The sequence below is a fragment of the Vibrio sp. T3Y01 genome (assembly GCF_013114525.1).
In the GTDB taxonomy this organism is placed as follows: Bacteria; Pseudomonadota; Gammaproteobacteria; order Enterobacterales; family Vibrionaceae; genus Vibrio; species Vibrio chagasii_B.
In genome coordinates this window covers 57,672-173,014 of sequence record NZ_VTXJ01000010.1, presented here as the reverse complement: position 1 = coordinate 173,014, position 115,343 = coordinate 57,672, and the positions used below count along the sequence as shown (strand labels likewise).

General features: G+C 43.9%; 105 protein-coding genes and 1 riboswitch (2 of these 106 cut by a window edge). Of the genes, 55 read left to right on the top strand and 50 right to left on the bottom strand.

The genetic code is table 11. From position 1 onward, the window contains the following. Positions 1-207, top strand: the end of a protein-coding gene (locus tag F0232_RS13325; protein ID WP_105057959.1) for a Na+/H+ antiporter NhaC family protein. The gene continues 1,152 nt to the left of window position 1, outside the view; the window shows 207 of its 1,359 coding nt (coding positions 1,153-1,359); its start codon lies beyond the left edge, outside the window; its stop codon occupies positions 205-207. A gap of 122 nt (positions 208-329) precedes the next feature. Here the strand turns inward: F0232_RS13325 and F0232_RS13320 are convergent, their stop codons facing one another. Then, positions 330-890, bottom strand: a complete 561-nt coding sequence (locus F0232_RS13320) for a cysteine hydrolase family protein (protein WP_105057960.1) — start codon at positions 888-890, stop codon at positions 330-332. A gap of 89 nt (positions 891-979) precedes the next feature. Between F0232_RS13320 and F0232_RS13315 the strand changes: the two genes are divergently transcribed. Both F0232_RS13315 and F0232_RS13310 read left to right on the top strand, forming a co-directional pair. Further along, positions 980-1,936, top strand: coding sequence for a GlxA family transcriptional regulator (locus F0232_RS13315; protein WP_105057961.1), 957 nt, complete (start codon positions 980-982; stop codon positions 1,934-1,936). A 108-nt stretch (positions 1,937-2,044) separates the two neighbouring features. Then, on the top strand, positions 2,045-3,094 hold the full coding sequence (locus tag F0232_RS13310; RefSeq protein WP_171750834.1) for an AraC family transcriptional regulator: 1,050 nt from the start codon (positions 2,045-2,047) through the stop codon (positions 3,092-3,094). Positions 3,095-3,111: 17 nt separating this feature from the next. On the opposite strand, the gene F0232_RS13305 is transcribed toward F0232_RS13310, so the two are convergent. The 4 genes from F0232_RS13305 to F0232_RS13290 all read right to left on the bottom strand — a co-directional run bounded on the left by F0232_RS13305 (position 3,112) and on the right by F0232_RS13290 (position 7,969). After that, a complete protein-coding gene (locus F0232_RS13305) occupies positions 3,112-4,128 on the bottom strand; it encodes an alpha/beta fold hydrolase (protein WP_105057963.1) in 1,017 nt (338 codons plus the stop codon). A gap of 124 nt (positions 4,129-4,252) precedes the next feature. Then, positions 4,253-5,413: a multidrug effflux MFS transporter gene (locus F0232_RS13300; RefSeq protein ID WP_061031345.1), complete on the bottom strand. Its 1,161-nt coding sequence runs from the start codon at positions 5,411-5,413 to the stop codon at positions 4,253-4,255. Between the two features lie 263 nt (positions 5,414-5,676). Next, complete coding sequence (locus F0232_RS13295; RefSeq protein WP_061031296.1) at positions 5,677-6,060, bottom strand: hypothetical protein; 384 nt, start codon at positions 6,058-6,060, stop codon at positions 5,677-5,679. A 196-nt stretch (positions 6,061-6,256) separates the two neighbouring features. Further along, on the bottom strand, positions 6,257-7,969 hold the full coding sequence (locus F0232_RS13290; RefSeq protein WP_061031295.1) for an RluA family pseudouridine synthase: 1,713 nt from the start codon (positions 7,967-7,969) through the stop codon (positions 6,257-6,259). Between the two features lie 286 nt (positions 7,970-8,255). Between F0232_RS13290 and F0232_RS13285 the strand changes: the two genes are divergently transcribed. Then, the gene (locus F0232_RS13285; RefSeq protein WP_061031294.1) at positions 8,256-8,708 is read left to right on the top strand and encodes an NUDIX pyrophosphatase; all 453 of its coding nucleotides are present in this window, start codon (positions 8,256-8,258) and stop codon (positions 8,706-8,708) included. A 76-nt stretch (positions 8,709-8,784) separates the two neighbouring features. On the opposite strand, the gene F0232_RS13280 is transcribed toward F0232_RS13285, so the two are convergent. The 6 genes from F0232_RS13280 to F0232_RS13255 form a co-directional block, all read right to left on the bottom strand. Beyond that, positions 8,785-9,210 (bottom strand): bifunctional diaminohydroxyphosphoribosylaminopyrimidine deaminase/5-amino-6-(5-phosphoribosylamino)uracil reductase RibD, encoded by a 426-nt coding sequence (locus tag F0232_RS13280; protein WP_061031293.1) that lies wholly within the window; start codon positions 9,208-9,210, stop codon positions 8,785-8,787. A 144-nt stretch (positions 9,211-9,354) separates the two neighbouring features. Then, the gene (locus F0232_RS13275) at positions 9,355-9,909 is read right to left on the bottom strand and encodes a nucleotidyltransferase family protein (RefSeq protein ID WP_105057964.1); all 555 of its coding nucleotides are present in this window, start codon (positions 9,907-9,909) and stop codon (positions 9,355-9,357) included. Then, on the bottom strand, positions 9,906-10,196 hold the full coding sequence (locus tag F0232_RS13270; protein ID WP_061031291.1) for a putative quinol monooxygenase: 291 nt from the start codon (positions 10,194-10,196) through the stop codon (positions 9,906-9,908). The genes F0232_RS13275 and F0232_RS13270 overlap by 4 nt, the downstream gene beginning before the upstream one ends. Before the next feature lie 909 nt (positions 10,197-11,105). Then, a complete protein-coding gene (locus F0232_RS13265) occupies positions 11,106-11,963 on the bottom strand; it encodes a hypothetical protein (protein WP_061031290.1) in 858 nt (285 codons plus the stop codon). Then, complete coding sequence (locus F0232_RS13260) at positions 11,963-12,817, bottom strand: ABC transporter ATP-binding protein (protein WP_061031289.1); 855 nt, start codon at positions 12,815-12,817, stop codon at positions 11,963-11,965. The genes F0232_RS13265 and F0232_RS13260 overlap by 1 nt, the downstream gene beginning before the upstream one ends. Next, entirely contained in the window at positions 12,814-13,185 is a 372-nt protein-coding gene (locus tag F0232_RS13255; RefSeq protein WP_004740059.1) for a GntR family transcriptional regulator, read from the bottom strand. Before F0232_RS13255 ends, F0232_RS13260 begins: the two co-directional genes overlap by 4 nt. Positions 13,186-13,341: 156 nt before the next feature. On the opposite strand from F0232_RS13255, the gene F0232_RS13250 reads away from it, so the two are divergent. Further along, the gene (locus F0232_RS13250) at positions 13,342-15,876 is read left to right on the top strand and encodes an EAL domain-containing protein (protein ID WP_105057965.1); all 2,535 of its coding nucleotides are present in this window, start codon (positions 13,342-13,344) and stop codon (positions 15,874-15,876) included. A 58-nt stretch (positions 15,877-15,934) separates the two neighbouring features. Here F0232_RS13250 and F0232_RS13245 read toward each other — a convergent pair whose 3' ends face one another. The 4 genes from F0232_RS13245 to F0232_RS13230 all read right to left on the bottom strand — a co-directional run bounded on the left by F0232_RS13245 (position 15,935) and on the right by F0232_RS13230 (position 21,989). After that, positions 15,935-17,677: an EAL domain-containing protein gene (locus tag F0232_RS13245; protein WP_061031287.1), complete on the bottom strand. Its 1,743-nt coding sequence runs from the start codon at positions 17,675-17,677 to the stop codon at positions 15,935-15,937. Positions 17,678-18,562: 885 nt separating this feature from the next. Next, the gene (locus F0232_RS13240; RefSeq protein ID WP_061031286.1) at positions 18,563-19,093 is read right to left on the bottom strand and encodes an autotransporter domain-containing protein; all 531 of its coding nucleotides are present in this window, start codon (positions 19,091-19,093) and stop codon (positions 18,563-18,565) included. Between the two features lie 283 nt (positions 19,094-19,376). Beyond that, on the bottom strand, positions 19,377-21,320 hold the full coding sequence (locus tag F0232_RS13235; protein ID WP_105057966.1) for a bifunctional diguanylate cyclase/phosphodiesterase: 1,944 nt from the start codon (positions 21,318-21,320) through the stop codon (positions 19,377-19,379). A gap of 111 nt (positions 21,321-21,431) precedes the next feature. Next, on the bottom strand, positions 21,432-21,989 hold the full coding sequence (locus F0232_RS13230; protein ID WP_061031284.1) for a hypothetical protein: 558 nt from the start codon (positions 21,987-21,989) through the stop codon (positions 21,432-21,434). Positions 21,990-22,523: 534 nt separating this feature from the next. Between F0232_RS13230 and F0232_RS13225 the strand changes: the two genes are divergently transcribed. Beyond that, the gene (locus tag F0232_RS13225; RefSeq protein ID WP_061031283.1) at positions 22,524-23,213 is read left to right on the top strand and encodes a response regulator transcription factor; all 690 of its coding nucleotides are present in this window, start codon (positions 22,524-22,526) and stop codon (positions 23,211-23,213) included. Further along, positions 23,206-24,555 (top strand): HAMP domain-containing sensor histidine kinase, encoded by a 1,350-nt coding sequence (locus F0232_RS13220; protein ID WP_061031282.1) that lies wholly within the window; start codon positions 23,206-23,208, stop codon positions 24,553-24,555. Before F0232_RS13225 ends, F0232_RS13220 begins: the two co-directional genes overlap by 8 nt. A 104-nt stretch (positions 24,556-24,659) precedes the next feature. On the opposite strand, the gene F0232_RS13215 is transcribed toward F0232_RS13220, so the two are convergent. Continuing rightward, positions 24,660-25,196 (bottom strand): GNAT family N-acetyltransferase, encoded by a 537-nt coding sequence (locus tag F0232_RS13215; protein WP_105057967.1) that lies wholly within the window; start codon positions 25,194-25,196, stop codon positions 24,660-24,662. A 223-nt stretch (positions 25,197-25,419) separates the two neighbouring features. Here F0232_RS13215 and F0232_RS13210 point away from each other — a divergent pair, with 223 nt between their 5' ends. Then, on the top strand, positions 25,420-26,694 hold the full coding sequence (locus tag F0232_RS13210; protein WP_105057968.1) for an HD-GYP domain-containing protein: 1,275 nt from the start codon (positions 25,420-25,422) through the stop codon (positions 26,692-26,694). Between the two features lie 113 nt (positions 26,695-26,807). Then, positions 26,808-27,110 (top strand): hypothetical protein, encoded by a 303-nt coding sequence (locus F0232_RS13205; protein WP_239931458.1) that lies wholly within the window; start codon positions 26,808-26,810, stop codon positions 27,108-27,110. A 125-nt stretch (positions 27,111-27,235) separates the two neighbouring features. Here the strand turns inward: F0232_RS13205 and F0232_RS13200 are convergent, their stop codons facing one another. The 4 genes from F0232_RS13200 to F0232_RS13185 all read right to left on the bottom strand — a co-directional run bounded on the left by F0232_RS13200 (position 27,236) and on the right by F0232_RS13185 (position 29,980). Beyond that, positions 27,236-27,685 carry a PTS sugar transporter subunit IIA gene (locus tag F0232_RS13200; protein WP_061031278.1) on the bottom strand — a complete coding sequence of 150 codons (450 nt, stop codon included), beginning with the start codon at positions 27,683-27,685 and terminating at the stop codon, positions 27,236-27,238. Further along, positions 27,682-28,938 carry a PTS ascorbate transporter subunit IIC gene (locus F0232_RS13195; RefSeq protein ID WP_004740069.1) on the bottom strand — a complete coding sequence of 419 codons (1,257 nt, stop codon included), beginning with the start codon at positions 28,936-28,938 and terminating at the stop codon, positions 27,682-27,684. Before F0232_RS13195 ends, F0232_RS13200 begins: the two co-directional genes overlap by 4 nt. Positions 28,939-28,948: 10 nt before the next feature. Beyond that, entirely contained in the window at positions 28,949-29,218 is a 270-nt protein-coding gene (locus F0232_RS13190) for a PTS sugar transporter subunit IIB (protein ID WP_004740070.1), read from the bottom strand. Between the two features lie 285 nt (positions 29,219-29,503). Next, positions 29,504-29,980: a hypothetical protein gene (locus F0232_RS13185; protein ID WP_008217326.1), complete on the bottom strand. Its 477-nt coding sequence runs from the start codon at positions 29,978-29,980 to the stop codon at positions 29,504-29,506. A gap of 422 nt (positions 29,981-30,402) precedes the next feature. On the opposite strand from F0232_RS13185, the gene F0232_RS13180 reads away from it, so the two are divergent. The 4 genes from F0232_RS13180 to F0232_RS13165 all read left to right on the top strand — a co-directional run bounded on the left by F0232_RS13180 (position 30,403) and on the right by F0232_RS13165 (position 33,891). Next, complete coding sequence (locus F0232_RS13180; protein ID WP_004740072.1) at positions 30,403-31,023, top strand: hypothetical protein; 621 nt, start codon at positions 30,403-30,405, stop codon at positions 31,021-31,023. Between the two features lie 444 nt (positions 31,024-31,467). Further along, positions 31,468-32,676, top strand: coding sequence for a NupC/NupG family nucleoside CNT transporter (locus F0232_RS13175; RefSeq protein WP_102422942.1), 1,209 nt, complete (start codon positions 31,468-31,470; stop codon positions 32,674-32,676). A gap of 296 nt (positions 32,677-32,972) precedes the next feature. Then, on the top strand, positions 32,973-33,242 hold the full coding sequence (locus tag F0232_RS13170; protein ID WP_061031274.1) for a hypothetical protein: 270 nt from the start codon (positions 32,973-32,975) through the stop codon (positions 33,240-33,242). A 31-nt stretch (positions 33,243-33,273) separates the two neighbouring features. Beyond that, on the top strand, positions 33,274-33,891 hold the full coding sequence (locus tag F0232_RS13165; RefSeq protein ID WP_105057970.1) for a class I SAM-dependent methyltransferase: 618 nt from the start codon (positions 33,274-33,276) through the stop codon (positions 33,889-33,891). 109 nt (positions 33,892-34,000) lie between these two features. Here the strand turns inward: F0232_RS13165 and F0232_RS13160 are convergent, their stop codons facing one another. After that, complete coding sequence (locus tag F0232_RS13160; RefSeq protein ID WP_061031272.1) at positions 34,001-35,185, bottom strand: DUF3541 domain-containing protein; 1,185 nt, start codon at positions 35,183-35,185, stop codon at positions 34,001-34,003. A 284-nt stretch (positions 35,186-35,469) separates the two neighbouring features. On the opposite strand from F0232_RS13160, the gene F0232_RS13155 reads away from it, so the two are divergent. Next, on the top strand, positions 35,470-36,825 hold the full coding sequence (locus F0232_RS13155; RefSeq protein WP_105057971.1) for a diguanylate cyclase: 1,356 nt from the start codon (positions 35,470-35,472) through the stop codon (positions 36,823-36,825). A 163-nt stretch (positions 36,826-36,988) separates the two neighbouring features. Beyond that, positions 36,989-38,644 carry a DEAD/DEAH box helicase gene (locus F0232_RS13150; protein ID WP_061031270.1) on the top strand — a complete coding sequence of 552 codons (1,656 nt, stop codon included), beginning with the start codon at positions 36,989-36,991 and terminating at the stop codon, positions 38,642-38,644. Between the two features lie 628 nt (positions 38,645-39,272). Here the strand turns inward: F0232_RS13150 and F0232_RS13145 are convergent. Next, positions 39,273-40,805: a DUF3612 domain-containing protein gene (locus F0232_RS13145; RefSeq protein ID WP_081090288.1), complete on the bottom strand. Its 1,533-nt coding sequence runs from the start codon at positions 40,803-40,805 to the stop codon at positions 39,273-39,275. 169 nt (positions 40,806-40,974) lie between these two features. Here F0232_RS13145 and F0232_RS13140 point away from each other — a divergent pair, with 169 nt between their 5' ends. Continuing rightward, entirely contained in the window at positions 40,975-41,574 is a 600-nt protein-coding gene (locus F0232_RS13140; RefSeq protein WP_105057972.1) for a malate synthase, read from the top strand. Between the two features lie 135 nt (positions 41,575-41,709). Here F0232_RS13140 and F0232_RS13135 read toward each other — a convergent pair whose 3' ends face one another. The 6 genes from F0232_RS13135 to F0232_RS13110 all read right to left on the bottom strand — a co-directional run bounded on the left by F0232_RS13135 (position 41,710) and on the right by F0232_RS13110 (position 48,482). Beyond that, positions 41,710-42,726, bottom strand: coding sequence for a GGDEF domain-containing protein (locus tag F0232_RS13135; protein ID WP_061031267.1), 1,017 nt, complete (start codon positions 42,724-42,726; stop codon positions 41,710-41,712). Positions 42,727-43,109: 383 nt separating this feature from the next. Then, entirely contained in the window at positions 43,110-43,322 is a 213-nt protein-coding gene (locus F0232_RS13130; RefSeq protein WP_004740083.1) for a cold-shock protein, read from the bottom strand. A gap of 361 nt (positions 43,323-43,683) precedes the next feature. Beyond that, the gene (locus F0232_RS13125) at positions 43,684-44,961 is read right to left on the bottom strand and encodes a cytosine deaminase (RefSeq protein ID WP_008217300.1); all 1,278 of its coding nucleotides are present in this window, start codon (positions 44,959-44,961) and stop codon (positions 43,684-43,686) included. A 9-nt stretch (positions 44,962-44,970) separates the two neighbouring features. Continuing rightward, the gene (gene codB / locus F0232_RS13120; RefSeq protein WP_032498227.1) at positions 44,971-46,209 is read right to left on the bottom strand and encodes a cytosine permease; all 1,239 of its coding nucleotides are present in this window, start codon (positions 46,207-46,209) and stop codon (positions 44,971-44,973) included. Between the two features lie 705 nt (positions 46,210-46,914). Beyond that, complete coding sequence (locus F0232_RS13115; protein ID WP_105057973.1) at positions 46,915-48,138, bottom strand: HlyD family secretion protein; 1,224 nt, start codon at positions 48,136-48,138, stop codon at positions 46,915-46,917. Beyond that, positions 48,132-48,482 carry an MFS transporter gene (locus tag F0232_RS13110; RefSeq protein WP_061031265.1) on the bottom strand — a complete coding sequence of 117 codons (351 nt, stop codon included), beginning with the start codon at positions 48,480-48,482 and terminating at the stop codon, positions 48,132-48,134. The genes F0232_RS13115 and F0232_RS13110 overlap by 7 nt, the downstream gene beginning before the upstream one ends. Before the next feature lie 132 nt (positions 48,483-48,614). Between F0232_RS13110 and F0232_RS13105 the strand changes: the two genes are divergently transcribed. After that, complete coding sequence (locus F0232_RS13105; RefSeq protein WP_105057974.1) at positions 48,615-49,622, top strand: AraC family transcriptional regulator; 1,008 nt, start codon at positions 48,615-48,617, stop codon at positions 49,620-49,622. A gap of 8 nt (positions 49,623-49,630) precedes the next feature. Here the strand turns inward: F0232_RS13105 and F0232_RS13100 are convergent, their stop codons facing one another. Both F0232_RS13100 and F0232_RS13095 read right to left on the bottom strand, forming a co-directional pair. Further along, complete coding sequence (locus F0232_RS13100) at positions 49,631-50,557, bottom strand: urea transporter (protein ID WP_105057975.1); 927 nt, start codon at positions 50,555-50,557, stop codon at positions 49,631-49,633. Positions 50,558-50,640: 83 nt separating this feature from the next. Continuing rightward, positions 50,641-51,300, bottom strand: coding sequence for a pyridoxamine 5'-phosphate oxidase family protein (locus F0232_RS13095; RefSeq protein ID WP_061031262.1), 660 nt, complete (start codon positions 51,298-51,300; stop codon positions 50,641-50,643). Between the two features lie 90 nt (positions 51,301-51,390). Here F0232_RS13095 and F0232_RS13090 point away from each other — a divergent pair, with 90 nt between their 5' ends. Continuing rightward, a complete protein-coding gene (locus F0232_RS13090; protein ID WP_105057976.1) occupies positions 51,391-52,851 on the top strand; it encodes a PLP-dependent aminotransferase family protein in 1,461 nt (486 codons plus the stop codon). Positions 52,852-52,866: 15 nt separating this feature from the next. On the opposite strand, the gene yjeH is transcribed toward F0232_RS13090, so the two are convergent. Continuing rightward, positions 52,867-54,132: an L-methionine/branched-chain amino acid transporter gene (gene yjeH, locus F0232_RS13085; RefSeq protein ID WP_105057977.1), complete on the bottom strand. Its 1,266-nt coding sequence runs from the start codon at positions 54,130-54,132 to the stop codon at positions 52,867-52,869. A 238-nt stretch (positions 54,133-54,370) separates the two neighbouring features. On the opposite strand from yjeH, the gene F0232_RS13080 reads away from it, so the two are divergent. The 3 genes from F0232_RS13080 to F0232_RS13070 all read left to right on the top strand — a co-directional run bounded on the left by F0232_RS13080 (position 54,371) and on the right by F0232_RS13070 (position 56,474). Further along, positions 54,371-54,832 carry an Lrp/AsnC family transcriptional regulator gene (locus F0232_RS13080; RefSeq protein WP_061031344.1) on the top strand — a complete coding sequence of 154 codons (462 nt, stop codon included), beginning with the start codon at positions 54,371-54,373 and terminating at the stop codon, positions 54,830-54,832. Beyond that, positions 54,826-55,746 (top strand): LysR family transcriptional regulator, encoded by a 921-nt coding sequence (locus F0232_RS13075; RefSeq protein WP_105057978.1) that lies wholly within the window; start codon positions 54,826-54,828, stop codon positions 55,744-55,746. Before F0232_RS13080 ends, F0232_RS13075 begins: the two co-directional genes overlap by 7 nt. 113 nt (positions 55,747-55,859) lie before the next feature. Further along, a complete protein-coding gene (locus F0232_RS13070; protein WP_102424705.1) occupies positions 55,860-56,474 on the top strand; it encodes a LysE family translocator in 615 nt (204 codons plus the stop codon). A 93-nt stretch (positions 56,475-56,567) separates the two neighbouring features. Here the strand turns inward: F0232_RS13070 and F0232_RS13065 are convergent, their stop codons facing one another. Next, complete coding sequence (locus tag F0232_RS13065; protein ID WP_105057979.1) at positions 56,568-57,731, bottom strand: carboxylesterase; 1,164 nt, start codon at positions 57,729-57,731, stop codon at positions 56,568-56,570. Positions 57,732-57,778: 47 nt separating this feature from the next. Next, positions 57,779-58,009, bottom strand: coding sequence for a hypothetical protein (locus F0232_RS13060; protein WP_017630489.1), 231 nt, complete (start codon positions 58,007-58,009; stop codon positions 57,779-57,781). 273 nt (positions 58,010-58,282) lie between these two features. Between F0232_RS13060 and hcp the strand changes: the two genes are divergently transcribed. Together hcp and F0232_RS13050 are read left to right on the top strand one after the other, a co-directional pair. Further along, positions 58,283-59,944 (top strand): hydroxylamine reductase, encoded by a 1,662-nt coding sequence (gene hcp, locus F0232_RS13055; RefSeq protein WP_061031256.1) that lies wholly within the window; start codon positions 58,283-58,285, stop codon positions 59,942-59,944. Positions 59,945-60,045: 101 nt separating this feature from the next. Beyond that, the gene (locus F0232_RS13050) at positions 60,046-61,101 is read left to right on the top strand and encodes a hybrid-cluster NAD(P)-dependent oxidoreductase (protein ID WP_061031255.1); all 1,056 of its coding nucleotides are present in this window, start codon (positions 60,046-60,048) and stop codon (positions 61,099-61,101) included. A gap of 196 nt (positions 61,102-61,297) precedes the next feature. On the opposite strand, the gene F0232_RS13045 is transcribed toward F0232_RS13050, so the two are convergent. Further along, positions 61,298-62,734 (bottom strand): glyceraldehyde-3-phosphate dehydrogenase, encoded by a 1,437-nt coding sequence (locus F0232_RS13045; protein ID WP_061031254.1) that lies wholly within the window; start codon positions 62,732-62,734, stop codon positions 61,298-61,300. Between the two features lie 849 nt (positions 62,735-63,583). Between F0232_RS13045 and F0232_RS13040 the strand changes: the two genes are divergently transcribed. Next, the gene (locus tag F0232_RS13040; protein ID WP_061031253.1) at positions 63,584-66,148 is read left to right on the top strand and encodes an ATP-binding protein; all 2,565 of its coding nucleotides are present in this window, start codon (positions 63,584-63,586) and stop codon (positions 66,146-66,148) included. 73 nt (positions 66,149-66,221) lie between these two features. Here F0232_RS13040 and F0232_RS13035 read toward each other — a convergent pair whose 3' ends face one another. From F0232_RS13035 to F0232_RS13025, 3 genes are all read right to left on the bottom strand, one after another. After that, positions 66,222-66,458, bottom strand: coding sequence for a hypothetical protein (locus tag F0232_RS13035; RefSeq protein WP_061031252.1), 237 nt, complete (start codon positions 66,456-66,458; stop codon positions 66,222-66,224). Between the two features lie 165 nt (positions 66,459-66,623). Beyond that, on the bottom strand, positions 66,624-67,250 hold the full coding sequence (locus F0232_RS13030; RefSeq protein ID WP_105057980.1) for a D-Ala-D-Ala carboxypeptidase family metallohydrolase: 627 nt from the start codon (positions 67,248-67,250) through the stop codon (positions 66,624-66,626). A 140-nt stretch (positions 67,251-67,390) separates the two neighbouring features. Continuing rightward, positions 67,391-67,705 carry a DUF496 family protein gene (locus tag F0232_RS13025; protein ID WP_004742367.1) on the bottom strand — a complete coding sequence of 105 codons (315 nt, stop codon included), beginning with the start codon at positions 67,703-67,705 and terminating at the stop codon, positions 67,391-67,393. A gap of 195 nt (positions 67,706-67,900) precedes the next feature. Here F0232_RS13025 and F0232_RS13020 point away from each other — a divergent pair, with 195 nt between their 5' ends. From F0232_RS13020 to luxQ, 5 genes are all read left to right on the top strand, one after another. Then, positions 67,901-68,101 (top strand): hypothetical protein, encoded by a 201-nt coding sequence (locus F0232_RS13020; RefSeq protein ID WP_008217256.1) that lies wholly within the window; start codon positions 67,901-67,903, stop codon positions 68,099-68,101. A 56-nt stretch (positions 68,102-68,157) separates the two neighbouring features. Then, a complete protein-coding gene (locus F0232_RS13015; RefSeq protein ID WP_105057981.1) occupies positions 68,158-68,814 on the top strand; it encodes a YceH family protein in 657 nt (218 codons plus the stop codon). Continuing rightward, on the top strand, positions 68,815-69,129 hold the full coding sequence (locus tag F0232_RS13010) for a GIY-YIG nuclease family protein (RefSeq protein ID WP_061031249.1): 315 nt from the start codon (positions 68,815-68,817) through the stop codon (positions 69,127-69,129). Positions 69,130-69,437: 308 nt separating this feature from the next. Next, positions 69,438-70,532, top strand: a complete 1,095-nt coding sequence (locus tag F0232_RS13005) for an autoinducer 2-binding periplasmic protein LuxP (protein WP_105057982.1) — start codon at positions 69,438-69,440, stop codon at positions 70,530-70,532. Then, entirely contained in the window at positions 70,532-73,102 is a 2,571-nt protein-coding gene (luxQ, locus tag F0232_RS13000) for a quorum-sensing autoinducer 2 sensor kinase/phosphatase LuxQ (protein ID WP_105057983.1), read from the top strand. Before F0232_RS13005 ends, luxQ begins: the two co-directional genes overlap by 1 nt. A 79-nt stretch (positions 73,103-73,181) precedes the next feature. On the opposite strand, the gene F0232_RS12995 is transcribed toward luxQ, so the two are convergent. Further along, positions 73,182-73,841: a PilZ domain-containing protein gene (locus F0232_RS12995; protein ID WP_105057984.1), complete on the bottom strand. Its 660-nt coding sequence runs from the start codon at positions 73,839-73,841 to the stop codon at positions 73,182-73,184. A 194-nt stretch (positions 73,842-74,035) separates the two neighbouring features. On the opposite strand from F0232_RS12995, the gene F0232_RS12990 reads away from it, so the two are divergent. Then, the gene (locus F0232_RS12990; RefSeq protein ID WP_105057985.1) at positions 74,036-74,386 is read left to right on the top strand and encodes a HopJ type III effector protein; all 351 of its coding nucleotides are present in this window, start codon (positions 74,036-74,038) and stop codon (positions 74,384-74,386) included. 99 nt (positions 74,387-74,485) lie between these two features. Here F0232_RS12990 and F0232_RS12985 read toward each other — a convergent pair whose 3' ends face one another. Continuing rightward, complete coding sequence (locus tag F0232_RS12985) at positions 74,486-74,794, bottom strand: DUF1289 domain-containing protein (protein ID WP_105058832.1); 309 nt, start codon at positions 74,792-74,794, stop codon at positions 74,486-74,488. Positions 74,795-74,952: 158 nt separating this feature from the next. Here F0232_RS12985 and yegD point away from each other — a divergent pair, with 158 nt between their 5' ends. From yegD to F0232_RS12965, 4 genes are all read left to right on the top strand, one after another. Continuing rightward, on the top strand, positions 74,953-76,305 hold the full coding sequence (gene yegD, locus F0232_RS12980) for a molecular chaperone (RefSeq protein WP_105057986.1): 1,353 nt from the start codon (positions 74,953-74,955) through the stop codon (positions 76,303-76,305). Between the two features lie 493 nt (positions 76,306-76,798). After that, entirely contained in the window at positions 76,799-77,857 is a 1,059-nt protein-coding gene (locus tag F0232_RS12975; protein WP_105057987.1) for a porin, read from the top strand. A gap of 275 nt (positions 77,858-78,132) precedes the next feature. Continuing rightward, complete coding sequence (locus F0232_RS12970; RefSeq protein WP_105057988.1) at positions 78,133-78,765, top strand: fumarylacetoacetate hydrolase family protein; 633 nt, start codon at positions 78,133-78,135, stop codon at positions 78,763-78,765. A gap of 150 nt (positions 78,766-78,915) precedes the next feature. After that, positions 78,916-79,548: a LysE family translocator gene (locus F0232_RS12965; RefSeq protein WP_061031342.1), complete on the top strand. Its 633-nt coding sequence runs from the start codon at positions 78,916-78,918 to the stop codon at positions 79,546-79,548. 104 nt (positions 79,549-79,652) lie between these two features. Here F0232_RS12965 and F0232_RS12960 read toward each other — a convergent pair whose 3' ends face one another. Then, positions 79,653-81,359 (bottom strand): phospho-sugar mutase, encoded by a 1,707-nt coding sequence (locus F0232_RS12960; protein WP_105057989.1) that lies wholly within the window; start codon positions 81,357-81,359, stop codon positions 79,653-79,655. Between the two features lie 451 nt (positions 81,360-81,810). Between F0232_RS12960 and coxB the strand changes: the two genes are divergently transcribed. The 4 genes from coxB to F0232_RS12940 are packed head-to-tail and all read left to right on the top strand — an operon-like array spanning position 81,811 to position 86,220. Next, the gene (coxB, locus tag F0232_RS12955) at positions 81,811-83,013 is read left to right on the top strand and encodes a cytochrome c oxidase subunit II (protein WP_105057990.1); all 1,203 of its coding nucleotides are present in this window, start codon (positions 81,811-81,813) and stop codon (positions 83,011-83,013) included. After that, on the top strand, positions 83,010-84,671 hold the full coding sequence (gene ctaD, locus F0232_RS12950) for a cytochrome c oxidase subunit I (RefSeq protein WP_061031239.1): 1,662 nt from the start codon (positions 83,010-83,012) through the stop codon (positions 84,669-84,671). The genes coxB and ctaD overlap by 4 nt, the downstream gene beginning before the upstream one ends. 11 nt (positions 84,672-84,682) lie before the next feature. Then, entirely contained in the window at positions 84,683-85,306 is a 624-nt protein-coding gene (locus F0232_RS12945) for a cytochrome c oxidase assembly protein (protein WP_061031238.1), read from the top strand. A 29-nt stretch (positions 85,307-85,335) separates the two neighbouring features. Further along, complete coding sequence (locus F0232_RS12940) at positions 85,336-86,220, top strand: cytochrome c oxidase subunit 3 (RefSeq protein WP_105057991.1); 885 nt, start codon at positions 85,336-85,338, stop codon at positions 86,218-86,220. 22 nt (positions 86,221-86,242) lie between these two features. On the opposite strand, the gene F0232_RS12935 is transcribed toward F0232_RS12940, so the two are convergent. Then, entirely contained in the window at positions 86,243-86,473 is a 231-nt protein-coding gene (locus F0232_RS12935; RefSeq protein WP_102425130.1) for a DUF2909 domain-containing protein, read from the bottom strand. On the opposite strand from F0232_RS12935, the gene F0232_RS12930 reads away from it, so the two are divergent. The 4 genes from F0232_RS12930 (at position 86,385) to cyoE (ending at position 90,010) form a co-directional block, all read left to right on the top strand. Next, entirely contained in the window at positions 86,385-87,284 is a 900-nt protein-coding gene (locus F0232_RS12930) for an SURF1 family protein (RefSeq protein WP_216608273.1), read from the top strand. The genes F0232_RS12935 and F0232_RS12930 overlap by 89 nt on opposite strands. A 59-nt stretch (positions 87,285-87,343) precedes the next feature. Beyond that, positions 87,344-87,952: a hypothetical protein gene (locus F0232_RS12925; RefSeq protein ID WP_061031234.1), complete on the top strand. Its 609-nt coding sequence runs from the start codon at positions 87,344-87,346 to the stop codon at positions 87,950-87,952. Between the two features lie 74 nt (positions 87,953-88,026). Then, positions 88,027-89,082 (top strand): heme A synthase, encoded by a 1,056-nt coding sequence (locus F0232_RS12920; protein ID WP_105057993.1) that lies wholly within the window; start codon positions 88,027-88,029, stop codon positions 89,080-89,082. Beyond that, entirely contained in the window at positions 89,072-90,010 is a 939-nt protein-coding gene (gene cyoE / locus F0232_RS12915) for a heme o synthase (RefSeq protein ID WP_102426296.1), read from the top strand. Before F0232_RS12920 ends, cyoE begins: the two co-directional genes overlap by 11 nt. Positions 90,011-90,120: 110 nt before the next feature. On the opposite strand, the gene gbpA is transcribed toward cyoE, so the two are convergent. Further along, the gene (gene gbpA, locus F0232_RS12910; RefSeq protein WP_102426295.1) at positions 90,121-91,587 is read right to left on the bottom strand and encodes an N-acetylglucosamine-binding protein GbpA; all 1,467 of its coding nucleotides are present in this window, start codon (positions 91,585-91,587) and stop codon (positions 90,121-90,123) included. Positions 91,588-91,658: 71 nt separating this feature from the next. Then, positions 91,659-91,748: riboswitch (cyclic di-GMP riboswitch) on the bottom strand. A 322-nt stretch (positions 91,749-92,070) separates the two neighbouring features. Here gbpA and F0232_RS12905 point away from each other — a divergent pair. From F0232_RS12905 to F0232_RS12885, 5 genes are all read left to right on the top strand, one after another. Continuing rightward, positions 92,071-92,424: a transcriptional regulator gene (locus tag F0232_RS12905; protein ID WP_105057994.1), complete on the top strand. Its 354-nt coding sequence runs from the start codon at positions 92,071-92,073 to the stop codon at positions 92,422-92,424. 96 nt (positions 92,425-92,520) lie between these two features. Further along, positions 92,521-93,192: a DUF3313 domain-containing protein gene (locus tag F0232_RS12900; protein WP_105057995.1), complete on the top strand. Its 672-nt coding sequence runs from the start codon at positions 92,521-92,523 to the stop codon at positions 93,190-93,192. Between the two features lie 12 nt (positions 93,193-93,204). After that, entirely contained in the window at positions 93,205-93,420 is a 216-nt protein-coding gene (locus tag F0232_RS12895; protein ID WP_004730103.1) for a DUF3820 family protein, read from the top strand. Between the two features lie 312 nt (positions 93,421-93,732). Beyond that, positions 93,733-94,785, top strand: a complete 1,053-nt coding sequence (gene aroG, locus F0232_RS12890; protein ID WP_105023172.1) for a 3-deoxy-7-phosphoheptulonate synthase AroG — start codon at positions 93,733-93,735, stop codon at positions 94,783-94,785. A 180-nt stretch (positions 94,786-94,965) separates the two neighbouring features. Then, the gene (locus F0232_RS12885) at positions 94,966-95,373 is read left to right on the top strand and encodes a hypothetical protein (RefSeq protein WP_105057996.1); all 408 of its coding nucleotides are present in this window, start codon (positions 94,966-94,968) and stop codon (positions 95,371-95,373) included. A gap of 91 nt (positions 95,374-95,464) precedes the next feature. Here F0232_RS12885 and F0232_RS12880 read toward each other — a convergent pair whose 3' ends face one another. The 3 genes from F0232_RS12880 to F0232_RS12870 all read right to left on the bottom strand — a co-directional run bounded on the left by F0232_RS12880 (position 95,465) and on the right by F0232_RS12870 (position 99,610). Next, a complete protein-coding gene (locus tag F0232_RS12880; protein WP_105057997.1) occupies positions 95,465-96,889 on the bottom strand; it encodes a phosphomannomutase CpsG in 1,425 nt (474 codons plus the stop codon). 15 nt (positions 96,890-96,904) lie between these two features. Beyond that, positions 96,905-98,389, bottom strand: coding sequence for a mannose-1-phosphate guanylyltransferase/mannose-6-phosphate isomerase (locus tag F0232_RS12875; protein WP_105057998.1), 1,485 nt, complete (start codon positions 98,387-98,389; stop codon positions 96,905-96,907). 105 nt (positions 98,390-98,494) lie between these two features. Then, positions 98,495-99,610, bottom strand: a complete 1,116-nt coding sequence (locus F0232_RS12870) for a mechanosensitive ion channel family protein (protein WP_105057999.1) — start codon at positions 99,608-99,610, stop codon at positions 98,495-98,497. A gap of 186 nt (positions 99,611-99,796) precedes the next feature. Between F0232_RS12870 and F0232_RS12865 the strand changes: the two genes are divergently transcribed. Together F0232_RS12865 and F0232_RS12860 are read left to right on the top strand one after the other, a co-directional pair. Continuing rightward, positions 99,797-100,453, top strand: coding sequence for a TrkA family potassium uptake protein (locus tag F0232_RS12865; protein ID WP_008217206.1), 657 nt, complete (start codon positions 99,797-99,799; stop codon positions 100,451-100,453). A gap of 25 nt (positions 100,454-100,478) precedes the next feature. After that, the gene (locus F0232_RS12860) at positions 100,479-101,846 is read left to right on the top strand and encodes a TrkH family potassium uptake protein (RefSeq protein WP_105023177.1); all 1,368 of its coding nucleotides are present in this window, start codon (positions 100,479-100,481) and stop codon (positions 101,844-101,846) included. A gap of 83 nt (positions 101,847-101,929) precedes the next feature. Here the strand turns inward: F0232_RS12860 and msrB are convergent, their stop codons facing one another. After that, positions 101,930-103,072, bottom strand: coding sequence for a peptide-methionine (R)-S-oxide reductase MsrB (gene msrB, locus F0232_RS12855; RefSeq protein WP_105058000.1), 1,143 nt, complete (start codon positions 103,070-103,072; stop codon positions 101,930-101,932). Positions 103,073-103,274: 202 nt separating this feature from the next. Between msrB and F0232_RS12850 the strand changes: the two genes are divergently transcribed. Continuing rightward, on the top strand, positions 103,275-103,673 hold the full coding sequence (locus F0232_RS12850; protein ID WP_017071630.1) for an OsmC family protein: 399 nt from the start codon (positions 103,275-103,277) through the stop codon (positions 103,671-103,673). 138 nt (positions 103,674-103,811) lie between these two features. Here the strand turns inward: F0232_RS12850 and F0232_RS12845 are convergent, their stop codons facing one another. The 4 genes from F0232_RS12845 to phnW all read right to left on the bottom strand — a co-directional run bounded on the left by F0232_RS12845 (position 103,812) and on the right by phnW (position 108,637). Beyond that, on the bottom strand, positions 103,812-104,879 hold the full coding sequence (locus F0232_RS12845; protein ID WP_105058001.1) for an OmpA family protein: 1,068 nt from the start codon (positions 104,877-104,879) through the stop codon (positions 103,812-103,814). A 330-nt stretch (positions 104,880-105,209) separates the two neighbouring features. Beyond that, positions 105,210-106,028, bottom strand: a complete 819-nt coding sequence (phnX, locus tag F0232_RS12840; RefSeq protein ID WP_061031219.1) for a phosphonoacetaldehyde hydrolase — start codon at positions 106,026-106,028, stop codon at positions 105,210-105,212. 84 nt (positions 106,029-106,112) lie between these two features. Next, positions 106,113-107,534: an aspartate aminotransferase family protein gene (locus F0232_RS12835; protein WP_105058002.1), complete on the bottom strand. Its 1,422-nt coding sequence runs from the start codon at positions 107,532-107,534 to the stop codon at positions 106,113-106,115. Next, positions 107,534-108,637: a 2-aminoethylphosphonate--pyruvate transaminase gene (gene phnW / locus F0232_RS12830; protein ID WP_105058003.1), complete on the bottom strand. Its 1,104-nt coding sequence runs from the start codon at positions 108,635-108,637 to the stop codon at positions 107,534-107,536. Before phnW ends, F0232_RS12835 begins: the two co-directional genes overlap by 1 nt. A gap of 351 nt (positions 108,638-108,988) precedes the next feature. Between phnW and F0232_RS12825 the strand changes: the two genes are divergently transcribed. The 5 genes from F0232_RS12825 to F0232_RS12805 all read left to right on the top strand — a co-directional run. Further along, on the top strand, positions 108,989-109,999 hold the full coding sequence (locus tag F0232_RS12825) for a putative 2-aminoethylphosphonate ABC transporter substrate-binding protein (RefSeq protein WP_105058004.1): 1,011 nt from the start codon (positions 108,989-108,991) through the stop codon (positions 109,997-109,999). A 120-nt stretch (positions 110,000-110,119) separates the two neighbouring features. Beyond that, entirely contained in the window at positions 110,120-111,538 is a 1,419-nt protein-coding gene (locus F0232_RS12820) for an FAD-dependent oxidoreductase (RefSeq protein WP_105058005.1), read from the top strand. 97 nt (positions 111,539-111,635) lie between these two features. Beyond that, positions 111,636-112,289: an HAD-IB family hydrolase gene (locus tag F0232_RS12815; protein ID WP_105058006.1), complete on the top strand. Its 654-nt coding sequence runs from the start codon at positions 111,636-111,638 to the stop codon at positions 112,287-112,289. A gap of 274 nt (positions 112,290-112,563) precedes the next feature. After that, positions 112,564-113,673, top strand: coding sequence for a putative 2-aminoethylphosphonate ABC transporter ATP-binding protein (locus F0232_RS12810; RefSeq protein WP_105058007.1), 1,110 nt, complete (start codon positions 112,564-112,566; stop codon positions 113,671-113,673). A gap of 21 nt (positions 113,674-113,694) precedes the next feature. Continuing rightward, positions 113,695-115,343 carry the 5' portion of a putative 2-aminoethylphosphonate ABC transporter permease subunit gene (locus F0232_RS12805; RefSeq protein WP_171750833.1) on the top strand. The gene runs 61 nt beyond the window's last position, so the window shows 1,649 of its 1,710 coding nt (coding positions 1-1,649); it begins with the start codon at positions 113,695-113,697; the stop codon falls past the right edge of the window.

Genomic DNA, 115,343 nt, shown 5'->3' with positions numbered 1-115,343 from the left:
CGTCGCTCTGCAAGCTTGTTGGATATCTTTTCGTGTGTGATTCAAGGCGTATTGCCTTACGGTGCTCAGGTATTGCTATTGGGCTCTGTGTTTAACCTATCGCCGCTAGAGATCGTGTCTAACTCTTACTACTGTTTCGCGCTTGCAATCGTGGCTGTAGTCGCTGTGTTTATTAAACACCCAGCGCGTAAAACTGCCGCAGCTTAATAAGAAATTGTTTCTAGTCAGAAGGCGCCTTAATCGGCGCCTTTTTTGTGCTTTTAATATGTAGACCGTCAGTTTAGGTGGCAATCACGAATCTGAGTGCTTACCACATAGGCGGATCTTGATTAAAGCAGCTTCTCTAGCTCGTTTGCTGTGGCAACGTTGCTATAACCAAAGCTAAGTGCTGCCATGAATGCGGCGTGAACATGTGCTGCCGGTACTTTAACGCCATTGAACTCCATATCCAGTGTGGTGCAAGCATCATGGGCGACGTGACATTCATAACCCAAGTCAGTTGCTGCGCGAGTCACTGCGTCAATACACATGTGGCTCATCGCGCCGACAATGATTAGCCTTTCAACGCCTTGTTCCTTCAATACTTTGTCCAGTTCTGTATCTCTAAAGCTATTGATCTGCTGTTTCACAATCACTGGCTCACCTTGCAGAGGTGCTACGCTGCTATGGATTTGAGCACCATCGGAATGTGGCAAGAAGAACGGTGCTTCATTGGTTGGAAATTCATGGCGTACATGAACAATTGGTCGTTTCTTATTGCGGAATGTCTCGAGTAATTGCGCGCCTTTTTCTGCCGCTTTTTCTGTTTCAGAGAGTGCCCATTTCGCGCCTTCGTATGAAGGAAAGTAGTCGTTTTGGAAATCAATAAGTAGTAGTGCAGTATTGCTCATAATCCATACCTTTGTTGTTAATGTCTTGTGGTGTAGGGATATTATGACTACTCTCTATTTTTTAACGCACGTCAAAAATGACAGACTCTATGGCAATAGTGACAAAATCAGTAAAGGTCGAAATCATCGATTACCCAGGCTCTCTGCAGAGCGCTGTGTTTGGAGTAAAAGAGTTCCTTCAGATGGCGAACAGCCTTGATTCTGAAAGTGAAACGGTTCAGTTCCAGGTTGAGATTAAGCCTTATGGCGACTTATCGGTTTCATCGGGTAACTCAAATGAAGAGTCTAAAGCCAATATCATTTTATTGCCGCCCAACCTAGATGGCAGCTACTACCTAGAGCGTGATGATAGGCTAACGGATTACCTGATTGACTCTCATCAAAAGGGTTCAATATTGTGTTCAGCGTGCGCTGGCGTGTTCATTCTTGCTCAAACCGGATTGCTAGAAGGGCGAACCGTCACCACGCACTGGCAAGCTCAACAACTGTTTTCGGAGCTCCATACTGGAATCGAAGTGGATATAGACAAAATCCTGATCGATGACGATGACATCATTACTGCTGGTGGTTTGATGTCGTGGATGGATTTGGCTCTGTTTATCCTGACTAAATACACGACGCCAACCAATACGCGTAATTTGGGTAAATATCTGGTGTTGGATACGGGGCTGAGAGAGCAGCGCTACTACCAAAGTTTTGTGCCTAACTACGCTCATGGGAATGACAAGATTGTGTCTGTGCAGCGCTTTATTCAAAAGAATCACCACCTTCCTTTGACACTAGATCAATTGTCGGAGGAAGCCTTCATGACGCGACGAACCTTTATTCGACAATTTACCAAAGCGACGACCTTGACTCCGATTAACTATATTCAACACGTGCGTGTTCAAAGCGCGTGTGAGCTACTGGAAAGTTCCCATAAACCAGTAGAAAAAATCAGCTACTTAGTTGGGTATGAAGACGTCAATAGCTTCCGAAAAGTCTTTATGAAAATCATTGGTTTAACACCATCAAGGTTTCGCTCTAGATTTTTGTCAGAGGAATGATTTACCATAGATTGATATTCAATATGTATCACTGGTTCGCTCACTTACTTCGCTAATGAAGTGCTTTGAAGAGGAAGTGATCTTTTCTCGAACTTAAACGGACTGTTGATGCTTGCCATTCCTTTACCATTTGTCGCGGCGCTGTTGTTATTGATGACAGGTGTGCTGCTTCGATGCCGTTACCCACAAACCAGTCAAAAGCCATTTTGGTTTATCATTCTCTGCGCGTTAATGGTTACTGTGGTAGGCCTGCGATGGACGGTAGACATTGCGCTGTTTCGTTTCTTACAACCCATTCTCGGAGCCAGTGTTCCTGCGGCGGCTTGGCTGTGCTTTGCGGGGGCTCATCGAAGTAAACCAAACACAAATTTGCATTGGTTAGGTCCGATTGCTGTTTTAGTTGGCTCACTTTTCTACACGCACCTCTGGGCGGGAACCCTTGATGTATTGCTGATATTGCTCTATCTCGGCTATGGTGGTTTGCTGTTGAAGTCGTCGAGCACCTTGCCGGAACAAGTGCGGCTAACCGATATCTCGAAAGTGTTGGTTGCTGAACGGGTTGCAGGTGTAATGCTACTATTCTCCGCTTTGGTAGACAGTGTGCTCTTTTACGATATCTTGCTATTGAATGCGCAGCACACCAACCTGATTTTATCGATTAGCTACCTTGTTCTTATTCCAGCCATTGTGTCCGCTGTGATGGTGGTCAGTATGAGCACGCCTGCCGAAGAAAAAAATCAGCAAGCGCAGGTTTTCTCTCCCATGTCACAACGCTCGCCAGAAGAGGCGAGCAGCTTAGATAAAGACCAAACTGAAGAAACTACTCAGATCATGGCTAAGTTCGATGCATTAATGAGAGAACGCCAAGTATTCAAGGATCCTGACCTGTCTCTCAATCGCTTGGCACGAAAGCTAGGCATTCCTGCTAGAAAAATATCGTCTGCGGTTAATCAAACTCACCAACAGAACATTTCGAAGGTGATTAACGCCTATCGGATTGAACACGCTAAGACTCTTCTGAAGCAAACCGATGAAGCGATAACTGACATCTACCTAAGTTCAGGCTTTCAGACCAAGTCTAACTTCAATAGAGAGTTTTCAAGGATAACTGGGCAAACTCCGAGTGAGTTTCGAAGTTCGCCACAAATGTTAGGTTGAGTGTGTTTTCTTTTTGTTTATCGATTCAGAAAGCGAGCGATGTCATTGAAGAAGAGATTATGTAACTGGTCACGTGATGTACCAACGCCATCTTTACAAATAATGCCATCGCCTGGTACCTCTTCATTAAGCAAAGGTATAGCTCCGGGTTTACAGCCTTGAATGAAGCTGAAATGGGTGGCGTTTTCATAGACCTTGTAGCGTCTTGAGTTCAGTGGCATGTGCTCGGCAATATAGCCAGATTCCAATGCCTGAGGAAGATCCCCTATATCGATCCCAGCAGCCAGTATTAAAGTTGGTACTGTGATGCCATTTAAGCTGCCGACTGAAAAGCTACGAGCAAGCCCTAAATCAAGGCTGACCACACGTTGAATTCTTGGATCTGAAAGATCTTTATTGCTTGGTTCTTTAGCTTGGATTTTGGATAGCCCTAACTCTTCGGCAAGCCCACAAGTTCTTGGGTTGGGGGATATGAGACAATTCGCCTCAAAGGTTTGCCTATCCATTTCCGCTCCCGCCAATTGCATCACAGTCCAACCACCCAATGAATGCCCGATCGCGGTAATATTGTCGACGTTAGCAGACTGCTTCCACGAGGTTTCGGATAACAAATAGTCCAGCATACGCGATACATCTCGTGGCCTTTCCCACCACTTTGCTGCTTGTTCTGGAGAGTGGTCGAAAGAGGTGGTACCCGGATGATCGGCGGCTGTTACGATGTAGCCACGACTCGCAAGTTTGGTCGCCAACCAGTTTTGGTTTCGCCAATTTCCTCGATAGCCATGCGATAAAAGCACCACAGGAAAGGTACCAGATTGAACCTCCCCATCCCTGATGACTTGCGTACCGATGAAAGCGGGGTTATCGCCAATCAAGGTTGTGTCTGATTTATCTGATGTGGGATACCAAATGGCAGTATTTAGCGGGCGATTAGGGTCGTCAGTTAAGGTGACTTGAGTGAATCCGACATCGAACGCGACGGCAGAATTGCAAAGAAGAAGTAGGGGTATGAACAGTAAATGTGTCCAATTCATGGTATTAACTCCAATTGAGGTGATTGGAGTTAATATGCGCTAAGGCTAGGTATCACGAGACCTCGAACACGATCGAGGACGCCCTAAATCGTGTTTAAGTACAAGATTAGATATTGGAACAACCTTAATTCAGCTTCGTCGTCACATACTCTTTGTTTCTAACCATTAGCCACATCAAGCCACCTAGGGTGCCGACGGATAATTGGATAAAGCCGAGGTTTTCAATTAACGAGTCTGGGCGGATTGAAACCAAGACCATGCCAAGTGAGCCACAGATCATGCTAAAGAACTGAATCAGTGCAACTGCAGAGCCTGTGTCGTGGTCTTGCTGGTTCAGCATCAAGTTAGTGCCGGGTACTCGCATGATGATCGCCATCAGTGTCGCTGGTGCAGCGATGAACATGAAGAACCAAGGGGACAGGTCACCAATAGTTAGGGTGAAGATGCCCGCAAGCGCCAATAAAGCAAAACATCCGGTGATGACTTTTTGAACTGGCATGCGATAGGACAACTTCATATAAATGGTTGGCCCGAATGAGGCGCACAATGCGTTGAATGCGAACGCGTAACTGAATTGTTGTTCGGTGAGTCCGAAGTCATTGATGTAAATGTACGATCCTGCAGCTAGAAAGCCCATCAGCGCCATTGGTGTGATAGAGAAAATAACCAGTAGCTTGACGAACGAGCGGTTTTTCATGACTACGCCCATTCTTCCCCATGAACGGAACATAGAACCTTGGTACTTGGTTTCAAGTGTTTCTCGATAGCAGAACGCTAATACTGAGGCGAATGCGCCAAAAATCGCGAGAGTGACGAACATCATTCTCCAAGATGCGATCTTTAACAGGAAGGCACCAAATACAGGCGCGACCATGGGTGCGATAATCACTAGTGACATGATAGTCGCCATGATCTTTTCACGTTCACGACCTTCATAAAGGTCTTTCACAATGGCGGTGGCAATAACCGTGATGGCACTGCCCGCAAACGCTTGGAAGATACGAGCACTTATTAGCTGTTCGATGCTGTGAGTCATTGCACACAATATGCTCGCCACCATATAACTCGCCAAGCCAATCAATAGAATCGGCTTACGGCCAAATTTTTCACTGAGTGGTCCCCAGAATAACAGGCCGACTGCATAGGTAACGAAGTAGCTGCTTAGGGTTAGGTTGACCATCGATTGATCGGTATTGAACACCTCGACCATTTGCGGAAGTGCCGGCAAATAAAGATCGATGGTTAGCGGAGGAAACGCGCTGATAATCACGAGGAAAAATAGCATACCGGTCTTACCCAGTACTGGTTGTGGTTTCTTCAAGGTCTCTCCCCGTTATCCAAGAAAAGATTTCTAATGGATGTAATGTTGTGTTTCAGAAGGCGTAGACACATCAAACATGAAGAATGGACTCGCTAAAGAAGGTAGCGAAAGCCTCTGAGATATTGTCTGACTGCTAAATTGTATTACAAAACATTATCACTCTTATAGTTAATAACTTCAACCAGTTAGTGATAAGTGTTGTCGGTAATATTTACCTTCTGAACTTGTTATCTTTTTCTCGGACGCTTTTCTACGAGCCCGTTTCTTTCTAAGCCACGTCTTACACTGCTGCATAGCTTACCGAAGCGACGCAGTTCTTCGAAGTTTGGCCCTTGTCCCATTGAGATACTGTGTTCCCAGTACATCAATTCTGTGTCGACCATCTCTAGCAGTTTCTTAGAGCAACCCGAGCAGTTTCCTTTTGGCCCACAGATAAACGTTTCTGATTCGTATAGAGGGAGTTCGTTTTTCACTTCTTCGATCAGATTTAACATGGCCGAATTCAGATCCGGTTTTCTGGTCGTAATTGTTTTTAACTCTTTTGGTGTTTGAGCAGCAATCAAAGAAGATGTCTGAGTATTAGGGTGTAAATTCAAAGCAGCTGATGACATATCAAAGGCCTCAAGGAAAGTTGAAGAGGGGCATCCTACGCCTCACAACAAAATGAACCTTGATGTAGTGCAATAAGCGTGGCGATATACCCGAAAGAGGTAGGAGAAACAAGCGGGTGAAAATAGAGGGAAGTGAACGGAGGAGCCACAAATGGTGTGACTCCTTATCATTAAGGCTCGTTATTGATGATAGCCTTTAGAACTCTGCATCGAACTGGAATTCCATCCACTCTTTGGTGATTGGGTGGTGCAGTGCGAGCCTTTCTGCGTGTAGGTGAAGACGGTCAGCTTTGTTGCCATACAAGCCATCACCGACGATAGGCATATGAAGCCCTTCTTCATGTGAACAGTGAACACGTAACTGGTGTGTACGCCCTGTTTTAGGGTGCAGGTAAACCTTAGTGGTTTGCTCGTTTCGCTCAATCACTTCCCATTTGGTTTCTGCAGGTTTACCATGTTCGTAGCAGACAATCTGACGAGGGCGGTCATACAAATCACCACGCAGTGGCAGTCGAACATAGCCTTCATCTTCTGCTAGAACGCCTTCAATCATTGCGACATATCGCTTCTCGACTTCACGAGTAATGAACTGCTTCTGCAAGCTTTTGTTTGCACGTCGAGTGAGGGCGAATATCAGAATGCCAGAGGTCGCCATGTCCAAACGGTGGATCACGAACGGCCCTTCCACATCGGGATGCATTTCCTGAACGCGAGTGTAGGCGGAATCTTTGATGGTTTTACCTGGTACGGAAAGAAACCCTGCCGGCTTATGAACCACAACAATGTGCTCATCTTGGAACAGAATATCGAGCTCTTTGCCTTCCGCTGGGTTCTCTAATAGTGGATTTGGATCCACTTCAAGACCTTTCATCATATGACCAAGGATCGGTACACATTTGCTTTGGCAAGAGGCGTAGTATTTCTTGTGTTTGCGGATCTCTGATTTCGGTGAGCGCCCCCACCAAAACTCAGCCAGTGCCAATGGTGTGTAACCGTTCAAGTACGCGTATTGAAGCAATTTAGGGGCAGCACATTCGCCAGAGCCTGCTGGCGGTATCTTGTTTGGCGTGTTTTCAAAGATTTGGTTAAGGTCTTCAACGTTTCCTTCCGCATTTTGGAAAGCGTACTGTGAAAACAACTTGTGTTGGAGCTGATGAGAAATGTGTGCTCTTTGCTCTTTGAGTTCAGCCAATTGAGTTTTAAAGACATCAACTTTGCCTTGAAGCTCATTTAGGGTCTGTTCCCAGTTGAGTTTAAGGTACTTCTGCTGATTCTTGTCGGCTACACTGGCTTTGTTTAGCTCGTTATTTAGCTGCTCGAAAGCCTGCTCATCAAGGTTTGCTTTGCCTTGTTCACGTTGCGCTTTACGTGTTTTGCGGCCTTCAATGATCAACAAGCGTTGAGCTTCAATCTCTTGTTCTGCCTGCGCTTTTTGCTGTGTTAATTGTTCACACAACTCTAGATATTCTGCGTTAGCTTGCAGTGCTTTGAATTTTGCATTCACAGCCATCATGTCGGCTGTATCTTGATGGAAAAAACTGTCGCTGCTTAGCATGTCAAATACTGGTGGCACAAAGTGGGGCAGTAGATTTTGGTCGGCGATTTTCCCAGAGAAAGCAGAGAAGTAACCAAGTTCACCTTCAGGGCTTTTCACCAGTAATACACCAAACATTTTGCCGCGACCTTCATCAGAATCTAGCCCGAAGTCGTGTTGCCAGTCGGTTTGTGTTTCTAGATGCTGTTGAAGCTGTTGAGATGCGATTTCACATAGTGGGTGTGGTTCGTAATAAAACGGAAAGGTGAAACGCTCTGGCAACGAATATGACTCGATCGGCTGTTGAAAGCGAGTGAAGCAATGCTCAGGTGTGTGGCTGTTTTCTGAGTCGTGTGCGGAGTTTGATGAGTGCATATAGTTGTCTTACTTTATGTTGATAAATGACTGTGGGCCTATGGCCGATGCTTTGAGAGCATAAATACAGTATAAGGCGGCGATTCTACTCTTTATCGAAAAGCCTCTCAAATAAGAAATAGCGCCTTCGCTTGTAAGAAGTGACATGATTACCTGCGCAATGCTCAAGTGTTCAGGCAAACAATACAAATTAATGATTGGTCTCTCGTTTTTCATTCCAAGAGACGTTTTTGATAAACGAAGGGTGCTAGGCTTGCACGTTTGGTGTTCAAGATAAGGTAACGTTATGATTCCACTCAATACTTCGATTGTGGCTGGTGTCGCTCTTTCTGAGATCGACGGGCAAACAAAAATGCTATTAATGAAGCGTGTGAAAGGTGGGTATTGGTGCCATGTTGCAGGCTCGATCGAAGCGGGTGAAACTGGCTGGCAGGCAATCGTGCGTGAGTTTGAAGAAGAAACAAAGATTGAGGCAAAAGCGCTGTATAACGCTCAATTTCTAGAGCAGTTTTACGAGGCTAACGTCAATGTGATTCAACTCATTCCAATATTTGCCGTGTTGTGCCCACCTAACCAAGCGGTAGAGTTGAACCATGAGCACACTGAGTATCGTTGGTGCAGTTTAGAGGAAGCGAAAGCGTTGGCACCATTCCCTAACCAACATGCGGTTTACGAACATATCTGGTCATACTTTGTTGATAAGCCAGCTAACCCACTTTATCGAGTAGACGTGGGTTAGACCTGGTTTGGTGGATGTTGAGTAACGAGTGCTCAATAAGCTTAGCGCAATAGCTAAACTCTACAGGTGCTGAGCTCTAAGACTTACCAAGATATGGGGTTAAAAAGGCACTCGCTTTTACTTGGCATAGTCCCACGTCAACTTTCACACCATGCGCTTCCAGTATTGCTACACCGCGGCCATTATTACGAGGATCTGGATCGAGCATAGCGACGACAACGTGTTTTACACCGGCTTTAACCAGAGTATTAGCACAAGCTGGTGTCCTACCGACAAAAGAGCACGGCTCTAATGTCACGTAAGCTGTTACGCCTTCCATATCGCCGTCATAGTGATTCAGTGCCTCGACTTCAGCGTGGTTCCCACCAACCTTTTGTGTGTAACCAATAGACACTACTTTATCGTTCTTCACCAAAACACATCCCACTGGTGGGTTTGGTTGACAATCGGGTAGGGCTTGGTGCGAAGCTTCAAGTGCTTGCAGCATGTATTGTTGGTTCATGGTTGTTACTCAGTATGACGAGAAGAAGAAATCGTTTGTTACCGCGTGCGGTTTCGCTAAGAAGTGAGGCATGTTCGATCTGATTGGGCTATTAGTCAATGGTTTTAGCTTTGAAGCTGTTTGATAGTTAGCTGTCAGCAATAGTTAACTCTGGTCAATGGTTAACTTTGGCCAATGAGTTAACCAGTTTTTAGATTGGACTCTTTGGTCAAACGTATCACGACTACGATTGGGGTTAGGCGTGATCTTCAAATCAAATAGGCTTTCTAAGCCAAAAGCCGATATACATTCGATATGCCCGCTGAGGTTTTGTTTTACGGCGATGGCTGTTTCTTTCTCGGGCCAGTAGCCCATGGCATTTAATGTGCTTTGATAAGGGGTATCGTTATTTCGAGTGTGCATGTTGGCTTGATTACGAACCTGCCAATTGAGTTCAGGTAGCCACTCTAGAAGTTGAGCTTCGTATTGAAGGTTTAATTCGTAGTCACTATCACTGCGTTCAAAATAGATCACATCAATGTCGTTGAGCGGTGTTGGGACGTCAAAGCCATGCAGGTGATCCCAGACGAGATTCCGCACAAAGCCGGCTGCCACATAGCATTGCGGCAGCTCGAGTTGAGACACGCACTCTAAAACCTTCATCCGCAGAGGATCTTGTGAGATCAAGACTGCGATTTGGCTGGCTAATGCTTGGGTCATGATGGTGTGGTCACATCGGTCACTTGATAGTGGCGTGTCACGTTCTTGGTTATCTTGCCCCAGTCGGAGGATCTAACCCTACTTTGGTGGGCTTCAAATGCCTCACGACTGGTGAACTCTTCATAAACTTCGAAACGGTTAGGCTGAAGTGTGCTTTGGCTGACACGAAATACAATACAACCAGGTTCTGCCAGTGTGAGTTCCTTATGAACGACTAGCGCTTGTGTTACCAACTCTAGTTCGTTGTCTGGCACGAGAATATGTCCTTGTAGAATGACCTTGCTCATTATTACGTCCATTTAAATTTACTATTACTCGCTTTTTTACTAAAAGCGCCATCCGTGACAAACATAATCCCATTTTGAGTTTGTATCGTATAGACCGGTGTGAATAAAAAACAGTGAGATTTCATTGGATTTACGTTACCGTGTAACTTATTGTGAGTTGCCAACAAATTTTGGGAACTAAACTTGAGGTAATCCGGTCTATTAAATAGGTATCATAGAACTGTATTGATACTGAAATGAGTTTGTCATCTGAGATATTTAACCTTAAATTCGTAAAACGGCTCATACGATGAAATTGAGCCACAGTTGATATCTAGGTCATACTTTGATGTAAATGGTACTCAGAACTCTTTATATTTTGTGATTTATATCATTGAACTAGCCGTCAAACACCGTTAGATTCGAATGGTTGGCAATAAAAATAGCTCATGAAGAGCAGCTAAATGAGAAGGAAATATACCTTATGAAAAAAATGAGAAGAGCACAGCTTCATCGCGTTCGTATCCAATACTGGAAAGACACATCGAAAGAAGCTTCAAAGAAATAAGCTTTATATCTCAAACGATAAAGCGACAAACTTGAAAAGCTGATAGCTTTTCAAACAAAGCCATTTACTGGCGCTAAAAACGCAACAAACCGATTTCAATAGTGTTCTCAAGGACCTTCATCTGGTCGGCGACTAAAGAAATCATCCCTCAAAGAGCTGGCAGGCATTCGTTACGATGCAATTTAATGTCAGCTCATTAATACTCTCTTGGTTCATCTTCTCCTCGGCTTACTCTCTGCTTCCTTAAACTATTTCAGATCCAACTACTACCTGAAACTAATTGGCAATAAAAAAGCTCCCGATTTCTCAGAAGCTTTACTACCTTTCTTGTTCTATCGTGTTGCTTATTAGCAGCGATAACTCTATGGCTGGAACAGTGTCTTCAAACTCACATCGTCTGTTCTATTGAGTTTTAGGCTCAGTAGATAGCCACCGATACCAAGCAAGACGTAAATACTCAAAGATAAGATAGAGACGTCAGAGAGCGCGCTGAACGGGTTACTTGCCGTAAGTACTTTCATCGGTAGTGAAGCGATAACAGAAAAGAAGTCATTGATGCCATAGAAACCGAACAGTGCGATAGCCAGCCATTTGATTGCAAAGCTTGAAACAAAGATCACAAGCAATGGCGAGTTAACCAGCTGCGAGATCGCCAGTGTCATTGTCGCTAACGGCAATACCACCAAGGCAACTAACAGCATTCGACCAAAGAATACCAACCAATTGGTGAGCACATAAAACAGTGATTGCTGTTCTACTAATAGCGCCAGTTGTTGCTCGCTAGATACGTTTAGAATCCAGAATAGAACATCGGCAAATAGAACCAATAGGGCGCAGATAGCGGGTATCACCACTAAACCAAAGCCTAGCTTCACACCGTGAGTCAGAGCATTCGATACCGGCATGCTTCTCCAAAACATTGAGCTGCCCTCTTGACGCTCTTTACGCAGTGTTTTTGGGATATACAGCGTTGAAAGCAGCAGTGAAATTAGGCCCGCGCCAAAGTAGATCACTGAGTTAAGGTCTTGTGCGAACTCTCTGTGGATGTCGCTCACATCACCGTTAACTTCCATCTGGAAGAAAAACTCATGCTGTGCCGCGCCATTAAAGAACAGACTCACGAACAGTAACAAACCACACAACGCAACGAATAGAGGTAATCGAGTATTGATTTTGTGCTCGATAAGTTCTTTTTCTAGCATATAAAAACTTGGGTGCATTATGCCTTCTCCGTTTGTGTTGCAAGGAATAGGTCGGCAAGGCCAACGTTGTAGATGTTACCTAGTGATTCAACTTGTGGTTTGTATTGACCTTCCAATAACCATTTAGTCGTTCCTAGCCCCGGTTGTGAAGTGAGTGGTTTCAGTTTTTGAATGTCGCTTGAGTGGTTGTTAGCAACTTCGATAATGAAGTAATCACTCTCGATCGCTTCCATACTTTTCTTCAGCACGCAGCGGCCTTGTTTGAGAATAAGTACATCTGTCAGTAGGTGTTCGATCTCAGAAACCTCATGGCTAGCAATGATCATCGCGCGCTCACCATCGTGGAACCACTCCAACAAGTGACGGTAGAAGGTATCACGGTAAATCAAATCTAGTCCGAGTGTTGGTTCATCCAAAATCAACACTTGAGTGTCGGTGGCAATGATGATCGCCAGATGAACTTGTACTTTCATCCCTTTAGAGAGCTGTTTGATTGTGGAAGAGAGCTTGATGTTGGTGCTACTTAGGGTTAGCTCGGCTTTTTGTCGGTTGAAACTTGGGTGGACACCTTCGGTGTAACGAAGTAGCTGTTTGATGGTCATCCATTCAGGCAGCACATTGACATCAGAGATATACGATAAGTGCTGCATGAGCTCTGCGTGCTGGTGGATTGGGTGGTAGCCGTTGACTTCGATTTCACCCTGATAGTTATGCCCACCAAGCAGTGATTTGATGAGAGTCGATTTACCAGCGCCATTGTGACCAAGTAAACCTAGTACTTGTCCTGGCTTTAGCTCAAAGCTGATGTTCTCTACACCCACTTGATTTGAATAAGCTTTAGTGACGTTTTTCGCGGAAAGTAAAGTACTCATGACTTGTCCTTGATGTGTTGTTCTAGCTGTTTCACGAGTTCTTCGACACTCATATCAATGATGCCTAGCGTCTCAGCGATGGCTGGGATCTGTGTGTTGATGAAAGTTTGGTGTGCGGACTCTTTCAGTTTTTGAAGTGCACCTTCGGCTACATACATACCTTGGCCTCGCTTCTTTTCAACCAAGCCTTCATCAACCAGTAACTGGTAGCTTTTCATGACGGTAAGGTGGTTGATTTTAAGATCAGCAGCAACAGCGCGCACAGAGGGCAGGGCCTGTTGCTCTAGCCAAATACCTTGCAGAATCTGGTCGCTGATCTTAGTGGCAAGCTGCCTAAAGATCGGTTGGTCGTCTTTCCATTCGGTCATAATTAAAACTGCATGGTGATATACATGTGTATAACACTAACCTTTTTATTCGTATTGGCAAGACTTTTATAAAAATTAATATAATATTTTTATGGTTGGATGTTCAGTAAAAACAACGTTACTATATGGCACTCCGTACTGTGGTGTTGAGTTCGTATGTTGCACATTAATGACAAAAAATTGGTCTGGTTTACCAAGTATTTGCCAATAACCATCATCATCTTTTCTGCGATCATCTTGAATATGGCGATGTTCAAGAGTGTGAATCAAAAGGTTAAGGCGTTGGTTGAGTTAATTCGAACCGACTATATTGCCGCCCAAAAAGGCTCTATTGAGGCGCAGGTGCTTCAGGTTTCTCAGCAAATTACACACACTCAACGCCTTGTTGAAGATGAAGTAAAAAAGCGCATTACTCGACGGTTAGATAGGGCATACACTGCGGCTCAAAATATCTACTCTTCGAACCAACACCTGCCAGAAGACAAACTTAAGCAACTGATTTTAAATGAGATCAGAAAGCTGAGTTATGCTGAAAAACAAGAATATATCTACGCCTATGACATGCAGGGTACGTCACTCGTTCATCCTCTTAACCCAGAAATTGAAAACACCAATCAACTTAAGACAACAGACACTCAAGGTGTGGCTGTCATCAAAGAGCAAATTGAACTTCTTAAACGGAGTAATGGCGCGTTTTCTCGGTATTTCGTTCCGCGCCCAGAACTAGAGGGGCGAGATATAAAGAAGCCGTATATCGAAAGTACGCACTATGAGAAATTAACCTATATTCGCCGATTTGAGCCCTTTGACTGGTACTTTGGTACTGGCGTGTCTCTCGATGATGTTAAGCGAGCCAGTTATCAAAGGATTCTAGAAATATTGTCGAGAGTAATCGTGGGTGACAATGGCTATCTGTTTGTTTTTGAAAAAAATGGTGACAGCTTACTCCACGCAAATCGAATTCATATAGGGCAAGGGGTTAACGTCTACGATGACCTTGGAAGTCGCTTTAAGCAAGATGTTCTAGCGAAATCTAAAGAGGGAGGATTCGTTGATTATGTTACCGCTGATAAAAATGGCGTTATTGGCCCTAAAAGTAGCTATGTCAAAAAGGTCGGTGATTGGAACTGGATCGTCGGTACAGGCGTGTACTTGAATAATGTCAACGCCTCGATAGAGAAACGAAAAAATGAGTTGTTAGCTGAATCGCGTAACGAATTTGGTCTTGTTCTTATATTGAGTGTGTTGGTGACGATGAGCTGTATTTTCATCAGCGCCCTTATTAGTCGAAGAATATCCACTCGCTTCTCTCAAATGGAGCAGAGAATTGCAGACGATTTTAGCCGAATCCAAAACAGTCGCCGTCGACTGCAACATATGGCAAAACACGACTCGTTGACGGCACTCCCCAATCGTTCTGAACTAGAGCTTCAAGTTAGCCGTGCCATTGCTCACTCAAAACTTGAGGGTAAGTTGGTGGCGTTAGTCTTTGTTGATTTAGATAACTTTAAGCGTATCAATGATCAATTTGGTCATGCGAGTGGAGACGAACTGCTCAAGCAGATAGGTAAGCGCTTTGAAGAGATTTTAGGAGAGAACGATGTTGTTTCTCGTTTTGGAGGGGATGAGTTCGTTTTCTGTTTACCAAGCATTCAAGATCTTATTGAAGCTGAGCGGAAGGTTCAACAAATACAAGATGTCTTCAAGCCATCCTTTAATCTCAAGGGGACAAGCGTTTCTACACGGTGTTCGGCAGGCGTGTCTATGTACCCTTATGATGGTACGGAAGTCGAAGAGTTACTGACCAAAGCGGACATTGTTCTCTACAAGGCAAAGGAGTCGAACAAAGGTGATGCGGTGTTTTACGATGATGTGATCAATCGAAAGGTGAAGTATGACTATGCGGTTGAAAAGCAGTTAGAAACCGCCTTAGAACGCGGCGAGTTCAGCGTGTTCTATCAACCTCAAGTGGACTCTCACTCCAAACAGCTCAAAGGGGTTGAAGCGCTGTGTCGTTGGAACAATAGCTTACTTGGTTTTGTGTCTCCGTTAGACTTTATTCCTGCGGCAGAGCGAGTCGGAAAAATTCACGAGATTGGTGAATTTGTGTTGAGGAAAGCATGTGAAGACACCCTTAACTTGATGCCAAACAGACCTGGGGCTGTGTGTGTATCGGTGAATGTGTCCCCCAAGCAGGTATTCGAACTTGGTTTTGACGAGAAGGTGATTTGTCTAGTGGAACAAGTCGGCATTGCTCCTCAGCGAGTGACTCTTGAACTGACGGAAAATATCCTAATTAAAGACCTGCATATCGTCGAGCCGATACTGAGAAGGCTCCGAGATTATGGGTTTGGTATCTCGCTTGACGACTTTGGTACCGGTTTTTCATCACTCAACTACCTTAATACTCTTCCAATCACAGAGATAAAGATCGACCGATCTTTCATCGGCAAACTGAATTCCAGTCAGCACAGTGAGACTTTGGTAAAAGCCATTATTGATATTGGCGCCTCTTGCCAGATGAAAGTCGTGGCAGAAGGCGTAGAGACCCCTGAGCAGATGGAAAAGTTGCAGCAATACCATTGTGACTTACTACAAGGTTATTACTTTGATAAGCCACTGACTGCTAAAGGATTACTAGACGCCTATTTTCCTGTGAACTCTGAAAGCCTCAAGTGCAACAACGCTTAATTCAATCGATGACTTTGAGTCCACAGGTACCTTGATACGGTTAAGCGTTTACAAGAGGTTAGCTCGTTGTACTTTGAGGGCGGCTATAAAGGTAACCTTGATGCAAGTTGTAGCCCAATTGACACAATATGTACTGTTGTCTGCGCGTTTCAACACCCTCATAAATCATCGTGATGTTTGATAAGCGGCCAATTTCAGAGATGTTCAGTAGTACACCTTGTTGATGTTCCCCTGATTCAATGTCTTTAACGAAACAGCGATCTAGTTTCAGGTAGGTGGGGGAGATCACGCTAATGATTTCGATGTTGTTGTTACCTGTGCCAAAATCATCCAAGGCGATGGTGATCCCGAGCTTCTTGATCGCTTTGATGTTATCGATGACTTCACAGCCATAACCAATGTTTGAGTACTCCGTGATCTCGACGACAAACTCATTCGCTTCCATTGCGTCCAAATGCTCTTTGAGTTTGGAAAAATTATTCCCTACTAACGCACTCGGGCATACGTTGACACCATAGATCTCGTGGCTGTTGTGCAACTTGGCGTTTCTTACCGTTTCAATAAGCAAAATGGTATGAAAAGTCAGTAGGTTGGTGCGTCTCATCGTATTAATAAAGCTAAGAACACCGACATTACGTACCCGAGACAACAACTCGTAGTATAAAACGGTGTTGTCTTCTGTATTGATGATTGGTTCTTCTTCAAACGAGATGTGCTTCCAGCGAAAGAGATAGATAAAGAACCCTAGAATATAAGAGCGATAGAGTAGGATTGCGAGCAATAGTGACAGCACGCTCCATAGTGCAATGATATCGTCACTATAGAAGGTGATGGTAGCACCGCTTGGTAGCAGTGAGGTGTAAATTGACTGGCTGTTATTGCCAAGGTTGAGAATGTAGTAGCCATTCTTTTGAATAGAGACGGAATCAACCAGCAGAGGCAGTAATGAGTTTCTGTAACGCGCTTCAATAGAACCTTTGGAAATACGAACCGTTAGCTTGGTATTATTTTCAGGGTTACTGAAACGAGAATAAACAAAATCAGCACTATCGTAAAAATCATCAATCTGATCGAGCTCAACATACTGAGAACGACTTTTAGAGATGTAGCATGAACCATAAGGTGTAGTCATAACCACCGAATCGAGGTTAAGCGAGTGCCTTAACGAGTGTACCGCGCCCGCGCTATCACAGCCGTAATCCATTACCTCTTCTGCTATGTGCTTGGTGTTCTCGCTGTATTCATTAGCAATTTTCGTTGTATAAAGGATTTGGAAAAAGTAGACAACGAATAGAGAGAGTGAAGTCACAGTGAGTACGGTTATCAGAGACCTGATCAACTCCTTGTAATAAGTGTTGAGCATCAACTTTAGCATCATTATCTGGCTAGGTTTGAACTGGTTGATGTTGTGCTTGGGGGCGATGCGGTTTTCTGAGCTTTTGTCGAGATCAATGAAGTACCCGACTTTATAGAGATTGGAAATGAGTTCGCTATTATTATCAACCTTTGCCTTCTTACATAGGTTTCGGTACTTCTTTCTTATAGAAGCGATAATGTTTTTTAATGCATATAAACTAAACTCTTCATCAAAATGTAATTTAAATGACTCCTCAACATCTCGGGCAGATTGAGGATTTGAAATTGAAGCATTTTCAATTAAATACTTGAAGACAAAACTCTCTTTACTATTAAGAGTTTCCTCTGATATCTTATTACTGTCTCTCTTTATATATATTTTTTCTTCATTATAGATTAGTTGCAAGCTTTCATTATTGTTATTTATATTGAAAGAACAGTGCATAGCTCAACTCCTAAGCGATAGTTATTATATTTGTGTGATTGATATGTGTGGCTGGGATTGTCATTCAACCCAAGAGTCCGTTCTAAATAACATAACTAAAATGTCACCATTTCTCTCAAGATGTTGATACTAATCGCAGAATTCGGGCTGTAATGAAAGGTTGTAGAGATGTTCACCCAAAAGTTGAATTTATAAATGAAAGCCGTGGTTTTACAAGAGACAAGGGGGATTTATCCATTTGTTTTGGTATTTATCCATTTGTCAGCTTCTATATCGGCGGTTTCAGCTGCAATTTTAGGTAGTGCTAATATTGATGGGCGTGGTGTTTTTGATGTCTACTTATGAGGTAGATTTATCATAAATTTTCAGGATAAAGTTTAATAACTAGGTTTAGGATGATATTAATATCATTTAATTTCTGGTTTATATCTATTTATTTTTTAAATTAACTGTATTGATAGGAATATCATTAGTGGTTTTTTTATAGGCTTTAAATCATGGCTGCTAATTTTTATTGATTAAAAATAAATCTGAATTTGATTTTTCAGGACGTGGCTAATTTTAGGTCTAGATGCAAGTGTAAATTGTGATATTGATTCCATGATTGTTCTGATTTTGGTTGGTGTTTGCACTCTATTTTGTTAGGAGATATTTTGAATCGATATGAGTCAGGTTCGTATAATATCTAGCACTCAAATTAAACCTTGTTATATTAAAGGTTTAAATCAAATTTCACCCTTATTGATTGCTTTACAAACAGAAAGCCCCTAATTAGGCAGGCTAATAGGAGCTTTTGTCGACTTTCTTTTGCGGACTTCCTTGTTAGGCTTCCTTTTAAGCCATTTTTTGACAGCTTTTCTTTTTACATAAGTGGAAAGCTAAAGGTTAGAAGTTGAAGCTTGCTGTAACACGTACGACATCTTCTTCGAATGGTTTGGTGCTACCTGAACCGTCGGGTACCATTGCTGAATCATTGATCTTTCCGTAATCCACCGTAAGACCTATCATACGCCAGTTCACTGTGGCGCCCACTGAACCATAAACATTATCGATATTGATGTCGTTGAAAGAAGCGTTTCCCGATTCCACATCGGCATTTAAGTAGTTGATACCAACCTTAGGGATGATATCAAACTCGGCAATTTCAAATCGGTAGCCAATGTTGGAATATAAGCCCCATGCATCTTGTGAGTTTGGCTCGTCCAAATCTACCGCTTCCGTGCCTAATGAAAAGCCACCACCGACAACAATATTATTCGATAGGGCTTTACTATAGCCAAAGGTTGCTAGCTCTTGATTCCCAATAAATGTCACACCGGCCTCAATAGAGTTGTCGCGGTCACTTGCGAGTGCAGACAATGGTAAGCAAGCTGTAACGACAGCGATGGCTGGTAAGACTAAGTGGTTCTTTTTCATGATTCTCTTTCTCATTTTGTATGGACGAAATCAGTCTACAAAATATCGAAGCTCAAATATGAGTCGACAAAAGGTCACATTTGAGCTGAACAAGAATTGACATAAAGAGCGGATAGATAGCTGAAATATTGAGACGAAGGCAAGATTTTATGAGTTAGAAACATACTGTCGTCGGGTGCTAAAAGATCGATATGTTCAAGCAGGTTGTTAGGCCAAATACACGATGCTTGAGTCTATACTCACCACTATTGTTTACTCGCTATTTCAAGTGAATAGCACCGACTTATCGAAGGAATAAGAACTGGCTTTCGACTTCATTTGAAGGGATAGGCTTACTAAACAAGAATCCCTGCAGATATTGGTAACCACAGTCGACCAAGAAGTCCTTCTGCGTTTCTGTCTCAACACCTTCCGCGACCACTTTTAGCCCTAACTTGTCACAGATAGCTTGGGTTGCTTGAACAATGGCTTTGCTGCCTTTGTGTGACCCGTGCACAAAACTTTTATCAAGCTTAACGGTACTAATAGGTAGGTCATGCAACATAGATAGAGAAGAGTAACCAGTACCAAAGTCATCCAGGTGCAGTTCCACACCCAACTTGGCAATGTCGCACAATGCTTGTCTAACTTCGCCATGTTTGAAAATCATGGATGACTCAGTGATCTCAAGGGCGATGCTCTGAGGTCGGATATTGTAGAAGTTGAGCATTGCAGATAGTTGGTCTGCAAAGGTTGCATGCATTTGAATACTCGAGATGTTGATACTCATCGTTAGTTGGTTATCAAATTCTCGGTGCCAAATGGATAGCTGCTTAAGCGCGGAGTTGAGCACCCACTTTCCAAGTGGAACAATCTGACCTGTTTCTTCTGCTAGAGCGATAAACTCGTCAGGTCTAATGTCCCCTAAATCTTTATCTGACCACCGAAGCAGTGCCTCGAAGCCTTTCACTTTATCGCCACTGGTATCCATGATCGGTTGGTAATGGAGTGCGAGATCTTCATTCTCTAGGGCACGAGCTAAGCGATGGCGAATTTCTACTTTCCGATGAAGCGCACGAGCTAAGCTCGGGGTGAAAGTTTGGAAGCGGTTACGTCCGTTAGCTTTTGCCATGTGCATTGCCATCCCCGCTTGTTTTAGTAAGGACTCTTGGTCTATGGCGTTATCTGGAAAGTTTGCAGTACCTATGCTGCAACCCACAGACAGAGTACCGATTCCACTGATATGAAAACTTCGGTTTAGTGCATCAATAATGCGCGTGCAAAGCAGAGGAATGTTTTGATTTCGGCAGGCGTGAGCGATCACGATGAACTCATCGCCACCAAAGCGACCAATCATGCAGGTTTCATCAACTAGTTGTTTTAGGCGCTCACCGACTTGTTTTAGCAACTGATCTCCTACGCTATGCCCATAGGTGTCATTGACCAGCTTAAAGCCATCAAGGTCAACAAACATCAACTCAAAAGGGGAGCGGTAGGCAATGCTGGTTTGCAGTAAGTTGTTGATCCCTCTACGGTTATGAAGTTCTGTTAAGTAATCGTGCTCCGCGTTGTACCTGGCTTTTATCAGCTTTTCTTTTTGTTTGGTGGTACAGGTTAGGTCTAACAGTAGCTCGCTCTTATCGAACAGCCACTTGCCTTGAACGTCAAAGTGATGGGTTTTGTCACCTATTGTACAGCTCACTTCTTCTAGGATCTCTTGCCCCGTTCGTGCTGAAAATAGCCAATGAGCTGCGGTTTCTTCGCTGGAAAGAAAATCGGAGAGGGTGGCAAACGGTGAGCCATAGTTTTGATTAAACGCGGAGTTAGTGCTTACTATCTTACCTGAACGGTCACATAATAGAGAAAGGTTCGCTCCGTCTGAGTAAGCGAGATCGTGCTTAAGGCTGCCTTCTTCGGCAACAACTTGAACTAACATGCCCGTTCGAGCATCAGGTAAAGGAATGCCGGAAAACTGGCATAGTGCGCGTTTGGCTATGTATTTGGGGGTGAAGTTCCACCATGTTTTGATGTTTTCACCACGTAGAAATTGCCTTTGATACTCTTCGAGAGTCGCCTCTATTGCCTTTGACATCTCGACACTAAAGTCGCGTGACGTCAGTTCAAACAAAGATTCTGCCTCCCACAAAGGAAGAGCACTTTGGTTTGCCCATGTGATTCTTTTGTTATCGATGTCATATATCCAAATAGGGCACTTTAGGTACTCGAAAGATTGATAACTTGTCATCATGCTGGACTCTACGTGAGGAAGTTTTAGTTCGATGCCACCGAGCAGGCAGGCCTACTTCGGTGACTTATTAATACAAATCAAACCCTCTCCATATTAGTGAGAAAGGTGTGTTTATAGGTTTAACGAGCGGATGATCTTGGTCACTTTCCCTTCCGGAGTTGTCTCGATGATATAGCCTTTTTTATCATCGAAGATTTCACCATCAATAAAATGCCATCCATTTGGTTTCTTTATGATTTCCTTTGGGAAGTTCTCATCAAACATAGAATGATTTGGATAGACCGTTTCGATAGCTTCGAATAGAAGTTGCGCTTGGTCTTGATTCGCTAGGGTGAAATCTTCTTTTAAGCACATGGTTAATTCAGGCAGTGGCTGAGTCGTAAACGGTTCAGTGACGGTACCTAATACACCTTTTTGTGAGTAGAAACGGTATGAACCTGAACTGCTTTCACTACCATCTGGAGACTTGATATAAGGCGTTGCGCTATAAAATTCACAGTCAAAGACCATTTTTTGAATAATGCTGCTTTGCGGAGCGACCTGAATATCAATCCAAGAACTTACCTGAGATTGAATCTTTTTTATCGTTTCTTGCTTATCCGTATCAGCAAGTAAAGGTACTGAAAATAAAGCAGACGTAGCCAGTAACAGCGAAAGCGGTTTATTCATTTTAAGAGGGTCCCTCTAAGGAGTGATTAAATGACAAATTACAAAGCCATCTATTGATATTGTGAATGTTACTTGAAGTGGTAATGACTTTATAGGAAGGAATGGGGGAGCAAAAAAAGAAAGTGCTGATGAGTGAAACAGGTAATCGGTTTCCTTTAGTGGTCAGTCGAACTTTTTGGTTTTTAAATCTAAACTGGGTCTATTCCTTGGTTTTATAAACTGCAGTGTGACTGGTTAAAAGATGGTTGATTTGATTGTTTTTTGTAAACAATTTTAATGTAAGTGTGGGTAAGAAAATAAAGCAAGTGTAAGCGATTACGATGGGATACGACATTAAATGCAATCGGTGTCATTTTGCGGAGCCTATATAAATCGGAGCTTACAGACGACCTGTTGTCTAATTTTGTAAACGTAGATGTACAAATATGATTATTATGTTTTGCGTACGGTAAAGGCTTGACTCTAATAACAATATTGATGATATATGACCAGTATATATACTGCCCACGCTTTTAATAAATACTGGTGATAGATATGTCGAAAACCAAAGTACTCATTGTCGAAGATGACCAAGAGATCGCTCGTTTAACCACACTCTACCTAGAGGCGGAAGGGTATGAAGTGAGCGTCGTTCATGAGGGAAACTTGGCACTTGAAGCTATCCGAAGTATTGAACCTGATTTAGTGCTGTTGGACCTTATGCTACCAGGTATGAGTGGCGCACAAATCTGCCGAGAGGCTCGTGAGTTTTACAATGGAATGATCTTAGTGCTGACTGCCTCTGCTGATGAAATGAGTGAAGTAAGCTTATTTAAGTTCGGTGCTGATGATTATGTGGCTAAGCCGATACGAGGTCATGCATTGCTGGCCCGAATCGAAGCTCTGTTGAGACGTGCAACGCCGGTTATAACAACGGCGGAAACGGTGCCGGAAAACCAGTGTGAGATCGTCATCAATAACGCCGCCCAAAGTGCCACTTTATACGGACAAAACTTGAAGCTCACATCCGCAGAGTTTGAGATTTTGAACCTTCTTGTTAAGAATGTTTGCCAAGTCGTTACCCGAGACCAATGTTGCCAGCTATTCCGAGGAATAGATTACGCGTTTAACGATCGTTCGATTGATATGCGTGTATCTGGTTTACGCCGAAAGCTGCGCGTCCATGCAAAAGACAAACAGTTAATACGCACTGTACGTAATAAGGGGTATATGCTGGTTGCTTAAATTTATTAAAAAGAAGCTTCGTTCTGTTTCGATGTTTGCTCGGCTCTACCTTGGTATTGTTACAGGGATGTCGGCGACAATATTTTTGTTCCTACACCTTGGTGAAGGACATATGCGAAGAACAGAGATTGAGACCTTTCTCAATGATGGGTTGTACTTTGTTGAGCAGTATATCCAGCATCGCGACAAAGAAGATTCGCTCTACAAGGAACTCGATAGAACAGGTCACCAACAGTTTTTTATTTTCAATTTACGCCTGTTAGAGAATTGGTCGGGAGAACCTCCTTGTCAACGATGTGAGTTACACACCATCTTAAATGGTGTGCCTATTTACCTTAGCGAAAACAACTTGTACTCGGCTGTGTACCAACTGCCGAATTCCAAGTTTAGCTTTGCATTCTGTGAAGTAGGGGACTTCTTTTCTCCTGAAATTGAATGGTATGAGGATTCAGAGCGACACTTTTTAATTGGACTTCTGCTCGCGGTCATCATTGCGATTGGAGCTAGTGTTTACTTACCGGTTAGAGGCTTTCAAGAGAGAATTGAGTCGTTAGTTGAGAAGCAGAAACAGTTTGGTAAAGGTAAACTGAGTACGCGTTCTGAGGCTGAATATATTCATCCTGTTTCCGAGTTGGCTAGCAGTTTTAATTGCATGGCTGAAGAGATAGAAAGCAAGGTGAAAGAGAGCCATATATTTGCTCAAGCAATTCCCCATGAAGTTCGTACTCCGTTGAGCCGAATACAGTTAGCTACTGACATACTGAGACGAGGAGCGCCTGAGCAGCATCAAGCACTTTTTGATGATATTGATACCTACGTGGACGATATCAACGAGCTCACATCAGAGATCATTATGCTCTCGAAGTTAAATGTTATGGACAATTCCTTCTTCGAGTTGGTGAAAGTAAGAGCGAGTTTACTTGAATATTGTTTAGACCGGATTCGTTATTCTGAGTTGGACAATGTGACATTTGAATCAAAGGTGAATCAAGACTGTACGATTAAGTGTGATTGCTCAATGGCTCGCTTGGTGTTTGATAACATCCTTAAGAATGCTGGCAACTATACTAAAGACCATGTTTGGCTGACTTTAGATGAAAACTCAGAAAGCTGGCTAGTAGTCGTTGAGGACAATGGGCCTGGTATTCCTGAGGAGCGTCGTGATGAAGTCTTTGTTCCATTTTCTCGCTTAGACTCGAGCAGAAGCGCTTCAACCGGTGGTTTTGGATTGGGGCTTGCCATTGCAAACTCTGCGGCGAAGAAGTTAGGTTGGAGTATCAAGATCGATGGTAGCATTCATGGTGGGGCTAAGTTCACGATTGTGATTGCTAAGGCGGTTTAACCGTTATTTATCTTTATTGAGCCTACACTCGCTTAGGAAAAACAAAAGCCATGGTTTGAACTGACACCCAATAGTTTAAATCGTGGCTTCTTAACCAGAAACGGCTACTGTTTTGAACGGTGGAGACCATAGATTGCGTGATCAACGATACGACCGTTCAAGTTCTCGCTACGAGTAATGATACCTTCTAAATTAAATTGTAAGCGCTCACAAACCTTGCGGCTGCTTTGGTTCTCGACGGCGGCAGATATTTCAACTTTCTCCATATCTAACTCATGGAAAGCAATATCAATCAGCTTTTTAACCACACGCGTGACAATTCCCCTTCCTTGGTATGGTTCAGACAGCCAATAACCTATCGTTACCTTCTGCATATCATGATCAATGGTATTGAAACTACAGTTACCAACGATGTTGTCTTGGTACACGATGGCACAGGTCATACTTTTACCTTCTGCGTAATCGTGTAGTGAGCGCTGCACGAAGAGCCTAAAATCTTGTTCGGTTTTACAATGTGGCGGCCATACAAGCCACTGACTTAAATACTCATTTTGACTTTGTGAGATTTCCGCATAGTGAGAGGCGAAACGCTCTTCAACCAAAGCAATAGACAATTCGTCATCGATAACTGTTTTAAACATGCATTTCCTTTTTTGACTTTTCAGTTGAGTGGATTTTAGTCGGCAAAACATGATGTCGCATGTTTTTTAATATGCAACCATTTGTAGCACGATTTTTCCGTGATACGTTAGATCTATCACGAAACTCATTAAACCTTACATTAGTTGTGTATATAAACATTAACTATGCATTAGTATTGGCAGCCTAAATATATAAGAACAATAAAAATTCTAGGCTTAAGTAATGAATCAACATTGCCAAGACGTAACCGTAGACCTTAGAAAGGCTCTATTTGGTATAGCTAAGGCGCTTGATAACGTAGGTTTTGAAAGCAAAAATCATGGGCAACGAGTCGGTTATATCGCTTACCGCTGTGCCCTGAGTGTGGGTTGGGAAGAGGAACAAGCACAGCTTGCGTTCTCGTTGGGGCTCATTCACGACTGTGGTGTATCCCAAATTGATGAACAGCTCAGTTTGGTCTCAGGTTTTGTTCCTGATTCCACCCACCATCATTGTCAGAAAGGCTACCAAATCTTAAAAGAGTGTCCCGTACTTTCGATATTCTCTAAACCAGTGCTTTATCATCACACCCCTTGGGTGGAGCTTAAAGCGTTACCTATTAGTGAATTAGAGAAAGAGCTAGCCGCCATTGTCATGCTTGCCGATAGGGTTGATTATCTCTATGGCATTACGTCTTCCGATCGCTATGGCAACCTTACTCCTGATGGTAAAGCGAGCATTATCGAACGCTTGACTGAACAAGCAGATGAGATGTTCGAAACTAACCTTGTGCAACATATGTGTGAGCTTGTCGATTTGGACGACTTCTGGTTCTCGATGGAGATCCCTTACATCGAAAACATGAGGGACAATTTTGAGCCCGTGCCATTCTTCTCTCAACAGATGTCGTTGGATGAAACGGTCGCTTTTGCTGAGTTTATTGCCAATGTGGTGGATACCAAGAGCTCGTTTACCTTTAAGCATTCGTTGAAGGTAGGGCAGCTTTCAGAGTATCTCGCCAAGCAATTGGGTTACTCATATACAACGCAGCGTAAGCTCTATTTAGCTGGTTTGGTACACGATATCGGCAAGTTACAAACACCTGGTGATATTCTTCATAAACCGGGTTTTCTCACCGATGAAGAGTATTGCTGCATTAAGCGTCATGCGACAGATACACGGTTCGCACTTCAGGAGCTGTTTAGTTCACCTCAGATTTGTGAGTGGGCGTCGAATCATCATGAAAGGCTAGATGGTTCTGGTTATCCAATGGGTAAAACAGCAGAAGAATTGGATCAGCCCAGTCGAATTGTAGCCGTTGTAGACGTGTTCCAAGCATTGAGCCAATCTCGCCCGTATCGAAAGGGAATGACACTGGAAGAGACGATGGCGATTTTGACTGAGCACGTTGAGAATCATAAGCTCGACCGCGAAGTGTTTGAGTGTTTGAAGAAGCACGCTCAGTATTGCTTTGAGCTATCAACCGATAAGTGGGCTTACCCGGTTTACGAAATGTGATCATCTTAGAGCAGCTCTAATCCTCTCTCATTTTAGTTGCGCGTTTACAATAACTTACAGTGATGTAGCAAGGCTACTGATATGGTTGTAAAAACCATTCAAGGAATAAGCTGTTGAGAACGAAAATCATACTGCTAGCTTTGGTTGCCGCTTTATCAGGTTGTATGGATGAAGGTGGCTACGATGAAGCCGGTTTGGAACAACTAGTCGATCGACAAGCGAACATTGAAGATGTGACTGATCGATTAGGTCAACCTGATCAGGTCATCAACAGTGATGGAGCGGTTGCTTATATTTATGAGTATGAGCGTGATTTGCTCGCTTTTACGTTTTATAACGGGGAGTTGTTGTTCAAGGAGAGAGCCGCCAACGACGGTCTTTATGATTTTAAGATGATCAAACCAAGGGCTCAGTAAACCGTAAGGACAATAAATCGAGTTTGCTGATCAATTGGCATTGATTAAAGAGAGACAGAAAAGCGATAGCCGAGGCTATCGCTTTTTATTTGGGGGCTTGGTCGCTCAGGGGCAATATATCGAGGTTAGTATCGCTTTAAGATCTCGATGATCTCTTGCTCTGTTTCTGCAGCGATAATGGCATCAATGTCATTATCATTTTGGAACAGCTCTGATAGCGCCATGATGGTATGGATATGACTATCTGAATCCATTGCCGCTAGAGTGATTGAAAGGTAAACGTCGCCGTTATCTTCCGACTCTAAATCAACACCTTTTTTGAATACAGTCACCTGCAGTGATGCTTCGTTTACGCCGTCTTCAGGACGAGCATGAGGCATTGCAATCTTTGGAGCTAGAACATAGTACGCGCCAATGTCCTTGTGCTTTTGTTTGATGGCTTCAACGTAGCTTGCTTCAATCTTGTTGCTCGCTAGTAGTGTTGAACATGTCACATCAATCGCAGCATCAACCGTTAGGTTTTCTTCAGAGTTGATGATAACGCCTTGGTTACCGACTAAATCGAATAAACTCATGAAACAATCCACCCTAGAATCAGACCAACCACACCGAAGTCGAAGTCAGCAAATGTTGTTGCTTCAAGGCCAAGTCCGCCAAGAACAGGAAGCAGTAGCATAGGCAAGAAAGAGATACATAGGCCTTGAGTGAATGAACCTAGAATCGCACCACGTAGGCCGCCAGTTGCGTTACCGTAAACGCCTGCCGCACCACCTACGAAGAAGTGAGGAACGACGCCCGCTACAATGATTGTCCAACCAAGTGCACCTTGTACTGCCATTGCTAGTAGGCCAGCAGCGAAAGAACAAAGGAAGCCGATTAGTACCGCGTTTGGTGCCACAGGGAATACCATTGGGCAGTCTAGAGCAGGTTTTGCGCCAGGTACTAGTTTGTCTGAGATACCTTTAAATGCAGGAACGATTTCAGCAATTAACATCTTCACACCTTGCAGTACGATGTAAACACCGCCGGCAAACACAAGAGACTGCATGAATGTGAACACAACCCAGTTTTGACCATTTGAAACGGTTTCTACGAACTCACCGCCAGCCACAATCGAAGCAAACATGAAGAAGATTGCCATGGTTGTTGCTACTGCGACAGGCGTGTCACGTAGGAACATTAGGCTCTTAGGTACATTAATGTCTTCAGTTGTTTTTGAGGTGTCACCGAACTTACTGCCAATGAAACCAGACACTAGGTATGAGAATGTTGAGAAGTGACCCATCGCTAGTTGATCGGTACCCATTACTTTCTCTGTGTATTTCTGAGCAAGTGCAGGCATGATAACCATCAGTGAACCCACAATGATCGAACCAATTGCAACTAGAGCTGTACCTTGAATGTTCGCTGTAGACAGGATAACTGCAACCAGCATAGACATGAACATTGTGTGGTGACCCGTTAAGAAAATATATTTTAGAGGTGTTAAACGAGCCAATAAAATATTTACAACGAATGCGAAGAACATAATTAGAGCCATTTCATAACCGAATGCTTCTTGTGCTAATGCCACAATTGCTTCGTTATTTGGAATAACACCACTTACGCCGAATGCTTCAGTAAATACTACTGAGAAATTATTTAGTGCGCCAACTAGAGCACCAGCACCAAAACCTAAAATTAGGAAACCCATTACGGTTTTAATTGTGCCTTTAAGAATGGTAGAAATATCTGCTTTCTGTGCAACTAAGCCAATGAAAGCAATTAAACCCACCATGATTGCTGGCTCTTTTAATAAGCCAAGCATAAACTCGAAAAAGTTTTGCATAATTTTGACCTTACATGAAAGTTTTTAGTTGTTCTTCGATTGATGCTTTGTCAAAAATATTTTGTAGACTGATGATGTTTTCTTTACCCGCTTCTTTTAGTTGATTCGCAACGTCAGTTGCAGCAACCCAGATATCCGCAGTGCTTGATGCTGCAGAAGATAGATCTTCGTGATCAACTTCAGCTTCAAAACCAATTTTCTTAGCCACATCTTTCACTGCCATTTCCATCATTAGAGAAGTACCAAGGCCGTTACCGCAAACTACAAGAATCTTTTTCATAATATTTGTCTCGATTGGATTTTAAGGTTTGAGAAACTTCGTTCTCTTATTGTGTGGGAGCATATTAATGGAAATATTGAGATTTCAATAAGACTTGCGTCACAAAGTCAAAATGAGATTGTGACGCAGATCTCGTTAAATTGCGCGAGAAATTCAGAGTGGGATCTTGATCAAATTAAGTTCTCACTTGAATATGCAACGTCTTTTATTTAGATAGGGAGGAGGATCTTTATTTGGATATTAGAATTTGAATCTTGAAAGGTTTAGCTAAGATTAAATGTTGAATTAATCGTATCTTCCGTAATCGGTAAGCATTTTCTTAAGCATGCTATTAACGTCTTTAGTCTTTTTACTTCTTTTAGTTAACTGGCTTAGAGAAGTTGGTTTTGATGCTTCAAGTTTATCTTCATCAATATCTTCAACTTTGTCTTTCATTTTTTGTACTGCTGGCAATAGCATTCTAATTTCTTCATTGTCAGCATTTGTTAACACAACAATATTTTCAGACTCAACTTGAGTAATGGTTAATATTCCGTGTTTAACCGATTCAACCTGTTCGCCAATCATAATTGACTCAGGAGCAACCGAACGATCAGTTAGTTGGCCTGTACGTAATTTAGCCGCACTGATAGCTCGAATATTTCCGGTGTTTTCAAACGCGACGATAACAGTATGAGTATTATAATATTCAACTACTGTCACATAACCGTGTCTATTTGTTTTGAATTTAGCTCCAATGTTCATATCGTGCGGAGCTTCCATTTTCTTCACGTGTTTCCTCTCTTAGTCTCAAGGCTGTTATATCTGATCAGCTCTATTCGTATTTTATAGATATTATTTGGTGAGATACCTACAAAGTATATACGTATCTAAACTTAAGATGAATCTTGAAGTCACGGTAAATGAGGTAGAGCACAGAAAACTGCTAATAATCACACAGAATTAACTAAGAGCTTACTTGGTGATCTACATGGGTTGAACATATTTTGTTCATTTCATAACTCTCATTTACAAGGGCTTGTTACTTAGCGTTTTATTGATTGACGACTCAATAAATTCAACCTGATGTGTGAGCTAATTTATAGAAATAAAGATTATATAAATTATTGATTTGATGAATATTTACGGAGCGAGGCAATGTTTGTTAGAACAGCCTATTCAAAACAATAAGATAGGTAAATCTAATGAAAAAACTCGTCAGTTTACTGCTTGCTGCAGTATCTCTAGGGCTTTCTGGCTGTGCAACAGTATTAACCGCAGAGCAGAGTGCGCCTCAACTCAATGAAGTTCCGCAAGAAAAAGCGCTGACTATAGCTGTGATCGACAAGCGACCATACGTTCTCGATCACGATAAAGAGCCAAAGTTCGAAGGTATTATTCGCAGCTCATTAGGTATTCCTTATACCTACAACACGGCGACACAGCAGCCAATGTCTCAGTTTTTAACGGATAGATTAGTAGCAGGCTTGAAAAAACAGCAAGTAGCCGTTGAGTCGGTAGAAACGACACCGGAAGAGGATATCACCAAGGTCGCTGAGCAGATGAAAGCGTTCAACAATAAATCAATGATGTTCGTCTTGAATGAATGGAAGTATGACTTTCACGCGTTCACGGACAATTCTTGGTACAACGTTAATGTGATTATTTATGATGAAGCGGGCAAAAAGTTACTCAGCAAAAACTTCCAAGGCGAGAATGATGTGCCTGATGGCGGTGCAATCATCAATGAGATGCAACTTATTTATAAACAACGCTTCGAAGAAATCTTCCAAGACACTGAAGTGAAAAGTGCATTGCTAAACTAATCACTTTCGTTTTCTATCATATTTTGAAAAAGCCACGCTCTGTGGCTTTTTGTTTTAGTGTGACTTGTACTTATCCTATTTATTACTAACAAAGTGAATTATCGCGGTAATTAGTTCGTTTTGTATGTTTTATGACCGCGCGATCGTTTGCGTTAAAAAATGTGATGAAAGTCTCAATCAACTGTTTATACTTCTCTTCCGGTTTTAAGCCGGTGCTTAGCCAATACAAGCCGTCACATGGATATGTGAATGACCCCACGGACCGGACCAGCTACGTTCCACTGCTTGTATAAGGTGATTTTTTACATGAACAACTCGTTGTTACAGTCGCTAACTTTGTTAGCCCCTTCATCGCGTAGCGTTTTGCTTGCGGTTCTTTGTCCTGTTCCTTTGATGTCATTCGCTTGGCTCATGTTCACTCTATAAGGATTACTAGGACACATTATGAATATTCTATTTGGTTTTGTCGGTGTTATTGCACTGATTGCTTGCGCGTACCTGCTATCTGAAAGTCGTTCTTCGATTAACTGGAAAACGGTGACTCGTGCACTACTACTTCAAATCGGCTTCGCAGCTTTAGTTTTGTATTTCCCATGGGGACAGTTAGCGTTAACAAGTCTAAGTAATGGTGTTTCTAGCCTGCTTGGTTTTGCTGACGCGGGTATTGCTTTCCTTTTCGGTGATCTTGCTACTGAAGGTTTCATTTTCGCGGTTCGCGTACTTCCAATCATTATCTTCTTCAGTGCTTTGATCTCTGCGCTTTATTACTTAGGCATCATGCAGAAAGTGATTCAAATCTTAGGTGGAGCGGTGCAAAAACTGCTTGGCACAAGTAAAGCTGAATCTCTGGTAGCGACTGGTAATATCTTCCTTTCTCAGGGTGAGTCTCCTCTTCTTATTCGTCCTTTTTTAAAGTCTATGACTCGTTCTGAACTGTTTGCTGTAATGGCAGGTGGTATGGCATCGGTAGCTGGTAGTGTGCTTGGTGGTTATGCAGGCTTGGGTGTTGAACTTAAATACCTCATTGCTGCTAGCTTCATGGCGGCTCCGGGTAGCTTGTTAATGGCGAAGATCATCGTTCCTGAACGTAGCACACCGAGTGACTACGACCACATTGAGCTAGATAAAGCTGACCAAAGCAACGTAATTGATGCATTGGCTAGCGGCGCGATGAACGGTATGAAGGTTGCGGTAGCCGTTGGTACGATGTTGATTGCATTTGTGAGTGTGATTGCCATGGTAAACACTGGCTTAGAAAGCCTAGGTGATACGTTCGGCTTTGCGGGTATCACGCTGCAAGCAATCTTCGGTTACCTGTTCTCACCACTAGCATGGCTAATCGGTATTCCGAGTGATGAAGTATTAATGGCGGGTTCTTACATTGGTCAGAAGATCGTAATGAACGAGTTTGTTGCTTTCATCGACTTCGTAGAGAACAAAGCACTGCTATCTGAACACAGCCAAGTGATTGTGACATTTGCTCTATGTGGCTTTGCTAACATCGGTTCTATCGCGATTCAACTGGGCTCTATCGGCGTAATGGCACCAGAGCGTCGTGCTGAAGTTGCTAACCTAGGTTTGAAAGCGGTAGCTGCTGGTACGCTAGCAAACCTAATGAGTGCATGTTTAGCGGGTATCTTCATCCTGCTTTAAGCTAGGTTTAGCAAAAACAGCTAAATTCACTAAAAGCGGGCACCTTACTTACGGAGTTTACGTAAGAAGGGTGCCCGCTTTTTTGTGTCTGCTCGTTAAGTGAATTCGGAGTTGCCACTTCTCTCACCGCTTCTATTGCGTTTCAGGCTCACTCGGAAGAGTAATAGAGCAAGCCTGTTTTATCCGATATACTTCAATATCATTAGGTTGCGATTAATAACGTTCGGCTTCGATTAAGAACAATCGGTTTTCACCAGAACAAAAGCAACCAAGTCCAATTAATCAAAGGTCTTCCCATGAACATGCGCGTCCTCATCGGTCTTATTACCACCTTCATTGGCTTATTTGCGTTGGTTTATCTTATTGCTGGTGGTGAACAGTTTCCTATCTCTCAGTGGCCAAAAGAAGCTTATCTCGGTTTGGTATTTAGTGTTGTCTGGGGCGCGGGTGTAGCAGCATCGGCAGCGTACTTCTTTTCTGCACTGGTGTTCGTGACCGTTGCCGCGGTTTGCTATGCAATTGGTTATAAGATCGGTGGCTTATTTACTAACGACTCTGAAGCCTAGCTAGTCTGATTATGTGGTTGAGTTGCATGTAATGCATTGGCGAGATCGTTTTAAGGTGTATTGGTATCACCGAAAGCAAACCCATCGTTGGAAAGGGGATAGGGCAAAGTCTCTAGGTTGGACCAACGAAGAGAGCCAGTTGTGTCGCTTCGAAGTGATCGCGCGCGCTACAGACTTTGAGAAAAAAAGTGTTTTGGACTTAGGGTGTGGTTACGGAGATCTGTTTGAACTGCTCGATAGTATCTACCGGATCCAATCATACACAGGTGTTGATCAACACTCTGGCTTCCTTAAAACGGCCAAGCAAAAGTACACAGAAGCTCGCTGCAAGTTTATGGCGGGTGACATGAGTAAAATGAATCTAGAAGCGCACGATGTAGTTATTGCCAGTGGCTCACTGAATTATATCTCTCGCGACTCTGATTATCTGACTAATATGATTACTCGTATGTTTGGACTAGCGAATCAGGCGGTGATTTTTAATCTGCTCAATTCAAGCCAATATCCTTCGCGTAATACCTTGATGAGTTATCATCCTCAAGGCGTCTATCGCTTCTGTAAAACGCTGTGTGACGATGTCTCTTTGATTGAAGGTTACACAGAAGGGGATTTCACGATAGTGATGAATAAAGCCGTCTCTGAAGCTTGATGGACGACTATTCTTGGATTGATGTTGTAGTAACGTAACAGACATTAAAAAGCCGCAGGCCTCGAAAGGTGTGCGGCTTTTTAGATTCTGTAGATAAACCTTGGAGTTTCTATCTACTCAATGGTTGGTTTTCAATGAGCCCGTAAGGAATCGTTTTAAACACTTTCGGGTTGCCCTTGAACGTTGGCGCTTCGTTCACTTGTTGCCAATCGAGTAGCATGATTGCCAATACGTTGCGATGTTCGCCGTACTCAAGGTCAAAGTCACCCGTGATAGAAGGGATCATCCCGTGTTTCTTATCAATAGAGGCTTGGATTGCAAGGCGGGTCTTCTCTACTACTGGATCATCTTCCAAGCCAGCAAGTAGGAAGGTCAAGCCAACTTCGGCAATCACATCTTCTTTTGCACGCAGTAGGATGGTATCGATGTTTTCTCTAAAGTAATCGTAGATCCATTGGTGCTCTTGCTCGCTTACTTGATGTTGGTAGTATTCGGAATCACCAAAGATGACATGTGTCATGCCATAGATCTTATTACCGTATTGTTGGCTTGAAAGCTTCTTGTCCTTGTCGTCGGGATACGCTTTTTTGAAGGTATCGACGAACTCATCAACCACATCTTGTTCACCCAACTGACGTAGCCAGTAAACTTGATTCGCTAGTTGAGCCGCCCACGCTTTCACCATGTCTTCATTGGTTACATAACGAGAAAAGTCATAGCGACGAATGATTTCGCGTAGCTTGGCATCGTTCTTGTGTTCCAAACCGTATTCATTGGCACGTGCCATAGAGCCAAGAAGATCAACGCCTAGATATAGATATTCGGGCATATGCTTGGTGATATTGTAACGTCGTACACTGCGCTCATCGTCATCACCGACGTAAGAAGCAACACGTTTCTCTGAATAAAGGACGATTTGCTCCATGGTGTGAACATCATTCGACAGGCTGCTGAGCTTACTAGCGACACGGGCCATATCGCTCCATACCGCTGCGGCGTATTTGTCGTCCAATGTTTGGCGATACATACGTAAACCGTAGTGACCCTCTTTGAACGCTGGGAGAGTGAAGAGTTGGCTTTCATAGGTGGTGCGAATTAGGTCGGCTGATTGTTTGAAAGATTGGTGTTGAGTATCGAGAGAATCAGCTTGTGATTGGAGGTTTGGTACGTTTTTTTCCTGCTTATTCTGTTGTACGTCAACAGCCTCATATGTATCAGAGGAAGCTTGTGCTTGAAACGCAACGGCTACAGAGGCAGATAATAAAGTGCACAGAGTGAGGGTCTTTAACTTCATTTTTTAAGGTACCAAGCTGATTGTTCGTAAGTATAAAATAACACCGATGAATCCTTTAATGTAAGGCTTGGGTCAATACAATGTAAGCTTTATAAGGTTCATTTAGGTTTTTTGATTGAATAATCAGGGTAGTTAACTGGCTATCAGTGATGAATGACTCAATAATGAATGTAGACCAGACTCAAAGTGTGGATTTTTAATAACATGTCGGCATACTGACACAACAAGCCAGAAATGAGCCGATTCAAGGCAGTAAACAGAACAAAAGTGTTAGAGGTTCTCGAATGCCAAGTCGTTTTAGCAAGCAGTGGCCTGCCAAATTATTATCGTTGTTATTTTTCTTTATTGTCGCGAGTGCGATTGAGTATTTTCACGCCAAGCAATTAACCTTCCTCAAGAACGAATCCTATTCAGTCGCTAAAAAGCAGTTATCGATTATTCGCTCCCGCATAGAAGCGACGATCGTGTCTGATATGTATATCCTTAATAACTTCTCAACCCTTGTAACGATCAATCCTAATGGCGATCAAAAAGGTTGGGATCAGATAGCTCAGAACATTATTCGAGATGGCTTCCACATTCGATTGATTGGTCTTGCTGAAAACGATGTACTTAATTTTGTTTATCCATTGGAAGGCAATGAGCAGATCCTTGGCATTGATTATCGAGACCATCCCATCCAATGGGAGTCAGTTGAGATTGCTCGCAACATAGGTAACACCTTTATTGCAGGTCCTTTTGATCTGTTCCAAGGTGGGCAAGCCTTAATAACAAGAACCCCTATTTTTAGAGATCCTCCTTTTAATCAAAACTATTGGGGCGTATCGAGCGCGGTTATCGACTTAGATGCACTGTTAGAAGATGTAGGTGTTGGTAAGATTGAAAACAAATACAACCTAGCCATTCGAGGGGCGAATAGTGCTGGTAAAAATGGCGAGGTTTTCTACGGAACAGAAGATGTGTTTACTAATGCTTTTACAACTGAACAGGTAAACTTTCCTTACGGAGGTTGGTATTTGGCGTTATCGGGGAACGACCACGTACTGATGGATGTGCCTTGGTCTCGAATCCATAGTGTTAGGCTGATTGGGTATGGGTTGATGCTGATTCTTATGGGCGCTTACTTCATGATCTATCGCCTTTATCGTATTGCTGATAGCCGTTCAATGCATGATGAACTGACCATGTTGCCAAACCGACGCTACTTTATGTATAGCCTCAAGCAAGCATTCAAAACGGTTCAGAAGCAGCGAACGAAGACTTTCGCCGTGGTGAATATCGACCTTGATGGTTTTAAAGCGATTAACGATACTTATGGTCACGCGGCAGGTGACAAGGTATTGATTGAGTGCGCCAAACGAATCAAGAGTATGCTACGCACCTCAGATATTGTTGCGCGTATTGGTGGTGATGAGTTTTTGGTACTGCTGCCACGCATTATTGATGAGCAACACGTGGCAACCATTACGCAAAAGCTACAAGGCGCGATATGCGAAACGCCAGTGGTTTATGAAGCACACTCGTTTTATCTCAGAATCAGTGTGGGGTGGGTCATTTATGACAACAGCTTTAATGATGTCGATGGCCTGTTGAAAGCCGCTGATGAAAAAATGTACGAGCAGAAGCGTCAGATAACCTAGAAAGAATCTCAGTTGCGATTAGAATTTAGTTGCTGAATGTGGGGAAAAGCCTCAGAATACCGCGCTTTGCTCCGTATCAATGATTTGATCAGCAAAAGCTGCAGCGACACCCTTTTATCATTTGTCGCTCGTACTAAATGTTATTCAACTGAGAAAATAATCTATGAGTTTTACCTCCCTTGGCCTTTCAGAACCAATCCTTAAAGCTATTGAAGCACAAGGTTACGATAAGCCATCACCAATCCAAGAGAAAGCCGTGCCAGCTGTCCTGACGGGCAAAGATGTTATGGCCGCTGCTCAAACAGGGACAGGTAAAACTGCTGGCTTCACGCTACCTATTCTTGAATTACTATCAAAAGGCCCTCGTGTTCGTCAGAACCAAGTGCGCGCATTGGTATTAACACCGACTCGTGAACTTGCTGCTCAGGTGAATGGCAGTGTTGTTAAGTACGGTATCAATCTACCTTTGACTTCGAGTGTTGTATTCGGTGGCGTAAAAATTAACCCTCAGATGCAAAAACTACGTAAAGGCAGTGATGTGCTGGTGGCAACACCGGGTCGTCTACTTGACCTATACAACCAAAATGCAGTGCGTTTCGATCAACTAGAGATCCTAGTGTTAGACGAAGCGGACCGTATGCTAGACATGGGTTTCATCCGTGACATTCGTAAGATCTTGGCTTTCTTACCTAAGAAACGTCAGAACCTACTGTTCTCTGCGACTTTCTCTGACGATATCCGTAGCTTAGCGAAAGGCTTGGTTAATAACCCGGTTGAAATCTCAGTAAGCCCTGCAAACTCGACGGCGAAAACGGTTGAACAGAGTATCTACCCAGTCGATAAGAAGAAAAAGAGCCCAATGCTTGCGAAGCTGATCAAAGACAATGATTGGCGTCAGGTGTTGGTATTTAGCAAAACTAAGCACGGTGCAAATAAGCTGGCTCGCTTCCTAGATGAACAAGGCATTACTGCTGCACCTATTCATGGTAACAAGAGCCAAGGTGCTCGTACTAAAGCGCTAGAGAACTTCAAAACGGGTAAGGTACGAGTGTTAGTCGCAACTGATATCGCGGCTCGTGGTATTGATATCCCACAACTGCCTCAAGTGGTTAACTTCGACCTTCCACACGTTTCAGAAGACTATGTACACCGTATCGGTCGTACAGGTCGTGCGGGTGAAGTAGGTAAAGCAATCTCATTGGTTTGTGCGGATGAAGTTGGTGAGCTGTTCGGTATTGAACGTCTAATTCAACAAGTGCTAGAGCGCCGTGAACTTGAAGGTTTCTCGCCAGTTAATAAGCTACCAGAGTCTCGTTTGGATACGCGTCCAATTAAGCCTAAAAAGCCGAAGAAAGCGAAACAACCACGTGAACATGTGGATGGTCAACGTTCGGGTGATAACGCTCGCGGTCATAAGCCTACAGGTAAGAACAAGCGCCATGTACCAGGTACCGGTTCTGCGCCAAAACGTAAACCTACACACGCTAGAAAGCCTGCTGAAAACGGTTCAGCTGCTGCGGGTGAAGAGAAGTCAGTAAGAAACAATGGCAGTAACTTCAAGCGTGGGAATACAGGTAAGAAGCCAGCTTCGAACCACTCTAATTCACAAAGCCACTCAGGTTCACAAAGCAATTCGGGTTCACAGGGGCGTTCGGGCTCAAAAAATAATCAAGGTAAACCGACAGGCTCTGGCAAAGCGAAGAAGTCTGGATACGGTGGCAGCTACGGCCCAGGTAAGTCATCGAATAAGCCTTCAGGAAACAGACCTTCGGCGAACAAACCGTCTCGATCTCGTTCGAAGCCTGCGCCTCAGAAGTAAGAATTTCTGCTGCTAGTGCCATAAGCAGAGTGTTGCTTTCTTGAAAGCCTAAATCGCTCTGCAACAGCACTGAGATAAACGCGAATATTGATGATCAATGTTCGCGTTTTTTTATGCGTGTGGTATCGAAAAGTGATAGGTCGAAAGGGATGTTAAACTTATCGAATCTATTGAAAAAGAGTAATTTAACTCAAGGTTAATCTGTCTTTAATAAGTTTTTAATAACAACATAATCACTAGCGTTTTTGTTGATATTTGCAATTTGCAATTCCAGTTTGCAAAACAAACAGGAATTTACGGCTAATACGTGTCCAGATGCGTAGTAAATAGGTGATTTAAAAGTTGGCACGTATGCTGCATTATTAGAGGTGACCCTTCTTAAGCCGAGGGTCACCTAGCCAACTGACGTTGTTAGTGAACCCTTATTGTTCACACAAAATATATGACCAATCACCCTTTTGTGATTGGTTTTTTTTTGTCTGAATTTGAGGTTCTATTTTTGTTTTACTTCTTACTTTCTTCCAAAACCAAGCAAATCGAATTATCCATTAACCCTAATTAGCTCAACTTTGCTAAGCAAAACAAGCAGAGCATGAGTGTTCAGGCCCATGCTCCACCGGTTTCGCTATTAACTCTCACCGCACTTTGAATAACAGCTTGGTTGGCGTGGGCACTCTCCGCCTCTTGAGCAGATAAGCCTCGCCTCTGTTTCTATCCCACGTTCAATCCAATTTATATTTAGAATCTTGGCTATGGTCGTGAGATCTTTCTTGATGTTACGTGGGATCGCTACAGAGCCTCCATTGTCAACGCACGAAGCTTTTAGCTGCTCTGCTATTTCTCTTGAATTACCGCCTTGGGCATCAATCGCAGGGTTGAGGTCTATGCCTGCACACAATACGCGATTGTTACCCGCCGGATCCGTCATGTTGATGGATTCGCAACAGTAGATTCTTGGCTCGTCACCCACGTTTAAAATGGAGATTTGAGCTGAGCTACCCGCACGAGGCTCTGATAATCGACGGAACACAGCCCAATGCTGACATGGGTCGGCCACCGTTCTCATATTCCCCCAAGGAAGTGGAATCCCGTTCCCGCGGTATACCGCCTTGAGTTTCCCCGGTCCATAAGCATCAAAGTAGTGCCAGTGAGGGTAGGGGGATACTACCGTCATTCGTCGCATCGCAACAGAGGGGGAAACCCCTGCTCTTTGGTGGACATCGATTTCATAACCGGTACGGTCAAGCAACTGTCTGAAAGGAACCTTCGGGCACAGCAGAGCACCAGCAAAGAAGCTGGATTCAAAATCTCGCCACGCTTGCAAAATATCTTGAGAGTTGAGTTGAGAAGACCCTGATACTTGGTTGTCGTCCCATGTGTTGTTATTTCCCACCGATAACACACTCTTTAGTCCTTCTTTGCTATGCAAAATGCAATGGCCGATGTAAACCGACAAGTCGTATTTCAAACGCGTTGGATACTCTTTGAGGATTTCATTCAAGAAGATAGTGCCAGGAGGTTCAAAGAACGACGTCACTAACTGCTTGGCATTGATTCCTAGCTCATCGACCACGTCTTGTGGTGTGCGTGTTACCCAGCGGATATTGATTCCAAGGCTTCTAGCGATGTCTATCAGGTCTTCTATGCTAAGGTTGAGTCGTTTTAGGCCTACCTCTTCAGCGGCGCGCTCAAGGTCAGGGAAGTGGTTCTGGTGGCTCTCTTGATGCGCTCTAATCAATAGATGTGCGAACTGACGGCCCGATATACCGGTCTGTGACAACATCTCTGGTATCGCGATTTGCAGGATGTCATTGGAGAAAAGAAAGCTAGGCTCAAGTGCCATGCCACTAATCCCACCTCGGTTGCCTTTATCTGGGGCGATGGCTTGCTGTTCGGATTCGTCGTCGAGAAACCACGTTGGGTTTTTCTGAAAGACCTGCGCGATCACTTCAAGCATATCGATGCTTGGCACCCGCTTTCCACGTTCAATCATTGAGAGGTAAGAAACGGAAGGGGCGTATTCTGGGTTGATTCTAATACAACGCGCAGACAGGTCTTCCATCGTTAAATGGTTACGCTTCCTAAGATTTCGGATTTTCGTACCTAGGAAATGTGACTGACGAACTAAACTTTTTGACAAGGCCATATTTGTAAAATTCACATTGTAAAATTTTTGTTGTGAAATTGTATGTAAAAAAGCGCTAATCTACAAACTAAGCAATTCACAAAATGACAAATAAATTAAACGTTAGTTTGGAATAATTGCTCTAGAACACATTTTTGCGTTACAAATCGGTGGTTTTCACCGGACTGGTCAAGAGGGAAAGACTATGAATATGCTGACATTCGATAAAACAGAAATCCAAAAACAATCAAAGCCATTTATCGCTGAAGCTGTCTTTGCCGTGGAGACAATCAGTGCAAACCAACAAAATGAGAAACAAGTGAAAGCGAAGCAACTGCTTGACCGCCTGTTTCCTCTAGAGCATGGTTCGCATCAAGATGTGACGAGCTACGTAGTCGATTACCGCCATATTATGGCTTACTTTAAAGATGGCCAGCACAGCGGCCTTAAGCACCCTAAGCACTTCGTGGCTTACATGGGAGAGAAAAGTGACCCGGATTCAATCCTGTTCCGCGATGGCAGCGGCAGTCACCTAGAAGTAATGTTTGGTTGCCATAAAGGGACGGGGTGCATTGAGCTAGTTGAGATTGATGATATCCAACTGGAGTCGTGCACGACTTTTGGTCAATCTCCTGCTGAATCAACGAATACCATCTTACACCAAGAAACTATTGCTGCGATGCGACACTGGATCAGCCTAGTTAAAGGTGATGAAAAGGGTAAACCAAAGGCGTGTAGTGAAGATAAAGAATTTAGAGCAAAAAGTGGTGAGGACTACTGCCTAAATTACTGTTTCCAAATTTAAAGCCGAGCCTTCAGCGCTCTGAATCAAGGGCACAATAAACTAAAAGCCCCAAAGGTAATGCCTTTGGGGCTTTCTAATTTCAATAAAGGCGAAACACGCGTAATTCGCTTAAATAGCCTGGACCAATGATGATCCTTATAGAGGCATAACTCGATTACGGCCAAGTGTTTTGGCTTCGTAAAGCAGCCTATCGGCGCGCTCGATCAGCGATTGAGGGGATTCCCCAGGTTCAAGCTCGGCCACACCAAAAGAGGCGGTAATATTACCGACTTGTTCACCACTGCGACGATCTTTTATCGACAGCTTTTCTAACGAACGACGGTTAGTATCAGCAAGTTGACGTGCGATACGCACGGATTTATTTGGCACAATAAGTGCGAACTCTTCACCGCCAAATCGATATGCTGAAATACCCTCACGACAACTTAGCTTAAGCTTGCGAGCAATACCTTTTAGAACCATATCACCAAACAAGTGACCGTAGGTGTCGTTGAAGTTCTTAAAGTGGTCGATGTCGAGCAAGATCAAACATAGAGACTGGTTAGCTTCGCAAAGTGTCTCTAAATCTCGGTCGAAAGAGCGACGGTTATACAGTGTGGTGGTGCTGTCAAACAGTGCGTCTTTCTGTACTTCAACAAGCTGGCTTTTGAGCTTAGAGATTTCAGAGGTCGCTGAGTTTAGCTGAGAATTCAAGAATTGAGTTGAATGACGAATGTTTCGAGACTCAGAAACAAGCTGACGTACCAGTGACATCACTTCGTCGATAGATAGGCTTTCATTTTCAACGCGAGACAGGTCTTCAAAACTTTTGTCGATCATATCCGAGAAAGCCGAAGTATCCGTTAGCGTATCATTCATAGAGTTTGATACTTCAGATACCAACAGCTCTAAGTTAGCGCGCAGATCATTGATATTGGTTTCAGATTTGCTGGCAACGTAGTTGTTGTAAAGTTGCTCACCGACTGCTGGGGGGCAGATACCATAATGCTCCAGTACCCCATCCATATCTTTAGTCAGTTGCGGGATCGCATTATCGACATAGGTGTACCAAAGTGCGTAATTTGCAGGTGTGGTGGACACCCTGTTCTTCATCATAAGAGGCACCGCTTTTTTTAGATTAGCGGTGGATTTCTGGAATTCGTCTTTGTTCATTATTTTTACTGCAGATATCAAACCAACTAAAGCCACTAGTGGACAAGGTTAGCGGATTTCGAAGTGCTTTGCTTTAAAAATTATATAATTAATGGATGAGGGTTTGATAAATCACTCATTTTTATTATGAATATCGATTGCGTACTTATAATGTCCATCTAATGGATTGTTCTTTAAACATATTTCTGGTTATTCACTTTGTCGCCAAAGTCGATATTGGTGTGAGAACTAGGTGAAAAGATGAACGCTCAGGATGAGTTATGACTTCTAGAAAGTGGTGAATGAAATTATGAGCTGAAGCGGTAGGCAAATATTTTTTCGACAGATAGAAAAAAGCGCCGATAACAATCAGCGCTTTAAAATTCTTTTTAGCTAAATGCTAATTATTGAGCAACAACGTTTGCTGCTTGTAGGCCTTTTTGACCGTTTTCAACTTCGAAAGAAACCTTTTGGCCTTCTTTCAGAGTTTTGAAGCCTTCAGAAACGATAGCACGGAAGTGTACGAATACGTCAGCGCCGCCGTTGTCTTGAGAAATGAAGCCGAAACCTTTCTCTTCGTTAAACCATTTTACAGTGCCAGTATTTGTGTTAGACATAATTTGTCCCTTATTCATAAATTTTCTAAATTGTTGATTGCATTCAATGCAATGCGCTGATAATTGAATTATTTAATATTGCTAAGAAATAAGGAAAAACTACTTACAAAAACGGGTAACGATTTTACATGTCAATTTTTTACTATTCATCTAACTTAAATAACTCCGGCTAACAGAGCGAGTGCATGTTAACACAGTCTTTCGAGATGTACACACATTGATTGCGAAATCAGTGTTTTTTTTGTCATACCGTGCGAATTAACAAGAAACACACTGAATTAGTGATAGTTTTGTCTCTTCGCCAACATAACAAAAGGAAGCATCTCAGCTTCCTTTTATTCGATAGTAATTATAGACGATATTAGCGTTTAAAGCTTACATCTTCCGTCTTATCTAGATTAATTTTTGTTTTCGCCGGCTGAGTCTCCGCGATCACTTTACCGTGACGAACTGAGTACTGCACAGGAACTTGGCGGCGCACTGCATCAAAGCCATTCTCTGCAGGAAGAATCAGTAGGCTACCAGGCTTACCTTCTTCGATACCATAGTTGTTTTGAATGTTCAGCGTGCGAGCCGAGTTTTTGCTAATTAAATCAAGCGAGTTGTTGATTTGGTCATAGCCCATTACTTGAGTCACATGTAGCCCCATATGGAGTACTTGAAGCATGTTTGCAGTACCTAGTGGGTACCATGGGTCGAACACATCATCGTGACCAAAACAGACGTTGATGTTCGCTGCTAGCATCTCTTTAACGCGAGTCACGCCACGACGTTTAGGGTAGTCATCGAAGCGGCCTTGTAAGTGAATGTTCACTAACGGGTTTGCAACGAAGTTGATGCCAGACATTTTCAATAGGCGGAATAGGCGAGATGCGTAAGCACCATTGTAAGAGCCCATCGCTGTCGTATGGCTTGCTGTTACCTTTTCGCCCATTTCGAACTTATGAGCTAGGGCTGCCAGTGTCTCAACAAAACGAGATTGTTCGTCGTCGATTTCGTCACAGTGAACGTCGATGAGACAGTCGTATTTACGTGCAAGTTCAAATACATAGTGCAGCGATTCAACACCGTATTCACGAGTGAATTCGAAGTGAGGGATAGCACCGATAACGTCAGCACCGATCTTCACAGCTTCTTCAAGAAGTTCTTTGCCGTTAGGGTATGAAAGAATGCCTTCTTGAGGGAATGCAACGATCTGGATGTCGACCCACTCTTTCATCTCTTCACGAACTTCAACCATTGCTTTTAGCGCAACCAGCGTAGGGTCAGACACATCCACGTGAGTTCGAACGTGTTGAACACCGTTAGCAATTTGCCATTTCAATGTTTGCTTAGCACGAGATTTAACGTCTTCAATCGACAGCAGCTCTTTACGCTCAGCCCAACGCTCAATGCCTTCAAACAAAGTGCCAGAGATGTTCCAGTTTGGCTCACCAGCAGTTTGAGTCGTATCAAGGTGAATGTGCGGTTCACAGAAAGGAGAAACCGCAATACCGCCTTCTGCATCAAGGATATCGCCTTGATGATTGATTTGCGCGTCATTATCGAGAATGCGAGAAAATTGACCATTTTCAATCAGAATCTGTTTCAAGCCCTCTTGGTCTTGAAGTTTCGCGTTCTTGATTAATAAGGTTGTCATAGTGTGTCCTTAAGCGGCCTGAGATTTCAGAGCTTTTTTGTTCAATAGAGGGTTTAGCACTAGGTAACTGATTGCACCACCTAACACTGCGTTCAAAGGAACAACGCCAGGTAGGAAGTGACCAGCGGCTACGCCTGTTGCTACCGCGATAATGCCAGCCCAGTTAACGGTTTGGAACTCTGCATTTGCAAAATCTTTGTAACGTTTACGGTTCGCGAAGAAGTCGGCGATGATTACGCCACCAATTGGTGGAATTGCCAGCGAAAGGAAGGTTAACCAACCAACGAAGTTGTTGTATAACCAAAGCGCGAAAATCGTACCGATAATGCCGTTAATGATAGACATTGTAGTACTTGAGCGGCCTGTGATGTTAGAGAAACCTAGGCCTGATGCGTAAAGCGCGTTTTCGTTGGTCGTCCAGATGTTTAAACCTAGTACGATAATCGCAGGCAGTAGTAGACCTTGAGCGATCATCACATCTGAAATGTCCGCTTGACCTGTTGCTGCTGCACCAGCCGCACCGAAGATGAACATCAGCGAGTTACCGATGAAAAACGCGACCATGGTAATCAGTACTGCGCTCGCTGGTTTCTTACCGAAGCGCACGAAGTCAGCCGTTAATGTACCTGCACTCACAAATGAACCGACAACCATAGCTAAGGCCATTGAGAAGTCCATTGGTGTTTCTGGCTTGATAAGTTGTAGCTGTTCTAAACCACCAACACTGTCTACGGCTGTCAGTACTGAGTAACCACCCAGAATTGCAATAGCAGGAACGGCGACCGCTGACAGCACCATGAGCGCTTTAATACCAAAGTACACAGTACCTGTCATTAGCAAACCAGATACGATGATTAAGGTGTTGGTATCAATGCCTGTCGCTTTTTGTACTGGAATCGCGAACATCGCTACACCTACGCCAAACCAACCGACTTGTGTGCCACCAAGTAGAGCAGAAGGAAGCCATGAGCCTTTAGTACCGAAAGAGAAACGAGCAAGGAGGTGAGTAGAGAGGCCAGTAGATGAGCCGATGTAGCCAAGAAAAGAAGTGTAAATACCGAGAATTAGGTTACCGATGAGAACGGCGAGGAAGAAATCGTTGAATGAAAGGCCTGTCCCGAGTGAACCACCTGTCCACATACTTGCAGAGAAGAAAGTGAGTCCAAGCATTACCATGGTGAGTGAAGCAACTCCTTTCCTAGCCGATGTTGGAACCGGCCCTAGACTGTAGTTATTATCAGCAGCCATTTTTTAACCTCCGCAAATGATCAAAATTAAAATTAACGGTCGCCGTATTGCAGGCAAACGTGCGCATTATGGTGATATAAATCACATAGTCAATGCTAATTTTATCAATAGAGCTAACTTAAAATCAGTTTTCTTATTAATTTCTATATAAAACATACGGTTATTTTTATGATTTATTTCGTAGAAATTAATAGAAAACGTTTTCTATAGCGTGTTGGGTATCTACTAGCGATGGTTGGCTATGAATGTTGATTGTTATGCGATTGAATGGGTGTCTGTATCGAGGGGGTGATTGGTTAGCCAAACGACAGGTAAAAAAATAGCCAACCGCAATAATCGCGATTGGCTTATATATTTTGTGAACAAGAATAGGTTCACTAACAACGTCAGTTGGCTAGGTGACCCTCGGCTTAAGAAGGGTCACTAGTTATATTGCAGTTAGTGTGCCAACTCTAAAACTCTTATTTATTGTCTGTTTTATAGCAATTTGGTGCGTATTTGAGCGATATGTTCGCATTTTAATATCTTGCCTTTGCGTTTTGCAAATGCATTTTGCGAATTGGTGTTTGTTTGACGACAAATAGTAGGGGGTTTAAGGTGTTGGCTCTTCTTTCCGGTTTAAACGTATCAGTTTGTATTCAAGAAACGAAAAGCCCGAGTAATCAATGATCACTCGGGCTTGGTATTTCTAATTCATGAAGGTGGCTAGATAGAGTAGAAGAAGTACAGTTGAGACTTCATTCTGATGATGATGCCACGAATAACATCGAGGAAGGCCATAAAGCTAATTGGCTTCTCACCACTAACCCAAGCAAGCCCTACTGAGCCGACAGGGATGTCGTAACCTTCTGTTTCATCAATCTTCAAACGAACGAAGTGGTGCTTGTTCTGAAGGTTTCGACCTGTGGTTACCCGAACCTGTTCATCGATACCTAATAAGCTGGCTTGTGCCTCACCCGTTGCTTCTACAATTCCTTCTACTGTCGCAGAGAAGATTTTCCCTGGGTATACCGCTGTTGCGAACTCTGCGGGTTGGCCCACTTTGATGTTGCGAATCGCTTGGTGGTTGACTCGCATTAACACGTATTTCTCGTCGGTATACATTTGAATACGAGGCATCAACGAAACTCGTTGTCCTTCACGAAGAATGAAGTTTGTCACAAAGCCATCAGATGGCGCCGTCACTTTGGTGCTATTTAAGTCCCATTGCGCTTGTGCCAGTGTCGCTTTTGCAGATTCGACTTCCGTTTTTTGCTTACTAACGTTGGTCTCTGCTTTGTGGATGTTTAACTTGGCGTTTTCCGCATCCACTTCTTTTTTGCTCAACTGAGATTCAAGCGTAGTGACGTTGTGTGTTGCTAAGTCTACTTTAGCCGTTTGCTGATCGATATCGGACTCAGTAATGGTATGTTCAACCACACTGTTTTGCTTTTGATAACGATCCAGTGTCTTAGACTGCAAAACTAAGTCGGTCTTTGCTGACTCGATCTGCGCAATAGAGGCTTTGATGTCTTGAAGCGCAGACTGATAGCTGACTTTTGCGATACTGACTTCTTGACGAGCGGTATCTAGAGCGACCTCTGCTGACTCTAACTGAACCTGTGCCTTGTCTCGTGCGATAACATATTTGGTGTCATCTATCTCATAGATCAATTGTCCTTCTGCCACGTCTTGGTTCGGGTGAATATGTACCTTCGTGGTTTTCCCAGACACATTGGTTGAATCTGGACGCAATTGAATGTGTGGCGATTGAACTACAGAGCCCCCAGACAAATCCATTGGCGTGAAGTTAATCAGTCCGACCCATACAAACATCAGCCATGATGTACCTCCAAGGTAAGCAAACGCTTTTGTGCCTTTGTTCCAAGGCATACCAATCAGTCTCAACAAATAGATGAACAGCGCCCAAATTGCTAAACCTTCTAACATGTTTGGTTCTCCTCATCTTTAGTTTTAGTCGTCGTTGAATCTTTTGGTGTTGGTGGTGCTTTCCATGTATCTCTGAGGTTGATGATGGCTTTCTCCATATCAACGAATGCTAAGATCACGGCGAGTACCCATACCCAGTGCCATAAAAATCCAATCCATGTGAGTGCAGTGATCAAACCGAGTTGTTGATGCTCTTTACTGTGAGCTTTATTGATTGGTAATTCATGAACACGCCAGAACCCGTAACATGCGGCGGCAATGGTTGCGACCAATACAACCCCCGCAACTACGTGTAGCGCTGTGTCAGCGCCAGTTCCGACAAATGGGACACTTACTAAACTCATTGATAAACCCTAAGCTAAATTGAGCGCTGAGTGTGATAGATATCCGATTTATAGGTTGAAAATTTACCAATTACTTCAATAATGATAGGTAAATGATTTGATCTGTAATTACATTTCAGGGTTTTATCACGAATGAACAATTGTAACTTCTTAAGAGCATTAGGAATTTTAGGTATTTATCAGTATGCGGCGGCTAACCGCGACATAGATATGGACTCTTTAGGTATTCCCAAGTCAGTCTTTGCTAACGCTATGAACCTGATTCCTGTCAATGAAGTGGATAAATGGTACGGCTTACTCGAGCAGAAAACGAACGATCCCGACATTATTTTGAAGCTTGCCGATAGGGTGGACATTGAGAGATTAGGACCACTTGCTAACTGGTTCTTCTCCGGACACGACTTAGCTTCAACTATTCGTAGAGTCAATATTGGACTGCACTGTTTACAGTCGGGGGCTTTTCTCTATGGAACTCAGGCTGGGAGCTTAATTAAGTGGTGTTACGATAATCCTGAGTATTCTGAAGTTGGTAAGGTTCATGACTCAGTGCGTATCGCAATTTTCATGATGAAGATTATTAGGCGATATTTAGGGCCTGATTTCAAACCAGCGTTCGTTTCTATCGCAGGGTATCGTGAAAACGTTGACCTTTATGAAAAGTACTTCGGTTGCAATATTCAATGGGGCCAACCACGCACCGAGGTTTGGATTCCAAGTAAGTCGAGACTATCGATTAATCAGTCACCGAGTGTTGGGAAAATGGGTTTGGCGATGAATTTTCATGATCTAGACAATTACCTCAACATGCCAGATGCCGGTGATGAGCATAAGGTGACGTATGAGATGATCAACTACAGCCGCCACTTTGGGTTGCCGACCTTGTACAAGGTATCGAGTTTACTGGGGTTATCTGAGCAACAGTTTCAACGGCGCTTGCATAAATTGGGTGTCAACTTTTCTACCATTATGGGTTATGCATTAAGCAATGTTGCGGTGGAGCTGTTGAGTTATAAATTGTCCATTGAAGAGGTTGCGAAACGCTTAGGCTATACCAATGTCGCGAGCTTTAATCGAATGTTTAAGAAACATCGAGGTTTAACACCGAAGCAATACATAGAAAGGTTCAGGAGCGATTTATAGCTGTATGACTAGTCGACGTTCGGGTTTTGTAATTTGCCCGAACAATAAACCATTAGCCAGGTGCTGAGAACGAAAGGCGCCGTTAACGGTAAGAGTTCTAGTCGATGAAAAATAAGGGTGATTAGGCAACTGCAGGGTATACCCGCGATAACCGGTTGCCATGTAACTCTTGTTGGATAGAGAACGAGTGCCAATGTCGCTAAAATGGCGTTGTAGCCATACAACCCTTGAGAAATCAGTGTGTCATCAGCACCAATCATGTCGCTAAACAGAGTGCTGATGACTGCAGCCAACACGATCCAAACTGCGTATTTGACGCTGTGGAGCGTGATAGCAATTAAAACAATCAGCCCTGTCCATTCATTGTTGATAAAGCTGACTTGGCTGATCCCTTTAAGTATGGTCAGAATAAAAGTGGGCAGCAGAGTTCCAGAATCGACATCAATATTCATCAGCGGTATCCGATTAGAATCTGATGGAGAAAAGACCGAAAGCGCCAAGCTCGATTGAAGTACATAAATCAGCCAGGCAATAAGGATAAACGCGCTGGTATAACCTCGATATTTATTAAATCTGAATACGATATTAGCGATAGGTACGGTGAGTAGTGCACCGAATATTGTTACTATCGCCAATAGTGGCGTCACACCAAAAAAGTTTCCGATGAACAGAGCAATCAGCGCTCCGTTTAGCGCATACATTCCACTGTTTATGTGATGATTTGGTTTGCTGTTGGTATGACTAAAGGTATGGACATTACTAGCCAATGTGTAGCTGGAACTCGCACCAAGCAAGGTGAGTAAAGCCAGCGGAAGTGACTCCATTGAGATCGCAAACAATAGTAGAACCGACGTCACGAGAGAAGGGGTGAAATAGACTTGCCCAATACCATTGAGCAAGCCCTGATGTTGTTGAAAGCCCTTATTCGTCTGCATCGTCTGGCTACGTTATTTGCTGATGTTAAAATTATGATAAACCAGATTGTATACAACTATACTTTGCTGACCACCCTATCGTGCTAATTCTGATACCAACGTTCACCATAAGCTTGTTGGTAGTCAGGCTTTTCAATGAGTCCCTCTTGCTCGGGTACCGTTTCTAGTGGCCCCACAACGGTTCGATAGGGAAGTACCCCAGCCCATACAGGGATATCCATATCAGCCAGATCGTCATTCACACCATGCTTACCAATTTTCACTGATGCTTCGGTTAGCGGTATCGCCAATAACTCAGTCGCAGTGAGCTCTTTTTCATTGCTCAGCCTAACCTCTTCGGTTCTACCAGGGGCTATCTGCTCAATGAAGATATTCAGCAAGCGATCCTTTTCTTGATTGTCGTCGATGACTGAAAATGAACCCAGTACAACCGCTGAACGGTAGTGTGCGCTGTGATGAAAGGCTGAACGAGCCAACACCCAGCCATCAAATAGCGTGAATGTTAAACAGGTTGGTTCACCCTTTTTAAGCCCTCTAAGCAAGCGACTGTTTTTTGCACCATGAATGTAGACCATGTCATCGACTCGCCATGCCAACATTGGTATCACCATCGGCCCTTGTTCGCCTTGCAAAGCAATATGTGCGATTAAGCTTTCATCAATGATTTGATGCAGTTTCTCTTGTTCAAATACCGCTTTATGAGCCCCTTTCTTAATCGTGGTTCTTTTCGTGTTAGATAACATAATCGCTCCTTAATCATTGCCTTTTGATTAATGTAGCGATTAACTGGTCTATTAAATAGAGCCACTTTTAAACACTACTTGGATCCAGTTATGCAGCCTATCGATGTCGGTGACCTACAACTTAGTGAGCAACATGACACGCGTCAAACCGCTTTATTCCATGCGATCAGAGAGAAGATCGTTCAAGATTTATGGAGTAAAGGCAGCAAGTTACCTTCAACGCGCAAGTTGGCTGTTGAGTTATCGGTGAGCCGAAATACGGTGATCTACGCGTATGAGCAGTTAGTCACGGAGGGCTATATCGAAAGTCGTAAGGGATCTGGCTTTTATGTGTCGGTCGAACAGCCCGAACATTTCTTGAACTCGTCTCAACCTAACCTTGCTCAAAAGACGAGTCAGGTGACTGCACAGGCTTCGGTAGCACCTAGAACCATAGCGACAACGCATGATATCAATAGTGGCTTTGCCCCCGGAGTGCCTGATCTCAATGCTTTCCCTTTTGCGAAATGGCAAAGGCTACTGCAGCGACATTCAACGCGTCAAAACGTTGCAGGCAACCAAGACGTCCAAGGGAGTGTGGCTTTACGAGATGCGCTCAGTGGCTATCTCGCGAGCAGTCGTTCAGTTCGCTGTCACGCTGATCGAATTATTATCACGGCGGGGGCGCAACAAGCGATTTCCATTGGTTTGATGGCTACGTTGATGATGGGGGATGAACTATTGATGGAAGAACCTGGGTATCGACAAGTCCATAAAATCGTTGATCTGTTAAAGCTCAAATTAGACGGTGTGGCGGTGCGAGAAAAGGTTGGGCTTGATATCGATAAAGTCCTCTCCAGTAAAGCCAAGGCTTTGTACGTCACTCCGAGTAATCAATACCCGATGGGGACTACGCTTAATACTGAGCAGCGCCTTAAGCTGATTGATTGGGCGAACCAAAACCAATCTTGGATCATAGAGGATGACTATGACAGCGAGTTTCAGTTCGCTCACCGTCCATATACCAGTATGCAAGGGCTAGCGGGCAAGCTTGGCTTGGATGATCGTATTATCTATGTCGGCTCACTAAGTAAGGTGATGTTCAATGGCCTTCGCTTGGGTTATTTGGTGGTTCCAGAACACTTGGTTGCTAAGTGTCTCGAGATTAAAGATGCGCTCAGTGGAGATACCGCAAGCCACACCCAAGAAGCACTGGCTGATTTTGTTCGTGAAGGTGATTTATTACGACATATCAGGAAGATGCGTCGTTCGTACAAACTCAAGTACGAAGCGATGATCGATGCTATTGAAAGTGAGTTTAACGGCGACCTTGAGGTCATAAGTCAAGCGGCGGGACTGCATGTGACCGTCAAATGGAGTGGTGGCATTTCTGAACATGAATGGAGCCAAAGAGCTGAACTCGACAATATTATTGTTCGACCATTTTCTTTTTACGAATATGGCTCTAGCGTTGAGCGTGATTGGAGTGGAGCGTTATTGGGTTTTGGGAATATTCGTTTGGCAGAAATAAAGCCGAAGATCAAAGCGATCGCTCGGCTTTTTTATCAATAAAGGTGTCGATAGTACTTATAACTTGTCGATAGAAACGGTGGCTTTACCGAACCACCTTTGCCAAGGAAGTGACAATGTCACAAAAATCGTCACAGCATAGAGCATTGACCAACTTAGGCAGATAAATACGACAGTGCAGATAACCAATGAAAGCATCGCTGTGTATCTAGAAGCACCATTCAGAAGTCGGCAAGCGGCTAGCATTGCAAGTAGATAAACCAGAACAAAAATACCGTTAGCGAGCTTTAGAAAGAACTCAAGATCTAGATCGGAAAGCTCGCCAATCACACATGAAATCAGTGCGATAACGCCGATTGCTAGCGTTGGGTAGAGTGGCACTCCGCGGCTATTGAGCTGGGCCATTTTGCCATCAGGTCGATGTTGACGAGCCTGAGCCCAGATCATTCGTGACAAGCTTTGTGTGTATAGATTCAGGCTAGCGAAACAGGCAAAGAAACCAAGCACACTGATAACAGCTTTAAATCCATTCCCAAACAGTTGTTCAGTTACCCATGGGATTGATGCGGCGTCAAATTCCGCAGAGCCATACGCACCTAGCTTGAGGATCACCACTGAACAAGCCCAATACACTAAGCCAGCAACGAAACAACCCACTACGATAGCAATAGGGAAATCTCTTTGAGGGTTTTTGAATTCCTCCCCCATATGAGCAAAAGCTTCGATTCCGACAAAACACCAAAACATCACTGCCAGTGCGGCGCCAATAGACCACATGGAGTCAGAGGATAGGCTAGGTACCGCTATATCGGTTACAGTGATCTCAGCCTTCCAAACGAAAGCACTAACTAAGGCAAAGATTGACAGGGCAATCACGGTTTGTAGGCGGCCGGAAGATTTACTGCCCATAAGATTGACCGCAATCAGTAGCGCTACGGTAAAGAACTGAGCTCCGAGTGGTGTGTCGAGCGGTGCTGGTAATAACTGTTGGGCAAAGCCGCCAGCCAATGCGATAGCTGCTGGAATACCCACGGGTACTACACTCACAAACAACCAAGCGACACTCGTTTCCAATCTTTCACTAAACGCTTGGCGAACAAAATAGGCGGTGCCTCCCGCGTTCGGGTAGCGTTTACCCAGCGCGGCGAAAGTAAGAGCAATAGGGCAAATGGCGATAAACAGGATTAACCAGGCTAACAGTGATATCTGACCTGCAATACCTGCCGCGATAGCGGGAATCATAAATAGTCCAGTACCAAGCAAGGTCGTTGAAAGTTGTCCGATGCCGGACATTAGCGTGATTTCTTGTTTTAGCTGGGTCATTCGCTCTCCTAGCTTGTGACGATTTTTATTTGGGAATGGAAAAGAGTGTGAATGAAAGCATACATTGTCGTCATCAATAATACAGCTAGCGAAACGTCGTAAGCCGCCGCCATTTTAACGGTATTTCTTGGATTAACTGTCAAAGTGTCGGCTGTCGTAAACAGCGACTGTTATAAGTTCAAAAGTTGTGTCAAATTAGGCGTGATAAATAGAACAATAAATGGGAAGAATCAAAAGCATGGATAAATTTGATCGCCAAATTTTGGATATCCTAAAAACCAATGCTCGTTGCTCAGTGAGCGATATTGCGAGAGAAGTGAGCCTTTCTCGTTCGGCGGTGAATGCGAGAATTAAGAAGTTAGAAAGTGACAAAGTCATCAAAGGATACTGCGCTTTGGTTGATGAGCCCAACCAAACTAAGAACGTATGCGCTTATATTTCGTTGAAGTTCGACCTGTCGAGCAGTGACCATAGTTGCGAGTCTTACGCGAACCAAATTCATGGTATTGATGGTGTGCAATGGTGCCACTCAATTAGTGGAGAGACCGATATGATGCTGTACGTCGAGGTCGAGAGTATGGAACGTCTAAATCAAGTTCGCGATCAGTTGCAAAGCTATCCAGAGCTTCGCCATTTAATGACTCATACCGTGTTGACCGAGTTTTTTAATAAGCTGAGTCCGACGGTACATTCATGTTAGGCAATATCAACTTAAACCTACTGCGTTCACTGCATGTCCTTCTTGAAGAGTGTCATGTGAGCCGCGCCGCCCAACGTCTGCATATCACGCAATCCGCGGTGAGCCGCCAACTTAGCCAGCTACGAGATTTATGTGGTGACCCTCTTTTAGTGCGTGATGGTAATAAGCTGGTGCCAACCAATCGAGCTATTTTGCTTAAAGATAAACTCGATGACCTACTCGGTGAGTTTGACCACTTGCTAGATGACAAACCGTTTGAACCACAGGAGTGGCAGGGAGAGTTTGTATTGTCTTCGAGTGATTATGTTGCTCAGTATATTTTGCCAGTGATTGTTGCTGAGGTATCAGCAGACGCACCGAATATCAATTTGGCCTACCGTTTGTGGCAGCCAAGCTACCTTGAATCACTCAATGAATCGGGAATCCACTTGGCTTCCAGCATGTTTCCTAAAAAGCCGGAACATGTATCGAGTATCAAGCTTGGAGAGGACAAATCGGTGTGTTTAATGCGCAAATCACATCCATTGGCTCACCACGAGGTGTTAAGTTCCGAAGATATTGTCCACTACTCTCATATCAAGGTTACCGGGGGAGGGGATAAAGACAGCTACGCCGATATTGCATTGAAAAAGCAAGGGTTAAAACGCAGAGTTGCGTTTAAGGTCCCGTTCTTTTCATCGGCAAGTAACGTGTTAATGCAAGACGATTATTTGATGATCGTACCTGAGCATATTGCCTATAACCTAGGTAGGCATCTTGAGGTTAAGTACTTCCCATTGCCGTTTGAAACCGAAATGCACACCTATTGGTTAATGTGGCACCCGAAGTATGACAACGACTCTGCACATAAATGGGCTCGAGAAAAGGCGTTCCAGGCAATGCAAAAGTCGAGTTACAATATCAGTATGACTTGAAGTCATAGCTATGATGATTATCTTTGATTTCAAATAATACCAAGTGATAATTATGCTAACTATCAATGGTAGAGCGTTCAACAAAAACGCATGGTTTGACTAGGAATGGAATGATGACGGTAACAATTTGGTTTTCTTTATTGGCGATTTGCCTACTGGGAGCAATGTCTCCGGGGCCAAGTTTAGCAATGATCGCTAAACACAGCTTGGCTGGTGGTCGTATTAATGGGCTTATCGCTGCTTGGTCACACGCTGCAGGTATTGGTATTTATGCGTTCGCAACCATCGTAGGCTTGGCGGTAGTATTGGAGCAATCTCCAACATTATTTAAAGGTATTAGCTTGGCGGGTGCAGCTTATCTGTTGTACTTAGGGGTAAATGCCCTGCGTTCGAAAGGTGGAGTGGCTGCGAAATTAGAAGCTGGTGAGCAGATGAGTTACATGCAGTCTGCTCGTGAAGCTTTCTTGATCTCTATCTTGAGCCCTAAGATTGCACTGTTCTTTATCGCTCTGTTTAGCCAATTTGTCGCGCTCGGTAATGAGCTGACTAACCAAGTGATTATTGTTTCGACTCCGCTGATTGTTGATGGTCTTTGGTACACCTTCATTACCTTGGTGCTATCTAGCCCTCTCATTGTCGAACGAATCCGTTCAAAAGCGCAGCTGATAGATCGACTTTCAGGTATCGTTTTGATTTTGCTTGCTGTGCGCGTGGTGTGGACCATATAGCGTTAGACAACCGACTCGCAATAAAAAGAGATGTATTAAAAAAGCTCATAGCGAATCGCTAGTGAGCTTTTTAGGTTTTATGCGTTGGCCCTGCTAACCTGCCGAGTTTAGCACTGAATCTAGTTTGGCCATCGAGTCGGAAAAGTAAGGGTTATATGTTAAACGAGCGTGATTCTTACCTTCTTCACGGTACCCCCATGCTGAGTACCATACTTCGCTGTTTGCGTTGCACTTCTCCTCGAAGCCCTCTTCTTGTCCATTCGAGCAAATTTTCTCGCTGCCATTGATGCCGTAATACGGGTTACTTGGCGAGAATAGTAAACCCATGTGTGAGCCGTTCGAGATACGTTGCTCTGGGATCTTCATGCTGTATTGAACGGCGCGAGGGTCATCGAGCTTAGTTTCCCCTTGCCACACCAACACATTATTTGGGTTTGGCATAGACTCAGTTAACGCCTGCTGAACAAAGCTAGTGTCTATCACACTGTCGCCTTCACTCATCATAATGAACACTGGCTTGTCGAATTGCTGAGCTTCTAAATCTGCACGAACGATTTCTGAGGTCTCGTAGTATACCGATGCTCCGTTCATTGGCAGTGAGTTATAACGCAGTATGTTGTCTTCAGGATCTTGGTCCGCCCAAGTCACGAAATAGCTCGCTAGCTCAGCGTATTGTACGGCCGATGAATTGGGTTGAAACGCCGGTGAGAACAGTAGTAGCCCCTCGATCTTTGGATCTTTCATGGCTTGTGACGTTACAAGGTTCGCTCCCGTAGAGTAACCCCCAAGCCACACTGAATCGTACTCTTGCTCAAGCAACTTAGTATGATGAGCTACAACGCCTTGCCAGTCTTTGAGGCGTGGTTGCATCAAATCACCGGCGCGACTACCGTGACCGGGAAGCAACACGGTTCTGACCAAGTAACCTTGATCGGCTAAATGTTCTGCAATGTCTCTAAATGAATACGGCGAGTCGCCTAATCCATGAACCAACAAAACCGCTTTACCATTTGGTGAGGTAGGTTGGTACTCGGTGGGTGAATTAAGTTGGACCTCTAGTTGCTTGTCTTCGGTGATGAACACACGGTTTTTTAATAGCCAGTCTTGTGTTTCGGTCACATAGGCATCGAAGCTTTTTTGTTGATATTCAGGTAGGTTTGGTGAAGCTTCGTAAGCTGGAGTTGTGGTCTCGTTAGAGCAGCCAACGAGACCTAAAGTCGTAATAGCGAGCAGAGTTAGAATGGTCTTTCTGTGCATTGTTTGGTGTAGTCTCTATCGTTGTTGTCTTGAAGCAAAAGCTTAGACTATTTTCTGTTTGAAAGGTCTTCGTATTCACCTTCAATCACACCTGCATCACTTGTTGATGACTGACGAGTGTTCATATGAGCTGCGAAGCCTTGTTTCTTCATTTGATTTTGAATGCGCTTGCCAGTAATTAAAGCTGCAATAGCTAAAGGAATAGCAAGGATCAAGCTTGTGAATAGCGCTAAAAGGCCAGTAAACAGCGCAACAATCGTAACTAAGATATTTTTCATATTCATTCCTCTTTTTCTATGTTGTTACTTTATCGCTTCTATTCTGAACGAAACATGAACGCCGTTAAATAATTACCAAGAGTCACTATGACACGGGTGTGTTGACTTTGGGTGTGTAAATGTAGTCATAAACACGCACTAAAAATATGGAATATAGATAAGTTATTTAAAATCAATGATTTAAAAGTTGGCACAGTTGATGCTCTATAGGGCTTGGAATAAGTCACTGTAAGCCAAGTACTTACAGCTAATAAAAATTACTGGAGCCCCTATATGTTCTGTATTCAATGTGAACAAACCATTCAAACACCCACTGTAAAAGGCTGTTCTTTCGCACAAGGTATGTGTGGAAAAACATCGGAAGTATCCGACCTTCAAGATGTGTTGGTGTATTCTCTTCAAGGTGTTTCTTTTTGGGCAAATTTAGGTCGCACTTGCGATGTTATTGATACTGAAATTGACGAGTGGGCACCAAAAGCGTTCTTCGCAACATTGACCAACGTTAACTTCGACCCTGCGCGTATCATCGAATTTGCACAGCAATCTCACGAATTCAAACAGCGTTTAGAACAGAAAGTTCGTGCAGCCGCGACGTTAATTGGTTTCGAAATTCCAGCGCTTTCTCCTGCCGCGCAATTCGATCTTCCAACGGACTCTTCAGAGCTATTGGCGCTTGCACCACAAGCTGCGGTTAACCGTGGTCACGACTCTCAACACGAAGATGTGATTGGTCTTCGTCTTCTTTGCCTATATGGCTTAAAAGGTGCAGCAGCATACATGGAACACGCTCGCGTTCTTGGTCAAACAGACAATGCTATCTTTGCTGAATATCATGAGATCATGGCTTTCCTAGGTACAGATCCAACCGACTTAAAACAGCTATTGGATACATCAATGCAGATCGGCTTGATGAACTACAAAGTAATGGAAATGTTGGACAAGGGGGAGACAGATACCTTTGGTCACCCGCAGCCTACAACGGTGAATGTTAAGACTAAGAAAGGTCATTGTATCCTTGTCTCTGGTCACGACCTTCACGATCTAGAAAAGATCCTTCAGCAAACCGAAGGCAAAGGCATCAACGTTTACACTAACGGTGAGATGCTTCCTGCACACGGTTACCCTGAATTGAACAAGTACCCACATCTTGCAGGTAACTACGGTAGCGCTTGGCAGAACCAGCAGAAAGAGTTCGCGAACTTCCCTGGTGCGATTGTGATGACGTCTAACTGTCTGCTTAACCCAGATGTGGGGGCGTATGCTGACCGTCTGTTTACACGTAGCATTGTTGGCTGGCCAGGTGTTGCTCACCTTGAAGGCGACGATTTCAGTGCAGTAATCGATTGTGCACTTGCACAAGAAGGCTTCAAGCATGACGAGATCGAGCAAATGATCACTGTCGGCTTTGGTCGTAATGCACTGATGGAAGCAGCACCTGCGGTTGTTGAACAAGTGAAAGAAGGCAACATCAAACACTTCTTCCTTGTGGGCGGTTGTGACGGTGACAAATCTGAGCGCAGCTACTACACAGACTTCACTGCTCAAGCCCCAGAAGACTCAGTTATCCTAACTTTGGCGTGTGGTAAGTTCCGTTTCAACAAAAACCAGTTTGGTGACATCAATGGCATTCCTCGTCTGTTAGATGTGGGTCAATGTAACGATGCGTACTCAGCGATTCAGCTTGCGCTTGCACTGTCTCAAGAGTTTGACTGTGGCATTAACGAACTACCACTAACGCTGGTTCTATCTTGGTTTGAGCAAAAAGCGATTGTTATTCTGCTTACTTTGTTTGCGCTAGGTGTGAAAGGCATTTACACAGGCCCAACAGCGCCAGCATTCCTAACAGAAAACCTACTTAAGATTATTCAAGATGAGTTCGACATGCGTGCTATCTCAACGCCAGAGCAAGATCTTAAAACAATCTTAGCGGCTTAATGTAAGCCCACTCCCAAGCCTCGTTGTTGCTGTTCTCTTCGAACGTGCAGCTGCGGGGCTTTTTAGATTTAATTCTTTAGTATCAGTAAGGTGTGTGAACTATGTATGCATGGTCGGATAGCGATTCAATCAATTTAGTATGCTTAAAGAAATGGCACGAGACGCCAGATACGGTCAGCTTCGAGCTTGGCAGTATTCCACAAGACCTACATTTCAATTTTAAGCCAGGCCAGTTCATCACGTTGGGCTTGGATATGCCGACAAAAACCGATTATCGCGCTTACTCGGTGGCTTCTTGTCCAGAGGACAATCGCTTAAAGCTTACGGTTAAACGTGTTGAAGGTGGCTTGGTGTCTAACTTTATTGTCGATGAGCTTGATGAAGGCGATGAGGTTGCTGTTTTAAAACCTGCTGGTGGCTTTAACTGTATTGATTGCATGCCGACTGAGAGCAAGAAGGTAACGTTAGTCAGTGCAGGTTGTGGCATCACGCCTGTTATGGCGATGGTGAAGTATTGGCTGAGTCAAGATAGCGGCGTTGAGATTGACTTCATCCATATGGCGCGTAATAAGCGAGAGACGATTTATTTTGAAGAGCTTCACCAACTTGATGAAACTCACTCTAATTTTAATCTCAAGCTATTACTCAAAGACAATCAAGGCACCACGGCTCCTCAAGGTCGATTGGATAAGAATTGGCTGGTCAGTCTAAGCCCTGATATTTTAGAGCGCACCGTCTATCTGTGTGGCCCAGTTGGTTTCATGCAAGACATAGAAAGCTATCTAAAAGAACTTGAGTTCAACATGGATAACTTCTATCAGGAAAGCTTTACACCGGCTACTCAGAACGCTCATTCAGAAGAGCCTCAAACTGAAGTCGCTGACAATGAGAATAGTGCAGTTAAAGTATTTGTCCCAACGTTTGGCAAAGAAGTGGAAGCAGAAGTGGGTACGCCACTTGCTGATTCACTAGAGCAAGCGGGTGTGCCAATTATTATCGCGTGTCGCAGCGGTATTTGTGGCTCTTGCAAATGCAAAGTGACCAAAGGTTCGGTGGAATCAAGCAGCCAAGAAACTCTGACAGCAGAGGAGGTAGAGCAAGGTTATGTACTGGCATGTTCAAGCTCGATTCAGTCGGATGTCGAGGTAGAGCTTTAGAAGAGATGGTGTATCAGAACTTTTGATATAAAAAGGCCACTCAGATCCGTTAGAGAGAGCAGATCTAAGTGGCAACCCTTCTGTTTATACGGGGGAGTAAAACAAAAGGGGTTGCGAAGCCTGAAACAGGCTTCGCAGATATAGTTATTATGTTGTGGAGCTTGTTGCGCTGAGTTAGTTACAAGATCGAGGTTGTTTAAACCGCTGGGTAAGTCTTGTAGCGAACACCCATCATCTGTTCCATACAGTGAACAACTTGGCAGCTGTAGCCAAACTCGTTGTCGTACCAGATGTAAAGAACAGCGCGGTTGTCTTGCGCGATAGTTGCAACACCGTCAACGACGCCAGGATGGCGAGAGCCAACCAAGTCAGTAGATACAATCTCAGTTGAATCGGTGTAATCAATTTGAGCGGATAGGGCAGAAGACAGCGCCATTTCGCGTAGGTACGCGTTTAGCTCGTCTTTGTTAGTACCTTTCTCAAGATTTAGGTTTGCTACTGCCATTGAAACATTCGGCGTAGGGACACGAATCGCATTACCTGTTAGCTTACCTTCCATCTCTGGCATTGCTTTTGATACTGCTTTTGCAGCACCAGTTGATGTCAGTACCATGTTCAATGAAGCAGCACGACCACGACGATCACCTGAGTGGAAGTTATCAATTAGGTTTTGGTCATTGGTGAATGAGTGAACTGTTTCGATGTGCCCAGATAGAACACCAAACTTATCGTGAACGGCTTTCAGCACAGGTGTAATCGCATTCGTTGTACAGCTTGCTGCAGAAATGATCGTGTCTTCAGGTTGAATCACATCTTCATTCACACCAAACACAACGTTTTTAATGTCGCCTTTGCCAGGTGCAGTAAGCAGTACTTTGCTTGCACCGTTACACGCTACGTGTTGGCTTAGGCCTTCCGCGTCACGCCACACACCTGTGTTATCAACAACCAGTGCGTTATCAATGCCGTAAGCGGTGTAATCTACGTCTTCAGGCTTGTTTGCGTAGATAACTTGGATGAAGTTACCGTTAACAATGATCGCTTTACGCTCTTGGTCTACCACGATGCTACCGTTGAACTGGCCATGAACTGAGTCACGACGTAGCAGGCTTGCGCGTTTCTCTAAATCACCATCTTTACCGCCACGAACCACGATTGCACGTAAACGAAGTGGGTAACCAGGACCGCTTTTCTCTACAAGAATACGAGTGAGTAGACGACCGATACGACCGAAGCCGTATAACACAACGTCGCGTGGCGTAGACATCGCTTCGCCTTCTAATGAACCCATTAGAGCCGTTTGAAGGAAATCATCCATCGCGCTGAGATCTTCGTGGTTTTCCCAGTACTTAGCTGCTAGACGACCAACATCAACGCGGCATGGAGAAAGGCGCATTGATAGAAGATGTTGGATAATTGGTTGAGTTTGTTCTGCGGTTAGCGGTGAACCAGTGTAGCGTTTTGCGATGCGGTGAGCTTTGATGATGTCGATCGTTGTTGCGTTAACTAAGGTCTTACCGAAGAGGATAACTTCTACGCCTTTTTGACGGTATAACTGACCTAAAGTTGGAGCGATGGATTCAGCAATAGTTTGACTAGTTTGCCAGTCTAGGAGGTGCTTTTCGGGACTCATCTTTACTCGGGACCTTTCACGTTAAGTTTCTGCAGTCATGGCAGTTGTAGGGAAGCCAATCAGCATAGGGGTTGAGCTATCAGGCGGTGGTCTTTAATGCCACTTAAATATGCTTGATATGCGTTGTTTGTAACTTGTAATTTTTATGTGGCAGGATTGTAAGGTACGACTGGTTATTCTGCTAGGAAAAATAAATGCAGATAAATTCTCTATCAACTGGCGTGATATTAGCCATAAATCAAGTTTTTCGCGTATGGAATGGCTATTGACTTTAATAATCTGTAGCACTTAATTTTCCCTAAAAAACACTCAAATCAAAATATCATATGTAATGAAAGTCATAGTTAACATTAAAAGTGTGATTAAGGGCTTAACTTACACGTGATTGGTAAACAATAGATGAGCTAATTCGCCGTTTTTGTTGTTCGACTTTTGAATAAGACATGATTGAGTGAAAAAAACGCAGAACGCAAACGATTGGATCTCACAAATTTAACGGAATTTTTGAGTTCGTTGGTCTCTTGGGCGGTTACTGACTGACTTTTGATGTGGACTGCCCAGTTCCATGGACTTGTTATGCGAGTGATAATAACTCGATTTAGCTGGTTTTAGCTCTTTTCACACTTCTTCCATTCAAACGTCTATTGTTCACTGTGTTCAATGTTATTGCTTATTTTGGGCTCAGAGTATCGTTTGTCCATATCCAATTTGATCAATAACCTTCTGTTAATGTCCTATTCTTAAACTGGGCTAGGTAAAATTACTTTCGGGAAGGGAGTAGTTATAAAAATGATAAACATGTCAATTAGATGGCGTCTTATTTTTCTTTCCACCGTTTCTGTACTCATCATGTTTGGGTTTACAGTGAATCAAGTGTTAAAGAATGACAAGAAGATGAATAACCTTGAGACCACACGCATTAAGGTTGAAGCTCTTCAATCTTTTAATACGATCTCAAGTGATGCTTATCGATGGTTGGTGCTGTCTAATGACTCTCCTGATAAAGGCCAGTTACTTTTAACGCTGCAATCCGAGTTGGGTCGGCTTAATCAGTATGGAATAAAACTGCAACAATCTGACTCCCATTGGAGTATTGAATCTCAGTTGATGGAGTTGAAAACGGTGCTGATGAGTTTGGCGAGCTCACCGGAAAACGCGGAAAATGAGCAATTGACTGAGCGCGCTTTTCGTTTGTTGAAAGATGTGTTGATGGAGCTATCTGAATTTCACATCGCTTTAGTCGATGGAAACATAGATCAAACTGAAGCCATGTTTATCCACCTCTCTAACTACGTGTTTTGGACTCAGCGAGAGGCGTGGTTAAGCTACAGTTTGTATCGCTCGCCCGAGCTAAGAAATCAATACTTATTGAGTTATGTAGGTGCGCTAGAGAGGCAGCAACAGTTGCTTGATACATTTTTCCGCTCTGATACTCGTTCACCTGAAATTAGGCAACTGCTAAACGCGGTCGCCAAAGATGATTTTCAAGCCAAATTTATATCTCGAATCCTCAAAGGCGATTTTTCATCACCTGAAATATACGAATACCTCAAAAGTTTGGAAATCAAAAAGCGAGCAATTTCCAAAGCGATTAGCAGTTATACTAAGCAGTTGCAGTTTGAGCTAACAAACAACATCGCACTACAGAAGCGACAAACATTGGTTATTTCCCTTCTGATTCTCGTTGTGTCTGGCGTGTTGTTGTGGCTTGGCGCCATGACTTCGATACACTTAAATCGAAACCTATCACTTATCTTAAAAGGGGTATCTGAGTGCGCTGATAGCGATGGTAAGCCCAAGATGATCAAAATTGATGGCAACGATGAGCTGGTTGAGTTTACCGATACGTTAAATCGAGTAATGGAACGTAACTATCAGCACAATCAAGAATTGGTTGAAGCCAAAGAAGATGCGGTTTCAGCGAATAAAGCGAAAAGTGCGTTTCTCGCCAATATGTCCCATGAAATTCGCACACCACTAAATGGGATTATTGGCATGGCGGAGATCCTGTCTCAGAGCAAACTGAGTCCCAACCAACAAGAGGTGCTTGGGGATATTGAGTCGTCATCGCACTCATTACTAGTGCTGTTGAATGACATTCTCGACTTGTCCAAAATTGAGTCAGGTAATCTCATGCTCTCTCCCCATAACGCTGACTTACGAGAAGCGGTCTATGACTCTGTGAGCGTGATTTTATCTAAGGCGATCAGTAAAGATATTGAGCTTGATGTAAACATTGACTCCCAGACCCCAGCACAGCTGTTTTTCGATGAATACCGTGTCAGGCAGGTGCTGACGAATTTATTGTCGAATGCTATCAAGTTTACCTCCAACGGTACCATTACTACGGACATCGCTTATACGCCAATGTCGATGGGCAGAGGTAAGCTCGAGTGCAGTGTTTCGGATACGGGCATCGGTATTGAACCAGAGAAACTAGAATCCATCTTTGAGCCTTTTACCCAAGAGGATGGCAGTATCACGCGTCAGTTTGGTGGTACAGGGCTTGGGTTAGCAATCTGTAGGCAGCTTGTCGACTTAATGGGTGGATACATCACTGCGCGTTCAGTAAAAGGTGAAGGCTCTACCTTTACGTTTTGTCTATATGTCGATGTAGTCGAGACGCAAGTTCAAAGCTTTGAGAATTTAAATCGTGCGACGATCATTTCCAACTCTTTTAACTATCTCGATCAATTAGTCAAAGAGTGTGAGCGTCTCAACATAAAACCCAAGGTGGTCGGCTCTGTATCGTCGTTAGATGAAGAGATCAAAGGGAGCGACTTCGTCCTGTATTGCCATACCTTACATCACTCGTTGCAGAGTGATTTAGCAGCTTTGAAAACACAATACCCTTTAGACCGTGTGATTGTTTGTCAGCACCACTTATTCAAAACCAATCTGATTACAGAGTCCGTTCATTCAACTCATACACTGCCATTCTTGGGGCGACGTTTCCTGAATAGTCTATTGTCTCTTGATGCGAATGAAGAACTGGTACCTGAAGCCAAATCAGAAAAAGAAGAAGTACGTCCTCTGAATCGACGTATCTTGATTGTCGAAGATAATTTAATGAATCAGAAGATAGCGAGCTTCTTTCTTGAACAAGCTGGTTATGAATATCTAATTACTAGTAATGGGCAAGAGGCGGTTGATGTTATCACTCAGGGCGCGCAATTTGATGCCGTGTTGATGGATTGCATGATGCCAGTCATGGATGGGATAACAGCGACCAGAGCAATCCGGCAGTGGGAGCTTGAACAACAAGCGACACCACTACCCATTATTGCTTTAACTGCAAGTGTGTTAGAAGAAGACATCAAAGATTGTTTTGATGCGGGCATGAATGCTTATTTACCTAAACCTTATAAATCTCACCAACTCTATGATCTGTTTAGCAGTCTTGATATTGTTTAATGGATATCTCACTCGAGGCTCAACAAGTCGTTGAGCTTTTTTGCTTTGAGTTTTAGAACGAATCTACCGATATTTAACGCACTTCCATTCCAAGGTTGTATTGCGCAAGGCATCGACCGACATAACTGATTTTGACGAAAGCCGCCACAATGATAGTGCTGATATGCGCAACGATCTGAATCGGTAATGAGAAATGGTCCGCCATTGGGTAAGCGATAATTATGCTGAGTAGCATCAGCAAGGTGGTGATTGCTAGGCTGAAGTTAGATACAGAAAGTAGAGTTTGAAAGCGTTGAGTCATCGTCTTCATATTGAATTCCTAGTTACTAATAGTTGTTTTGATATTTAACTATTAGCAATTAGTGTTCCAAGACTTAAAATTCTTGATTATCAGTGTTTTAGCTTTAGGTTTTTCTCTTTTGTAGTCAAAAAGACACTTGCAATTTATGTGTCTTTTTGACTTTTAAGTGTATTTTTACCATTGTCTAAAACCACAAGTATCAATATGGAAACGAACACCAGAATACAAACCCAGACCAACGTTATTTTTCTGCCCAAACTCAGCATGAATTTTTTTGAGTTTTACGTGCAGTTGTTCTCGAGTAATGTCATTCGCTGGGACTAGGTCCAAGGCGCAGAATTCTAAGTGTTTACTTCGTAGTGCACCGCCAGCTTGTTGGTTATAGATTTGGGTTCGTTCACCGGACACAGGTATAACAACACCGATTTCAGGTTCAATGTATTGCTGAATATATTTCAATGTATTGATCATATTCGGCACGTTTTTCTTATCCGGAAGCGTAAACAAGGTGGTGTTGCTCATCGCCCAATCTGTTCCTTGTAGCAGTACCAGATGCAAAGGCATGCTTTGGGTGATTCCAGCATCTTTGAGCTGCTGTCCAATCTCTCTTACTTTGTCTTCTGCGTGATTAAGTAGCATCCAGCCTCGAAAGGCCGAGCGAGTCGGAACCTTGTAGCCATGAACGTCGACCACGAGATCATCGTAAGTGATTTCGGTCTCTTCGGTATACAGTCTTTCGAATTCTTCAGGATAGGGTTGAGTGCTTGATAGCGCTAAGGTAATCAGAATGATTGAGTACATATGGTGACTCCATTGCTTACGTTGGCTAGTGATACTTGATTCAATAAATGCGTAAGCTTAAGTATAGACACTGGAAATTATGTACAAAAAAACCCACTACAATGAGTGGGTTACTTAACAATTCATTCAATTTAATAAGATTACTTCTTACCTTGAATTTGCTTGTCTTCTTCAGTTAGTTCACGGATACGGCGGCTGATGTCGCGACGCGCTTTAGAAATCTCTGCGCTCTTAATGATGTGGTCATCAACACGGTCTTCGTAGTCAGCTTTCATGTTTTTGATAATGCCTAGGATCTCGTCGTGAGTCATCTCTGGCTTGATGTAATCAAGTAGGTTATCAAGAAGGTCAACACGCTTGCGGTTGTCACGAACTTTCTTTTCGTTGTCTAGAAGTTCACGCTTAAGTTTGTTCTTACGTCGTGCTTGGTTAACAATTTCAAATACGCTGCTCATAGATTCCTTTTCCTATTCGTCAAATACGTTGTCTGGTTCTGATTAAAGCACATCAATTGATGATGTAACAGTCTTTAGATCAAAGCAAAAGTAAGGTTGTTTAATTATTCGTCACTCTCGCCAATGTGTGATTGTTTTTATCTTACCGATCAAGTTAGTATCCCATGTAGATACTGCATTGATACGAAATGTGAAATGAATCAACAACAATTGGAAATCGAAGATTCGGGCGATAAAGTGACTGAATCTTCAGCAGAGCAAAACAAGCTTCGTGATGCGTATGTAAAAGAGCGTACTTATTTGGAAGTCGTGGAAATAGAGCTAAACCGTTCTAAGATCATAATGATTGATGAGCAGGGTAGAAAGAAGCGAGTACCAATTTTATCTGAGCACTAAACGTTGCATAAATAGGCGCTGAGACGAAATCACCAAAATAATAAAAAGGAATAACGATGAACACAGTACTTTCCCCAATTGAAGCGAGAATCATTGGCTGTTTGATCGAGAAAGAAGTCACGACTCCTGATCACTACCCGCTGACATTAAACAGCTTAACTACGGCTTGTAACCAGAAAAGTAACCGTGAACCTGTTCTCTCGCTGTCTGAATCAGAAGTATTAGATGCCGTTGACGGTTTGATTGCCCGTCGCATGGTGAGTGACGAAAGCAGCTTCAATAGCCGTGTGAATAAATATCAGCATCGTTTCTGCAATACCGAGTTTGGTGACCTGCAATTTACAGAACAAGAACGCGCTATCATCTGCTGCATGTTATTGCGTGGTGCACAGACCCCGGGCGAATTACGCACACGAACGGGGCGTTTGGCGAACTTCAGTGATGTGAAAGAGGTGGAAGCAACACTTGAGAAACTAGCGACACGTGAAGCTGGCGCTCTTGTGGTTAAATTGCCTCGTGAAGCTGGCAAGCGTGAGTCACGTTACCAGCATTTACTGAGTGGTGAAGTAGATGTAGAAGCGTTTGCGACGGCGCCTGCAAGTGTTGCTGTACCGGCTGCATCGAATGAGAAGCTGGAAGAGCTAGAGTCTGAAGTCGCAAGTCTAAGAGCTGAAGTCGCCGAGTTGAAAGCTCTGGTTGAATCTCTGCTATAAATGTCTGAATCTGAAAAAAACGCGGATTGGGTGGTGTACCTGATCCGCAATCGTCATAACGCTTTGTATTGTGGTGTCACTAATAATCTACAACGCCGATTCGAACAGCATCAAACTGGTAAAGGAGCTAAAGCCCTAAAAGGTAAGGGGCCGCTAAAGCTAGTTTGGAGTATGAACGTACAGTCAAAAAGTGAGGCACTAAAAACTGAATACGCGATCAAACAATTACCCAAACTGCGTAAAGAAAGTTTGGTATCACTCAAGCTGATGATTGAGTGGCAAGATGGCAGTATTCAATATAACGAAGTCTCATAATTCATACCTAAAATTGTCGTTATTGATTAAATCTTAATAAGTGAAAGCTCGACGCTAAATTTCACTAAATGTCTGATTTTTAGATTGAAAATATAAAATCAATGATGTGTATCTACGCGCTTGATGTTCTAATCTTCCAATCATTAATCTCATTTGACACATTAGTCATTTAGAATGTCATTCTAATTAGTTTTAGCCGCTATCATTTATCCTCGTTGTCCTACATAATATCTTTCAGCCATCCAAAGAGGTGGTGTCATGCTAGGTTAAAAAATGAGCCAAAGTAGCTCATATAAAACGAGAAAAATATGAAACGTTTACTGATGTTGTTTGGACTTGCCGTATTTTCTGCGTCCGCTCTCTCCCATGGTACTCATGTCCTTAATGGATATTGGGAGTACCAAGAATATCTTTCTAACTTCCCAGAACAAAAAACCTTAACCGATAAGATGGTCGAGGCCGTAAAAAAACACCCAGTCCCGCTCGCGAAAGCGCAAGACGAGCCCATCACTATTTCCGTCGTTTATCCTGGGCAACAGATCTCTGATTACTGGGTTCGTAATATTCAAGCCTTTGAAAAGCGACTCGACAAGTTGAGAATAAACTACCAGATTAACCAAGTGTTTACGCGAGTGAATGCGGATCTCACTCAGCAGAGCATCTCGTTGCAAGAAGCCATTGAAAACAAGACGGATTACTTAATCTTCACACTGGATACCACGCGTCACCGCAAGTTTATCGAACATGTATTGACCTCAACAGAGACTAAGTTGATTCTACAGAACATTACGACACCTGTTCGTGCATGGGCTGACAGACAACCGTTTATGTATGTGGGTTTTGACCATGCTACCGGCAGTTTGAAGTTAGCGGATTACTTTAAAACTGCGAGCAAGCCAGGAAGCAAATACTCGGTTCTCTACCGCTCAGAAGGCTATATCAGCGATGCGCGAGGTGATACGTTTATCCATGATGTGAATAGCGATACAAACTTTGCGTTAAAGTCGTCGTTTTACACCAAGTCAGATAAAGAGAGTGGTTATCAAGCCGCTAAAATCAGCATTGAGAACGATAAAGACCTAGACTTTATTTATGCCTGTGCAACTGATGTCGCTCTCGGCGCTGCAGATGCCATTCGTGAGTCTGGTCGAGATATCCTAGTGAATGGTTGGGGCGGCGGATCTGCTGAGCTTGAAGCCATTGCTAGAGGTGACCTTGATGTGACGGTTATGCGTATGAACGATGACACAGGCATTGCAATGGCAGAGGCGATTAAGTGGGACCTTGCAGGGCAAAAAGTTCCTACAGTTTACTCAGGTGATTTTGAAGTGGTGACCAAGGAAGACTCACCAGAACGTATTTCTGAACTCAAACAGCGAGCATTTAGATACTCAGGTCAATAATGAAGAAAAGCTACGCCAATACTCCAAGGAACACCCTAGCCAAATTAATTACACGTATCATTATTTTAGTGATCGGGGTGATGGCGCTTGGCGTGCTTATTCATAACTACGAGACCAGTAGTAGTATTGTAAAACAAGAGACCAATAGAACGGTTAAGCAAACTTCTAGCTTGATCCAGAATATGTTTGATTACCGTTTGTCTGTGTTGCAAATTCACCAGGATAGTAGCTCGCACAGTGATACGCTACGTGAGTATTTTAAGACCAATGACGAAGAGGTACTTAGCTACTTTTTCTTTGGTGTCGACCAGCGTGAACCGGAACATGCGCCAGATCTTCGCTTTGTCTCTACTCATGACGGCTTAGCGTGGGAGGACGGTAACGGTCAGTTTTATGGCTTGGATGACAAAAGCCTGAAGCATATTTCTGAAGAGGTTTCGTTCAGTAGCAATTGGCACTTTATTCAACTGATGACGGATATAGGTAAGCGTCACTTGCTAGCTCGTCGTACTCCTATTGTTGACAGTAAAACGGGCGAAGTACTCGGACAGCTGTATATTGCCATTGTCCTTGATAATAATTTTTCTCTCGCAGAGTCTATCCAGCAGGGCAGTAACTGCGAAAATATCGTGATTGAAGCGCACGGTACGCCTGTCACTTCAACCTTCAGTGGTGATGAAAGTTACTCGATAACAGACATCCTCAATTACAGAATCTACGAGCAATTACCTCGTCATTTTGTCACTATCACCACGATTAAAATCAACGCGGTAGAAACGCCTCTTGTCATTCGTGCCGTTCAAAAGAACAGTAACTTCATCGCCTTAGAAGAAAACTATGAGCGTGCGATCATCGTTGTCATTGTTGTGATCGTTTTCATGTCTTTCTTTGCCCGTTCTTGGATTCAGAGAAGAGTTTCTGCTGAACTTGATAAGCTCATGGACTTCACTCGCTCAGCCAGTGATAGCGAAGAGTACAACAAATTTGATGGCTCTAATATTTTCGAGTTTCACCACATAGGCTGTACGCTTGAGGATACCTTTGAACGTCTATCTGAACAAAACCAAAAATTCCAAGACCTGTTTAACTTTGCTCATTCTCCCATTTTGGTTTGGTCTGAAAAAGGAGACTTGATTCAAATGAATCCAGCAGCGCGTATGGCGCTGTTTGATGAAGATGATAATTATGGTGCCGTCGCACATGAGTTCGAACACCGCATGCTGCCAAACATACAAATGGTGGTTCAAGGGGCCAAGTTGACGGGTATTAACGTACCGATTGGCGAAAAGGTGTTCCGTTGGAATATGTCGGCGATTCGGGTTGAACATGGCATCACAGGCGTCGTAGTACAAGGACAAGACATAACCAAGTTGGTTGAAGCGGAGAGACAAGCCGATCGTGCCAGAGAAGAGGCAGAGCATCTTGCGAACGTTCGTGCTGATTTCTTAGCAAAGATGAGCCACGAAATTCGTACACCACTTAACGGTATATTAGGCGTTTCTCAACTGCTCAAGCGTTCTGTGCACAGTGAAGATAACCGAGAGCAAGTTGATGTACTTTGTAACAGTGCGGAGCACCTGCTAGCGGTGTTGAACGATATCTTGGACTTTTCAAAGATCGAGCAGGGGCAGTTTAATATTCAGAAGAAAGACTTCCGCTTAGGGGAGTTGATTAACACTTTAGACAGTATTTATCGCCCCCTTTGTGAGGATAAATCGGTCACGTTTTCTATCGTTAATCACCTTGTTGATGACATTGAAATCAATACCGACCAAGTGCGTTTGAACCAAATTATGTTTAATTTGTTGAGTAACGCCCTTAAGTTTACGCATCAAGGTGGTATCTCCGTTAGCTTCGAACTTGAAAGTATCTTCAATACGAATAAAGCCAGCTTGATCGTTCGCGTGAAAGACACCGGCATTGGTATTGATGGGAGTAAAATTGATGCCGTTTTTGAACCCTTTGTCCAAGCCGAAGAAACGACAACACGGGAGTACGGCGGGACTGGGTTAGGGTTAACCATTGTTAAAAACTTGGTCGACATGCTGGAAGGCGATATTCAGGTTCGCAGTGCTAAAGATCAAGGCTCGGAATTCATCATCGAAATCCCAGTTGAACTGCACTCTAAGCCGCTAATTGATGTTAAGCAGCAAACAGGTATTGAACCTGAGGCGCTATTCGATCGCTCTTTGAAGGTGTTGCTGGTGGAAGATAACCACACCAATGCTTTCATCGCACAGGCTTTTTGTAAAAAATATGGCATGGTGGTGACCTGGGCGAAAGATGGTCTGGAGGCCATAGAGCTCGCAAAAGCAAACACTTATGACCTCATTCTAATGGATAATCAACTTCCTAACCTTGGCGGCGTTGAAACGACACAACAGTTGCGAGAGGAAATCGGTGTATTAGCCCCGATTTATGCGTGTACTGCAGATGCTCAAGAATCGACAAGGGATAGTTTTATGGCTGCAGGTGCCAACTATGTGATTGTTAAACCGATTAAAGAAGAGTCGTTGCATCAAGCTTTTGTTCATTTCAAAAAATCATACTGGGATCAAAACAGACTCTAGTTTTTCTTTAACTCTTTGAATGCAAGATTGTGCCACACCGAGCGGTGTCGAGCTCTGCATTCTGAACATCCGAGAACAACTATACAAAGCCAGCAACGAAAGCTTGTTCTAACAGTAATGTTTTAAGCTCATCACTCATGTCTAGGTGTTCAGGGAATTGAATTCCTAGTACCCAACCTTGGCCCTGTCTTTTCTTACTCACGACTTTGTAAACCAATTCACTATCTAAGTGCTCACTCAATATTGAATCCACCTTTACCTTCCATCCCACATCAATATCGGATTGTTGTGTAATGTAGATACCACAGCCGGAAACAGAGAAATCGACTAACACAGCGTTTAGCGTCAAGGTGTCAAAGGTAACTTCGCAGTTGAGGCGCACTTTGTATCTTTCGTGTTCGCGGATTGGTTTTGTTGCAAAGCTCGTTGGCGGACGAAGAAATAGAAGATGCGCAGGGGAGGTGATATGAGCCAGTACATTGGTTTTGAAGGCGACGATGTGCCCAAGTTCTGTGTCTGTAATCGCTCGAACGATGATATCGACGTTGATGAGCTTTCTTAACGTCAGTGCCTCGGTCGCTTTTTGTGACAGTTCCAGGATAAGGTACTGCTCTTCTTTGTGCCCAATATATAGAGTACTGATCTGAATTGAGTCGTCGGGGCCAAACTCTAATACACCTGCTGCTTTTGTACCTGGTTTCAGGTATCTAAACAGTTCTACGTTTTTATCTTTATGCATATTTATCGATGAACAATGTTAACTGTCTGTTGAAATAATATAACGTCCTAATAAAGCTATGTCATTACTTTCATTAAGGAAATGAGGTTGGCGGGATGAAAACTAGAAACGGGTTGTTACTCAAACATTGGCTTACTCTTGTCGAAAAACACGTTACACTGCTATCAATAATTTACTCAATGGAGAAATGGTAAATGGAACTAGAAATCTTGTTAAACACCCTGTCTGAGTCCCCAGAGAATGTGCAGTTTGAAGATACGATGCAGGTGATTGAAGCACATTATGACTTTTGTGAATGTGAATTTCGCAACGGGGATGTCGTGAATGAGGCTGGACAGAACAACGGTTCGTGTAAAATTTTTGCGTTCGGCCAAGATCAAGGGCTTTCAGCAGAGCAAACACTCGCGTGTTTTGGTCAATACTACCGCAATGATGTACTAGGTTTCCCAGAGAATACTGATCACCAAAACATCCGTAACTTTATGATTCACGGTTGGGGTGGGGTGGAATTCTCCCAGCCAGCGTTGGTATTGAAGTCTAAGTAAATAGGTTTCACCGGCGAAGTAAATACTTACTTAACATTAAGACCCTGAAGCGAGATGAGTTTATCTCGCTTCAGATTTTATATCTTTCCATACGGCAGGCTACTGAATTGGCAATTCAGACAAGCATTTACGACACATACATACTCCAAACTTGGGTACAGAGCTCGTGTCTCTTTTCTCTAGCTCAAAGCACCAACAGGTCTCTTTACCGGCACTGATATCGCATTGAGCTGGCTCATTACATTGCGGACATTGATGTGTGGAACTCGCACCACTTAGGTTGTCCATCACCGACTCTCTTTCATTTTCAGATAGGCCTTTCCAGCCTATAATCTCGTCCATTGTTCTAAAGCAGCCACTGCACATGCCACCATTATTTTTACAAGCCGCTCGGCAAGGTGTTTTCATCTTTCGGACCCTTGATTGGTTTGGGCTGAAATGTAACATACTTGTTTCTGTTTTAAGAGCCAACTCACTAAAATTTGACTTAGTAAAACACCAAATGACCTCGTAATTTAAAGGCTTTTCATGTAGCATCTCGCCCCTTTTGTTGACTGGGGGATATTATGTTTATTGGATTTGATTATGGAACAGCAAACTGTTCTGTGGCTGCAATGGTCAATGGAGAACCAAGCTTGTTACCGTTAGAAGGTAGCAACCACTATATTCCCTCAACCGTATTTGCTCCTACTCGTGAGAGTGTATCTGAACATCTATTTCGCCACCTGAACATCAAGCCGAGCGATGCTGTCGGTGAGCAAGTGCTACGACGTGCAATTGCCTACAACCGCGAAGAGAGTATCGACCTTGTGCCAGAAGACATGGCATTTGGTCAGGCAGCGTTGGATCTCTACTTAGAAGACCCGCGTGATGTCTACTATGTTAAGTCTCCTAAGTCTTTCCTTGGCGCAAGCGGGCTACATGACGTTCAGGTCAGCTTCTTTGAAGATCTAGTATGCGCCATGATGGCGAACATCAAGCAGCAAGCTGAGCTCACTACTCAAGAACAAATCAAACAAGCGGTTATTGGTCGACCAATTAACTTCCACGGTCGCGGTGGTGAAGAAGCAAACAGACAAGCTGAAGCTATCTTATCTCGCGCCGCGAAGCGTGCAGGCTTCCTGGATATTGCATTTCAATTTGAACCCGTAGCTGCTGGCTTAGACTATGAAAGCACTTTGACCGAAAACCAAACAGTATTAGTGGTTGATATTGGTGGTGGTACGACCGACTGTTCTTTATTGGAAATGGGCCCGAGTTGGTCTGGGAAAGCGGACCGTAGCCAGAGCTTATTGGCACACAGTGGTCAAAGGGTTGGGGGGAATGATTTAGATATTTACCTCGCTTTCAAACAACTGATGTCACCTTTTGGTATGAGCAGTAAAGCCATTTCCGGTATTGATATGCCATTGACCCAATTCTGGAATCCAATAGCCATCAACAATGTAGAAGCTCAAAAGAATTTTTATTCTCGCGAAAACCTTGCAGCACTGAAGTTACTTCGTAAAGAAGCTGCTGAACCACAGAAGCTAGACCGTTTACTTAAGGTTTATCACGATACCTTGGGTTACGGCATCGTACGTAGAGCCGAAGAAGCTAAGATCGCGTTGGCGGAGTCTTCTGAGTATCGCGCAGCGATGAATGTTGCCTCCGAGTTGATCGAAGTCGATATCTCAGTTGAACAGATGGTCGATGCTATCGATACGCCAAAGTCTAAGATGATTGAGTTGGTTAAAGAGGCCATTCAACAAGGTGAGAAAAAGCCAGATGTTATCTATATGACAGGGGGCTCGGCACGTTCGCCTATCCTTCGTGAAGCGGTTCAACAAGCCGTACCGAATGTGCCTATTGTGAGTGGCAACTATTTTGGTTCCGTAACGGCGGGTTTAGCTCGTTGGGCTGAGGTATGTTTCAAATAAGAGTGAAATAACGCGTGATAAAGGGCAACTGATCTCTGATTAGTTGCCCTTTTTTTGTATTCGAAAAGACCAAATTAGCTAACGGAGTAGCTGCCCGGACTCTAAAGTCGAAATTAGTTCAAGAAGCTAAATATTTCGGCTGGATTCTAGATGTTACAAAATATTTCGCCTTTGAGGTGGTGTGATGTATTGGTCTGATGAGTAGTTTTGGTGCTTTGATTTTTAATGCTTTTTTAGTGATTTAAAAAGCAAAAATAAGTTTCACTTTTTGTAAATAAATAACAATGAGGATTTATTTACCCTAAGTTAAAGTATTGTTTTAAAACGATTTTTTGTTTTTTATAGCATTGCTTTCTTTATTTTATATATTTTAATGCAACTTTTTTGTCATTCATCGATTAGTGTTTGCCTACTTGTTAAATGCAGGTAACAACTTCTCCGTAAGCACGAGGTTGTTAGTGAATAACTCACCCAGTTACAAATGGATATGACAATGAATAAGAAACTTTTAGCGCTAGCGATTTCTGGTGCAGTATTTGGTACACAGGCAGTTGCAGTAGAACTTTACAACGAAGACGGCACAACATTCTCAGTTGGCGGCCACGTTTCAGTGAACGTTAATGGTTCAGAGGAAGGCGAGACTGATGTTGGTACTAACTCTCCACGTATCAACTTTAACGCTACTCAAGAATTAGGCAACGGCTTCACAGCTGACGCTAAAGGCGAATGGGCACTTAACTACCTAGATGGTGGTGATGAGACATTTACAACTCGTCTAGGTTACGTTGGTCTAACTCACGACGAGTTTGGTCGTGCAGTTGCTGGTACGCAATGGTCTCCATACTACGATGTAGCGGCAGCGACAGATATGCCAATCGCGTTTGCGAATGACTTCTTATACGACAACCACGGTGCTCTTGGTACTGGTCGTGCAGACAAAATGCTTAGCTACCGCAATGCGTTCGAGCTAGGTGAAGCTGGTGAGTTTAGCTTTGGTCTAGGTTGGCAAGGTGACAACGATGTAACGACAGATACTGAAAGCGTAGACAGCAATGGTGGAGTAACCATCGATCGTACATCAGTTTCTTACGGCGACCGTATTCAAGCAACTCTTGGTTACTCGATTGCCGGCGTTAAATTAGGCTACGCATTCAACACTGGTGACTTCACGGATTCTGGTGTTTCTAAGACAGCTGAATCTCACCTAGTATCTGCAGCATACGGTTCATACGGTTCTGGTTTATACCTAGCAGGTATTTACGCTTGGAACGAGAACATGAACATCGGTCTTGAAGAAAGCAATGCTTATGAATTGCTTGCTGCTTACGCTCTTGCAAACAGCTTAAACCTAAGTGTGAACTACGAAGTAGTTGAAGGTGAAGCAACTAAAGGCGCTGCAACACAAACTGATCGTGAAGAACTAGCTCTACAAGCTGAATACAACTTCACTAGCAACTTTGTTGGCTACACTGGTTACCAGTTCGACCTAAATGACGATAACGGTCGTAACACTGATGACAAGTGGACTATCGGTGCTCGTTACTACCTATAAGTCGCAGACTGATTTAGCATAGTGTTTACTCCTTAGGTTTACCTTTTAGGATACTGTCCTAGACACCATGCTAAGCCCTCTCAAACCTTTTGGTTGGAGAGGGCTTTTTTCGTTTTGAATGACCACTTCGGAATGTCCCGATCTCCTTATGAAAATTTCCCAATGAGCGAATTGAGCTAAAGATCAGAATTTAGAGATCAGTAGCCAGCTTGTCGAAGATTCTCTCTTTGGGATGAGGTAAACTCTGCATTCCAAAAATAGTTCAGGGATAAACTATGAGCAGCGTTGTAGATCAGGAACAGTTAATGAATTCGAAACGAACAGCGACACCGACGAAAGTACTGTGTGTTGGGCGTAACTATGTCGATCATATTGAAGAACTTAACAACGCGATCCCAGACGCTATGGTGGTGTTCAACAAGCCCTCTACTAGCGTAACTTCTTCTCTCTCTTCTTTTCATCAAGAAGCCCTACACTATGAAGCCGAAATCTGTTTCATCGTTGAAAACGGTCAATACTCAGCGGTAGGTTTAGGGTTAGATCTGACCAAGCGCGAGTTGCAAAGTAGCTTGAAAGCAAAAGGCTTGCCTTGGGAGCGCGCTAAAGCGTTTGACGGTTCTGCCGTTCTCAGTCGCTTTGTGCCCACGACAGGTTTGGATCTCGAAGACTTGAATCTAGAGCTGTTTATTAACTGTGTTCGTGTTCAGAAAGGACACGTTGAGCAGATGCTATATTCCCCACAAACAATCCTCGAAGAGCTCTCTTCTTACACGACTTTGCTAGATGGCGATGTAGTGATGACGGGCACCCCGAAAGGCGTCGGAGAAGTGCACCAAGGTGATATTTTCCTTGGCCGCCTTAAGTATGGTGAGACGACATTGATAGAGATCGAGTGGGTCGCGAGTTAATTATTGTTATCGATTTAGTTAATAATTTGGTCTGATTTTATGATGTTGGTTTTTAATTCGATATTTTGGCTGCGGTACAACTGATTGCATCTGGAAGGGTGTTGGTAATTGATATAAAATCCGCCTCCATTTTTATCAATGCTGAACCTCATGATCGATTTAACCATTCTGCCTGTTTACTTGACTGCCGTCGTCGCTCTTCTTCTTTTACCTGGTCCTGATATGTTGCTGATTGCTAGCTCAAGCATGAGTTATGGTCGCAAGGTTGGTGTCTTTGCGAGCTTAGGTAACGCGACTTCAGGGATCATTCTTACTGTTTTAGCGGCGATGGGTGTATCTGCATTAATCGCAATGAGCCCTGTTGCTTTGAATGCTCTCCACCTATTAGGTGGTACATACTTGCTAAAAATGGGGTGGGACTGCCTGCGAACAGAGCAGGGCAACGCACCTGAACTGACTGATAATTTTGCCGCAAAGGCTTACTACCAAAGAGCGCTGATCAGTAACCTGCTTAATCCTAAAGCTCTAGTGTTTTTTGTGATGTTTTTACCTCAGTTTGTGTCGACAAATATTGAGGCTACATCGGGCGAGCAGATGTTGGTGCTAGGCTTATTACTGAATGTGTTAGGCTTAACGTTCAACTTCTTGCTTGTAGCTCTGGTAGGTACCATCGGTAAGTCACTGGTAGAAAATGCTAAGTTTCGTACCTATCAACAGAAAGTGATGGGTGGCGTATTTGTTGTGTTAGCGGTTTGGATGCTGTCTTCTTTCTTCACTTCATAAGTAACAACCAAACGCGATTATCCGCAACCAGATGTTTAAAGAAAAATGGACGCTTAGAGCGTCCATTTTTAATTTAACTGATGCATTCTTAATGCGTTAATCCGTTAAGAGTTCAGCTCTTTCTGGTGTTGTTCGATGAGCTTATCCATATATTCTTCACCTCGCTGACGAGTGTCGTCATAGGTTTCTGTCCCCTCAAATTTTGTCACGGTTTCGTAATAAACCTTAACCTTTGGCTCTGTGCCCGATGGGCGGACGATAATGCGAGAACCATCTTCGAGATGATAGATGAGTACGTCACTCGCAGGGAGGTTTATCTCCTCTGTTGCACCACCAGTAATGAAGCGTAGCGAAGAGTGAAGATCTTCAATCACAGATATCGCAATGCCATTGATTGTTTTTGGTTGTGCTGCGCGAAGCTTAGAGCCAATTGAAGGTGAATCTGGGTCCAGCGCGATACTACGCTGCGCATTGGTATGAACACCATGTTCAAAGGAAATCTGAGCCAGAAGATCCCACACTGTTCGACCTTGAGATTTTAGCTCCTCGACCAGTTGTGCGAAAACGACAATGGCTGACAAACCATCTTTATCGCGGACTTGAGTTCCAATTGTATAACCTAGCGCCTCTTCATAGGCGAATAGGAATTCGTTCTGTTCATCTTCCAAATGCATGCCAATGTTAGCTAACCATTTAAACCCGGTCAGAGTTTGGAAGTAGGTAGCGTCGTGAGAGTTAGCGACTTTCTCAAGCAGGGTAGACGATACGATACTGTTACCCACCAATTGATTTTTGGTGTGAGGTTTTGATAACAAGTAATGCGCGAATAGCACACCGACCTGATCGCCAGTCAGCATTTTGTATGAGCCGTCATCTGTTCTTACTGCAACCGCAAATCGGTCCGCATCAGGGTCATTAGCACAAGCAATATCTGCATCGACGCTTTTTGCTAGATTAACCACAAGATCCATTGCCCCTTTTTCTTCTGGGTTAGGGAAATTCACCGTTGGGAAGTGGCCATCAGGTTCTCTTTGCTCTGCAACGCTGAATACCTTATGGAAACCCGAGTCGTGCAGAAGATCTTCTGCCATCTGCGCGCCCACCCCATGCATTGCTGTATAAGCGATGGTGGTATTAGCAGACTCTATATCGTTCTTTACAAATGGGCTTTTGTTGATCGCAGCGCGGTAGGTTTGATAGTAACCCTCGGTGAGCCACACTAACTTGCCTTGCGTTTCTGCATCACTGAGGCTCATCAAAGGGATTGGCTTAGTCGCTGCGGAGTCAATTTCAGCGGCAATACCTGCATCATGAGGCGGTATAATTTGTGCGCCATTTTCCCAGTATACCTTGAAGCCGTTATATTCAGGTGGGTTGTGGCTAGCAGTCACCACAACGGCCGCTGCTGCGTTGAAATGCTCGATACCAAAAGCAACGATAGGGGTCGCAGCTACATTCGATGTTAGATAAACCTTGATGCCTAAAGCCGTCAGTACTGAAGCGGTATCAATCGCGAATTGCTTTGAATCTAATCGGCCATCATAGCCCACAACGACACCTCTCATGGTCGCGTTTGCTACATGTTCAATTAGATAGTGACCAAGCCCAGTCGCGGTTTCTTGAATGACTAAGCGGTTCATTCTGTTTGGGCCACATCCTACTTTACCTCGAAGACCCGCTGTTCCGAATTCTAATCGCTGCGTAAAGCGGTCTTCTAATTCGTCATGCACCCCCTCATCGATGAGGTGTTGTAGCTCTTCACGAGTTCTTGGATCTGGGTCTCTCGCTAACCAATTCATAGCATCTTGCATAATCACTGAACCTTTTTATGTCGGTATGACTTACTGTTGGGATTAATTTAAGTGATATTGATTATCATTTCCATGAAAGCAATCGTAAAACTCGATTAAAAATAAATTCCAACGACAAAGACAAGTGGGCTAAGCCATTCTAAATAATTGACTATTTTGTAAGTAAACTTACCTTGAACAATTGGATATCACTAACTAGCCTTTTACATAAATATAACAAAATTGAACAATTTCGCCGTTTTTGAATCTTTCGTTGAAACCTCCAGACTTTGATAGACGTATAAGTCGGTAAGTTAAGAGGTTCTAGCAGCCCGTTATAGGCTGTGCTCACGAGAGTAGTAGATTGAGATTCAGCCTTTTCATGCGAAGCCGGTACAGCAATGAGTGCTGTTGGGTTCGCAACGACATTTAGGTCGCATGTATCCAATTAGGAAGGATAAGGAGAGATCTTTTGAAAAGATTACTGGTTAGGCTAGCGTGGCTTTTGAACAGTTTTGTTGTGCTGTCGATTTCGCCGTGGGTGAATGCGAGTAGCGAATATAACATGACACAAGGTGTAACAGAGATCAGTGGTCAAGTGTATGAACTTCACATGTTGATCTTCTACATCTGCTGTGCAATCGCCTTCGTTGTGTTCGGTGTTATGTTTTATTCGATTCTGAGGCATCGAAAGTCGAAGGGCGCGGTGGCCGCTCACTTTCATGAAAGTACCAAAGTTGAAATCCTCTGGACCATCATTCCTATTATTATTCTCATCGCAATGGCGATTCCCGCTACTAAAACCTTGATAGCGATGGAAGACACCTCCCAATCTGAACTCACAGTTAAAATTACTGGCTCACAATGGAAATGGCATTACAGTTATTTTGGCGAAGATGTTGAATTCTTCAGCTTGCTGGCAACCAGTGATAAAGAAATCGAAGGCATTGAAGTGAAAGGCGCTCATTACTTGCTAGAGGTTGATAAACCACTCGTCCTTCCTGTCGATCGAAAAGTTCGCTTCTTGATGACTTCAGATGATGTGATTCACTCTTGGTGGGTTCCGGCCTTTGCCGTTAAAAAAGATACCATTCCGGGTTTCATTAACGAAGCTTGGACAAAAATTGATGAACCAGGCGTTTACCGAGGACAGTGTGCAGAGCTTTGTGGTCGTGCTCACGGCTTCATGCCGATAGTAGTGCATGCCATGGCAGAAGATGAGTTTGACGCATGGTTAGCAGAACAGAAAGAGCTAACGATTGCCGCACAACAAGCGGCTCAAGATGCGTTAGACGCGTCACTTTCTTTGGAAGAGTTGAACACCATAGGTGAAGAGGTATACAAAACTCGATGTGCCGTATGTCATCAAGCAAACGGTGAAGGTATACCCGGAGCGTTTCCTGCTATCAAAGGTAGCCCAGTTGCTCTTGGAGATGTAGATGTTCATATCGACACTATTGTTTACGGTCGAGGAGGCACGGCAATGCAAGCCTTCGACAATCAGTTGACTGAGAAAGAGATTGCAGCAGTCGTGACCTACCAACGAAATGCTTTGGGGAATGACACTGGCGATGTGGTTCAAGCTTCAGATGTTAATGCCTATAAGGTTAAACAGTCGGGTGGAGCGGAAGGCTCTGCGGATGAAGCACAAAGTGATGCTAAGGAGCAGCTATGAGTTCACCAATCGAAAAGCCGGTGAAATCGGCGCCTGCAGAAGACCAGGCTCTAAGTCATACTTTAGATGGTACCTTAGACAGCCATGACTTACCTTCGGACGATCACGATTCCCATGCCGCTCCTAAAGGATGGGCGCGTTGGCTGTATTCAACCAATCATAAAGACATAGGTACGCTATATCTGTGGTTCAGTTTCGCCATGTTCCTAACTGGCGGTGCGATGGCGATGGTGATCCGTGCGGAGCTATTCCAACCGGGTCTGCAGCTTGTTGAGCCTGATTTCTTCAACCAGATGACCACAGTCCATGGCTTGATCATGGTATTTGGCGCGGTAATGCCTGCATTCACAGGGCTCGCCAACTGGATGATCCCTATGATGATCGGCGCTCCAGATATGGCGTTACCTCGAATGAACAACCTCAGTTTCTGGATTCTACCTTTCGCCTTCCTAATCTTGATTGGATCTTTGTTTACTGAAGGGGGCGGTCCTAGCTTTGGTTGGACATTCTACGCACCGCTCTCAACGACGTATGGCCCAGATAGCACAGCTTTGTTTGTATTCTCTGTTCACATCATGGGTATTAGCTCAATCATGGGCGCGATCAACGTTATCGTGACTATCGTGAACATGAGAGCTCCGGGTATGACTTGGTTTAAATTGCCAATGTTTGTTTGGACTTGGTTAATTACCGCTTTCTTGCTGATAGCCGTAATGCCAGTTCTCGCAGGGGCCGTGACCATGGTGTTGACCGACAAATACTTTGGGACGAGCTTCTTCGATGCGGCCGGTGGCGGTGACCCCGTCATGTTCCAGCACATATTTTGGTTCTTTGGGCACCCTGAAGTTTACATCATGATTTTGCCATCCTTTGGTATTGTTTCAGCAATTATCCCTGCATTTAGTGGCAAGCGTTTGTTCGGTTATCACTCAATGGTGTACGCGACCTGTAGTATCGCAATCTTGTCCTTCTTAGTTTGGGCACACCATATGTTCACCACGGGGATGCCCGTCTTTGCAGAGCTGTTCTTCATGTATTGCACCATGTTGATTGCTGTGCCGACAGGCGTGAAAGTCTTTAACTGGGTCGCAACCATGTGGCGAGGCGCATTGACTTTCGAAACCCCAATGCTGTTCACCATTGCCTTTATCGTTCTGTTCACGATAGGTGGCTTGTCTGGATTGATGCTCGCCATTGTTCCTGCAGATTTCCAATACCACGACACCTATTTTGTAGTGGCTCACTTCCACTACGTTCTGGTGACTGGTGCCGTGTTCTCGATAATGGCCGCCGCTTATTATTGGTTACCTAAATGGACTGGTCATATGTACGACCACAAGCTCAGTCTATGGCATTTCTGGACGTCAGTAATCTCAGTGAATGTTCTTTTCTTCCCTATGCATTTCCTAGGTTTAGCGGGGATGCCACGTCGTATTCCAGACTACGCTATCCAGTTCGCTGACGTTAACCAAGTGGTGTCGATAGGGGGCTTCGCCTTTGGTTTATCGCAACTCATCTTCTTGTGGCTAGTTATCAAGTGTGTGAAAGGCGGCGAGCTAGCACCAAGCAAGCCATGGGAACGTGCTGAAGGGTTAGAGTGGACGGTACCAAGCCCTGCGCCTCATCATACTTTTACTCATCCGCCTAAAGTCGATTAGGGAGATGGGCTATGAGTGATAAGCAAAGCGAACTAGATAAAAACCAACCAAAGCGGTCAACCAAGAAGCGATCAACTAAAAAGCTAACGGGTTACTTGGTATTGAGTGTGGTAGCGATGTTTGGCTTCGGTTTTGCTTTGGTGCCACTCTACGATGTGATGTGCGAGGCTTTGGGAATCAACGGCAAAACTAATACCGTGTCTGCGGTACAGCCACGTGGGATGCAGCCAGATTATTCTCGCACAGTTCGTGTGGAGTTTATGTCGCACATCAAACCTGATATGCCCTGGCAGTTCGTTCCTGAAGATCGTGTGTTAGAGGTTCACCCCGGTGAGGTAATTCAAACGAATTACATCGCCAAAAATTTATCAGGAAACTCTCTAGTGGGGCAGGCTGTGCCTTCAGTATCTCCAGGGATGGGGGCGACTTACTTTAATAAGATGGAATGCTTCTGCTTTAACCAGCAGCCATTAGAGGGGCATAAAAGCGCTGAAATGGGTTTGATATTTTACATAGAGCCAGATATTCCAGAATCGATTCACACACTGACGCTCTCTTATACGCTATTTAACATTACGAATGAGGTGGTCGGGGAATCAAGTAGTGCCGAGCCTAATGTAATCGCGAGTAACTAGGAACCAGAATCAACAAAAGGAGTTGAGCGATGAGTTCTAAAAAGGAAGTTTATTTCGTTCCACATCAAAGCCATTGGCCATTAGTCGGTGCCGTTGCGCTATTTCTTGTTGCGGTTGGAGCAGGGTTAACCGTGCAAAACATGGGCACTGATGCCGCTGGCGGTGTGTTCGGTAAGGCTGTGTTGTTCGTCGGGTTTGCGGTGTTGCTTTACATGCTTGCGGGTTGGTTTAGCAACGTGATTACAGAATCCTTGAGCGGCCTCTATTCTGAGCAAATATCCCGCTCTTTCAGGCAAGGCATGAGTTGGTTCATCTTTTCTGAAATCATGTTCTTCGGTGCTTTCTTTGGCGCGCTGTTCTACGCTCGTATGATTTCTGTCCCATGGATTGGCGGGGCGGGCAACAATGAAATGACTCATGAAGTATTGTGGCCAATGTTCCAATCAATGTGGCCGCTGACTACGACACCGGATGGCGTAACAACACAAGCTATGCCATGGCAAGGAATTCCACTCAAAAACACCATTATCCTATTGCTTTCATCCATCACGCTGCATATGGCCCATCTAAGCCTCGAACAAAACAAGCGCATGGCATTAATCGTTTGGTTAGAGATCACCATCGTTCTGGCTGGGTTCTTCCTATTTTTCCAAGTTGAAGAGTATATCCATGCTTATCAAGATATGGGCCTTACTCTTCAATCGGGAATCTATGGCAACACCTTCTTCTTACTGACGGGTTTCCATGGTTTACATGTCTGCTTAGGGACGATCTTTTTAATCGTCTTGTTAGCTAGGGTTGCCAAAGATCATTTTACACCCAAAGACCATTTTGCATTCCAAGCCGGCAGTTGGTACTGGCACTTTGTTGATGTGGTTTGGTTAGGGTTATTCGTGTTTGTATACGTGCTTTAGCGAAGCGACAGAGCTAAAGGGCTTAATAGGGACGAGGGTTAGGAGCTATTACTCCTGACCCTAAAGCAAGCAATAACAGTAGCACAACAATGGCTGACCACATGACTCGACGCCCCAAGAAGTGACTCAGCTTTTTGCCATTGTGTTTGCTCGAGGCGATTTGGATGAGCCCTTTCATTAGGTTGAATGCGATGAAAAACAGCAGGGCAACCAACACAACTTTGAATAACAGGATAAAGGTAGGTGACGCCATAGTGATAACTCCAAACCGTTTGAATCATGATGAGCGAAAGTTCCGCAGTAAAGGTTTTTGGTTTGCGGTTGCTTTAACTTTGGTTTCAGTCGGCATTTTAATCAAGTTGGGTTTATGGCAGTTAGATAGAGGTAACGAGAAACTACGTTATGAGCAGCAGCTATCGCAAAGAGCAATGCAACCTCCTAAGCCTCTAGATACAGTGCTCACTGAATGGCGAGAGGCAAGCGTTGGAACTCAGCAGTCGGTGCCCCTTTCGACCTTAAATGGCTTGAAAGCTGACGTCGAATTAGTGAAACCGAGTGGTTTAATTCTCTTGCTGGACAATCAAATCAATCAAGGAACGGTGGGATATGTGATTTACATGCTGGGCGAGGTTCAAACTCAAGATGGAAGAAAACAGCTTTTGATCGATCTTGGATTCGTTGCAGCGAGTAATGACAGAAGGGAGCTACCACAAATAGGAAAGATCACGCTACCTATCCAGATGTCTGGGCGATTGTACACTCGTTCAGTGAATCCATTAAGTCAGGAACTTGGGCTAGAAAACACGACGCCGAAAAGGATTCAAAACATCAACATAGAAGCGTTATCACAATACACAGGACAAGAGGTGTTGCCGTTCATTTTTCAACCTCAGAGCTTGGATTCATGGCCTTATGAAATGTTATGGCGTCCGACGGCGATGAAGTCTGAGAAGCACTTTGGTTACTCATTTCAATGGTTTGTGATGGCTGCGGTATTGCTTTCGCTGATGCTTTTGATTGGTTTTAGGTACTTGAAGAAACATAGTCACATGAATAAGAAGTAAATGCTTGCAACGACATAAACACGGTTAGCGATCGGCAGCGACTAATACAGGGAATCAAAATGGATAAGTCTCAAACACAAACTAAAAAGGAAAGTACCGATGCTAATCTTGCTGCGTTTAAACAGCGCCGCTCACGTGGTCGACTTGTGCTCATCGGATTGATTTTGGTCTTCGCCTTACCTGCCATTATCGCTAAAACTGTATTAGAGCAGAATTGGTACACATCTGGTGTGACAAACAGTGGGGAGTTAGTTGAGCCAAGAGTTACTCTACAAGATTTTGGGCTGACCGCGCCGATGGAAGGAGAAGGGTGGTTGGTGGGTTACATTGCGCCAACAGACTGCGATAGCTTGTGTGAACAACAACTCCATTACTTGAACCAAAGCTATTTAGCGCTGGGGAAGAACAAAGAACGAGTGACAGCTGTAGTTTTTGTTTCTGAAGGGGATGCATTACCAGGAGCATTTAACAAACCTGATTTGTCATTTCTGTCTGGTGGGGAGCAGTTGAGCACTAAGTTCGCACCAGCTTCGATTGTTATCATTGATCCCCTTGGGCAACTCGTTATGGAATACAAAAGTGTCTCAGAACCATCGCAGTTAGTCGGGCAGTCTAAAGGCATGATTCATGATTTGAGAAAGCTTCTTAAACTGTCGCGTGTTGGGTAGCTGATAAGTGATTCGGTTTGACCGCGGTGGCTGAACTCTAGCAGCGACAAGGAATACTTATAGGGAGATAAACGATGCAGAACAAAGCCCCTGATTTGCTCATGCTCGTGATGCGAGTGACCATCTTACTGACGCTGACAGTGATTGTGCTCGGTGCCTATACCCGATTATCGGATGCTGGACTTGGTTGCCCTGATTGGCCTGGGTGTTACGGAAAGCTCACGGTACCTTCAGATGCACAAGCGGTGAACCAAGCTAATCTCCAATTCCCTGAACGCGCTCTTGAGGCAGATAAAGCATGGATAGAGATGATACATCGCTACTTTGCTGGTTCATTAGGGCTTCTTATCTTTGTTGTGGTCGTTTGGTGTATTAAGAAGAACATCACCTCTGCTGGGCTACCACTACTTATTTCGGCAACGGTGATCTTTCAAGCTTTGTTAGGGATGTGGACAGTGACTCTCAAACTGATGCCTGTTGTGGTGATGGCGCACTTGATGGGAGGGTTCACTCTGCTGTCTCTGCTCTGCCTACTGTATTGTCGCCTCTCTAATTTCCAGACTCGGTTCAGTGAAACGACATACTCGGCGACGAGCAAGTTTGCTGCGTTACTTGGCCTGATGGTTGTTATTGGACAGATCTTACTTGGCGGTTGGACGTCTTCAAATTATGCCGCGCTGGTATGTACTCAACTGCCTATCTGTGAAGGGAGTTGGACAAGCTACTTAGACTTTAAGAATGCGTTCGACTTTGCACAGCATGGGCATGATAACTATGAGTTTGGTGTGCTCGAGTATCCCGCAAGGCTCACCATACATATCATGCATAGGTTTGGCGCTATTGTGGCAACGATAACGGTGCTAATGGTCGTGTATCAGTTGTGGAAGCTTGGTCAAACAGTGCACCAAAAACTGGGTGTCATTGTGGCATTGGTATTAGCCGTGCAAGTCAGTTTAGGGATCAGTAACGTGTGGTTCCATCTACCGATTTCAGTGGCAGTGCTTCATAACTTAGTTGCGGCGATGCTGCTTGTCAGCCTGGTTGTGACAAACTTTGTTGTGTGGCAACGAAAACCAAGTGAGCGCTTGGTAAAGAACAGTGTATTACAAGGAGGTAATCATGGTCAGTAGAACTTCAACACAGCATCAAATTGTGGTTCAAGATACCGCTTCAAGTCATGAAGTTGCTGCTCAAAACAAAGCAGCTTGGAAGGTCTATTTATCACTGACCAAGCCTAAAGTGGTTGCTTTGATGTTGTTAACAGCATTAGTCGGCATGTGTTTAGCGGTGCCTAATGGATTGCCATTACAGCAAGCATTATTTGGCATGATAGGGATAGGGTTGATGGCGGGTTCAGCCGCTGCATTTAATCACTTGATCGACAAGAAGATCGATGGGCAAATGTCTCGTACTAATCGTCGTCCTTTACCATCGGGTGAGCTCAGCAGTGTACGAGTATTCGCCTTTGCGGCAGGTATCGGTTTACTTGGCTTTGTGACTTTAGCCTTGTTAGTTAACCCGCTTACGGCTTGGCTAACCTTTGCGAGTCTATTAGGTTATGCGGTTATCTATACCATGTATTTAAAACGAGCGACGCCACAGAACATTGTCATTGCAGGGATCGCAGGTGCAATGCCACCTTTATTGGGTTGGACGGCAGTGACTAACGAGTTGCACTCCAACGCATGGCTACTGGTGATGATTATCTTCATCTGGACACCTCCTCACTTTTGGGCGCTTGCGATTCATCGTCGTGACGAATATGCCAAGGTAGATATCCCGATGTTGCCTGTGACACATGGGATAACTTACACCAAGACTTCAATTCTGCTGTATACACTATTGCTGAGCATCGTGTGTGTGCTGCCAGTATTGGTTGGAATGAGCAGTTGGATATACCTGAGCGCGTCTTTGCTGCTCAACGGTGGGTTTGTTTATTCTGCCTGGGTATTGAAGTATCGCGATGAGCCGAACATGGCGATGAAGACCTTTAAGTTCTCAATCTATCATCTCATGATCTTGTTTGTTGCTTTGTTGGCAGACCACTATCTACTTTGATAACCGCATTTCTGCTGTTGCTGAATAAGAAAACGGATGCTCTGGGCATCCGTTTTTGTTTGACTAATTACACAAGCTTACGTACTTGAAAGTAATTACCTTACTAATAATTAGTCCACTTTGTTCCAAGCATCTTGCCAGTGTGAACCTACGCCAGGTTCGTACTGAGTTGCCGTTGGTGCCCATTGAACACAGTAACCAGAGTATGGGAACTCTTTACACTGATAAATACTACCGTCGCTGCTTAGTACTTTCGTGCCCGCGGTGTAAGAGTCAATGCTTTCAGGGAATACGAAGTCGTAATCGCCCGCTGGTGGCGGTGTTTGCTCGTCCATCAGGTGGAAATCAAGCGTGTTCTGATCCACTAAGTTGCCTTGGTCATCTTTCGTCACTACCACAAGCATGTGGTGACCAGCTTCAGATTTAGAAAGCGTCAGTTGAACACCTTCAACTTGCCCGTCTTGTAGCTCAGATTTTTGAGATGCAAGCGCTTCGCGATGGTGGTTGTATACCGTGAGTTCTGCTTGAACATTGCCCGTTGCCGCTAGAGTAAGATCAAGCTGTGTAGGCTGGCTCTCATCGATGATGTATTCTGATTCTAAACCAGTTACTTCAATTTCATGTTCTGGTTCTGGCGTATCGATCTTGTAGCCGATTTCGACACTGTTGAAGCCAGAGCCTGCTTTTAGATAAACAGGGTTCGAACCGTATACCGGTGCGAAATCGCCTTGATCGTTCAATTGACCCGCTTTAATTTGGGTCTGTTCTTGGTTGATCTTCGATGCCAACGCGTAAGACCAGTTATTGGCTTTGCCTTGTTCTGTATTTTCAATCACAAGCTCAGTGCTGTATGAAGCGTTCTCACCAGATTGGTCGAATACACGAGTGTAAACTGCATCGCCAACATTCAGGTCTTGTGTTGGGTTGATTTGACCACCTTGATCCCAGTCAGGAATGATAGGACCGTCACCATCAAACTTCACATCGATAACGTTGTAGAAAGCTGCAGCAGTGTCACCCACATCCCATACTGCAAGGATCACTTGATAACCTTCGCGTTCTGGCACATTACATAGGTGGCTTACTTGCATCGGCGGTTGTTCCATATTGCCTTGAACAACACAGAATGGCGTTAAGTCAAAAGAACTGCGTGCCAAAGGTTGGTTTGGATTCCAGTCTGGTTGAGTTATGTAATATTTCCAATCGCGAGTTTTGTGGTTTGCCGTGAACGTCCACTCAAAGTATTGAGAACCAGACTTGATAGGGCGTTTAACCCAGCGATCTGCTTTTTGCTCGTCGAGCGCTGCTGCTAAAGAAGATTGCGCACTGGCAATTTTTCCATCGACAGGGCCGACTTCAGGGAAACCTTCAGGGCCTTCCACACTTTGTGGTTCATATTGAATACCACCGCAGTTAGTGTTTTTTTCTTGTGTATCACTCGCAGGGAATTTACATAGAGCTACACGGCTTTCTGCTACGCCATTATTGTATGCCGAAACATAACCATGACCGAAGCTTGCACCGCTAACGCTTAGCAGCGACAGTGCGATGAGTGATTTTTTTGGGAGTTGTTTCATTATTTGTCCTTACTGTATTTGGCCGACAAAAAGAGAACACTCCGGCATGCATTTGCACTTAAATCCTATTAAGTGGCAGCTCCGCTATCATAGACAGAATATTTGTCGACAGACCGGTGGCTTTGCGTCCTATTCTTTCAAATAGTTTGCCAGAAGTGCGTTTAAGCAAGCGGAATGTAGCCAACGAGTTTTATAAATGCGAATCAATCGATTTAAATGTGGAATGCTAATCTCGAACTTTTAATTCTTAATACAAATTAACTTGCTATATGATTCGTTTGTTAACTCATAAGTAATTGAAATAAATTAAGAAAGTATTTGCTCTAATTGCTTTTGTGAATGGTTTGGGTGCTTAACTTTAGTTGTTGATAACGATTGAGCGCATATCAAAACCAAACCTTTGGTTTCCACTAACCAAACCCTGACACGTTATGTATGAAAAACCGGACAATTAATTGGTATGAATTATATAAAGGAGTCAGTATGGAATTCACTGAACAAGATAGAGAAGCGTTGTACCAAACGTGGATGTCACAAAAATCACGAATGCGAATCACTCAGATGGAGTTTTCAAAGAAGCTTGGAATGAGTCAGCTTGATTTCTCAAATATGTTGCGAGGGGAGTCGCCGCTGACTATGTCATTTGTGAGCCATTTCTGTCGTCTACTTCACTTGGAACCGAGAAACGTATTCCCGTCACTTAAAGAAGGAAATGACTCTGGTCCTAAAGTGGTCTATCTGAAAAGTAGAATGAGTGTTGATGGAGAGATCCAAAATGCTTACATCGAAGGAAATCAAGTTATCGTAGAGTATGCTCACACTGTTCAACACAACTAATTTTAGAGTTAGCTCTGAGTTATAGCCCCTTTTTCTACAAACTTTTCACATATGGTATAGCATACTTGGGTGTTTTTCTTCCAACCTAAGTGCGCTATGAATCCTCTAAAACTATTTTTGCTTGTCGCAACCAGCATCTTTTTGTTTGGTTGTGCAGGCGGCCCAATCAAGACTGCTACCAAATTCACCACTTATGAAGATTTTCAGCCTGGCCCTGACGGGGGAGTTGACCTCGTTTGGGCAAGATTAGGGCTGCGTGACGCCGACCGCTTGAAGAGTAAGTTGGATGACTATGATTCTGTCGTCATTGACCAAATCTTTGTGCTTGCCGAAGAAGGTTCGTTAGATCAAGAAGAAATTCAGGAACTTACCGACCACATGGTGAACCGATTAGAAGAGAAAATATCACCTCACAAAGTGATCGTTGGTGAGCCGACGGGCAAAACGTTACGCCTGAGTATCGCATTGAGTAACGTTGAAACGCCAAATCCTATCTTAGCCGTTACCAGTAGTGTCTTACCTTTTGGTCTTGCCATGTCGACCATCTCAAAAGTTGCGACAGGAGAGCACACCAATGTTGGTAGTGCGAGTGTCGAGCTGCTGGTGAGTGACGCTCAAGATGGCACACCACTGTTCGCAGCGATCGATCGTGAAGCCGGAAATAAGGACTTTTCAACTATGATCGATTCACTTGATGACGCCAAAGATGCAATCAACTATTGGGTTGAACGTTTAGGTGATACTCTACAGAACATCGATGACGCATAGAAAGACCGAACAATGCTAGAGAAAGAGAATCTGATTAAGTTGGCTCGAATGCAGATGCCATTTGGAAAGTATGCGGGCCGCACACTGATTGACCTACCTGAAGAATATTTGCTGTGGTTTGATAAAAAAGGCTTTCCGTCTGGTGAGCTAGGTGACCTGCTCAAGCTGTGCCTCGCGCTAAAAATAGAAGGGCTCGACAGTGTCGTCAAGCCATTGAAAAGAATGTAATTAACTTTAAAGCTCACGTTAACAACGTGGGCTTTTTTGTTTCTGCTGGTAGAGGAGATTTGTTAACAAGTGGTGGATGAAAAACCATCAACCTTGTCTACCTGAAATTGCGCAATCGATAGCGTGTAAATAAAGTTATACAGGGTGTTTTAAATATAAAACACAAAAAAAATTGCGTTCTTTTTAAAATAGTGATTGAAACTGGCGTTTTTACTAGTTAAGTTACAGGGAACAAGAAGATATGTGCTGATGGAAAGTTACGTGAGATAACGTACATTCAGCCCAAGGTTAGAAAATAGGAAGAAGTAAGCAATGTTCCAGACTGATGATGTAAGAATTAACAAAGTAAAAGAGTTATTACCCCCTGTTGCTGTTTTAGAAAAGTTTCCAGCGACAGAAGTTGCTTCTTCTACAACCTTTGAAAGCCGTAAAGCAATTCACAACATTCTAGAAGACAAAGATGACCGCCTATTGGTTATCGTTGGTCCATGTTCTATTCATGATCCAGAAGCCGCTCTTGAATACGGTAAGCGTTTGAAAGTTCTGCGTGACGAACTAGGCGATAAGCTAGAAATCGTAATGCGTGTTTACTTTGAAAAACCACGTACTACCGTTGGCTGGAAAGGCCTGATCAATGACCCGTACATGGATGACACGTTCAAGCTAAACGATGGTCTACGTCTTGGACGTAAGCTATTGCTTGATCTAACAGACATGGGTATGCCGACGGCAAGTGAATTCCTAGACATGATCACGCCTCAATACGTAGCAGACTTAATTAGCTGGGGTGCAATTGGCGCACGTACTACGGAATCTCAAGTTCACCGTGAGCTAGCTTCTGGTCTTTCATGCCCTGTTGGTTTCAAGAATGGTACTGATGGCAACATCAAGATCGCAACAGACGCAATCCGCTCTGCAAGTGCTTCTCACCACTTCTTGTCTGTAACTAAGTATGGCCATTCAGCTATCGTTGAAACGGCTGGTAACCCTGATTGTCATATCATCCTACGTGGTGGTAAAGAGCCAAACTACAGCGCAGAGCACGTTGGTAAGATCAAGCAAGAGCTTGAAGCCTCAGGCCTACCACAGAAAGTAATGATCGACTTTAGCCACGCAAACAGCTCTAAGCAATTTAAGCGCCAACTGAACGTATCGGATGACGTGAGCGCACAGATCTCTGGTGGTGACAAAGCTATCTTTGGTGTGATGATCGAATCTCATCTAGTTGAAGGCCGCCAGGATTTGGTTGACGGCAAAGCTCCAACATACGGCCAGTCAATTACTGATGCTTGTATTGGTTGGGAAGATACTGAAACAGTACTTCGTCAACTGGCAGATGCAGTTGAAGCTCGCCGTAACAAGTAAATTAGTGACTTAATTACTCTCTAGAACGACTTAGACAATTGAAGCCCTTACTCGCTTTCGTGAGTAAGGGCTTTTTAATACACGTTTCAATTTAAGGTTCGCTATTCCATAAAATCATTTACTTATCGTATAGTGAATGGTTAAATGGTGTGGTGTTCCATAAACTGAAGAGTCGTATCAATGAAGGCAGTATTGGCGAGTGTTGTATTAATTGCAGTAAACACGTTTTCTATATCAAATGCACAAGCTGCAACAGGCTTTAATGCAGAGCAGTTGTGTAAAGCTGGTCTTGCACTTGCGGTCGACAAGCAACCTCGTGGGATTAAAGCGACATCAGGAAAAAGTAACCAGCGTATCTTGCTTAGCTTGAAAGATGGGCAGAACGATTGGGATTACCGTTGTGACGTGAACCGCGGTAACAAAACGATCAAGTTAGAAGCGAGAGAACTCAAGCGTAACGATAAGTTCTTAGGCCAAGCGATTCGCTATGATGTTGCTGATGCAAAGCGCTCAGTAAAAGTAACAATGAAAAAACGCAAAGGCTCTGGCGTGAAGAGCGAAACCTATACATCTCGCCAATTGAAATAATTGCGTTTGTTGGTGAGGGGAACCTCAAAAGCAAAATGATAAAGCCGCAGTAATTTGCGGCTTTTGTGTATAAATACAGAATAGGGAATACCTATTTTATGAGGCTAAGTAGCTCTGTCACCTTTTCGGTTAGCAAGGCTTTATCTCGCTTGGTTTCTACGTTAAGCCGGATAAATGACTCGGTATTGGACTTCCTTAAGTTAAAGCGCCAAGTACCCATATCCATGCTAATACCGTCGGTATGATCTATGTTTACAGCACGCTTTTGGTAGCATGAAAGCACACGAGCGATAGCTTGTTCTGGGTCTGCTATCTTACGATTGATCTCTCCAGAAGAGGGGAATCTTTCCACGCTAGAGCTGATAAGTTGATGAAGAGATTGTTGAGTCTTACTGATCAGTTCAATGACGAGTAGCCAAGGAATCATCCCTGAGTCGCAGTACCCAAAGTCACGGAAGTAATGATGTGCGCTCATCTCTCCACCGTACACAGCGTTCAGCTCTCGCATTTTCTCCTTGATCAAAGCGTGCCCAGCTTTTACGCCAACAGTGTTTCCCCCGAGCTTTTCTGCAATCTCTATTGTATTCCATGTCATGCGCATGTCGTGTAGTACAGTTGCATTGGAATCCTTCAGTAAGAAGGCTTCGGTTAGCAGACCGACGATGTAGTAACCCTCAATGTAATTACCTTTTTCATCAAAGAAGAAACAACGATCAAAATCACCATCCCAGGCAATACCAAGGTCTGCGGAGTGCTCTAAAACGGCATCGTGGGTAGCAGCTTGGTTTTCTTTAAGTAAAGGATTAGGGATGCCATTTGGGAACATCCCATCCGGAGTGTGATGAACTTTGATGAAGGTGATTGGAGCATTCAGTTCATTGAACTTGCTCTCTATAGCATCAACGACATGCCCGGCAACGCCGTTTCCCGCGTTAACCACAATCTTCATCGTTGATAGCTTTGACGGCTTTATGTAAGAGAGTAGGTGATCCACATAAGGAGCGAGAATACTGGCTGTTCTAATGAAATTATCGGCTTGTTCATGGCTGATCGGTTGTTCGCTGAACCTCTCATGCTCTAGAACTTCTATGCGCTGTTTGATTACATCTAACCCATTGTTTTTACTGATTGGATTAGCGTCTAGACCAACTAGCTTCATGCCGTTGTAATTGATTGGATTGTGGCTTGCCGTAACCTGAACTCCGCCAATAGCTTGTAGGTGGCGAGTTGCAAAGTAGACTTCTTCTGTGCCTGTCATGCCGAGATCTACCACGTTGATCCTTGATTCAATCAAACCCTTGGTCATCGCTTTCTGCAGTGGCAATGAGGTTTCACGATTATCACGACCAATGACTACTTGAGCCAGCTCATCGAATGACGTTTTAGATGTTTCTGCAAGGACATATTCGCCAAATGCTATACCAAGCAGGTAAGCTAGGCGCTCATTGATTTGTTTACCAATGATTCCTCGGATATCGTTATTTTTAAAGCAGCTGAGATCTAAATTCTGTTTCATTCTATCGTCGCTGCTTTAGTTCGATTTGTTGATTTGAGGTGAGCTAGGTTGTTCGCTTCGCCCGTAACTATCTTGATATCGAATAATGTCGTCTTCACTCAAATGGCTACCGGTTTGTACTTCGATCATTTCGAGTGGAGCGTCCCCTGGATTTTCTAGGCTATGTATGTGTCCTAGCGGAATATAAGTGGATTGGTCTTCTTCAACGAGATAGGTTTTCTCATCATTGGTCACCTTCGCAACACCTGCTACAACAACCCAGTGTTCTGCTCTATGGTGATGCATCTGTAGGGATAACTTGTGACCGGGTTTTACAGTGATGCGTTTAACCTTGTCTCGTTTGCCTAGGTCAATTACATCGTATTTACCCCAAGGTCTAAACACTTCGCGGTGATGAACATGTTCTGTGCGATTTGCTTGATTCAGCTGGCTGACTATCGATTTCACGCCTTGAACTTTGTCTTTGTTCGCGACGAGTATGGCGTCTTTTGTTTCGACAATAATGAGATTTTCGACACCTACAGTCGCAACCAGTTTGTTTTCAGCGTGGATGTAGTTGTGCTGAGAATCGACCGTTAACACATCGCCTTCAATCACATTGTTGTGTTCATCTTTATCACTGACATCCCAAATCGCAGACCACGAGCCAATATCATTCCAACCAACATCCATCGAAATTACCGCAGCATCTGACGTTTGTTCCATCACGGCATAGTCGATAGAGTCACTTGGACTGCTTTTGAATGCTTCAGCGTCAATACGGATAAAGTCGAGGTCAGTATTTTGTTTTTCGAGAGCGCTTTTACAGGCCTCAAGGATCTGTGGATGATGTTTTGCTAGCTCTTCTAAGTAGCGTGAGGCTTTAAACATGAACATACCGCTGTTCCAGAGGTATTGGCCCGAATTAACGTATTGTTCTGCGGTGGCTAGATCTGGCTTTTCAACGAAACATTCAATGGCAAAAGCATGGTGGGAGAGTGGAGCTCCTTGTTTTATATAACCATAGCCAGTTTCTGGTGCGCTTGGAGTAATCCCAAAAGTAACCAGTTTACCATGTTTTGCGTATTCAACACCTCTCGCCACCGTTTGCTGAAATTCTGCTGTTTTAGCGATGTGATGATCAGCAGCCAGTACCAATAATATTGGATCTGACTCATTTTGTTGGTTACATCTGGTGTGATTTAAAGCCTGTAATGCAGCGAGTGCGATGGCGGGAGCTGTGTTTCTTCCGACAGGTTCTAGCAAAATACCACTGTGTTGGATGTTGGCTGAGCGAGCCTGTTCCGCAGCAATAAAGCGGTGCTCTTCATTACAGATAATGAAGGGAGCCGCACATTCTGCATTACTCAAGTGCGCTTCAAGACCTTGTAGGCGTATAAGGGTTTGCTGGAGCATCGATTGTTCGCCAGCAATATTGAGGAACTGCTTTGGGTAAAGCTCGCGAGACAGTGGCCAGAGGCGGCTACCAGAGCCGCCAGCTAGAATGACAGGTAAAATCATAGCGTGGTACTGGGTGCATTAAAATACTGGCGCCATGTTACCACGCTTCACTCTTTTTAATTATCGATAACCCATTTAGTTACCTATAAACAGTAGATACGCTGTTTATTGATGACCTGATGAATTCGAAATAGCCATATCTTGAACTTCGCTAAAACCTTGTGGGTCGATTTTGAGTGTTTGTGTTGGGAAAGCGATATCCGCATTGTGCTTATGAATAATCGCCAGTACCTGCAGTAGTACATCTTGTTTCACTTCATGGTATCTCACCCAGTTGACGGTTTTAGTGAAGGTGTAGATAAAGAAGTTCAGCGTTGATGGGCCAAACTTATCGAAGTTCACGATGAGCGTCTGCTTAGCATCGATGTCTGGGTGCGTTTCAAGCATGGCTTTTACGTCATCCACGATAACAGCTAACTTGCTCGCATCTTCGTAACGAAGCCCAAAGGTTTCATTAATTCGACGGTTTAGCATTCGCGATGGGTTTTCCACCACAATGTTACTGAATACTGAGTTTGGCACGTACAGTGGGCGTTTATCGAATGTACGAATGATGGTCATGCGCCAGCCAATACGTTCGACGGTACCTTCGATTTGACGGTCAGGAGAGCGAATCCAATCACCGACTTTAAAAGGTCGGTCGAAGTAGATCATCATGCCGCCAAAGAAGTTCGAGAGTAGATCTTTTGCTGCCAAACCTACAATCAAACCACCCACACCACCAAAGGTCAGCAAGCCTGATAGGCTAAGACCGAATGCTTGCATGATCGTCAGGCCACCCATGACCATAAAGAATAGGCGAGCTACTTTTGCGATCGCTTGTACTGTCGTTTCATCTCTGTTTTTCTGTTCTAAGACGTACGTTTCAGTATTGGTGATCATTCGCAAGGTGAACCAAACGAAAGTGCATATGATTAAAATGTGTTTTAGTGTTTTTAACCAGTTGATTTCGTTGCCAAACTGGTCTTGAAGGATCAACCCAATAGAGACAGTCGCCGGCCAACACCAAAGTAACGTACTGACTGGAGTTTTCAGTGCTGCTAGTAGCAGGTCATCCCAGTGAAAAGGGGTTTTCTGTACCAGAATTTCTAAGCGATTGTGGATAATTCGCCAAGCTACCCAAGCGAGAAAACTCGCAATAGTGATGAATAAGACACTGTTGGCCCAATCAGTATGGCTCTGGTTAATGTAGGTTTGTACTTGGGTTAAGAATTCATTCATTGTGTGTGCTGCCGCAGAAATTATGAATTGGAAATTAGCAGAAACTCGAGTTGTTCTCTACCTTTATAAATCAAGCGATTATGACAATAGTATAACCTTATTATTGCAGAACTAACTTTTTTTGAGATAGAAACTAATGTAGGTTTGACTATCCCGTGTTATTTAAATTTCTAAACAGGATTTCAAATGAGCGACAAACAATATGCAGTTATCGGTTTAGGGCGTTTTGGTTTATCTGTGTGTAAAGAGCTGCAAAGTTCTGGGGCGCAGGTATTAGCCGTCGATATTGATGAAGAGCGAGTGAAAGAAGCCGCGGCCATTGTTTCACAAGCGATTGTTGCTAACTGTACGAGTGAAGAGACGGTTAAAGAGCTAAGGCTCGACGAGTACGATATGGTAATGGTTTCGATTGGTTCTGATGTGAACTCGAGTATTTTGACTACTCTGGTCGTGAAAGAGTCGGGGGCTAAAACCGTTTGGGTTAAGGCGAATGATAAGTTCCACGGCAAGATCCTTTCTAAAATTGGCGCTGACCATATCATTATGCCGGAGCGAGACATGGGAATTCGGGTAGCGCGTAAGATGCTAGACAGACGTGTTCTTGAATTTATTGACCTTGGCAGTGATTTAGCGATGACTGAAATTGTCATTGGCTCAAAACTCTTGGGTAAGCAACTTCGCGATTTGAAGCTTTGCAAAGAGGTAGGTGTCGAAGTTCTTGGATTCAAGCGCGGTCCTAATCTTACTAAAGCACCGGAGCTGGATATTAGTTTAGAAATCGGAGATGTGGTGATCATCGCTGGGCCTAAAGAGACCCTATCTAGAAAGCTACGTAATTGGTAATGGGAACTTGTAATAGGGTAACAGTATGAATTCGTTTCAGCGAAAAGGTACTTTCTACACACTCACAAGAGATGAAAAGCCACGTAAAGGCTCTGAACCTAAGATAATCCTGACCAGCTTTTTGGCGGTGCTTATTCCCTCGGCCATCTTACTCACGATGCCGGTTTTTTCTGTCACAGGGCTCAGTTTCACAGATGCATTGTTTACTGCGACTTCTGCAATCAGCGTAACAGGGTTAGGGGTCGTTGATACGGGCGAACACTTTACTTTGGCCGGGAAAATCTTGCTGATGTTCTTGATGCAAGTGGGCGGGTTAGGGCAAATGACCTTATCTGCGGTTCTTCTGTACATGTTTGGTGTCCGGTTAAGCTTGAAGCAACAGGCATTGGCAAAAGAGGCATTGGGACAAGATCGTAAGATTAACCTGCGTAAGCTAGTAAAGAAGATCATCATCTTTGCGCTAGTGGCTGAATTTATTGGCTTTGTATTGCTTTGTTTCCGATGGGTTCCTGAAATGGGCTGGGCAACAGGCAGCTTTTACGCACTGTTTCATGCGATATCAGCATTTAATAACGCCGGTTTCGCTCTGTTCTCAGATAGTATGATGAGCTTTGTTGACGACCCATTGGTTATCTTTACCTTAGCGGCTCTGTTCATTTTTGGTGGCTTAGGCTTTACGGTGGTCGGTGACTTATCTAGCAACTGGCGCAAAGGCTTCCAGCATCTGCATTTGCATACCAAGATCATGCTAACCGCAACCCCGACTCTATTGTTGGTGGGTACAGTGTTATTTTGGCTACTGGAAAGAAATAACTCTGCGACTATGGAAGGGTTATCAACTCAAGGCCAATGGCTGGCGGCGTTTTTTCAATCAGCAAGCGCTCGTACCGCTGGCTTTAACAGTGTGGATTTGTCTCAGTACACGCAGCCTGCTTTATTGGTGATGATTGTGTTAATGCTGATTGGTGCTGGTTCTACCTCAACTGGTGGCGGTATTAAGGTATCGACCTTTGCAGTTGCTTTTGTCGCGACTTGGACATTCCTACGTCAGAAAAAGCACGTCGTGATGTTTAAACGTACTGTTACATGGCAGGCGGTAACCAAGTCATTGGCCATTATCGTGGTCAGTGGGGCGTTATTAACTACGGCGATGTTTTTGTTAATGCTTACCGAAAAAGCCGCGTTTGATCGAGTCATGTTCGAGGTGATTTCTGCCTTTGCAACGGTAGGATTGACGGCTGGGTTAACCGCAAATCTAACCGAACCTGGCAAATACATCATGATTGTTGTGATGGTTATTGGTCGTATCGGTCCTTTGACGTTGGCGTATATGTTAGCTCGCCCAGAGCCTTCACTGCTCAAGTATCCAGAAGACACGGTTCTAACAGGCTAGCGCGTCTGTTAATGAATTAGAAAACACAAAGCCAGCGTTATGCTGGCTTTGTTGTTATAGGTATAGCGTTAATTGCTGAATGTTTAGCCCTCAAACATCTCAACGTATTCTTCATACCCTTCTTCAGCCAGTTTATCTGCTGGGATAAAGCGCATCGCCGCTGAGTTCATGCAGTAACGTAAGCCTGTTGGTTTAGGGCCATCTTTGAAGACATGACCTAAGTGAGAATCACCAAATCGGCTACGAACTTCTGTGCGTGGGTACAACAGTTTGTAGTCTGTGGTTGTCACTACGTAAGCTTCGTTGATTGGTTGGGTGAAGCTCGGCCAGCCTGTACCTGATTTGTATTTGTCTTTTGACGAGAACAAAGGCTCACCGGTAACGATATCAACATAAATACCTTCTTCTTTGTTATCCCAGTATTTGTTGTCAAATGGGCGCTCAGTAGCGTCTTCTTGCGTTACATCGTATTGAAGTGCTGTAAGCTTCGCTTTGATCTCCGCATCAGACGGTTTTACGTATGTTTTAGCATTCGCTGTCGCATTTTTACTGTCGATGATCTGACGTAGTGTTTTAGGGTTGTCCTTTCTATCATCACCGAAGATTTTATCTAAATACTGATCACGACCTGAAGCGTAGCGGTAGTAGTTATAACGAACCTTACTCTTCTTGTAATAATCTTGATGGTAATCTTCTGCTGGCCAGAACTTCTCAAATTTGATCAGTTCTGTTTTTAGTGGTGCACCAAAGATTTGAGCCTTGTCGATCTCCATCATAAAGTTCTGAGCAACGTCTTTTTGCTCTTGGTTATGATAGAAAATGGCAGGTCGATATTGCGGACCACGGTCTACGAATGACCCTTTGTCATCGGTTGGGTCGATATGTCGAAAGAATTGGTCAAGAACCTGTTCATAGCTAACAATATCAGGGTTATAGGTCACGTTGATCACTTCGATGTGACCAGACTTGCCTGAAGAAACTTGTTTATAGGTTGGGTTTTCTAGATCGCCACCAGAATATCCAGAGATAACGTCTGTTACGCCTTTTAGTTTCTCTAGGTCAGACTCTGTACACCAAAAACAACCACCCGCGAGTGTCGCGATTTCACTTTTCCCTGAATTAGCCGTTTTATCCATTGTATTGGCAGTGCCAGTTTGGCTGACAAACAACGAAATCAGTGGTAGTGCAACCACGAGTGATACCAATATTTTAGATAATTTATTCATAGATACCTCATCTTGACGTTCTTTTTCATTCGATTTTGAATGTACGAATAGAGACAGGTTTTAGATGGAAAAAATTGCACTATTCATGAAAAAAATATGTGTCAGAGAAAATCTTGCTCATGAATGCTGCCAGTAGTAGGGTGTCGATACTAACAATAAATAACAGACAGTGATGGCGGTTATCGGTCATCTAAGGAACAGCATGCAAGCAGAAGTTAAATGGGTCGAAGGTTTTAAATTCTTGGGTCAATCTCAATCAGGCCACTCTATTGTTATGGATGGCAGCGGTGGTGCGACGGCGCCAAGCCCGATGGAAATGGTGCTTATGGCCGCTGGTGGTTGTAGCTCCGTTGATGTGGTGGATGGATTGAAATCTGCTGGTCAAAGCATTACAGGCTGTAACGCAAAACTTGAAACTACTCGTCGTGAAACCGCGCCAAAAATCTTTACCGCGATTAACATTCACTTTGAAGTATCAGGTGACAACCTTGATCCTGAGTTGGTTGCAAAAGTATGCGCTGATTCATTAGAAAAATACTGTTCAGTGTGCCTAATGCTAGGTGCTGGCGTAGAAATGACGCACAGCTGGGAAATAGTCTAGTCTTCTGGCCGTATAGCTTGGCTTTGAGTCATTATACTTTTCGGCTTATGAGCAAACATAGATAAAGAAAGGGCGGAGCACTTATCAGTGCTCCGCCCTTATTATTAAGGAAGATATCGAGATTGCGGCGGAATGCGATTATTCCACTGTCTCTACGATAACCTCTTCAACTTGAACGTCTTCTTGGTACTCGAAGCTTGGAATTGTTGCTTCAACACGACGGTTTTGTGCACGACCTTCAGCCGTATCGTTTGATGCGATTGGGTTTTCTTCCCCTTCACCCGAAGCGGTAATACGGCTTGACTCAATGCCTTGCTCTTCGATGTACGCTGCTACTGCTGCCGCACGTTTCTTAGAGATCATCATGTTATACTCAGCAGCACCTGTTGAATCTGTGTGACCAACGATGTTAACGGTAGACTGTGGATATGTTTGTAAGACTTCCACAATTGGCTGTACAGCGGCTTTACCTTCGTCTGAAAGCTCTGTGCTGTTAGTCGCAAATGTACCTTGAGAGAAGCTCTCAGTTTGCGCTTTGGTAACCACTACCTCAGCTTCCTCTTCAACAACCACAGTTTCTGGCTCTGTGATTGGTTCAGAAGGTGCTTGAGTAACCGCCGCCGCAGAAGCTGCAGCCGCTGATGCGGTTGTATTACCTGTGCCGAAATTGTAGCTAAGACCTACTGTGACAAGGTTGGAGTTTAGATCTTGGATGATCTTATCGTCAAAATCATCGAAGTATTGGTATTCCACTCTCACTGCCCAGTCGTCTGAAAACTGTTTCTCAGCACCGATACCCAGAGCCAGTACAACATCATCTTCATCGTCATGCATGATGTAAGCTGGACCCGCTTTGAAGAAGACATCAAACTCTTTTTTGATCGCCAATCGGTACATTGGGCTCAACGATATTGCAATAATGGAATCGCTGTAGCGCTGAGTTGTCCCGTTGTAATTAAAACTAGTGTCGTAGTCACCTAGGTAATCTGCGTTTAATTCCAGTGCAATGTTATCGGTAAAGTTGTAGCCACCGTAAAGACCACCGGCGACTGAATCATCTTCACAGTTCACACTATCTACACAAGCACTATCGAGCCACCCCATCCCGACTTTTGCACCAACATAAGTGGTTGCAGCGATGGAAGGAGCAGCAGCAAAGCCTGAAGCTGCAATGACGGCACACATAATCTTTGAGAGTTTTTTCATAATCTTATCCTTGGATTAACTCTTATTGTTATCTGAATCAGTCCTTTAAAACGATTTCTTACTGATAGGCACACTGCAAATGTAAGTAAATCAAGGCGTTGATCCAGTTCGAACCTATCTTGGAACTCTTAATACATTGTTAGTCTGATTGCTTATGGGAGTCAATGAAGTTGTTAAGATTTATATATTCAAAGTGCTATTTACAGGCGTTTTTGTCAATTAATTGCTGTCTCAAATGTTGGAAATGAAGAAACCTCGCATCACCTTATATCGGTAATGCGAGGTTTTCGTTTTGTACTGAAGCTTGCCTGAGTAGGAAGGTGAGTGTCTTTAAGGACGCTCGCCAGCCAATAAGCGCTTTTCGATATCAGCAATTACTTCAGGCAAATCGGCTATGGTGTCAATTAGATAGTGCGGGTTTGATTTGTTTAGCTTAAGGCTGGCTTTTTCACGTGCTGCTGCCAGTGTTGTTTCGTCTGCATCTAAGTATTCTTGGTAAGTTAATCCTGCTTCGTTGCCTGATAACACAAGACCTACCGTCCACATGCCTGCGTTGTGACCCTCATCAATGCCCGGGGCTGCATCATCCACTTTCACACAGGCTGCAACGTTTGTTACGCCTAGGTCGATTACGTTTTTAAGTGCCATGAATGGTGCAGGGCGACCACCTTGAGGTAAGTCATCGGTTGCAACCACGTTGTCTGGACGATAGCCATAATCTGCTGCTGCAGGAATTAGAACATCCATCACTTCACGTGGGTAACCGGAACAAGAACCGATTTTTACGTTTTTCTCTTTTAGGTTATTCACTACTTCAATCGCGTTTAAAATTGGCGCTGCGTGGTCGGCTACTTTCGCTTTTTGAAGAGGCATAAATGCCGCGTAAATCGCATCAACGTCTTCACTGGTCATCGAACGTCCGAACTGAGCAGTCCAACGAGCATCAACTGCAGGGATTCGACCCACCGCTTGGATGTGATCCCATTTACCGATACCCATAGGTTCACGAGCTTCTGCTAAGTCGATGTCAAAGTCGAAACCTTGTTTGAATGCTTCAACGAAAATACTGGTTGGAGCAAATGATCCAAAATCAACGATAGTGCCTGCCCAGTCAAAGATAACTGCTTGGATAGGTGATGTTGTGTTCATAGTCGTGTCCTATTTCTGTTCTCTCCCAGCTCAAGTTGCTCTGGGAGACAAATGATTGTTTTAAGTTATTGGTTAGATTATGGTTTAAAGGTACTCAAAGTCTTTGCAGACTTTTGCTATCGCTTTTTCGAATACAGACAGAGCGACTTCTAGTTCGCTGCGACTGATGATCAATGGTGGGCTCAACTGAATCACGTTACCTTGTGACACCTTAAAGCTCAGGCCATCGTTCAGACACTGGTAAAGTACTGCTTCTGCTTCATCGAACGCTCGGTTTTTGGTGATATGGTCAGTGACCAATTCCACTCCCCAAAGCAGGCCGATGCCGCGAACGTCACCAATGACTGGGTATTTCTCTTTCATTTGAAGCAGTTGTTCACGTACGAATTCACTGTCCGCCTGTACTTTTTGAAGTAGATTTTCTTGCTCAATCACTTCCATCGTAGCCAGTGCCGCCGCGCAGCCAATAGGACTTTTCTCGTGGGTGTAGTGACCAAGTGATACTTGCGCTGCCGTGTTGTATTTGTCTTTAGTGACCATGGCGGCAATTGGAACTAAGCCACCACCAAAACCTTTACCAATACATAGGATGTCAGGTTCGATATCAAACGCTTGGTGAGTAAACCACTCGCCGCTTCGACCCATACCATTTGGAATATCATCAATGATTAGCATGACATTGTGCTTATCACAGATCTCACGGATACGCTTCCAGTAAGCTTTGCTTGGCACTTGAACATCGGTGTTACGCACTGCTTCAGCAATGAAGGCACCAATGCCACCTTCTTTTTCAATCACATACTCAAGGTAATCGGCGTAGTGAACATCACATGCCGTCTCATTGCTATCGCCTGAACTACCTCCTTTAAGCGGGAAAGCGCCACGATAAGAGACGGCTGGTGGAATGCGTTCTACGCCAGCCATTAATGGCCCCATGCCTTCGCGGAAACAAGCTTCACCGCCCACTGAAATTGCGTCCAGTGACGCGCCATGGAATGAGTCCCACAGTGAAACGACCTTGAAGTTGTTGGTGACATGTCGAGCTAGCTTGAGTGCCATACCAATAACTGACGTTCCACCCGGTGCAAACAACACGCGGTTCAACTTACCACCGCAGATCTGTGTCAGCTTTTCAGCACATTGAACGGCTGTTTCATTGGTAAAGCGACGTGGTGAAAACGGCAATGACGCCATTTGTTGAGTGACTTTATTAATGATGTGAGGGTGACCATAACCCAGTTGATGGACATTATTGCCATGAAAGTCCATGTACTTTTTGCCAGTCGCATCTTGAATGTAGATGCCTTCGGCTGCTTCAAGTGTGTCTAGGCAAGGCGTTGACATCGCTTGATGAAGAAACACGTCTGAGTCACGTTTTAACATCGCTTGAGTCACCTCATCGTTTAGCGACTCGTTCCATTTCTCACGCGCTGGCGTGGTGTTCACATCGCCTTCGCTTCGAAAGTGTGTCGCCTTTAGAACAGAATCTTGATTGGCCATCGTCATTATTTGATGTCCCAGTACATAGCGTTTTTCACTGCGCCAATGAGAGCTTCAATGTCTGACGGATACACTTCACCGATGTTACCGATTCGGAAGCAGTCTGCGTTTGAAACCTTACCCGGGTAAATCACAAAACCTTGTTCTTTCAAGCGGTCATAGAATTCCTTGAATTGGTAATCGCTATGAGTTGGAGAATAGAAAGAGGTAATGATAGGTGAATGAAGATCATCATTAAGCAGTGGTTCAAAGCCAAGAGAGCGCATACCTGCAACCAAGGTAGTTTGGTTGGTTTGGTAGCGATTATGACGAGCTTCGATACCGCCTTCCTGTTCAAGTTCAAGTAGGGCTTGGTAGAAAGCACGCACTGTGTGAGTTGGAGAGGTGAAGCGCCATTTACCGTGATTGCTTTCCATGCAGTGCCATTGGTCAAACAGATCAAGGCTTAATGAGCGAGCTTGGCCTTTGCACTTTTCCAGTTCCGATTGCTTAGCAATGACAAAGCCGAAGCCCGGTACACCTTGGACGCACTTGTTTGCTGAGCTGATCATATAATCGATACCTAAGTCAGCGATATCCATAGGGATGCCACCAAAGCTCGACATTGCATCGAGAATGACGGTTTTGTTGTGCTGTTTTGCCAATTTGGCAATGTCTTCAATTGGATTCAGCATGCCTGTCGTGGTTTCACAGTGCACAATCGCAACGTGAGTAACGTCTGAATCCATGGCCAATGCCGTTTCCATTTCGTTCAAGTCAGGCTGTGATGTTTCGCCTGGGGAAACGACATGACATGGAATGTTTAAGTATTCCGCGATTTGAGCAATACGAGCGCCGTACGCACCGTTATCAACAATAAGAAGCTTACCGCTGTTAGAGATAACGCTACCGATTGTTGCTTCTACTGAAGCGGTGCCGCTACCTTGCATTAATACGCTTGTATATCCCGCTTGCTTAGTCGCTAAAGTCACTAGCTTGCTACGAATCACTTCAACAACGTCTTTGTTGTATTCATCATCCCAAGTACACCAATCTTTTAACATCGCTTGGCGAACGGTTTCAGAAGTAGATAAAGGGCCCGGTGTCAGCAGTAAGTATTCGTTTCTCATGTTCAACTCTCGTGATTCTCATTTTGGACTATACCAGTATTTAGGGCTACTTTAACAACCAATTTAAACGGTCGTAAATAGCCCAAACATCATTTTCACAAAAGCTTCATATTAAAAAATGGTCACTTGTCTTGAGAAAGTTTTCGATCTTTAAATTGCCATTTTTCGTTCATTTAATCGTCATAAAAGCCAGTTAGCTTAATACTCGAAATCTGGTACATACCAAACTGGAGGTGTGTGCTAATAACCTAAATGAATTTATGGAAATAGAAGCCTCTAGATGGAGCTTCTAGCCTTAACAACTTTAACCTTGGCAATTCCTAACCTTGGCATTGGGCCTGACTGGAGAAAATGATGAAAAACCGTTTTATGAAAGGATCACTTGCAGCATTAGTCACACTATTAGCTGGTAACGCTTATGCGGCACAGGAAGTGACGGTTTACACCGCTTTTGAAACTGACATCTTAGCGAAGTACAAAAATGCTTTTGAAAGCGAAAACCCAGACATCAACATCAAATGGGTACGTGATTCAACTGGGATCATGACGGCAAAATTATTAGCTGAGAAAAACAACCCTCGTGCAGAAGTGGTATGGGGCCTTGCGGGTTCTTCAATGGCTCTACTTAAAGAAGAGGGCATTCTTAAGCCTTACACTCCTCAAGGTGTAGAAGCGCTGCGCTCAAACCTCAACGATCCGCAATCTACTCAAGCTTGGTATGGCAACGATGCATTCTTCAATGCGGTTTGTTTCAATGAAGCGGTAGCGAAACAACTTAACCTACCAGCACCTAAATCTTGGGATGACCTAACCAAGCCTATCTACAAAGGTCATATTGCGATGCCAAACCCAGCGTCTTCTGGTACGGGTTATATGCAAGTGTCGGCTTGGCTACAAAACATGGGTGAAGACCAAGGTTGGAACTACATGCAGAAGCTAGACCAAAACATCGCTCACTACACGCATTCTGGTTCTAAGCCATGTGTTCAAGCGGGTATGGGTGAAGTCGCTATCGGTATTTCTATGGCGAGCCGTGGCGCTAAGCTGAAAACTCAAGGTGCACCGCTTTCTGTAATTACACCTGAGGGTATTGGTTGGGAATCTGAAGCGGTAGGTCTTGTGAAGCCGTCCGATGCTGCGCAACGTGTGGTTGATTGGTCTATCTCTAAAGCAGCAAATGAGCTTTACATCGAAATGTATCCAGTTGTTGGTCACCAAGATGTGACGGCAACAATTGAAAACTTCCCTAACGTCGAAAAGAGCATGGCAAAAATGGACTTTGCACGTATGGGCAGCGAGCGTGCAGACGTATTGAAAACATGGTCTGAGAAGTTTGACGCTAAATCAGAGCCAAAATCTTAATCTATCGAGCTACTCAGTTAATTAACTATTAAGTTCATTAGAAGTTAGAAATCAGTAAAGGAAGGCTTCGGTCTTCCTTTTTTAGTTTTACGCCTTTAGGTTTTATGTAAGGTACGACAAATGACAAAACACTACTCATATTGGTTCAAACAAGCACTAGAAAAGGAATTTGGCAGCATCGATGCGGGGCTAGAATCCGCGAAGCCACTGCAAAAAGACATTAACTGCGACATCGCTATTGTTGGCGGCGGTTACACAGGGCTGTGGACGGCGATTTTGATCAAGCAGCAGCAACCTCAAAAGCATGTTGTGGTGATTGAAAAAGGTTTGTGTGGCAGCGGCGCTTCTGGTGCGAACGGTGGCTGTATGCTGACATGGTCGACTAAGTATCCCACGTTGAAGAGGCTCTACGGAAAAGAGCAAGCAAAATGGCTGGTAAAAGAATCGGAAAAGGTCATTTACGAGATCGAAGCTTTCTGTAACGAACATAATATCGACGCGCATTTGTATCGTAGCGGGACTTATTACACGGCAACCAATGAAGCACAACAAGGTGGAATGGAGCTCGTAGTGAATGAGTTGGTTAAGCAGGGTATCAATAGCTGGAAGAAGTGTGACAGCTCTTTGTCTGATAAAGCAGGATCGGAGCGTCATATCGAAGGTTATTACTCAGAAGCCGCGGGCAGTGTGCAGCCAGCATTACTGGCGAGAGGGTTACGTCGAGTTGCTATTGATTTAGGGGTTGAAATTCACGAAAACACGGAGATGACTTCGCTTGATTGTGGAGCCCCAGCTCGAATCCAAACCAAAGGTGGCTCTGTTTTTGCCGACAAAGTGATTTTGGCACTCAACGCATGGATGCTCGATCACTTTAAAGAGTTTAAACGCAGTATTGTGGTTGTTTCGTCAGACATGGTTGTCACTAAGCCTATCGCTGAAAAGCTTCAGCAATTTGGCCCAGAGAAAGGGGCGGCAGTGGTGGATTCACGTATCTTTGTTCACTATTACCGAGACACCCAAGATGGACGCCTGATGTTGGGTAAAGGTGGCAATAGGTTCTCGTTTGCCAATCAAGTTGAAAGCATGTTTAACCAAAAGACAAACTACCTGTCGATTCTAAATCAATCGTTCGAAAAATTGTTCCCTAAATTGGAACAAAGTGAGTTCGATTACAACTGGTCTGGGGGCTCTGATCGCTCAGTAACAGGATTGCCATTTTTCGGTAATCTAAAAGGCCAAAACAACATCTATTATGGGCTCGGTTACTCAGGTAATGGTGTTGCGCAAACTCGTATGGGCGGAAAGATATTGTCGTCCATGGCACTCGGTACTGATAACGGTTGGACCTGTTGCGGATTAACCAACGGACCGCTTGGGCATTTCCCGCCAGAGCCATTTCGTTGGGTAGGAGCAATGATGGTGCGTGATGCAGTTCGAAGAAAAGAGAACGCAGAAGATTCTGGTAACACGCCATTGTGGCTCGATAAGCAGTTGGCAAAGCTAGCTGGTGCGGCAGGTAAAGCCGACAAGGTTGAGTGAATCTTTGTTGTAGATTGTGCTTTGCAGGTTAAGCGAGATCCGATCTTCAAGTGGCAACTGAATTGGAAGTTAAATTTGATTTGAAGTGAGAATTGATATGACGACCCCGCTGTATGTATTTGATTTAGATGAAGCACTCATGGATGGAAACAGCGCCATGACTTGGAATGAGTTTTTGGTTGAGAAAGGCTTGGCAAATGAACCTAGCTTTTTGAACGAAGAACGCAGGCTTATGACGCTGTATGTTCAAGGTATTCTCGATGAAGATATTTACCTTGAATTTGCAACCCGCTCACTAGCCAATAAAACTTATCAAGAGGTGTGTGCCTTATTAGAAGAGTGCATTAATCGTAAAGTTCTCAGCAAGATCTTTCCTCATCTTGCAAAGAGGAGCTGGTCGTCAACAACACAAGGGCAGCCGATGGTGATCATCTCTGCCATTGTGTCATTCATTCCTGCATGTGTGGCAAAATGGCTCAATATTCCCAATGTTGTCGGTATTGAACTCATGGAATCGTCGGGTCAATACTCTGCCAAGATTTTGGGGCTTCCGAGTCATCCGCATGGCAAGGTGGTTAGTTTGAATGAGTGGTTAGAGCAACACGGCCCTTCGCACAACCATAGTCAAATTGGTGCTGACTCGATTAATGATTTACCTCAATATGAAGTGGCGGATCGCCCTCACTTGGTTAATCCACACGAACGTTTAAGCGCTCGCTTGGAATCTGCTCCATGGCGTGCGATCTACTGATTTCAGTATTGGAAGAAACAATAGATATAACCATAAACAAGCATTGATATTTGGCGGTGAAAAGCACATTGGCTTTCATCGCCAAATACCTATTTGAGGACTAGTGGGTTTCTGTAAGATATTGAATATTATTACTTGTTTTGGTCTCGCCACCCTCAGTTAGAATGAATTTTATTTCTGCAATATAACTGTCATTTAGCTTCTATAAATTTGTCACTCAACTGAAATATTCAAAGTTTAAATTTGGTATATACCATATAAAGAGTGCTGTAATATGAGCAACCAAACTTATTTGAATATTGAAAACGTTGTAAAGCAATTTGGCCAATTTACAGCGCTAAAAGACATCTCCCTATCGATTGAAAAAGGCGAGTTCGTCTGTTTCCTTGGCCCATCGGGCTGTGGAAAAACCACCTTATTACGTGCGATTGCAGGTCTAGACTTACCAACCTCAGGTTCCATTGAGCAAAATGGTAGCGACACGACCTTTTTACCACCAGAAAAGCGTGACTTTGGCATCGTGTTCCAATCTTACGCTCTTTTCCCTAACCTGACGGTGGAAGAAAACATAGCAATCGGGTTGAAAAACCAAGGCATGTCGACCAAAGAAGCACTCGAAACGGTGGAGTCTTGGCTAGAAACCATCGGCTTGCCAACGTCTGGTCAAAAGTATCCGAATCAATTATCTGGCGGTCAGCAGCAGCGTGTGGCTTTAGCTCGCGCACTGGCCTTGTCTCCTGGGTTACTTCTGCTTGATGAGCCGCTGTCTGCACTCGATGCAAAAGTAAGAACACACCTGCGTGATGAGATTTGTCAATTACAGCGCAAGTTGGGCATCACCACGATCATGGTGACACACGATCAAGACGAAGCTTTGACTATGGCAGACCGCATCGTGGTCATGAACCATGGGGTTATTGAACAGGTGGGGGCGCCTCAAGAGATCTACCAAAAGCCAGCGAGTCGTTTTGTCGCTGAGTTTGTCGGCAGCATGAACTTCATTCAAGCCTCTGTGGCTGTTCAAGGCAAGATGCGTATTGCTGAATCTATGTTGCCACTTCCTGGGTTAGACAATCTGACTCCAAAGCAGGGGGATATGTTCGATATTGCAGTTCGTCCTGAGCAAATTCAGTTTGTTGATCGTTTTAATGAGTCATTACCTGTCAGAATCGTTTCGAGTGAGTTTCTAGGGGCTTTTTATCGTGTCGAATGTCAATTGCAGCATGACTCTACCGCTAAAGAGATTATCGTTGATGTGTCAGTCAAAGAGTTCAATCGATTGAAGTTACGCCGTAGCGATATTCGTTACGTGGCGTTTGATCAAGAAGGCTTGCGAGCTTATCCATCGAAAAGTGTTCAAGTGATGAAAGACGAGGCGGCGTAAAGAATCATGGAATCGACTCAAATGATGCAACCTAAGCTGCTAATTCAACGACGAGTACAGCCTTTACTGGCTCGGTTAAGCAAGGACAACGTGATTCTATTTGGGCTGTTGGCATTTTTGTCTGTAGTCATGACGCTGTTTATTCTGATGCCATTGTGGGCGATGCTGAAAAAAAGTGTTCAGAATGCTGATGGTGAATTTGTAGGTTTACAGAATTTCGCGACCTATTTCGCTTCTCAAAGCCTTTGGCAATCTGTGGGTAACACTTTTACGTTGGGCTTGTTGGTAACGACAGTGGTTGGTGTTTTAGCGTTTGGTTACGCTTATGCGTTGACTCGGTCATGTATGCCTTTTAAGGGGTTATTTCAGGTATTAGGCTCTGCGCCGATCCTTGCGCCTTCATTACTTCCTGCAATCAGTCTGATCTTCCTATTTGGTAACCAAGGCATTGCCAAAAAACTCCTCGGTGGCAACTCGGTATATGGCTTAATTGGCATCTCATTAGGCCTGATATTCTGGACGTTTCCACATGCCTTGATGATTCTAACCACTTCACTCAGAACGTCCGATGCCCGTCTTTATGAGGCAGCACGTGCACTGAATACGTCGTCGCTCAAAACCTTCTTCATGGTTACCTTACCTGCAGCCAAATATGGCTTGATCAGTACGCTTATCGTGGTGTTTACGCTGGTGGTGTGTGATTTTGGTGTACCGAAGGTGATTGGTGGTAGCTACAATGTTTTGTCGACGGATATCTTTAAACAGGTAGTAGGGCAGCAGAACTTCTCAATGGGTGCAGTAACCAGTATTTTGTTGTTATTGCCTGCATTGCTTGCATTTACGGTGGACCGCTGGGTTCAAAAGAAGCAGAAGAGCTTATTTGATACCCGCTCTGTAGCTTACCAACCAGAGCCAAGCCCACTGCGTGATGGAGCATGTTTCCTGTATTGTGCTGTGATATCAGCAGCTGTGGTGATCGTGCTTGGTATGGCGGTATACGGCTCTATGGTCACCTTTTGGCCTTGGAACAAAGCGCTGACATTGAACAACTACAACTTTGCTGAGATGAGTACCTATGGTTGGACTCCATTCTTCAACTCACTAACGCTAGGCGCATGGACTGCCATTATCGGTACCGTATTGATTTTCTTAGGTGCGTACTGCATTGAGAAGGGCAGAGCATTTGGTCCTGTTCGTCAGGCGATGCAGATGCTCAGTGTTGTGCCAATGGCCGTTCCTGGGATGGTACTGGGTTTGGGCTACATCTTCTACTTCAATGATTTGAGTAATCCACTTAACTTCTTATATGGCACAATGGCGTTCTTGGTTATCAATACCGTGGTTCACTATTACACGGTTGGGCACATGACGGCATTAACTGCATTGAAGCAGCTGCCTGCAGAAATTGAAGCCACTGCAGCCTCGGTAAACCTACCGCAATACAAGTTGTTCTTTAAAGTAACGGTACCAGTTTGCCTGCCTGCGATTTTAGATATTGCGACATACCTGTTTATTAATGCACTTACCACCACATCTGCGGTAGTATTCTTGTATTCTACCGATACGATACCTGCGTCAGTTTCAGTACTGAATATGGACGACGCGGGGCAAACCGGTGCAGCAGCAGCCATGGCGGTAATGATCATGATATCTGCAGCGAGTGCGAAGTT

Excerpts from the sequence above, each read along its gene's own strand:
- F0232_RS13255 (WP_004740059.1), bottom strand. The coding sequence starts at position 13,185 with ATGACCGAATGGAAAGACGACCAACCGATCTTTAGGCAGCTTGCCACT.
- F0232_RS13245 (WP_061031287.1), bottom strand. The coding sequence starts at position 17,677 with ATGCACTGTTCTTTCAATATAAATAACAATAATGAAAGCTTGCAACTA.
- F0232_RS13040 (WP_061031253.1), top strand. The coding sequence starts at position 63,584 with ATGTTTGGGTTTACAGTGAATCAAGTGTTAAAGAATGACAAGAAGATG.
- F0232_RS13100 (WP_105057975.1), bottom strand. The coding sequence starts at position 50,557 with ATGCAGACGAATAAGGGCTTTCAACAACATCAGGGCTTGCTCAATGGT.
- F0232_RS13240 (WP_061031286.1), bottom strand. The coding sequence starts at position 19,093 with ATGAAAAAGAACCACTTAGTCTTACCAGCCATCGCTGTCGTTACAGCT.
- F0232_RS13005 (WP_105057982.1), top strand. The coding sequence starts at position 69,438 with ATGAAACGTTTACTGATGTTGTTTGGACTTGCCGTATTTTCTGCGTCC.
- F0232_RS13155 (WP_105057971.1), top strand. The coding sequence starts at position 35,470 with ATGCCAAGTCGTTTTAGCAAGCAGTGGCCTGCCAAATTATTATCGTTG.
- F0232_RS13010 (WP_061031249.1), top strand. The coding sequence starts at position 68,815 with ATGTCTGAATCTGAAAAAAACGCGGATTGGGTGGTGTACCTGATCCGC.
- F0232_RS13250 (WP_105057965.1), top strand. The coding sequence starts at position 13,342 with ATGTTGCACATTAATGACAAAAAATTGGTCTGGTTTACCAAGTATTTG.
- F0232_RS13300 (WP_061031345.1), bottom strand. The coding sequence starts at position 5,413 with ATGCTATTTTTCCTCGTGATTATCAGCGCGTTTCCTCCGCTAACCATC.
- F0232_RS12945 (WP_061031238.1), top strand. The coding sequence starts at position 84,683 with ATGAGTGATAAGCAAAGCGAACTAGATAAAAACCAACCAAAGCGGTCA.
- msrB (WP_105058000.1), bottom strand. The coding sequence starts at position 103,072 with ATGAATAAATTATCTAAAATATTGGTATCACTCGTGGTTGCACTACCA.
- F0232_RS12970 (WP_105057988.1), top strand. The coding sequence starts at position 78,133 with ATGAGCAGCGTTGTAGATCAGGAACAGTTAATGAATTCGAAACGAACA.
- F0232_RS13095 (WP_061031262.1), bottom strand. The coding sequence starts at position 51,300 with ATGTTATCTAACACGAAAAGAACCACGATTAAGAAAGGGGCTCATAAA.
- F0232_RS12865 (WP_008217206.1), top strand. The coding sequence starts at position 99,797 with ATGAGCGACAAACAATATGCAGTTATCGGTTTAGGGCGTTTTGGTTTA.
- F0232_RS13295 (WP_061031296.1), bottom strand. The coding sequence starts at position 6,060 with ATGTCATCAGCTGCTTTGAATTTACACCCTAATACTCAGACATCTTCT.
- hcp (WP_061031256.1), top strand. The coding sequence starts at position 58,283 with ATGTTCTGTATTCAATGTGAACAAACCATTCAAACACCCACTGTAAAA.
- yjeH (WP_105057977.1), bottom strand. The coding sequence starts at position 54,132 with ATGACCCAGCTAAAACAAGAAATCACGCTAATGTCCGGCATCGGACAA.
- codB (WP_032498227.1), bottom strand. The coding sequence starts at position 46,209 with ATGGCTGCTGATAATAACTACAGTCTAGGGCCGGTTCCAACATCGGCT.
- F0232_RS12940 (WP_105057991.1), top strand. The coding sequence starts at position 85,336 with ATGAGTTCTAAAAAGGAAGTTTATTTCGTTCCACATCAAAGCCATTGG.
- F0232_RS12930 (WP_216608273.1), top strand. The coding sequence starts at position 86,385 with ATGAGCCCTTTCATTAGGTTGAATGCGATGAAAAACAGCAGGGCAACC.
- F0232_RS13225 (WP_061031283.1), top strand. The coding sequence starts at position 22,524 with ATGTCGAAAACCAAAGTACTCATTGTCGAAGATGACCAAGAGATCGCT.
- ctaD (WP_061031239.1), top strand. The coding sequence starts at position 83,010 with ATGAGTTCACCAATCGAAAAGCCGGTGAAATCGGCGCCTGCAGAAGAC.
- F0232_RS12860 (WP_105023177.1), top strand. The coding sequence starts at position 100,479 with ATGAATTCGTTTCAGCGAAAAGGTACTTTCTACACACTCACAAGAGAT.
- aroG (WP_105023172.1), top strand. The coding sequence starts at position 93,733 with ATGTTCCAGACTGATGATGTAAGAATTAACAAAGTAAAAGAGTTATTA.
- F0232_RS12875 (WP_105057998.1), bottom strand. The coding sequence starts at position 98,389 with ATGATTTTACCTGTCATTCTAGCTGGCGGCTCTGGTAGCCGCCTCTGG.
- F0232_RS13275 (WP_105057964.1), bottom strand. The coding sequence starts at position 9,909 with ATGACCCAAGCATTAGCCAGCCAAATCGCAGTCTTGATCTCACAAGAT.
- F0232_RS12920 (WP_105057993.1), top strand. The coding sequence starts at position 88,027 with ATGCAGAACAAAGCCCCTGATTTGCTCATGCTCGTGATGCGAGTGACC.
- F0232_RS13025 (WP_004742367.1), bottom strand. The coding sequence starts at position 67,705 with ATGAGCAGCGTATTTGAAATTGTTAACCAAGCACGACGTAAGAACAAA.
- F0232_RS13035 (WP_061031252.1), bottom strand. The coding sequence starts at position 66,458 with ATGAAGACGATGACTCAACGCTTTCAAACTCTACTTTCTGTATCTAAC.
- F0232_RS13020 (WP_008217256.1), top strand. The coding sequence starts at position 67,901 with ATGAATCAACAACAATTGGAAATCGAAGATTCGGGCGATAAAGTGACT.
- F0232_RS13060 (WP_017630489.1), bottom strand. The coding sequence starts at position 58,009 with ATGAAAAATATCTTAGTTACGATTGTTGCGCTGTTTACTGGCCTTTTA.
- F0232_RS12815 (WP_105058006.1), top strand. The coding sequence starts at position 111,636 with ATGACGACCCCGCTGTATGTATTTGATTTAGATGAAGCACTCATGGAT.
- F0232_RS13105 (WP_105057974.1), top strand. The coding sequence starts at position 48,615 with ATGAACAATTGTAACTTCTTAAGAGCATTAGGAATTTTAGGTATTTAT.
- F0232_RS13310 (WP_171750834.1), top strand. The coding sequence starts at position 2,045 with ATGCTTGCCATTCCTTTACCATTTGTCGCGGCGCTGTTGTTATTGATG.
- F0232_RS13290 (WP_061031295.1), bottom strand. The coding sequence starts at position 7,969 with ATGCACTCATCAAACTCCGCACACGACTCAGAAAACAGCCACACACCT.
- phnW (WP_105058003.1), bottom strand. The coding sequence starts at position 108,637 with ATGAGAAACGAATACTTACTGCTGACACCGGGCCCTTTATCTACTTCT.
- F0232_RS13260 (WP_061031289.1), bottom strand. The coding sequence starts at position 12,817 with ATGAGTACTTTACTTTCCGCGAAAAACGTCACTAAAGCTTATTCAAAT.
- F0232_RS12965 (WP_061031342.1), top strand. The coding sequence starts at position 78,916 with ATGATCGATTTAACCATTCTGCCTGTTTACTTGACTGCCGTCGTCGCT.
- F0232_RS13230 (WP_061031284.1), bottom strand. The coding sequence starts at position 21,989 with ATGAATAAACCGCTTTCGCTGTTACTGGCTACGTCTGCTTTATTTTCA.
- F0232_RS13200 (WP_061031278.1), bottom strand. The coding sequence starts at position 27,685 with ATGAGTTTATTCGATTTAGTCGGTAACCAAGGCGTTATCATCAACTCT.
- F0232_RS13315 (WP_105057961.1), top strand. The coding sequence starts at position 980 with ATGGCAATAGTGACAAAATCAGTAAAGGTCGAAATCATCGATTACCCA.
- F0232_RS13210 (WP_105057968.1), top strand. The coding sequence starts at position 25,420 with ATGAATCAACATTGCCAAGACGTAACCGTAGACCTTAGAAAGGCTCTA.
- F0232_RS12895 (WP_004730103.1), top strand. The coding sequence starts at position 93,205 with ATGCTAGAGAAAGAGAATCTGATTAAGTTGGCTCGAATGCAGATGCCA.
- F0232_RS12870 (WP_105057999.1), bottom strand. The coding sequence starts at position 99,610 with ATGAATGAATTCTTAACCCAAGTACAAACCTACATTAACCAGAGCCAT.
- F0232_RS12905 (WP_105057994.1), top strand. The coding sequence starts at position 92,071 with ATGGAATTCACTGAACAAGATAGAGAAGCGTTGTACCAAACGTGGATG.
- F0232_RS13140 (WP_105057972.1), top strand. The coding sequence starts at position 40,975 with ATGAATATGCTGACATTCGATAAAACAGAAATCCAAAAACAATCAAAG.
- F0232_RS13045 (WP_061031254.1), bottom strand. The coding sequence starts at position 62,734 with ATGAGTCCCGAAAAGCACCTCCTAGACTGGCAAACTAGTCAAACTATT.
- F0232_RS13080 (WP_061031344.1), top strand. The coding sequence starts at position 54,371 with ATGGATAAATTTGATCGCCAAATTTTGGATATCCTAAAAACCAATGCT.
- gbpA (WP_102426295.1), bottom strand. The coding sequence starts at position 91,587 with ATGAAACAACTCCCAAAAAAATCACTCATCGCACTGTCGCTGCTAAGC.
- F0232_RS13015 (WP_105057981.1), top strand. The coding sequence starts at position 68,158 with ATGAACACAGTACTTTCCCCAATTGAAGCGAGAATCATTGGCTGTTTG.
- F0232_RS12820 (WP_105058005.1), top strand. The coding sequence starts at position 110,120 with ATGACAAAACACTACTCATATTGGTTCAAACAAGCACTAGAAAAGGAA.
- F0232_RS12825 (WP_105058004.1), top strand. The coding sequence starts at position 108,989 with ATGATGAAAAACCGTTTTATGAAAGGATCACTTGCAGCATTAGTCACA.
- F0232_RS12835 (WP_105058002.1), bottom strand. The coding sequence starts at position 107,534 with ATGACGATGGCCAATCAAGATTCTGTTCTAAAGGCGACACACTTTCGA.
- phnX (WP_061031219.1), bottom strand. The coding sequence starts at position 106,028 with ATGAACACAACATCACCTATCCAAGCAGTTATCTTTGACTGGGCAGGC.
- F0232_RS13090 (WP_105057976.1), top strand. The coding sequence starts at position 51,391 with ATGCAGCCTATCGATGTCGGTGACCTACAACTTAGTGAGCAACATGAC.
- F0232_RS13180 (WP_004740072.1), top strand. The coding sequence starts at position 30,403 with ATGAAAAAACTCGTCAGTTTACTGCTTGCTGCAGTATCTCTAGGGCTT.
- F0232_RS13235 (WP_105057966.1), bottom strand. The coding sequence starts at position 21,320 with ATGATGACAAGTTATCAATCTTTCGAGTACCTAAAGTGCCCTATTTGG.
- F0232_RS12850 (WP_017071630.1), top strand. The coding sequence starts at position 103,275 with ATGCAAGCAGAAGTTAAATGGGTCGAAGGTTTTAAATTCTTGGGTCAA.
- F0232_RS12935 (WP_102425130.1), bottom strand. The coding sequence starts at position 86,473 with ATGGCGTCACCTACCTTTATCCTGTTATTCAAAGTTGTGTTGGTTGCC.
- F0232_RS13165 (WP_105057970.1), top strand. The coding sequence starts at position 33,274 with ATGCATTGGCGAGATCGTTTTAAGGTGTATTGGTATCACCGAAAGCAA.
- F0232_RS12960 (WP_105057989.1), bottom strand. The coding sequence starts at position 81,359 with ATGCAAGATGCTATGAATTGGTTAGCGAGAGACCCAGATCCAAGAACT.
- F0232_RS13215 (WP_105057967.1), bottom strand. The coding sequence starts at position 25,196 with ATGTTTAAAACAGTTATCGATGACGAATTGTCTATTGCTTTGGTTGAA.
- cyoE (WP_102426296.1), top strand. The coding sequence starts at position 89,072 with ATGGTCAGTAGAACTTCAACACAGCATCAAATTGTGGTTCAAGATACC.
- F0232_RS13115 (WP_105057973.1), bottom strand. The coding sequence starts at position 48,138 with ATGTTAGAAGGTTTAGCAATTTGGGCGCTGTTCATCTATTTGTTGAGA.
- F0232_RS13280 (WP_061031293.1), bottom strand. The coding sequence starts at position 9,210 with ATGAACCAACAATACATGCTGCAAGCACTTGAAGCTTCGCACCAAGCC.
- F0232_RS12995 (WP_105057984.1), bottom strand. The coding sequence starts at position 73,841 with ATGCATAAAGATAAAAACGTAGAACTGTTTAGATACCTGAAACCAGGT.
- F0232_RS13270 (WP_061031291.1), bottom strand. The coding sequence starts at position 10,196 with ATGAGCAAGGTCATTCTACAAGGACATATTCTCGTGCCAGACAACGAA.
- F0232_RS13070 (WP_102424705.1), top strand. The coding sequence starts at position 55,860 with ATGACGGTAACAATTTGGTTTTCTTTATTGGCGATTTGCCTACTGGGA.
- F0232_RS13305 (WP_105057963.1), bottom strand. The coding sequence starts at position 4,128 with ATGAATTGGACACATTTACTGTTCATACCCCTACTTCTTCTTTGCAAT.
- F0232_RS13150 (WP_061031270.1), top strand. The coding sequence starts at position 36,989 with ATGAGTTTTACCTCCCTTGGCCTTTCAGAACCAATCCTTAAAGCTATT.
- F0232_RS12985 (WP_105058832.1), bottom strand. The coding sequence starts at position 74,794 with ATGAAAACACCTTGCCGAGCGGCTTGTAAAAATAATGGTGGCATGTGC.
- F0232_RS13320 (WP_105057960.1), bottom strand. The coding sequence starts at position 890 with ATGAGCAATACTGCACTACTACTTATTGATTTCCAAAACGACTACTTT.
- F0232_RS13125 (WP_008217300.1), bottom strand. The coding sequence starts at position 44,961 with ATGACAACCTTATTAATCAAGAACGCGAAACTTCAAGACCAAGAGGGC.
- F0232_RS13160 (WP_061031272.1), bottom strand. The coding sequence starts at position 35,185 with ATGAAGTTAAAGACCCTCACTCTGTGCACTTTATTATCTGCCTCTGTA.
- F0232_RS13130 (WP_004740083.1), bottom strand. The coding sequence starts at position 43,322 with ATGTCTAACACAAATACTGGCACTGTAAAATGGTTTAACGAAGAGAAA.
- F0232_RS13190 (WP_004740070.1), bottom strand. The coding sequence starts at position 29,218 with ATGAAAAAGATTCTTGTAGTTTGCGGTAACGGCCTTGGTACTTCTCTA.
- F0232_RS13195 (WP_004740069.1), bottom strand. The coding sequence starts at position 28,938 with ATGCAAAACTTTTTCGAGTTTATGCTTGGCTTATTAAAAGAGCCAGCA.
- F0232_RS12810 (WP_105058007.1), top strand. The coding sequence starts at position 112,564 with ATGAGCAACCAAACTTATTTGAATATTGAAAACGTTGTAAAGCAATTT.
- F0232_RS13175 (WP_102422942.1), top strand. The coding sequence starts at position 31,468 with ATGAATATTCTATTTGGTTTTGTCGGTGTTATTGCACTGATTGCTTGC.
- luxQ (WP_105057983.1), top strand. The coding sequence starts at position 70,532 with ATGAAGAAAAGCTACGCCAATACTCCAAGGAACACCCTAGCCAAATTA.
- F0232_RS13265 (WP_061031290.1), bottom strand. The coding sequence starts at position 11,963 with ATGCACCCAAGTTTTTATATGCTAGAAAAAGAACTTATCGAGCACAAA.
- F0232_RS13110 (WP_061031265.1), bottom strand. The coding sequence starts at position 48,482 with ATGAGTTTAGTAAGTGTCCCATTTGTCGGAACTGGCGCTGACACAGCG.
- F0232_RS13285 (WP_061031294.1), top strand. The coding sequence starts at position 8,256 with ATGATTCCACTCAATACTTCGATTGTGGCTGGTGTCGCTCTTTCTGAG.
- F0232_RS12845 (WP_105058001.1), bottom strand. The coding sequence starts at position 104,879 with ATGAAAAAACTCTCAAAGATTATGTGTGCCGTCATTGCAGCTTCAGGC.
- F0232_RS12885 (WP_105057996.1), top strand. The coding sequence starts at position 94,966 with ATGAAGGCAGTATTGGCGAGTGTTGTATTAATTGCAGTAAACACGTTT.
- F0232_RS12900 (WP_105057995.1), top strand. The coding sequence starts at position 92,521 with ATGAATCCTCTAAAACTATTTTTGCTTGTCGCAACCAGCATCTTTTTG.
- yegD (WP_105057986.1), top strand. The coding sequence starts at position 74,953 with ATGTTTATTGGATTTGATTATGGAACAGCAAACTGTTCTGTGGCTGCA.
- F0232_RS13065 (WP_105057979.1), bottom strand. The coding sequence starts at position 57,731 with ATGCACAGAAAGACCATTCTAACTCTGCTCGCTATTACGACTTTAGGT.
- F0232_RS13170 (WP_061031274.1), top strand. The coding sequence starts at position 32,973 with ATGAACATGCGCGTCCTCATCGGTCTTATTACCACCTTCATTGGCTTA.
- F0232_RS13135 (WP_061031267.1), bottom strand. The coding sequence starts at position 42,726 with ATGAACAAAGACGAATTCCAGAAATCCACCGCTAATCTAAAAAAAGCG.
- F0232_RS13075 (WP_105057978.1), top strand. The coding sequence starts at position 54,826 with ATGTTAGGCAATATCAACTTAAACCTACTGCGTTCACTGCATGTCCTT.
- F0232_RS12925 (WP_061031234.1), top strand. The coding sequence starts at position 87,344 with ATGGATAAGTCTCAAACACAAACTAAAAAGGAAAGTACCGATGCTAAT.
- F0232_RS13050 (WP_061031255.1), top strand. The coding sequence starts at position 60,046 with ATGTATGCATGGTCGGATAGCGATTCAATCAATTTAGTATGCTTAAAG.
- F0232_RS13185 (WP_008217326.1), bottom strand. The coding sequence starts at position 29,980 with ATGGAAGCTCCGCACGATATGAACATTGGAGCTAAATTCAAAACAAAT.
- F0232_RS12990 (WP_105057985.1), top strand. The coding sequence starts at position 74,036 with ATGGAACTAGAAATCTTGTTAAACACCCTGTCTGAGTCCCCAGAGAAT.
- F0232_RS12975 (WP_105057987.1), top strand. The coding sequence starts at position 76,799 with ATGAATAAGAAACTTTTAGCGCTAGCGATTTCTGGTGCAGTATTTGGT.
- F0232_RS13030 (WP_105057980.1), bottom strand. The coding sequence starts at position 67,250 with ATGTACTCAATCATTCTGATTACCTTAGCGCTATCAAGCACTCAACCC.
- F0232_RS12880 (WP_105057997.1), bottom strand. The coding sequence starts at position 96,889 with ATGAAACAGAATTTAGATCTCAGCTGCTTTAAAAATAACGATATCCGA.